General features: G+C 71.8%; 102 protein-coding genes, 1 tRNA gene and 2 pseudogenes (1 of these 105 running past the window's edge). 65 read left to right on the plus strand and 40 right to left on the minus strand.

The window, feature by feature from the left end:
• Positions 1-121: 121 nt before the first annotated feature.
• From ACFY8U_RS23795 to ACFY8U_RS23815, 5 genes and pseudogenes are all read right to left on the minus strand, one after another.
• Positions 122-895, minus strand: a pseudogene (locus ACFY8U_RS23795) (ABC transporter ATP-binding protein); the annotation flags it as partial.
• A gap of 44 nt (positions 896-939) precedes the next feature.
• Complete coding sequence (locus ACFY8U_RS23800; RefSeq protein ID WP_389573350.1) at positions 940-1848, minus strand: zf-HC2 domain-containing protein; 909 nt, start codon at positions 1846-1848, stop codon at positions 940-942.
• Positions 1845-2417: an RNA polymerase sigma factor gene (locus tag ACFY8U_RS23805; protein WP_389573353.1), complete on the minus strand. Its 573-nt coding sequence runs from the start codon at positions 2415-2417 to the stop codon at positions 1845-1847. The genes ACFY8U_RS23800 and ACFY8U_RS23805 overlap by 4 nt, the downstream gene beginning before the upstream one ends.
• A 200-nt stretch (positions 2418-2617) precedes the next feature.
• On the minus strand, positions 2618-3181 hold the full coding sequence (locus ACFY8U_RS23810; RefSeq protein ID WP_389573356.1) for a hypothetical protein: 564 nt from the start codon (positions 3179-3181) through the stop codon (positions 2618-2620).
• Between the two features lie 242 nt (positions 3182-3423).
• Entirely contained in the window at positions 3424-4059 is a 636-nt protein-coding gene (locus ACFY8U_RS23815; RefSeq protein ID WP_389573359.1) for a GNAT family N-acetyltransferase, read from the minus strand.
• Positions 4060-4190: 131 nt separating this feature from the next.
• Between ACFY8U_RS23815 and lon the strand changes: the two genes are divergently transcribed.
• Positions 4191-6593, plus strand: a complete 2403-nt coding sequence (gene lon / locus ACFY8U_RS23820) for an endopeptidase La (protein WP_389573362.1) — start codon at positions 4191-4193, stop codon at positions 6591-6593.
• Positions 6594-6942: 349 nt separating this feature from the next.
• The gene (locus ACFY8U_RS23825) at positions 6943-7605 is read left to right on the plus strand and encodes a DUF5701 family protein (RefSeq protein WP_389573364.1); all 663 of its coding nucleotides are present in this window, start codon (positions 6943-6945) and stop codon (positions 7603-7605) included.
• A gap of 112 nt (positions 7606-7717) precedes the next feature.
• Here ACFY8U_RS23825 and ACFY8U_RS23830 read toward each other — a convergent pair whose 3' ends face one another.
• Positions 7718-8581 (minus strand): lytic polysaccharide monooxygenase, encoded by an 864-nt coding sequence (locus ACFY8U_RS23830; protein WP_389573367.1) that lies wholly within the window; start codon positions 8579-8581, stop codon positions 7718-7720.
• 292 nt (positions 8582-8873) lie between these two features.
• Positions 8874-9692 (minus strand): lysozyme, encoded by an 819-nt coding sequence (locus tag ACFY8U_RS23835; protein ID WP_389573369.1) that lies wholly within the window; start codon positions 9690-9692, stop codon positions 8874-8876.
• Positions 9693-9939: 247 nt separating this feature from the next.
• Between ACFY8U_RS23835 and ACFY8U_RS23840 the strand changes: the two genes are divergently transcribed.
• Positions 9940-10386, plus strand: coding sequence for a MarR family winged helix-turn-helix transcriptional regulator (locus tag ACFY8U_RS23840; RefSeq protein ID WP_389573372.1), 447 nt, complete (start codon positions 9940-9942; stop codon positions 10384-10386).
• A 133-nt stretch (positions 10387-10519) separates the two neighbouring features.
• Here the strand turns inward: ACFY8U_RS23840 and ACFY8U_RS23845 are convergent, their stop codons facing one another.
• Positions 10520-11302 (minus strand): hypothetical protein, encoded by a 783-nt coding sequence (locus ACFY8U_RS23845; protein ID WP_389573374.1) that lies wholly within the window; start codon positions 11300-11302, stop codon positions 10520-10522.
• Positions 11303-11675: 373 nt separating this feature from the next.
• Here ACFY8U_RS23845 and ACFY8U_RS23850 point away from each other — a divergent pair, with 373 nt between their 5' ends.
• The 5 genes from ACFY8U_RS23850 to ACFY8U_RS23870 are packed head-to-tail and all read left to right on the plus strand — an operon-like array spanning position 11676 to position 17456.
• Positions 11676-14648, plus strand: coding sequence for a nitrate- and nitrite sensing domain-containing protein (locus ACFY8U_RS23850; protein ID WP_389573377.1), 2973 nt, complete (start codon positions 11676-11678; stop codon positions 14646-14648).
• A complete protein-coding gene (locus ACFY8U_RS23855) occupies positions 14645-15127 on the plus strand; it encodes a roadblock/LC7 domain-containing protein (protein ID WP_361436653.1) in 483 nt (160 codons plus the stop codon). Before ACFY8U_RS23850 ends, ACFY8U_RS23855 begins: the two co-directional genes overlap by 4 nt.
• Complete coding sequence (locus ACFY8U_RS23860; RefSeq protein ID WP_361436656.1) at positions 15124-15546, plus strand: DUF742 domain-containing protein; 423 nt, start codon at positions 15124-15126, stop codon at positions 15544-15546. The genes ACFY8U_RS23855 and ACFY8U_RS23860 overlap by 4 nt, the downstream gene beginning before the upstream one ends.
• Positions 15527-16192 carry an ATP/GTP-binding protein gene (locus ACFY8U_RS23865; protein WP_361436659.1) on the plus strand — a complete coding sequence of 222 codons (666 nt, stop codon included), beginning with the start codon at positions 15527-15529 and terminating at the stop codon, positions 16190-16192. Before ACFY8U_RS23860 ends, ACFY8U_RS23865 begins: the two co-directional genes overlap by 20 nt.
• Positions 16193-16220: 28 nt before the next feature.
• Positions 16221-17456, plus strand: a complete 1236-nt coding sequence (locus ACFY8U_RS23870; protein ID WP_361760210.1) for a styrene monooxygenase/indole monooxygenase family protein — start codon at positions 16221-16223, stop codon at positions 17454-17456.
• Between the two features lie 55 nt (positions 17457-17511).
• Here the strand turns inward: ACFY8U_RS23870 and ACFY8U_RS23875 are convergent, their stop codons facing one another.
• The 5 genes from ACFY8U_RS23875 to ACFY8U_RS23895 all read right to left on the minus strand — a co-directional run bounded on the left by ACFY8U_RS23875 (position 17512) and on the right by ACFY8U_RS23895 (position 22054).
• Complete coding sequence (locus ACFY8U_RS23875; RefSeq protein WP_389573381.1) at positions 17512-18180, minus strand: histone deacetylase; 669 nt, start codon at positions 18178-18180, stop codon at positions 17512-17514.
• Positions 18181-18605: 425 nt separating this feature from the next.
• Positions 18606-19916, minus strand: a complete 1311-nt coding sequence (locus tag ACFY8U_RS23880; RefSeq protein ID WP_389573384.1) for an NlpC/P60 family protein — start codon at positions 19914-19916, stop codon at positions 18606-18608.
• 77 nt (positions 19917-19993) lie between these two features.
• The gene (locus ACFY8U_RS23885; RefSeq protein WP_361434764.1) at positions 19994-20263 is read right to left on the minus strand and encodes a hypothetical protein; all 270 of its coding nucleotides are present in this window, start codon (positions 20261-20263) and stop codon (positions 19994-19996) included.
• 10 nt (positions 20264-20273) lie between these two features.
• A complete protein-coding gene (locus ACFY8U_RS23890) occupies positions 20274-20996 on the minus strand; it encodes a TetR/AcrR family transcriptional regulator (RefSeq protein WP_389573387.1) in 723 nt (240 codons plus the stop codon).
• Between the two features lie 122 nt (positions 20997-21118).
• Positions 21119-22054 carry a diiron oxygenase gene (locus tag ACFY8U_RS23895; protein WP_389573390.1) on the minus strand — a complete coding sequence of 312 codons (936 nt, stop codon included), beginning with the start codon at positions 22052-22054 and terminating at the stop codon, positions 21119-21121.
• Between the two features lie 176 nt (positions 22055-22230).
• Between ACFY8U_RS23895 and ACFY8U_RS23900 the strand changes: the two genes are divergently transcribed.
• Positions 22231-23346, plus strand: a complete 1116-nt coding sequence (locus tag ACFY8U_RS23900; RefSeq protein ID WP_389573393.1) for a ferritin-like domain-containing protein — start codon at positions 22231-22233, stop codon at positions 23344-23346.
• A 56-nt stretch (positions 23347-23402) separates the two neighbouring features.
• Positions 23403-24272, plus strand: a complete 870-nt coding sequence (locus ACFY8U_RS23905; RefSeq protein WP_389573395.1) for a hypothetical protein — start codon at positions 23403-23405, stop codon at positions 24270-24272.
• On the opposite strand, the gene ACFY8U_RS23910 is transcribed toward ACFY8U_RS23905, so the two are convergent.
• The 7 genes from ACFY8U_RS23910 to ligD all read right to left on the minus strand — a co-directional run bounded on the left by ACFY8U_RS23910 (position 24269) and on the right by ligD (position 33621).
• Positions 24269-25738, minus strand: a complete 1470-nt coding sequence (locus tag ACFY8U_RS23910) for a penicillin-binding transpeptidase domain-containing protein (RefSeq protein ID WP_389573398.1) — start codon at positions 25736-25738, stop codon at positions 24269-24271. The genes ACFY8U_RS23905 and ACFY8U_RS23910 overlap by 4 nt on opposite strands.
• Positions 25735-27114 carry an FtsW/RodA/SpoVE family cell cycle protein gene (locus tag ACFY8U_RS23915; RefSeq protein WP_389573400.1) on the minus strand — a complete coding sequence of 460 codons (1380 nt, stop codon included), beginning with the start codon at positions 27112-27114 and terminating at the stop codon, positions 25735-25737. Before ACFY8U_RS23915 ends, ACFY8U_RS23910 begins: the two co-directional genes overlap by 4 nt.
• A 56-nt stretch (positions 27115-27170) precedes the next feature.
• Positions 27171-28439 (minus strand): ATP-binding protein, encoded by a 1269-nt coding sequence (locus ACFY8U_RS23920; protein WP_389573402.1) that lies wholly within the window; start codon positions 28437-28439, stop codon positions 27171-27173.
• The gene (locus tag ACFY8U_RS23925; protein ID WP_389573404.1) at positions 28436-29224 is read right to left on the minus strand and encodes a hypothetical protein; all 789 of its coding nucleotides are present in this window, start codon (positions 29222-29224) and stop codon (positions 28436-28438) included. Before ACFY8U_RS23925 ends, ACFY8U_RS23920 begins: the two co-directional genes overlap by 4 nt.
• 253 nt (positions 29225-29477) lie before the next feature.
• A complete protein-coding gene (locus tag ACFY8U_RS23930; protein WP_389573406.1) occupies positions 29478-31586 on the minus strand; it encodes a HEAT repeat domain-containing protein in 2109 nt (702 codons plus the stop codon).
• Between the two features lie 239 nt (positions 31587-31825).
• A complete protein-coding gene (locus ACFY8U_RS23935) occupies positions 31826-32740 on the minus strand; it encodes a DNA ligase (protein ID WP_389573409.1) in 915 nt (304 codons plus the stop codon).
• On the minus strand, positions 32737-33621 hold the full coding sequence (gene ligD, locus ACFY8U_RS23940) for a non-homologous end-joining DNA ligase (protein ID WP_389573411.1): 885 nt from the start codon (positions 33619-33621) through the stop codon (positions 32737-32739). The genes ACFY8U_RS23935 and ligD overlap by 4 nt, the downstream gene beginning before the upstream one ends.
• A gap of 49 nt (positions 33622-33670) precedes the next feature.
• Here ligD and ACFY8U_RS23945 point away from each other — a divergent pair, with 49 nt between their 5' ends.
• A complete protein-coding gene (locus tag ACFY8U_RS23945; protein WP_389573414.1) occupies positions 33671-34747 on the plus strand; it encodes a Ku protein in 1077 nt (358 codons plus the stop codon).
• A 133-nt stretch (positions 34748-34880) separates the two neighbouring features.
• Here ACFY8U_RS23945 and ACFY8U_RS23950 read toward each other — a convergent pair whose 3' ends face one another.
• The gene (locus tag ACFY8U_RS23950; RefSeq protein WP_389573417.1) at positions 34881-35696 is read right to left on the minus strand and encodes a hypothetical protein; all 816 of its coding nucleotides are present in this window, start codon (positions 35694-35696) and stop codon (positions 34881-34883) included.
• A 152-nt stretch (positions 35697-35848) separates the two neighbouring features.
• On the opposite strand from ACFY8U_RS23950, the gene ACFY8U_RS23955 reads away from it, so the two are divergent.
• Positions 35849-38770 (plus strand): BTAD domain-containing putative transcriptional regulator, encoded by a 2922-nt coding sequence (locus ACFY8U_RS23955; protein WP_389573419.1) that lies wholly within the window; start codon positions 35849-35851, stop codon positions 38768-38770.
• A 212-nt stretch (positions 38771-38982) separates the two neighbouring features.
• Here the strand turns inward: ACFY8U_RS23955 and ACFY8U_RS23960 are convergent, their stop codons facing one another.
• Complete coding sequence (locus ACFY8U_RS23960; protein ID WP_389574136.1) at positions 38983-40314, minus strand: hydrolytic protein; 1332 nt, start codon at positions 40312-40314, stop codon at positions 38983-38985.
• Between the two features lie 194 nt (positions 40315-40508).
• Here ACFY8U_RS23960 and ACFY8U_RS23965 point away from each other — a divergent pair, with 194 nt between their 5' ends.
• The 18 genes from ACFY8U_RS23965 (at position 40509) to ACFY8U_RS24050 (ending at position 61835) form a co-directional block, all read left to right on the plus strand.
• Positions 40509-41153, plus strand: a complete 645-nt coding sequence (locus ACFY8U_RS23965; RefSeq protein WP_361599432.1) for a LuxR C-terminal-related transcriptional regulator — start codon at positions 40509-40511, stop codon at positions 41151-41153.
• Positions 41154-41268: 115 nt separating this feature from the next.
• Positions 41269-44460 carry a hypothetical protein gene (locus ACFY8U_RS23970; protein ID WP_389573421.1) on the plus strand — a complete coding sequence of 1064 codons (3192 nt, stop codon included), beginning with the start codon at positions 41269-41271 and terminating at the stop codon, positions 44458-44460.
• Positions 44457-45158: a DUF4255 domain-containing protein gene (locus ACFY8U_RS23975; RefSeq protein ID WP_389573424.1), complete on the plus strand. Its 702-nt coding sequence runs from the start codon at positions 44457-44459 to the stop codon at positions 45156-45158. The genes ACFY8U_RS23970 and ACFY8U_RS23975 overlap by 4 nt, the downstream gene beginning before the upstream one ends.
• A 101-nt stretch (positions 45159-45259) precedes the next feature.
• Positions 45260-47362 carry an ATP-binding protein gene (locus ACFY8U_RS23980; RefSeq protein WP_389574139.1) on the plus strand — a complete coding sequence of 701 codons (2103 nt, stop codon included), beginning with the start codon at positions 45260-45262 and terminating at the stop codon, positions 47360-47362.
• A gap of 149 nt (positions 47363-47511) precedes the next feature.
• Complete coding sequence (locus ACFY8U_RS23985) at positions 47512-49065, plus strand: phage tail sheath family protein (protein WP_389573427.1); 1554 nt, start codon at positions 47512-47514, stop codon at positions 49063-49065.
• A 20-nt stretch (positions 49066-49085) separates the two neighbouring features.
• Positions 49086-49526 carry a phage tail protein gene (locus ACFY8U_RS23990; protein WP_361434746.1) on the plus strand — a complete coding sequence of 147 codons (441 nt, stop codon included), beginning with the start codon at positions 49086-49088 and terminating at the stop codon, positions 49524-49526.
• Positions 49523-50032 carry a hypothetical protein gene (locus tag ACFY8U_RS23995; protein ID WP_361599444.1) on the plus strand — a complete coding sequence of 170 codons (510 nt, stop codon included), beginning with the start codon at positions 49523-49525 and terminating at the stop codon, positions 50030-50032. Before ACFY8U_RS23990 ends, ACFY8U_RS23995 begins: the two co-directional genes overlap by 4 nt.
• On the plus strand, positions 50029-50187 hold the full coding sequence (locus tag ACFY8U_RS24000) for a DUF6760 family protein (RefSeq protein WP_018492281.1): 159 nt from the start codon (positions 50029-50031) through the stop codon (positions 50185-50187). The genes ACFY8U_RS23995 and ACFY8U_RS24000 overlap by 4 nt, the downstream gene beginning before the upstream one ends.
• A gap of 9 nt (positions 50188-50196) precedes the next feature.
• On the plus strand, positions 50197-53550 hold the full coding sequence (locus tag ACFY8U_RS24005) for a hypothetical protein (protein WP_389573430.1): 3354 nt from the start codon (positions 50197-50199) through the stop codon (positions 53548-53550).
• A 119-nt stretch (positions 53551-53669) separates the two neighbouring features.
• Positions 53670-54095: a phage tail protein gene (locus tag ACFY8U_RS24010; protein ID WP_361434743.1), complete on the plus strand. Its 426-nt coding sequence runs from the start codon at positions 53670-53672 to the stop codon at positions 54093-54095.
• A gap of 37 nt (positions 54096-54132) precedes the next feature.
• Positions 54133-54852: a LysM peptidoglycan-binding domain-containing protein gene (locus ACFY8U_RS24015; RefSeq protein ID WP_361672563.1), complete on the plus strand. Its 720-nt coding sequence runs from the start codon at positions 54133-54135 to the stop codon at positions 54850-54852.
• Complete coding sequence (locus ACFY8U_RS24020) at positions 54849-56645, plus strand: VgrG-related protein (protein WP_389573432.1); 1797 nt, start codon at positions 54849-54851, stop codon at positions 56643-56645. Before ACFY8U_RS24015 ends, ACFY8U_RS24020 begins: the two co-directional genes overlap by 4 nt.
• Positions 56646-56715: 70 nt before the next feature.
• Positions 56716-57027, plus strand: coding sequence for a PAAR domain-containing protein (locus tag ACFY8U_RS24025; RefSeq protein ID WP_389573435.1), 312 nt, complete (start codon positions 56716-56718; stop codon positions 57025-57027).
• Positions 57024-57446, plus strand: a complete 423-nt coding sequence (locus tag ACFY8U_RS24030) for a GPW/gp25 family protein (protein ID WP_361434739.1) — start codon at positions 57024-57026, stop codon at positions 57444-57446. Before ACFY8U_RS24025 ends, ACFY8U_RS24030 begins: the two co-directional genes overlap by 4 nt.
• Positions 57446-59410 (plus strand): putative baseplate assembly protein, encoded by a 1965-nt coding sequence (locus ACFY8U_RS24035; protein WP_389573438.1) that lies wholly within the window; start codon positions 57446-57448, stop codon positions 59408-59410. Before ACFY8U_RS24030 ends, ACFY8U_RS24035 begins: the two co-directional genes overlap by 1 nt.
• A complete protein-coding gene (locus ACFY8U_RS24040; RefSeq protein WP_389573441.1) occupies positions 59407-59970 on the plus strand; it encodes a phage tail protein in 564 nt (187 codons plus the stop codon). The genes ACFY8U_RS24035 and ACFY8U_RS24040 overlap by 4 nt, the downstream gene beginning before the upstream one ends.
• A 598-nt stretch (positions 59971-60568) precedes the next feature.
• Positions 60569-61333 carry a zinc ribbon domain-containing protein gene (locus ACFY8U_RS24045; RefSeq protein WP_389573442.1) on the plus strand — a complete coding sequence of 255 codons (765 nt, stop codon included), beginning with the start codon at positions 60569-60571 and terminating at the stop codon, positions 61331-61333.
• A 58-nt stretch (positions 61334-61391) separates the two neighbouring features.
• Complete coding sequence (locus tag ACFY8U_RS24050; RefSeq protein ID WP_389573444.1) at positions 61392-61835, plus strand: hypothetical protein; 444 nt, start codon at positions 61392-61394, stop codon at positions 61833-61835.
• On the opposite strand, the gene ACFY8U_RS24055 is transcribed toward ACFY8U_RS24050, so the two are convergent.
• Positions 61793-62824 (minus strand): hypothetical protein, encoded by a 1032-nt coding sequence (locus ACFY8U_RS24055; protein WP_389573446.1) that lies wholly within the window; start codon positions 62822-62824, stop codon positions 61793-61795. The two genes, ACFY8U_RS24050 and ACFY8U_RS24055, sit on opposite strands and share 43 nt — an antisense overlap.
• 183 nt (positions 62825-63007) lie before the next feature.
• On the opposite strand from ACFY8U_RS24055, the gene ACFY8U_RS24060 reads away from it, so the two are divergent.
• Both ACFY8U_RS24060 and ACFY8U_RS24065 read left to right on the plus strand, forming a co-directional pair.
• On the plus strand, positions 63008-63304 hold the full coding sequence (locus tag ACFY8U_RS24060) for a hypothetical protein (protein WP_361760119.1): 297 nt from the start codon (positions 63008-63010) through the stop codon (positions 63302-63304).
• 472 nt (positions 63305-63776) lie between these two features.
• Positions 63777-64232: a hypothetical protein gene (locus ACFY8U_RS24065; RefSeq protein ID WP_389573449.1), complete on the plus strand. Its 456-nt coding sequence runs from the start codon at positions 63777-63779 to the stop codon at positions 64230-64232.
• 137 nt (positions 64233-64369) lie between these two features.
• Here the strand turns inward: ACFY8U_RS24065 and ACFY8U_RS24070 are convergent, their stop codons facing one another.
• Positions 64370-64855, minus strand: a complete 486-nt coding sequence (locus ACFY8U_RS24070) for a DUF4265 domain-containing protein (protein ID WP_389573452.1) — start codon at positions 64853-64855, stop codon at positions 64370-64372.
• 488 nt (positions 64856-65343) lie between these two features.
• Between ACFY8U_RS24070 and ACFY8U_RS24075 the strand changes: the two genes are divergently transcribed.
• A complete protein-coding gene (locus tag ACFY8U_RS24075) occupies positions 65344-65637 on the plus strand; it encodes a hypothetical protein (RefSeq protein WP_389573454.1) in 294 nt (97 codons plus the stop codon).
• A 436-nt stretch (positions 65638-66073) separates the two neighbouring features.
• Here ACFY8U_RS24075 and ACFY8U_RS24080 read toward each other — a convergent pair whose 3' ends face one another.
• Both ACFY8U_RS24080 and ACFY8U_RS24085 read right to left on the minus strand, forming a co-directional pair.
• On the minus strand, positions 66074-66616 hold the full coding sequence (locus tag ACFY8U_RS24080) for a hypothetical protein (protein ID WP_389573457.1): 543 nt from the start codon (positions 66614-66616) through the stop codon (positions 66074-66076).
• 282 nt (positions 66617-66898) lie between these two features.
• Positions 66899-66970: transfer RNA gene (locus ACFY8U_RS24085), tRNA-Arg, on the minus strand.
• Between the two features lie 168 nt (positions 66971-67138).
• Between ACFY8U_RS24085 and ACFY8U_RS24090 the strand changes: the two are divergent.
• The 25 genes and pseudogenes from ACFY8U_RS24090 to ACFY8U_RS24210 all read left to right on the plus strand — a co-directional run.
• Positions 67139-67561: pseudogene (locus tag ACFY8U_RS24090) on the plus strand (response regulator); the annotation flags it as partial.
• A 372-nt stretch (positions 67562-67933) separates the two neighbouring features.
• Entirely contained in the window at positions 67934-68977 is a 1044-nt protein-coding gene (gene nrtL, locus ACFY8U_RS24095; RefSeq protein WP_389573459.1) for an ArgS-related anticodon-binding protein NrtL, read from the plus strand.
• Positions 68978-68991: 14 nt separating this feature from the next.
• On the plus strand, positions 68992-70383 hold the full coding sequence (gene lysA / locus ACFY8U_RS24100; RefSeq protein ID WP_389573462.1) for a diaminopimelate decarboxylase: 1392 nt from the start codon (positions 68992-68994) through the stop codon (positions 70381-70383).
• A gap of 116 nt (positions 70384-70499) precedes the next feature.
• Complete coding sequence (locus ACFY8U_RS24105; protein WP_389573464.1) at positions 70500-71792, plus strand: homoserine dehydrogenase; 1293 nt, start codon at positions 70500-70502, stop codon at positions 71790-71792.
• Between the two features lie 6 nt (positions 71793-71798).
• Positions 71799-72869 (plus strand): threonine synthase, encoded by a 1071-nt coding sequence (gene thrC / locus ACFY8U_RS24110; RefSeq protein ID WP_361643121.1) that lies wholly within the window; start codon positions 71799-71801, stop codon positions 72867-72869.
• Between the two features lie 294 nt (positions 72870-73163).
• Positions 73164-74081 (plus strand): homoserine kinase, encoded by a 918-nt coding sequence (thrB, locus tag ACFY8U_RS24115; protein WP_361599483.1) that lies wholly within the window; start codon positions 73164-73166, stop codon positions 74079-74081.
• A gap of 383 nt (positions 74082-74464) precedes the next feature.
• Positions 74465-76540, plus strand: a complete 2076-nt coding sequence (rho, locus tag ACFY8U_RS24120) for a transcription termination factor Rho (RefSeq protein WP_361434707.1) — start codon at positions 74465-74467, stop codon at positions 76538-76540.
• A gap of 205 nt (positions 76541-76745) precedes the next feature.
• A complete protein-coding gene (locus tag ACFY8U_RS24125; RefSeq protein ID WP_389573470.1) occupies positions 76746-77858 on the plus strand; it encodes an LCP family protein in 1113 nt (370 codons plus the stop codon).
• A gap of 121 nt (positions 77859-77979) precedes the next feature.
• On the plus strand, positions 77980-78198 hold the full coding sequence (gene rpmE / locus ACFY8U_RS24130; RefSeq protein WP_361434705.1) for a 50S ribosomal protein L31: 219 nt from the start codon (positions 77980-77982) through the stop codon (positions 78196-78198).
• Between the two features lie 98 nt (positions 78199-78296).
• Entirely contained in the window at positions 78297-79373 is a 1077-nt protein-coding gene (prfA, locus tag ACFY8U_RS24135; protein ID WP_389573473.1) for a peptide chain release factor 1, read from the plus strand.
• A 36-nt stretch (positions 79374-79409) separates the two neighbouring features.
• Positions 79410-80255 (plus strand): peptide chain release factor N(5)-glutamine methyltransferase, encoded by an 846-nt coding sequence (prmC, locus tag ACFY8U_RS24140; RefSeq protein ID WP_329115878.1) that lies wholly within the window; start codon positions 79410-79412, stop codon positions 80253-80255.
• 44 nt (positions 80256-80299) lie between these two features.
• Complete coding sequence (locus ACFY8U_RS24145) at positions 80300-80947, plus strand: L-threonylcarbamoyladenylate synthase (RefSeq protein WP_361599495.1); 648 nt, start codon at positions 80300-80302, stop codon at positions 80945-80947.
• Positions 80944-81588: a protein-tyrosine-phosphatase gene (locus tag ACFY8U_RS24150; RefSeq protein WP_361434702.1), complete on the plus strand. Its 645-nt coding sequence runs from the start codon at positions 80944-80946 to the stop codon at positions 81586-81588. Before ACFY8U_RS24145 ends, ACFY8U_RS24150 begins: the two co-directional genes overlap by 4 nt.
• Before the next feature lie 141 nt (positions 81589-81729).
• Positions 81730-82977 (plus strand): serine hydroxymethyltransferase, encoded by a 1248-nt coding sequence (gene glyA, locus ACFY8U_RS24155; RefSeq protein WP_389574142.1) that lies wholly within the window; start codon positions 81730-81732, stop codon positions 82975-82977.
• A gap of 107 nt (positions 82978-83084) precedes the next feature.
• Complete coding sequence (locus tag ACFY8U_RS24160) at positions 83085-84431, plus strand: MraY family glycosyltransferase (protein ID WP_389573478.1); 1347 nt, start codon at positions 83085-83087, stop codon at positions 84429-84431.
• A 264-nt stretch (positions 84432-84695) separates the two neighbouring features.
• Entirely contained in the window at positions 84696-85112 is a 417-nt protein-coding gene (locus ACFY8U_RS24165) for a hypothetical protein (RefSeq protein ID WP_361434700.1), read from the plus strand.
• A gap of 225 nt (positions 85113-85337) precedes the next feature.
• On the plus strand, positions 85338-86147 hold the full coding sequence (gene atpB, locus ACFY8U_RS24170; protein ID WP_361672518.1) for a F0F1 ATP synthase subunit A: 810 nt from the start codon (positions 85338-85340) through the stop codon (positions 86145-86147).
• 95 nt (positions 86148-86242) lie between these two features.
• Positions 86243-86500 carry an ATP synthase F0 subunit C gene (gene atpE, locus ACFY8U_RS24175; RefSeq protein ID WP_158990502.1) on the plus strand — a complete coding sequence of 86 codons (258 nt, stop codon included), beginning with the start codon at positions 86243-86245 and terminating at the stop codon, positions 86498-86500.
• 41 nt (positions 86501-86541) lie between these two features.
• Positions 86542-87084: a F0F1 ATP synthase subunit B gene (locus ACFY8U_RS24180; protein WP_352188978.1), complete on the plus strand. Its 543-nt coding sequence runs from the start codon at positions 86542-86544 to the stop codon at positions 87082-87084.
• Entirely contained in the window at positions 87081-87896 is an 816-nt protein-coding gene (locus ACFY8U_RS24185; protein WP_361434699.1) for a F0F1 ATP synthase subunit delta, read from the plus strand. Before ACFY8U_RS24180 ends, ACFY8U_RS24185 begins: the two co-directional genes overlap by 4 nt.
• Positions 87897-88029: 133 nt before the next feature.
• Complete coding sequence (atpA, locus tag ACFY8U_RS24190) at positions 88030-89628, plus strand: F0F1 ATP synthase subunit alpha (RefSeq protein WP_361434698.1); 1599 nt, start codon at positions 88030-88032, stop codon at positions 89626-89628.
• Positions 89629-89648: 20 nt separating this feature from the next.
• Entirely contained in the window at positions 89649-90566 is a 918-nt protein-coding gene (locus ACFY8U_RS24195) for a F0F1 ATP synthase subunit gamma (RefSeq protein WP_361434697.1), read from the plus strand.
• The gene (gene atpD, locus ACFY8U_RS24200; protein WP_389573484.1) at positions 90566-92008 is read left to right on the plus strand and encodes a F0F1 ATP synthase subunit beta; all 1443 of its coding nucleotides are present in this window, start codon (positions 90566-90568) and stop codon (positions 92006-92008) included. Before ACFY8U_RS24195 ends, atpD begins: the two co-directional genes overlap by 1 nt.
• Positions 92009-92119: 111 nt before the next feature.
• Positions 92120-92494 (plus strand): F0F1 ATP synthase subunit epsilon, encoded by a 375-nt coding sequence (locus ACFY8U_RS24205; protein ID WP_352188973.1) that lies wholly within the window; start codon positions 92120-92122, stop codon positions 92492-92494.
• A 144-nt stretch (positions 92495-92638) separates the two neighbouring features.
• Positions 92639-93085, plus strand: a complete 447-nt coding sequence (locus ACFY8U_RS24210; protein ID WP_361434695.1) for a DUF2550 domain-containing protein — start codon at positions 92639-92641, stop codon at positions 93083-93085.
• A 138-nt stretch (positions 93086-93223) separates the two neighbouring features.
• Here ACFY8U_RS24210 and ACFY8U_RS24215 read toward each other — a convergent pair whose 3' ends face one another.
• From ACFY8U_RS24215 to ACFY8U_RS24225, 3 genes are all read right to left on the minus strand, one after another.
• Positions 93224-95071, minus strand: a complete 1848-nt coding sequence (locus ACFY8U_RS24215; RefSeq protein ID WP_389573487.1) for a glycosyl hydrolase family 18 protein — start codon at positions 95069-95071, stop codon at positions 93224-93226.
• Between the two features lie 129 nt (positions 95072-95200).
• Entirely contained in the window at positions 95201-95851 is a 651-nt protein-coding gene (locus ACFY8U_RS24220; RefSeq protein WP_389573489.1) for a response regulator, read from the minus strand.
• Entirely contained in the window at positions 95839-97053 is a 1215-nt protein-coding gene (locus ACFY8U_RS24225; protein ID WP_389573492.1) for a sensor histidine kinase, read from the minus strand. Before ACFY8U_RS24225 ends, ACFY8U_RS24220 begins: the two co-directional genes overlap by 13 nt.
• 154 nt (positions 97054-97207) lie before the next feature.
• Between ACFY8U_RS24225 and ACFY8U_RS24230 the strand changes: the two genes are divergently transcribed.
• The gene (locus ACFY8U_RS24230; protein ID WP_389573495.1) at positions 97208-97795 is read left to right on the plus strand and encodes a hypothetical protein; all 588 of its coding nucleotides are present in this window, start codon (positions 97208-97210) and stop codon (positions 97793-97795) included.
• Between the two features lie 59 nt (positions 97796-97854).
• Here ACFY8U_RS24230 and ACFY8U_RS24235 read toward each other — a convergent pair whose 3' ends face one another.
• The 3 genes from ACFY8U_RS24235 to ACFY8U_RS24245 are packed head-to-tail and all read right to left on the minus strand — an operon-like array spanning position 97855 to position 99989.
• Positions 97855-98427 (minus strand): cob(I)yrinic acid a,c-diamide adenosyltransferase, encoded by a 573-nt coding sequence (locus tag ACFY8U_RS24235; protein WP_361434691.1) that lies wholly within the window; start codon positions 98425-98427, stop codon positions 97855-97857.
• 13 nt (positions 98428-98440) lie between these two features.
• Positions 98441-99190: an ABC transporter permease gene (locus ACFY8U_RS24240; protein WP_361434690.1), complete on the minus strand. Its 750-nt coding sequence runs from the start codon at positions 99188-99190 to the stop codon at positions 98441-98443.
• Positions 99191-99215: 25 nt separating this feature from the next.
• Positions 99216-99989 carry an ABC transporter ATP-binding protein gene (locus ACFY8U_RS24245; protein ID WP_389573499.1) on the minus strand — a complete coding sequence of 258 codons (774 nt, stop codon included), beginning with the start codon at positions 99987-99989 and terminating at the stop codon, positions 99216-99218.
• 72 nt (positions 99990-100061) lie between these two features.
• Here ACFY8U_RS24245 and ACFY8U_RS24250 point away from each other — a divergent pair, with 72 nt between their 5' ends.
• The 4 genes from ACFY8U_RS24250 to ACFY8U_RS24265 all read left to right on the plus strand — a co-directional run bounded on the left by ACFY8U_RS24250 (position 100062) and on the right by ACFY8U_RS24265 (position 104969).
• Positions 100062-100697 (plus strand): TetR/AcrR family transcriptional regulator, encoded by a 636-nt coding sequence (locus ACFY8U_RS24250; RefSeq protein WP_361434688.1) that lies wholly within the window; start codon positions 100062-100064, stop codon positions 100695-100697.
• Between the two features lie 130 nt (positions 100698-100827).
• On the plus strand, positions 100828-101676 hold the full coding sequence (locus ACFY8U_RS24255; protein ID WP_389573502.1) for a 3-hydroxyacyl-CoA dehydrogenase family protein: 849 nt from the start codon (positions 100828-100830) through the stop codon (positions 101674-101676).
• A 126-nt stretch (positions 101677-101802) separates the two neighbouring features.
• A complete protein-coding gene (locus ACFY8U_RS24260) occupies positions 101803-102126 on the plus strand; it encodes an STAS domain-containing protein (RefSeq protein WP_024761898.1) in 324 nt (107 codons plus the stop codon).
• A gap of 287 nt (positions 102127-102413) precedes the next feature.
• The gene (locus ACFY8U_RS24265) at positions 102414-104969 is read left to right on the plus strand and encodes an ATP-binding protein (RefSeq protein WP_389573506.1); all 2556 of its coding nucleotides are present in this window, start codon (positions 102414-102416) and stop codon (positions 104967-104969) included.
• 70 nt (positions 104970-105039) lie between these two features.
• Here ACFY8U_RS24265 and nucS read toward each other — a convergent pair whose 3' ends face one another.
• Positions 105040-105711 (minus strand): endonuclease NucS, encoded by a 672-nt coding sequence (gene nucS / locus ACFY8U_RS24270; protein WP_361434685.1) that lies wholly within the window; start codon positions 105709-105711, stop codon positions 105040-105042.
• Positions 105712-105939: 228 nt separating this feature from the next.
• Between nucS and ACFY8U_RS24275 the strand changes: the two genes are divergently transcribed.
• The gene (locus tag ACFY8U_RS24275) at positions 105940-106332 is read left to right on the plus strand and encodes an SCO5389 family protein (protein WP_017236120.1); all 393 of its coding nucleotides are present in this window, start codon (positions 105940-105942) and stop codon (positions 106330-106332) included.
• 98 nt (positions 106333-106430) lie between these two features.
• Here the strand turns inward: ACFY8U_RS24275 and ACFY8U_RS24280 are convergent, their stop codons facing one another.
• On the minus strand, positions 106431-107465 hold the full coding sequence (locus tag ACFY8U_RS24280) for an LLM class flavin-dependent oxidoreductase (protein WP_389573509.1): 1035 nt from the start codon (positions 107463-107465) through the stop codon (positions 106431-106433).
• A 198-nt stretch (positions 107466-107663) separates the two neighbouring features.
• On the opposite strand from ACFY8U_RS24280, the gene ACFY8U_RS24285 reads away from it, so the two are divergent.
• Positions 107664-107990 (plus strand): ATP/GTP-binding protein, encoded by a 327-nt coding sequence (locus ACFY8U_RS24285; RefSeq protein ID WP_389573511.1) that lies wholly within the window; start codon positions 107664-107666, stop codon positions 107988-107990.
• A gap of 36 nt (positions 107991-108026) precedes the next feature.
• Here ACFY8U_RS24285 and ACFY8U_RS24290 read toward each other — a convergent pair whose 3' ends face one another.
• From ACFY8U_RS24290 to scy, 6 genes are all read right to left on the minus strand, one after another.
• Positions 108027-108848 carry an ABC transporter permease subunit gene (locus ACFY8U_RS24290; RefSeq protein ID WP_389573513.1) on the minus strand — a complete coding sequence of 274 codons (822 nt, stop codon included), beginning with the start codon at positions 108846-108848 and terminating at the stop codon, positions 108027-108029.
• Positions 108845-109942, minus strand: a complete 1098-nt coding sequence (locus ACFY8U_RS24295) for an ATP-binding cassette domain-containing protein (protein ID WP_389573515.1) — start codon at positions 109940-109942, stop codon at positions 108845-108847. The genes ACFY8U_RS24290 and ACFY8U_RS24295 overlap by 4 nt, the downstream gene beginning before the upstream one ends.
• A 124-nt stretch (positions 109943-110066) precedes the next feature.
• Positions 110067-110846, minus strand: coding sequence for an ABC transporter permease (locus ACFY8U_RS24300; protein WP_361599543.1), 780 nt, complete (start codon positions 110844-110846; stop codon positions 110067-110069).
• Between the two features lie 3 nt (positions 110847-110849).
• Positions 110850-111815, minus strand: a complete 966-nt coding sequence (locus ACFY8U_RS24305) for an ATP-binding cassette domain-containing protein (RefSeq protein ID WP_361434679.1) — start codon at positions 111813-111815, stop codon at positions 110850-110852.
• Positions 111816-111914: 99 nt separating this feature from the next.
• Positions 111915-112853: a cellulose-binding protein gene (locus ACFY8U_RS24310; RefSeq protein ID WP_158990544.1), complete on the minus strand. Its 939-nt coding sequence runs from the start codon at positions 112851-112853 to the stop codon at positions 111915-111917.
• A gap of 114 nt (positions 112854-112967) precedes the next feature.
• On the minus strand, positions 112968-114716 hold the end of the coding sequence (gene scy / locus ACFY8U_RS24315) for a polarized growth protein Scy (protein WP_389573519.1). 2565 nt of this gene lie beyond the right edge of the window; the window shows 1749 of its 4314 coding nt (coding positions 2566-4314); its start codon lies beyond the right edge, outside the window — the gene reads right to left on this strand; its stop codon occupies positions 112968-112970.

Consider the following 114716-nt stretch of genomic DNA (forward strand, 5'->3'; position numbering starts at 1 on the left):
CCCGCCCCCCCCGCCCCCCGCCCCCCGCCCCCCCCCCCCCGCCCCCCCCCCCCCCCCCCCCCCCCCCCCCGCCCCCCGGCGGCGGCTCGTGCGAGCCGCCCTTCTCCGGGCCGGGAGCAGGAGCGCGCGACGGCGAGCGGTGTGCTCGGAGGGCCGCCGTGTATCCGCGCTCGATCGCGTTCGCCGCCTCCCCGCTGGCGCGCGACTCCTCGCCCAGGGCGGTCAGTTCCGCGGTCGTGCCCCGGAAGGCGATACGGCCCGACTCGATCAGCGTGACCTCCGTGCAGGCCGCGGCCACGTCTTCCACCAGATGGGTGGAGACGATCACCGTGGAGGACGCGCCGATCTCCCGCAGGAGCGTCCTGAACTCGACCCGCTGCTCGGGGTCGAGACCCGCCGTCGGCTCGTCGAGGAGGAGCAACTCCGGTTGGTTCACGATGGCCTGGGCGATCCCGGCCCGCCGGACCATGCCCCCGGACAGCGTCTTCAGCCGGGCGTCGATGCGGTCCGCCAGGCCCACCCGCTCCACGGCGCGCTCCACGGCGGCCGGGGCACGGTCCGTCGGCATCTCCTTGAGCCAGGCCACGTACGCCACGAACTCGCGGACCGTGAAGCCGGCGTAGTACCCGAACTCCTGCGGCAGATAGCCCAGCCGTCGCCGGATCTCCGACCGCTCCCGGTGGGCCGAGGAGTCCCGGCCCAGGAGCTCCACCCGGCCGTCCGACGGTGCCGCCACGGTTGCGAGGACACGGATGAGGGAGGTCTTGCCGGCACCGTTCGGGCCGAGCAGGCCGTGGACGCCGGGACCGAGGTCCAGGTCGAGGCGGTCGAGCGCGACGGTACGGCGGTGCCGGACGGTCAGCCCGCGCGCCGCGACCGTCGTGCCCGACCGGATCGGAATGCCCCGTGCGCTCCGTACGGCCCGCGGGCTGGGTGTGGTCACCGGGTCTCCAGATGGTCGAAGGAACGGCGCCGCAGCGCCACGAGGCCCGCGCAGACGGCGGCTGCGGCGGCCCAACCGCCCTGTGCGGCCGGGCCCGAGAGGTACCGGGCCAGCTCGGCCGAGGCCCCGGACCGCCCGAGCACCGGCCCGGTCACCGCGAGCAGCCAGCCGGCGGCGAGGGTGGCCGCGGCCGCCCGGCACCCGACGAACGAGCCGAGGGCCAGGGCCGCCAGCGTCAGCGCGAGCCCCGGCAGCAGCCAGGCCGCGGCGCCCGGCACGCCGGTGACCGGCGGCAGCACCGCCCCGGCCGCGGTCAGCACCGGCACGCACACCCCGAGCACGGCCGCCGCCCGGGTGAGCAGCAGGCGCAGTCCGCCGGAGGGGGTCGCCACGCCGATCTCGTACATCGGGTCCGCGTGGCGTCCGTACGAGACGGCCACCCCGGCGAGCGGCAGCACCGGAGCGAGGGCGAGCAGCGCCGGCCGTGCGCCCCGGAACCCGGCGCCGTACGCGAGCCCGACCGCGGCGGCGACCACGACGAGCAGCGCCACCACCCACGCTCCGCGCAGCGCGGGGCCCACGGCCCACAGCAGGCGTGCCCCACGGGAGGCGGGGGAGAGGGCGGGACCGCCCGCGCCCAGGCCCGGGCCATCGCTCGGGCGCGCGCCCGCGCCCAGGCGCCGGGGCGCGGTGGCCGGCTCTGCGCGTACCGTCGCCAGGAGCGAGGCCCGGACGTCGGCGAGGGTCGGACCCGATCCCCCCGCCCGGACTGCGGCGGAGACGCGGACCGCGCAGTCCCCGCACACCTCGACGTGCTTCTCCAGGGACCACGCGTCGGGCTCGGCCGCCGCACCCGACGCGTACCGGTGGGCCAGTGCATCGGTCACGTGCCACGGCGCGGTCATGCGGTGCCTCCCAGGGCGTGCGGGCCGAGGGCGGCACGCAGTTCGCGACGGGCCCGCAGGGCGCGGGTCTTCACCGTCCCCTCAGGTATCCCGAGCAGCCGGGCCGTCTCACGGGTGGTCAGGCCGTCGACGACGGTGGCCCGCAGGACCTCGCGGAGCTCGGGCGAGATCCGGTCGAGCGCGGCGCCGACGTCCCCGTACTCCAGGCCCGCGAGCACCCGGTCCTCCGCGGAGGGGGCGGGGGCGATCGGTTCGGGGGCCGGGCGCTCCGCACGGGCCCGGGCGCGTTGCGCGTCGACCAGGCGGCGCGCGGCGACGACCCAGAGCCAGCCCCCGGCCTCACCCCGGCCGCGGTGGGAACCGGCGGACCGCCAGACCGTGACGAACGTGTCCTGGAGGACCTCCCGTACGGTCTCCTCGTCCGCGCAGCGCCGGGCCAGCCGTGCGTGCAGCCATCCCGCGTGCCGGTCGTACAGCACGGCCAGCGCCTCGGTGTCCCCGCGGGCGACGGCGCGCAACAGCGCCGAGTCGTCCCGCTCTTCTGCCCGTTCGGGGCGCAACAGTCTCACGCCCCCTCTATCGCTCGGCGGACGGTAGCCGGTTCACGCCGTGGCCGGGGGTGGGGGCGAAGACGGGCCTCAGCAGGGTCCGTTCGGGGCCCGGCCGGGGTTCGATCGGGGTTCGATCGGGGTCCGGTCCGGGGTCGATCGAGGGGCCGGGGACGGTGCCGGTTCGCCGGGGACGGTGCCGGTCCGTGGCCGGGTGGGGGTCAGGGGCCGGTCGGAGGGCCGCCCTCGGGGAGGGCCGAGAAGACGCGCTGCAGGGCGGGAGGGCGCTCGCCGTCCGCGGCGACGACGACCCGGTAGCGGTGGGTGAAGACGTACTGGAACCCGTCGCGCACCGGCTGCCCCGTCGGGCGCGTGGGCACCTTCGCGTAGGCAGGATCCTCCAACGCCGCGCGCAGCTGGGCCACTTCGGCGGCGGTCATCCGGCCGGTCCGCGGTGACTCCGTGCCGGACCGGGTGGTGTAGCTGCCGTCGTAGTGGACGATCAGCTGGTTGCGGACCCCGGCCAGCCCGCCGTTGACGTTCACCTCGACGAGGACCTCGCGCGGACCGGGCTCATGGTTGTTCTTGACGGTGCCGTTGGTCCCGGTCGGCACAGGGGGCACGGTGACGTCGCCCGTCCCCGGGGGTGTCGGCTGCGCCGTCTCCTCCTGGGCCGCGACCGGCCCCGGCGGGGTGCCCTGGTCGCCGCAGCCCGTCAGCGCCAGTGCCGGAACCAGTGCCGCCGACGCGGCCCAGAGCCTCGCGTTACCACCCTTGAGCGTCATGGACACGATCCTGCCCTCACCCGATCCGGTTGACCAGGGCCGCGTGTACGGCATCGATGCGGGGTCCGTGCTGCCCGCCCCGTACCGCCAGGTCGACGGCGTCCACACACGCCCGGCACCGGTCGAAACCTCGTTCAGCCCGCCGCCCGCCGCCCGCCGCCCGCCGCCCGCCGCTCCCCCCGCCGGCCGCCCCTCGCCGCCCTCGCGGGGACGCCGCACGCCGCGCACAACACCGCGCGCTCCTACGCGTCCCGCACGATCCCCGTCAACGGGCACGTGTGACGCCAGCCCAGCGTGTCGTACAAGGCCAGGCCGTCCCGTGTCGCCGAGAGGACGCCCGTCGCCGCGCCCGTCTGCGCGGCCGCCGCCTCCAGGGTGCGCATGACGTTCGCGCCGAGACCGCGGCGGCGGTGGCCGGGGTGCGTCTCGATCTGGTCGGCGACCGCCGTCGCCCCCGTCGGGGCGATCTGGCCGCGGGCCGCGAGCGTGCCGTCCGGCGCCACGATCCGGACCCGGATCACGCCGTCCCGGGTCTCCGTCGTCCGCGCGTACCCCTCCGGAGCCGGCGGCCGCGCGCCCGCGTCCAGGGGCTTCCACATCATGTAGCCCGGGTCGTCCGGGACGGTCCACCCCGGGGTGATCCACTCCGCGACCTCCTCCGGTCCGGCCATCACCTTCAGCCAGGCGTGCGGCTCGGTGATCTCCTGGCAGAGCTTGCCCACGGACACCGCGTCCGGCGCCGGAAGGACGTGCCGGAAGACATGCGTCGGCAGGCCGACGTCGATCCGCCAGCCCCAGGGCTGGACGACGGCGGGCGGGGTGCCCCGCGAGACGGTCCAGCCCTCCACCCACGCAGAGGTAATAGCCATAGTGTCCATGGAGGCATTACATGTCCATGGCTGCGCCCTGCGCCAGAGTGATCGCTCAGAGCGAACAGCCCTCGGGGAACATCCACGGGCTCACGTGCATTGAGTCCACATAGCTCAACTTGACTGCCGAAGGGGAGATCATGGCTTCGACGTCCTCACCGCTCACTCTGCCTGTGCTGCCGCTCGACGACGAGGTCGTGCTGCCCGGAATGGTGGTGCCGCTGGACCTGTCCGACAACGACGTACGCGCCGCGGTCGAGGCCGCCCAGGCCGCCGCCCGTTCCGGGGCCGGTAAGCCCAGGGTGCTCCTCGTGCCCCGGGTCGACGGGACGTACGCCGCCACCGGCGTCCTGGGCACCGTCGAGCAGGTCGGACGGCTGTCCGACGGCGACCCCGGCGCGCTCATCCGTGGCCGTGGCCGCGTCAGGATCGGCGCGGGTACGACCGGCCCCGGCGCCGCTCTCTGGGTCGAGGGCAGCGCCGTCGAGGAGACCCTGCCCGACCCGCTGCCCGGCTCCGTGACCGAACTGGTCAAGGAGTACAAGGCGCTGGCCACCAGCTGGCTGAAGAAGCGCGGCGCCTGGCAGGTCGTGGACCGCGTCCAGCAGATCGACGACGTCTCCGCCCTCGCCGACAACTCCGGCTACTCGCCCTTCCTCACCCTTGAGCAGAAGGTCGAGCTCCTGGAGACCGCCGACCCGGTGGCCCGGCTCAAGCTCGCCACCGCCCAGCTCCGCGAGCACCTGGCCGAGCAGGACGTGGCCGAGTCCATCGCGAAGGACGTCCAGGAGGGCGTCGACAAGCAGCAGCGCGAGTTCCTGCTGCGGCGCCAGCTGGATGCCGTACGCAAGGAGCTGCGCGACCTCAACGGCGAGACGGACGGCGACGAGTCCGACGACTACCGGGCGCGCGTCGAGGCCGCCGACCTGCCCGAGAACGTCCGTGAGGCGGCCCTCAAGGAGGTCGAGAAGCTGGAGCGGTCCAGCGACCAGTCCCCGGAGGGATCCTGGATCCGCACCTGGCTCGACACCGTCCTCGAACTGCCGTGGAACGAACGGACCGAGGACCAGTACGACATCCAGGGCGCCAAGGCGATCCTCGACGCCGAGCACGCGGGCCTGGAGGACGTGAAGGAACGGATCACCGAGTACCTGGCGGTCCGCAAGCGGCGCGCCGAGCGCGGCCTCGGGGTCGTCGGCGGCCGTCGCGGGGGCGCCGTCCTGGCCCTGGTCGGCCCGCCCGGCGTCGGCAAGACGTCGCTGGGCGAGTCCGTCGCGCACGCGATGGGACGGAAGTTCGTCCGGGTCGCACTCGGCGGCGTACGGGACGAGGCGGAGATCCGCGGCCACCGGCGTACGTACGTCGGCGCCCTGCCGGGCCGGATCGTACGGGCGATCAAGGAGGCCGGGTCGATGAACCCGGTGGTCCTGCTCGACGAGATCGACAAGGTCGGCTCCGACTACCGCGGCGACCCCGCGGCCGCGCTCCTGGAAGTTCTGGACCCGGCGCAGAACCACACCTTCCGCGACCACTACCTGGAGGTCGAACTCGACCTCTCCGACGTCGTCTTCCTGGCGACGGCGAACGTCCTCGAGGCCATCCCGGAGGCGCTGCTCGACCGGATGGAGCTGGTGCGGCTCGACGGCTACACGGAGGACGAGAAGGTCGTCATCGCCCGCGACCACCTGCTGCCCCGGCAGCTGGAGCGTGCGGGCCTGGAGCCGGGCGAGGTGGTCCTGGAGGACGCGTCGCTGCGGAAGCTGGCGGGCGAGTACACCCGTGAGGCGGGTGTACGGAACCTGGAGCGGTCCATCGCACGGCTGCTGCGGAAGGTCGCGGCGCAGCACGAACTGGGCGACCGGGAGCTGCCGTTCACGGTCGGCGTGGCCGACCTGCGCGGGCTGATCGGGCGTCCGCACCACATCCCGGAGTCCGCCCAGGACCCGGCCGAGCGCCGCACGTCGGTGCCGGGTGTGGCGACCGGCCTGGCCGTCACGGGCGCGGGCGGTGACGTCCTCTTCGTGGAGGCGTCGCTCGCGGACCCGGAGACGGGCGCGGCCGGCCTGACCCTGACGGGCCAGCTGGGCGACGTGATGAAGGAGTCGGCGCAGATCGCTCTCTCCTTCCTGCGTTCGCACGGCGCGGAGCTGGAGCTGCCCGTGACCGGTCTGAAGGACCGGGGCGTGCACATCCACTTCCCGGCCGGCGCGGTTCCGAAGGACGGCCCGAGCGCGGGCATCACGATGACGACGGCCCTGGCGTCGCTGCTCTCCGGCCGGCTCGTCCGGACGGACGTGGCGATGACCGGTGAGGTGTCGCTGACCGGCCGGGTCCTCCCGATCGGTGGCCTGAAGCAGAAGCTTCTGGCGGCCCACCGGGCGGGTATCACGACGGTCGTGATCCCGAAGCGGAACGAGGCCGACCTGGACGACGTCCCCGCGGAGATCCTGGAGAAGCTGGAGGTCCACCCGGTGACGGACGTCCGCCAGGTCCTGGAGATCGCCCTCGCCCCGGCGGAGGTGACGGTGAGCGCGGCCGCGTAAGCGGTTCCGCCGCGTAAGCGGTTCCGGTGGTGCGCCGGGCGACGTCGTACGCCGCTCCGGTCGCACCCGTCCCGATGGCACGAGAAGCGGGGCGCCCCTGTGGTGGGGGCGCCCCGCTTCTCGTCGCCCGGCAGTCCCGCGCGCCCCGCCGACCGTGACGCTCACCCCATCGTCTTCGGGGAGACGACCACCGGGTCCGGTTCGGTCACCGTCGGCCTCCCTCTCTCTCGTACGGCCCGACGCGCACTCTCTCGCGCCACGGTCAAGGAGTCGGGCGCGGCGGGAACATCGCCGGAGGGTGCTCCGTTGACGTTCTGCCTGCCACTCGCAACGCCGACCAAGGAGTGCCTTGACCGAGACCTCGCCGACCAGTCCCACCGTGCCCGCGCTCCCCTCGCTCGCCGCCCAGGCGGAGCGGCTGATCGAGCTCGGGGTGCACGAGCTCGCGGAGATACCGGCGGACGAGCTGCGCGCCTTCGCCGCGGGCGCCGGCGGCGGACGGGAGGACGCCCTGCTCGCCGTCCACCCCGACCGCGTGCCCGCCTCCGCCCTCGCGCCGCTGCTCCGCCGCGACGACAAGCCCGGATTCGTCGTCGTCGACATGCCCGACGTCGACGACTTCGCCCCGCTCGACACCGTCGAGCTGCCCGATGCGCCGCTCTACCTCGTCTCCGGTGTCGACCGAGGCGACCACATGTCCAACTGGAGCCCGGACGAGGCGCTGCCCGCCCTGGCCAAGGAGGACCGGACCCCGCTGCTGCTCAGCGAGGGCATCCACTGGGTCCTCCAGCAGCCGGCGGCTCTGGAGCGCAACCTCTGCTTCATGACCATCGGCTCCCGGCTCCGCAAGGCGAACGGCGCCTTCGACGCACGCACTCCGGCGATCTGGATCAGCAACGGCACCGGGCGGGACGGCCGCGAGCGGCGCAACGCCCCGAAGGTCGGCTGGTGCTGGTGGAACAACCGGCACACCTGGCTGGGCTTCGCCTCCACCACGGGCCGCGGAGTCTGACCGAGGGGGTCGTCGGCCGTCTAGGGGCGTTCCGTGTGGACCGGTTCGGCACCGACCGCAGGACCTCGCCTTCGCTTGGGGCCCAACGGCCGCGTGCCGGCCTGCCGCACCGTTACGACGCGTTCCGCCGCCGCGTCAGGAGCAGGCTGCCCGCCCCGAAGGCCGCCAGTGCCCCGGCGCCCGCGAGGGCCAGCGGGAGCGGCGACGGGGACGTCTGCGCGGCCTCGGCCGAGAGCGCGGGGGCCTGCTCGTCACCGCCGTGACCCGCGTGGCTCACCGTCGAACGGTCGGCGCCCGCGGCGATCTTCGCCTCGCTCGGTGCCGTGCCGGCCACCTTCGCCGTCGTGCCGTAGGTGACGTCCGAGCAGCTGTAGAAAGCCTCCGGGCTGTCGTTGCGCTGCCAGACCTTGTAGACGATGTGGCGGCCGGTGCGCGCGGGCAGGGTGCCGGTGAAGTTGTAGTAGCCGTCCGCCGAGGTGCGCGGGGTGGCGTAGGTGGCGACGGGGGTCGCGTCCAGGTCCGACCACTTCAGCGGCTTCGTGGGGTCGAAGCCCTGCTTGGTGATGTAGACCGTCATCGTGCCGGAGTGCGCCGCCGTGACCCGGACCTTGAAGTCGAAGGAGCCCGCCCCGACCGCCGTGGCCGGCCAGTCCGTCCGGGCCCAGTCCAGCGCGCGGTACTTCTCGCGGTTGGCCGAGCAGAGCTTGCCGTCGGGGATGACCACCTGGTGCTGCCCGTTCGCGTTGGCGATGTTCACCTCGTTCCAGTCGTAGAGCGGCTGGGTGCCGGAGTCGGCGACGAGGTCCTTGCAGACCTGGGAGTCCGGGGACTCGGGCCCCTCCGCGTAACAGGCCGCCACCCGGCTCACCGGGTTGAAGACGGCTCCGTGCGCGCCCGCGACGGACGGGGTGAGGGGGATCAGCGCGGCCGCGGACAGGGTGACGGCTGCGGCGGTGCGGCGGTACGAGGACGGCATGTCGAAGCTCTCTCTCGTGCGTGGGGGAGGACGGAACGAGCAATGAGCGGGTGGCGTACGGAAGTTGAAAGCCGCACGCGTCGCCCAAGAGACTCGCATTGGTCCATACCAATCGGCAAGAGGGGGGAGCGAGAAAGGCGGAGGGGGTGGGCGGCACAAGCGAAGGCGGCCTCCCGGACGCGCCGCCGCGCACCTGGGAGACCGCCGAACGCCGAACCGTCGAACCGCCGACGGCCGATTGCCGGTCGCCGATCGCCGAACCGACGACCGCCGAACGAAGGCGAAGGCCGGCTCAGCCGTTCGCCAGCGCCTGTACGCGCGAGAGATCGCCGTTGAAGCGGTTGTGGTCACCGACCGTCGGGCCGGTCGAGGTGTACTGCCACATCGTGTAGTACGGCCAGCCGGCCGGGAGCGTGCCGACGGTCGAGGCGTACCGCGCGATCCACAGCGGGTTGCTCGCGCCGAAGCCGGCGTAGTTGCCCGTGCACTGCGTCCACCAGCTCGTCGCCGTGTAGATCACCGCGTCGCGGCCGGTCCGCGCCTTGTAGCGGTTGAGGAAGTCGCGGATCCACGTGACCATCGCCGACTGCGACTTGCCGTAACAGGTCGCGCCGTACGGGTTCCACTCGATGTCCAGCGCGCCCGGCAGGGTCCTGCCGTCCCGGGACCAGCCGCCGCCGTTGTTGACGAAGTAGTCGGCCTGTGCCGCGCCCGTCGTCGTGTCCGGGGTGGCGAAGTGGTACGCGCCGCGGATCATGCCCACGTTGTACGAGCCGTTGTACTGCTGCGCGAAGTAGGGGTTCTTGTAGTAGGTGCCCTCCGTCGCCTTGACGTAGGCCCACTTCACCCCGCTGTTCCACAGTGTCGACCAGGCCACGTTCCCCTGGTGGCTGGAGACGTCCACGCCTTCGGTCTGGGCGGCCCGGGGCGTTCCGGGCGTGCCGTCGCGGCCGTCGTGCTCGATGACGCCCATGCCCATGTGGGCGGAGCCGCGTGGGGGAACGGCGTCGGCGTCGGCCGCGCTGGCCGGGCCGGAGAACATGAGGGGCAGGAGGAGGGCCAGGGCCGCGAACGCGGCGGCTAGGGTCTTTCCGGATCTGTGCACGGGCATTGCGTGCCTCCGAAAGGCTCGGTGGGGGAGCGTGCCGGGACAGTCCTGGTGTGGACATGTCACCGATGACGCTACGCACGTAGACCGGTTCGGTGGAAGGGGGTCCGGGTGCTGCCGTTGGTCTACTCCTGCGAAATACTGAAGGAGCTGCGGCGATGGCCGCGGACGGAAGAAACTTTCAGCGACCGGAAAGCGTGCGAGGGGTGCTGACGTGCACGGAAGCGGTACGGGGAGTGAAGGCGAGCCCATGACGAGGAGTGGTGTGGACCAGGAATTCCTCGCCTTGGAAAGGGAACTGGCGGTCTTTCTGCGCCGCGCCCGCGCCCAGTCCGGCGAGATGGCCCGCGAGGTCCACCCCGAGCTCGAATCCTCCGCGTACGGACTCTTCGTACGGCTGGACGACACCGGCCCCCAGCGTGCCACCGAACTCGCGGGCTACTTCGGCGTCGGCAAGGCGACCATGAGCCGTCAGCTCCGCGCCCTGGAGGACCTCGGACTCGTCGCCCGCGACCCCGACCCGGCGGACGGGCGCGCCTCGCTCGTCCGGCTGACGGAGGAGGGGCGGCTCCGCTTCCGGCGGGTCCGGGACGCGCGGCGCGGGCGGTACGTGCGCAAGCTCGCGGACTGGGACCGCGGCGAGGTCGCCGAACTGGCCCGCCTGCTCCACCAGCTGAACACCCGCGCAGAGAACTGAGCCCTCGGTCGAGCCTCGACCGCCACGCAGTCGGTCGAGCCTCGACCACCGGGCACTCGGTCGAGCCTCGACCACCGGGCACGCGGCCGGGCACCCTGCCCGGCCCCGGGCCCGGCCCTCCGCCGAACACCCTTCAGAGGACCGCGTACACCGCCGTCGCGTCGTCGTGGAGCTTCCAGCGCAGGGGCCCGCCCGCTGCCGCGTCGGCCACCTCCAGCGAACGGACGCGCGCCAGCAGCCCGTGCGCGCCCTCCTTCCCGAGCACCTCCATGCAGGCCGCCCAGTCGCCCTCCCCGAACAGCTCCACCCAGCGCGCCGCCCCGTCCGTGAGCGCCGCCAGCGCCCGTACGGTGCTCCGGGGCGCCGTCCCGGTGACCGCCCGCCGCGCCACGTCCGGGTCGGCCGCGGCCGTGAAGAAGCCGCCCTCCTGGTTCCGCAGCCGGTCCGTCGCCTCCAGCGAACGCCGGATCCCGTCCGGGATCAGGTCGAGCCGGCCGTCGAGCACGGCCCGCGCGGACCCGTCCGGCGCCCCCAGGAGAAGCACGGCGTCCGACAGGACCAGGTACTCGACGGTCGCCGCGTCCCAGCGCGCCATCGCCACGGTCGCCTGGGGCGTACGTACGTGAGAAAGGTCACAGCTGTCCCGGTGGGCCTCCGCGGTGCGCCGGATTGCCTCCGCCAGGATTCCGGGCAGCGGCATGTCGCGTCGCGAAGCGGACAGTTCGGTCAGCGCGCCGCCGAGGCGGGCGGTGAACCACGGCACGCCGTGCACACAACCGTCATCGCCGGCCGGCGGTGTCACCCCGTCCAGGACCACCACCGTCCCGCCCCCGCCGGAGGCAGGTAGAGCGGCGGCCGCCCAGTCCTCATTGGGGCGTTCGGGGCGGCCGGGGAGGGTGACGACTTCGGTGCGCATGATCCCCAGTCTGCCTCCGGCCGACGGGGTCCGCACCGCGCCTTCACGGCGTCTCCATAGGGTCGAACGTGGCCTGTACCAAGCGTTCCAGGGCCGTACGAGAGGCGGAAGCGGAGCCTCCGGGAAGCTGCGGGCGGGCATCCTGCCAAAGCCCGCGCGGAAGATCCAACCGGCGCACCGCACGGGCGCGCGGCGGGCTCCGCGTGGAGTTGTTCCCCAACTCAGGAGTGTTGTTCACTCGTTCGGGTGGCCGAGCGGCCGATGCGCGTCCCCTTCCCAGAAGCGCTGGAATGGTCGGAAGCCGTACCAGGGGTGGGGGCGCTCCATCACGTGACCGGTCGTCACCTCTGCTTCATGGGCGGACGAGTCGAGAATGCGAGCACCGGTGCAGAAGAAGCGGCCTCGGAGCAACAACGGCACGCGGAGCCAGGCCCCCGGTGACCCGCTGAACACGGGCGGCACCCCGGGCCCGACTGCCGTACCCGCGCCGACGCCCCCGGGCCCCGCCTCCGTACCGGCGACCACGGCCCCCGCCGCGGCCCCCGCCCCGGCGAAGAAGGGCCGCCCCAAGCGCGTCCGCAACCGCCTCGTCGCCGGTGTCGCCCTCGTCGGGGTCACCGTCCTCGCCGCCGGCGCCCCCGCGGTCCTCACCGCCTCGGGCGAACTGACCGACTCCCAGAGTCTGGTCACCCTCGCCGAGCTCGACCGCCAGGCAGTCACCCTCGCGCACTCCCTCGCCGACGAGCGCGACGAGGTCGTCGCGTACGTCGCCGCCGGTCGTGACGAGCAGCAGGGCGACAGCGACGAGAAGCGGCAGGTCACCAGCACGCGATCCACCCGCGTCGACCGCCAGATCGACGAGATCCGGCCCGCCGCCCCGGCCGAGCTGCGCCGTGACCTCGCGGGCGTGCCCTCCATCCGCCGTACCGCGCTCACCGGCAAGGGCACCGCCCTGGAGGCCCACAAGGCGTACACGGACGTCATCGCCAAGCTCCAGGCCCTCGCCGACGAGCTCGCCGAGCAGACGCCGGCCCGCGCCGCCCAGGACACCCGGGCGCCCGCCTCCCTCGGCCGCGCCGTCGAACAGGCCTCCGCCACCCGCGGGCTGCTCCTCGCCGCCCTGGCCGTGCCCCAGCCCGAGTCGAGCGGTGTCACCTACGACCCGGTCACCGGCACGTACGTCCCCATCAAGGCGGAGGGCGCCGACGAGGCCGACCGGACCCGCAACGCCCTCACGGCCGCCGCCCAGCAGGCCCGGGTCCGTGAACTGGCCGCCCTCGCCGACTTCGACCAGGCCGCCTCCAGCACCGGACGCGACTCCCTCGCCGCCACGGTCACCGGCCCCGACGTCAAGAACGCCGAGCGGCTCCTGGCCCGGCTCACCGACCAGCCGGAGCTCGGCAAGTCGGAGCGCAAGACCGACCCGGAGAAGCTGGAGGCCGCGCTCTCCGCCCGTGTCGAGCAGATGCGCGGCGTCGAATCGGCCCTCGCCGCCACCCGCGTGGAACGCCTCTCACAGCTCCGCGACGACGACGTCACCGCCCTCGAAGTACGCATCGCCTTCCTCGGCGGCTGCCTCCTGGTCGCGATCGGCATCTCCACCTACGTCGCCCGCAGCCTCACCCGCCCGCTCGCCGTCGTGCGCATCGGTGCCGCGCGCCTCGCCGCCGCCCCGGAGCCGGAGACCGAGGAGCCGGTCCGCTTCACCGGCCGCAACGACGAGTTCGCCCAGGTCGTACGGTCCCTCAACACCCTCCAGGGCAAGCTGGCCGACCTCGGCCGGCGCACCGCGCAGCTCGACAGCGAGCGCGCCGACCTCACCGGGTCCCGCGAGGCCCTCACCGCCGAGCTCGCCGCCCAGCGCGCCGAACTCCAGGGCCACACCGCGCTCCTCACCGCCGAGCTCGAACGGCTCCGGCACAGCGTCCACCACACCTTCGTCAACCTCTCGCTGCGCAGTCTCGGCCTGGTGGAGCGCCAGCTCGGCGTCATCGAGAAGCTGGAGGAGCGCGAGCAGGACCCGGAACGGCTCGCCACCCTCTTCAAGCTCGACCACATGGCGACCGTCATGCGCCGCCACAGCGAGAACCTCCTCGTCCTCGCCGGCCACGAGCACGTCCACGGCCACCCCGGGCCGGTCCCGCTCGTCGACGTGCTGCGCGCCGCCGTCAGCGAGATCGAGCGGTACGAGCGGGTCGCCATCCAGTCCCTGCCGCCGCACGCCCAGATCGCCGGCTTCGCCGCGGACGACCTCAGCCATCTGATCGCCGAACTCCTGGAGAACGCCACCTCCTTCTCGCCGCCCGACACCCAGGTCCAGCTCTCCGGCTGGCTCCTGGAGTCCGGCGAGGTCATGCTCTCCGTCCAGGACGAGGGCATCGGCATGACCGAGTCCCGGCTCACCGAGCTCAACGCGCGCCTGGCCGAGGCCGACCCGGCCGATGTCGCGGGGGAGGGGCTCGGCATCCGCGTCGCCGCCCTGCTCGCCGCCCGTCACGGCGTACGGGTGCAGCTGCGGGAGCAGAAGCAGGGTGGCATCGCGGCGGTCGTCGTCCTGCCGCTCCCGCTGCTCCCGAAGGCCCCGCCGGCCGCAGGTCCGCCGGCCGTCCCGGTCGCGGGCGAGGCGCCCACGCTGAACCTCCCGGGCTCGGTCGCCGAGGCCAACTCCAACACCCTGCCGTCCCGCACCCGGGACCCGCTCGTCGAGGCCGCGGAGCGCGCTTTCGAGGCGGCTGCGGGGGAGACGCGGACGGCTCCGGAGGCTGCCGAGGGTGCGGAGGCTGCCGAGGCGGCCCCGGAGCAGGCCGAGTCCGCCGTGCCGGCCCAGTCCGCAGTGCGGGCCGAGTCCACGGTGCCGACCGAGCCCGCCGCGCCCGCCGCGCCCGCCGCGCCCGCCGAGCCCGTCGCGCCCGCAGAGCCCGCCGAGGCCGCCGAACCGACCGTCGCCGAGACCACCCTCCAGGTCCGCCTCCCCGCCCCGCCCGCGGAGCCCGACGCCCACGAGCGCGCCGCCGAGGAGACCGGTGACGGCGTCCAGCGCGTCACCGACAAGGGCCTTCCCAAGCGCACGCCGAAGATCGTCCAGCAGTCCGACACCTCGCCCGCACCTCGTACGGGCGGTGTGGACGCCGAGGCCCTCCGCCGCCGGCTCGGCGGCTTCCACCAGGGGGCCAAGGCGGGCCGCCGGGACGTGGAGGCCGAGATCGGCGCGGAGACCGAGACCAGCACCGACAGCACGAAGGCCGCGACCAGGGCCGAGACCGAGGCCGAGACCGAGAACGCGGCCGTGGACACCGCGCGTACCGAGGAGAAGACGGGGGACACAGTCGAGGAGGCACGCAGTTGACTGCGACCGGAACATTCGGACTGAGCAGGGAAGCCCGCAATCTGCACTGGCTGCTGGGCAACCTCGTCGAGGAGGTGCCCGGGGTCCGCTCGGTCGCCGTCGTCTCCTCCGACGGACTCCTGCTGCTCTCGTCCGACCCGGCGGTCCAGAACGCCACGCCCGCCGAGGACCGGCCGACCGGCCCGCGGGGGTCGAGCGCGGACCTCGCCACGATCGTCTCCGGCATCGGCAGCCTCACCGTCGGCGCCGCCCGGCTGATGGACGGCGGCGGTGTCAAGCAGACGATGGTGGCGATGGACGAGGGCAGCGTCTTCGTCATGTCCATCAGCGACGGCTCGCTGCTCGGCGTGCACGCCGAGCCGGACTGCGACATGAGCGTCGTGGCGTACCACATGGCCCTCTTCGTCGGCCGTGCCGGACATGTACTCACCCCCGAACTCCGCAGCGAGCTGCGCAAATCGATGGAGAGCACCCAGTGACGTCTGTGCCGTCGGTCTACCACGCCTACAAGCTCCCGGTCCGGGGTGAGGGCCGCCGCCCCGCGCGCGTACGCCCGTACTCCCTCACCGGCGGCCGTACCCGCTTCGGTCACGTCCTGCTCGTCGAGACGTTCGTCGCGGCGCTCGAAGCCGCGCCGGAACGGAAGGTCCTGACGGACGGCGGCCCCGGCGCCCGCGGGCTCATGCCGGAGATGCGGGCCATCGTCGAGATCTGCCGACGGATGCGTACCGTCGCGGAGATCTCGGCGCTCCTGAAGATGCCGCTGGGCGTCGTCCGGGTGCTGCTCAGCGACCTGGCCGACCAGGGAAAGATCCGTGTGTACGGGACCGGTCACGGCACCGGCCAGCCCGACCGCGCGCTCCTCGAAAGGGTGCTGAGTGGACTCCGCCGTCTCTGAAGCCGCTGCCCCGGCGTCCGCCGGAATCCCCGCACAGCCCGTACCCGCCGGTGTCGGCACCGAGGACGGCGCCCAGGACTGGCAGCTCGACCACACCCGCGCCCCCATAGCGACCAAGGTCGTCGTCGCGGGCGGGTTCGGCGTCGGCAAGACGACCCTCGTCCGGGCCGTCTCGGAGATCACTCCGCTGCAGACCGAGGCCCTGATGACGCAGGCCAGCGAGGAGACCGACGATCTCTCCGCGACGCCCGAGAAGCTCACCACGACCGTGGCGATGGACTTCGGCCGGATCACCCTCGACGACGACCTCGTCCTGTACCTCTTCGGTACGCCAGGCCAGCAGCGCTTCTGGTTCATGTGGGACGACCTGGTGCGCGGCGCGATCGGCGCGATCGTGCTCGCCGACACGCGCCGACTGACCGACTGCTTCGCCGCGCTCGACTACTTCGAGAGCTGCGGGCTGCCGTACATCGTCGCCGTCAACCACTTCGAGGGCACCGAGCGGTTCGAGCCCGAGGACGTCCGGGAGGCGCTCACCGTGCCCCCGCACGTACCCGTCGTGATCATGGACGCGCGCAAGCGGTACAGCGTCGTCGAAACCCTGCTCGCGATGGTCGCGCACGCGCTCGAATCCGCTCCCGAATAGTCTGACCGATTCGATAGGAACACCCGCCATGCGGAAGATACTCATCGTCGGAGCCGGTCAGTCCGGTCTCCAGCTTGCCCTCGGACTCCAGTCGCAGGGGTACGAAGTCACCCTCATGTCCAACCGCACGGCGGACGAGATCCGGTCCGGCCGGGTCATGTCCACGCAGTGCATGTTCGACACCGCGCTCCAGCACGAGCGTGACCTCGGCATCAACTTCTGGGAGTCCCAGGCCCCCCGGATCGAGGGCCTCGGTGTCTCCGTCACCGCGCCGGACGCGAGCCGGGCCGTCGACTGGGTCGGGAAGCTGGACGGCTACGCGCAGTCCGTCGACCAGCGCGTGAAGATGGCCGGCTGGATGGAGACCTTCGCCCAGCGCGGCGGCCAGCTCGTCATCCATGGCGCGGCAGTCTCCGACCTGGACTTCTTCTCCCGTACGTACGACCTGGTGCTGGTCTCCGCGGGCAAGGGCGAGCTGGTCTCCATGTTCGGCCGGGACGCCGCCCGTTCCCCGTACAGCGAGCCGCAGCGCGCGCTGGCCGTCGCGTACGTCCACGGTCTCGGCCCGCGCCCCGAGCACCCGGACTTCGACGCCGTGCGCTGCAACCTGGTCCCCGGCGTCGGCGAGCTCTTCGTCATGCCGACCCTGACCACCTCCGGCCGCGCGGACATTCTCTTCTGGGAGGGCATCCCCGGCGGTCCGCTCGACGTCTTCCAGGGCGTCAAGGACCCGGCGGAGCACCTGTCGCTGACCCTGGAGCTGATGGAGAAGTTCACGCCCTGGGAGTACGCGCGGGCGACGAAGGTCGAGCTGACCGACGCCAACGGCACCCTCGCGGGCCGCTACGCCCCGACCGTCCGCAACCCGATCGGCCGTCTCCCCGGCGGCGGTCTGGTCCTGGGCGTCGCGGACGTCGTCGTCGCCAACGACCCGATCACCGGCCAGGGCTCGAACTCGGCCTCCAAGTGCGCCGCCGCCTACCTGGCGTCGATCGTCGAGCAGGGTGACAAGCCGTTCGACGAGGAGTGGATGCAGTCCACGTTCGACCGCTACTGGGACACGGCCCAGCACGTCACCAAGTGGACGAACGCGATGCTCGGCGTCCCGCCGGAGCACGTCCTCAACCTGATCGGCGCGGCCGGCGGCCTCCAGCCGGTGGCCGACCGCTTCGCGAACGGCTTCAACGACCCGGCCGACTTCGAGAACTTCTTCTTCGACCCCGAGAAGACGTCCGCGTACCTGGCCTCGGTCGCTCAGGGCTGAGGGGCTGCCGCCTGCTGTCGAAGGGGTCCGGAGCGGGGCTGCCGGGGCGTGGTGGTCAGTCCGGGTCGATCAGGGCCAGGACGTCCTCGGCCGTCCAATGGCCCGCCGCCCCTGGGCAGGTGCCCAGGTAGGCGGCGATCTCGGCGGGCTGCCACGCACCGGACTCGTTCAGTCCGGCCGCCAGGTGCTGGACGTAGGGCGCGGACGGCTCGCGCAGCGCCACGTCGGTCATCCGCCACGGGGCGGTGAAGGTCAGGACCGGGACGCCGTCGAGCGTGCCGGGGCAGACGAGCGTCTCGTACCGCCCCGGCCCGAGGGCGGAGCGGCCCTGGGTGAGGGCCTCGGTCAGGTCCAGGTCGTTCCCCGGCTCCCGGTACATCTCCTGGGCCGCGATGTCGGAGAACTGGCCCGCGGTGATCAGATGGGCGCGTGCGAAGGCAGGGCCCCGGGCCTCCGGATCGTAGAAGCCGCGGCCACCGGTCCAGACGGCCGACTCCGTGGCGAAGTACACCGCCCCCGGGAGGACGAGCGGCACGGACCGCGCCGGAGGCTTCCGGTCCCGGCAGCCGGGGTACGTCCGGGCGGAGCCAGGGGGACGGCCCCCGGTGATGTAGTGGAGCAGCCGCGCGATGTGCATGTTGGAGCCGTACGAGGCGTACCAGACGTGCGACGGCGGCGCCGCCGGCCGGGTGAGCCGGGGGACAGGACGGCGGGGCGCTGGCATGGGTGCTCCTGGACAGGGCCGACAGGACAACGGCCTCCGTCCCCAAAGGACGGAGGCCGTTGCCGTACCCGCTTCGGGGCCGGCTGGAACAGCAGGTTGAACTTCTGCCGGCCGCCGCCGACCTTCACGCGCGCCGCGTACGGCTTCGCCGCGACGCCCGTGCCCTGGTAGTACCAGAGGACGCCCGAGGTGTCCCGCGCCACCAGGTCGGCTTTGCCGTCCGAGTTCAGGTCGCCCGGCGCCACCATCAAGTTGTAGATCTGCCAGCCGGTGCCGACCGCCGGCCGGCAGCGTCGGCGTGGACAGCGTCATGGTGTTCTGCGCGACGTGCGCCTTCGTCTTCGCCGTGATCGTCGCGTGCGAGCGGCGTGTGCCGAGGGGCTGCGAGCCCGCGGTCTGCGCCTCCTTGACGCCCGCGTCGACGCTCAGGCGTGCCCCTGATCGAACCCCTCGTCCGTCCCCTCCCTGGCCCCGGCCGGGAGTTCGGGCGGCGTGTACGACTCCAGGGACTCGCCGCCCGGGTCCGGACGGACCGCCCCCAGGAGCGGGTTGGCGGCGATGGGGGACACCTTGACCTTGGCGCCGGGGCGGGGGGCCTGGACCACCAGGCCGTGGCCGAGGTAGATCGCCACATGCGTGGCTTCGGGGAAGTAGACCACCAGGTCGCCGGGGCGCAGCTCGCGCAGCTCCACCCTCGGGAGGGTCCGCCACTGCTCCTGGCTGGTGCGCGGGATCTCCCGGCCGGCGCTCGACCACGCCTGGGACGTCAGCCCCGAGCAGTCGTACGAGTCCGGCCCCTCGGCGCCCCACACGTACGGCTTGCCGATCTGCTCCACCGCGAACCGCAGGGCCTCGCCGCCCTCCCGTGACGGCGTCCGGGCGCCGTCCAGGACGCCGGAGTCGAGGAGTTCACGCTGTGCCCCCGCCGTCTGCGTCCGCTCCAGTTCGGTCAGCCGGGTGAGCTGCTCGGCGGGGAGCGAGGCGAGGAGCGTCTGGACCTCCGCGAGCCGCCGCCGCACGTCGTCGCGCTGCTTCATCCGCCGCGCGGTGAGCGTCTGCTGCCGGTCCAGGGCCTTGCGGGAGGTGCTCGCGAGCTCGTCGGCCTTCTTCTCGGCCCGGGTGAGCCGGGACACGGTGGTCGCCCGGTCGCGGGCCGCTCGGTCCATCAGATGACCCTGGTCCAGGGCGTGCTGGGGGTCGTCGGCGAGCAGCAGCCGCAGGTACGAGGAGAAGGCCGAGGTCGTGGCCCGCCCCTGGTACTGCTCCCTGGCCAGCCGCCCGGCCGCGTTGCGCCCCTGGGCGAGGCGCTCGCGGGCCTGGGTGAGGGCGGCCGTGACCTTCTTGGTGTCGGCGGTCTGGAGGCGCAGCGCCTCGTCGGTGGCGTTGAAGGCCTCGGTGGCCTGCTCGGCCTGGCGGTAGAGGGTCTGCAGCCGCCTGAGGAGCGCCGCGACGGAGTCGCCCCCGGAGGGCGGGAGTTCGGCGGCGTCGTCGAGGGGCGTGCCGTCGGCGGAATCGGTGGCGGCGGTGGGGGCGGTAGCCGCGGTGGGGGCCTCGGTGCCGCCGGTATCGGCCGCCTCCTCGGCCGGGGCTTTCGCCGGCGTCTCCACGGCTGTCCCCACCGGCGTCTCCACCCCGGTGTCCGCCGGGTCGTCCGCCGTGGCGACCGGGACCCCCGCCAGCGCGGTCGTCGTGGCGAGCACCCCCGTGCAGACCGTGCGCAGCAGCTTTCCTGACACATCATCACCTCCACCGCGATGATGGAGGGACAGAGTGGTCCGATGAGCTCACAAAGGGGCGAATCGGCCCAATCGCCTCACCCGTTCGGCTTGGACCACGGCCACTTCAGCTGCTGCCGCTCGCGGCCCTCGGGGACGTACTCGTAGACCCAGCCGCGCTGGATCCCGAGCCGCTTGGTGTGTCCGGCGGGTTCGCGGCGGTAGGCGTGGACCGTCGGGGGTCCGCCGTCCGCGTCGGGTACCGGCACCTCGTACCACTTCGGCGGGTGTCCCGTGTGTCCGACGAGGACGGGCAGGACCCGGCCGTCCAGGGGGCCGCCGCGGAAAGGGGTGTTCTCGCTTCTCACGGGACCAGTCTCATACGAGGTGTGCCGCCGCGCTCACCACGGGGGTCACCCGCCGCGCCAGTTCGCCGACCGGCCCCTCGGCCGTCTCCTGTGCGAGGAGCAGGGAGACGACCGACGCCGTCTCCTCGTCGCTCGCCGCCGTGGCCGCGAGCAGGGCCACCAGATGGTCGACCAGCCAGTCCCGCAGCTCCCGGGCCGGTGGCTGCTTCTCCTCGTCGAGCCAGATCAGCGAGGCCGCCTCCACCGCCGCGATCCAGGTGCGGACCATCATCCGCAGCCGGGGTCCGGGCCGGTCCACGCCCAGGTGGACGAGGATCTGCTCCGCCGCGGCGCGCCGCACCTCGTCGACGATCGCGGTGGTCCGGGAGGTCTCGGCGACGCTGCCGCCCCGGAGAAGGGCGCTGAACCCGGCGTCGTGCTCGTCGACGAAGGCCAGATAGCGGTCGAGGACCCGGGCGAGCCGCTCGGTCGGCGGGCCGGCCGACGGCTCGGCGAAGCAGAGCTCCAGCTCGTCGGCGGAGGAGCGCAGGGCCGCCTCGTAGAGCTGCGGTTTGCCGCCGGGGAAGTAGCGGTAGACGAGCGGCCGCGAGACGCCCGCCGCCTCGGCGACGTCGTCGAGGGAGACCTCGTCGGGCGCCCGGTGCGCGAAGAGCGTCAGGGCGGCGGCGAGGAGCTGCACCCGTCGCTCCTCGACGCTGAGCCGGCGGTACGCGGGCGAGGCGGCACTGGTCATGCCTGGCAGGGTAGCTCCGTGAGGTGACGCGCAGCGGCGGCCCCCCACGGCCGCCCCCCAGGAGGCCGCGTTCACGCGCGGGCCGGCGTTCACGCGCGGGCCGTTCCCGCGCGGGCCGGTGCTCACGCCAGCAGCCCCGAGGCCTTCCACAGCCGCCGGCCCGGCCCCCGCAGCACCCCGATGTCGTCGAGGAAGTCGGTCAGCCGTCGGGCGCCCGTCTGCATGACCTCCCGGCGGTGGCCGCTCGCCCTGACCTGGGCGACCGCCTCACGGCGGTCCAGGCCCACGTTGTCGTAGACCTTGGGGTTGACGAAGCAGGTGGAGAAGACCCGGGCCGCCTCGCCGCAGCTGAGCCGGGTGAACTCCTGCTCCCAGCGCGGCGCGGTCACCATCTGGCGCCGCAGCTCCTCGCGGGCGTAGCGCACATGCCGTGCCTCCTCGACGACATGGATGCGGGTCACGCCCCGTACCAGCGTCTGCACCCGCTCGTCCGGGAACGTCAGCCGCTGCATCCAGTCCAGGATCTCCTCGCCGAGGAGGGTGGCGGCGAAGGACCCGGGCGTGGTCGAGACGGTCTTCAGGACGCGGGCGAGATTGTGGTAGACCCGCGGCACGGGGTAGGCGGGCGCGCCGCCCTTCTGGATCATCCGGGCGAACATCATCGAGTGCCGGCACTCGTCGGCGATCTCGGTGAGCGCGTAGCGGACGTGGTCGCTCGTGAGGGACTTGTCGTAGATGTGCCGGACGAGCAGCTGCATCAGGATGATCTCGAACCAGATGCCGAGCGAGGCGAGCGAGGCGGCCTCGTGCCGGGCGAGGTCCATCCGCTGCTCCTCGGACATCCGCCGCCACATCGGGGTGTCGTAGAGCGAGACCAGCTCGGGCGGCCAGAACCACTTGCCGTCATCGAGGGGCGCGGCCCAGTCGAGTTCGGTCTCGGGGTCGAAGGAGTGCTTGAGGGAGGACTCCAGCAGCCGCGCGGCGACCTGTTCCCGGTCGCGGAGCGGGCCGAGTGCGTCCCGGAGGAGCGTGAAGTCCTGCTCGGTACGGGGGGTCATGACGGTGAGACACCTCGCTGTGCTCGCGGTCGGGTTACCGGTTACCGGCGGTCGCCTTTATGAGACTGCCCGTCAGTAAGTGCGTCAATCCCTTGCGCGCGACTTGTTGACTCGATGTCTACCAAGGTGTCAGCCTGCCCGGAGGACCCCGTCCACGTGAGAGCAAGGAGTCGTCAGTGTCGACGCACGACCTCTACACGAAAGCCACGGAAGAGCCCATCTGGCAGGTCCCGGCCACCGGTTCGGCGCGCTTCATGTGGGAGTACGACGACGGCCGCCAACGCCTCCTCGCCCTCTACCAGAAGGGCAAGGACAAGCAGTGGGACGGCTCCAAGCGCATCGACTGGGAGCTGGAGGTGGACCCGTACGACCCCCTCGGCACCCCCGACGACGTCCTCACCCTCTACGGCACGCGCCACTGGGCGAAGATGACCGAGAAGGACAAGGCCGAGCTCCGCCGGCACTACGCCTCCTGGCAGTTCAGCCAGTTCCTCCACGGCGAGCAGGGCGCGATGATCTGCGCCGCGCGGATCGTCGAGTCCGTCCCCGACCTGGACGCCAAGTTCTACTCGGCGACGCAGACGATGGACGAGGCACGGCACGCCGAGGTCTACGGACGCTTCCTGCACGAGAAGATCGGGATGCTCTACCCGATCAACGACAACCTCCAGGGCCTGCTGGGCGACACCCTGCGCGACGCGCGCTGGGACATGCCGTACCTCGGCATGCAGGTCCTCATCGAGGGCCTGGCGCTGGCCGCGTTCGGCATGATCCGCGACACGACGGACAAGCCGCTCCCGAAGCAGATCCTGGCGTACGTGATGCAGGACGAGGCCCGGCACGTGGCCTTCGGCCGGATGGCGCTGCGCGACTACTACAAGCAGCTGTCGGACGCGGAACTGCGCGAGCGCGAGGAGTTCGTGATCGAGGGCTGCTATCTGATGCGGGACCGGCTGCGCGGGGTCGAGGTCCTGGAGAACTTCGGCATCGGGAGGAAGGAGGCGGAGGAACTCAGTGAGCAGAGCGAGTTCCTGCACCTCTTCCGCAAGCTGCTGTTCAGCCGGATCGTCCCGTGCGTGAAGGACATCGGCCTCTGGGGCGAACGCCTTCAGAAGGCCTACCTGGACATGGGCGTCTTCGACCTCGGCGACTCGAACCTGGACCTCCTGATGACCCAGGACGAGGAGATCGCGGAGGCGCTGGACCGCGAGCGGTTCGCGACGGAGGAGGGGGAGCGGGTGGCGGAGGTCGAGGAGGCCATCGCGCAGGGCGCGGGCGCGGCGGAGGGATAGACGCAGGGGCGGCCCCGGGCCCCGGGGGTTCATACGCGTCCCGTAGCGTGCCCGACATGACCATGCCGCCATCGCCGAGCCAGCCGCCCCACCACCCGTACGGCGGGCCCGTGCCGCCCCCGCAGCAGCCCGGCGCGTTCGGGGCTCCGCAGGGGTATCCCGCGCAGGGTGTCCCCGCGCAGGGCGCTCCCCCGCAGGGCTTCCCTCCCCACGGTGTTCCCCAGCAGGGTGTTCCGCCGCAGTACCACGGGCCGGGCGCCGGAGCGTGGGGGCAGCCGCCCATGGGGCCGCCGCCGAAGAAGGGGCTCTCGGCGGGGGCGATCGTCGCCATCGTGCTCGGCTCGCTGGTCCTGGTCGCCGGTCTCGGGTTCGGGGTGAAGTCCGCGCTCTCCGGTGTCAGCGGCGCCTTCCCCGAGGCGACGCACAAGCTCGTCGTCCCTAAGTCGCTCCTCGCCGGCGAGTACACGCTGGTCTCCGACCTCTCCGAGACCGAGGGCAAGGAGATCGAGGACACCCCTGATCTCACCGTGAAGGACGCCAAGGCGGCGGTCGGGCAGTACAGCGGCGAGGACGGCTCCGCCCTTGTCGTCTCCGGCATGCACGGGCGCATCATGAACGCCGAGTCCACCCGTTCGTCCATCCTCAAGGGCGCCGCCACGGAGAAGGGCTCCACGCTCGCCGTCCGGCCCAAGGAGTTCACCCCCGCCGGGTACGGGGTGACCATCAGCTGTCAGGTCACCACGTCGAAGGACGCCCTCGCCACGACGACGCTCCCCATGTGCGCCTGGGGCGACGACAACACCGCGGCCGCTGTCGCCCTCGTCACCCCCGAGTCGGCGACCGCCGACCCGAAGGACATCGACCTGGCCGCACTCGCCGAGACCACGGCCAAGGTCCGCGCGGAGATCCGCAAGCCGATCGGCTAGCCTCCCGGGCGCGCGGCCAGCGCCTCCTCCATCACCGCCCGGGCGATCGGCGCCGCGCTGCCGCCGCCGCTGATCTCCGTACGCCTGGCCTCCGCGTCCTCCACGACGACCGCGACCGCCACCGCGGGCTGGGCCGCGTCCGCCGCCTGCGCCCAGGCGATGAACCAGGCGTACGGAGTACCCGTGTTGCCCAGGCCGTGCTGGGCCGTGCCGGTCTTGCCGCCGACCGTCGCCCCCGGGATCGCCGCGTTGGTGCCCGTGCCCTCCTCGACCGCCTTGACCATCAGCCGCTGCAACCGGTTCGCGGTCGAGGGGCGCATCGCCTGGCGGTAGCTGCGCCGGCCCGTCGTGTCGACCGTAGTACCGCCGGCCGTCGTCGTCCGCTCCACCAGGTACGGGTGGGCGATCTCCCCGTTGTTGGCGATCGCCGCCGCCACCAGCGCCATCTGCAGCGGCGTGGCCGTCGTGTCGAACTGGCCGATGGACGACAGGGCCAGCTGGTCGTCGCTCATCTCCCGGTCGAAGCCGGACTTCGCGACCCAGGACGGGATCGTAAGACCCGTGTCGTTGAAGCCGAACTTCTCCGCCGTGTCTACCATCCCGGAGAGCCCCACCTCCACCCCGAGCCCCGCCATCACCGTGTTGCACGACCACTGGATCGCGTACGCGAGCGAGGCGTTCCCGCACCCCTTCGCCTCGTTCGGCAGCACCTGCCGCGTCCCCGGCAGGACGAACGGGTCCGGGGTGTCCGTCGGCGCGTCGACGTCCGTCACCACGCCCGCGTCCAGCGCGGCCGCCGCCGTCACCATCTTGAACGTGGAGCCGGGCGGATAGGTCTGCCGGATCGCCCGGTTCAGCATCGGCTGGTTCGGCGAGGTGTTCAGCCGGGCCCAGGCCCCCTTGACCGCGGCCCCCGTCCCGGACAGCAGCGCCGGATCGTACGAGGGCGAGGAGACCAGCGCCAGGATCCGCCCGCTCGACGGCTCGATCGCCGCCACCGCGCCCCGCTTCCCGCCGAGCCCCCGGTACGCGGCCTCCTGCATCGACGCCCGGACCGTCGTCACCACGTCGCCGCCCGGCAGCCGCCCCCGGCTGACATCGTTCCAGAACGGCAGCGGGGCGAGCAGCGCGCTCGTCCCGGCGAGGATGTCGTCCTCGGCGTGCTCGACGAGTGTCGTGCCGTACGTCTGCGAGGCGTAGCCGGTCACCGGCGCGTACAACGGGCCTTGCTTGTACGTCCGTTCGTAGCGCAGCTGCTGGCCGCTGTCCCGTGAGCCGGTCACCGGACGGCCCTCGACCACGATCTCGCCCCGGGGCTCGCCCCAGCGGGTGATCGCCACCCGCCGGTTGGCCGGGTTCGCGTCCAGCGAGTCCGCCTGGAAGATCATCACCCGCGCCGCGTTGACCAGCAGCGCCGCCAGCAGGATCAGGCAGAGCGCGGCCGCCCGCCGGATGTACGGGATCACCGCGCGTCCTCCGCTACCGGCGCGATGACACCGGGCTCGACCGTGTCGGGGAGCGGTGCGCGGGCCGAGTCGCTGACCCGGATCAGCAGCGCCACGATGATCCAGTTGGTGACGACGGACGAGCCGCCCTGCGCCAGGAACGGCATCGCCATGCCGGTCAGCGGGATCAGGCCCATCACCCCGCCGGCGATGACGAAGACCTGGAGCGCCAGGATCGAGGCGAGGCCGATCGCGAGCAGTCGCCCGAAGGGGTCGCGCAGGGCGAGCCCGGCCCGGTACCCGCGCGCGACGAGCAGCGCGTACAGCAGGAACAGGGCGGTGAGACCGGCCAGTCCGAGCTCCTCGCCCGCCGTCGCCAGGATGAAGTCGGACTTGGCGGCGAAGCCGATCAGGATGGAGTGTCCGAGGCCGAGCCCGGTGCCGAGCATCCCGCCCGCGGCGAAGGAGAACAGCGACTGTGCGAGCTGGCTCGGCCCGTCACCCGCCTCGATGGAGGCGTAGGGGTTCAGCCAGTCCTCGACGCGGCTGTGGACATGGGGTTCGAGCGAGCCGACCGCGAACGCCCCGACGCCCGCCAGGAGCAGCCCGACGGCGATCCAGCCGGTCCGGCCCGTCGCGACGTACAGCATGATCACGAAGAGTCCGAAGAAGAGCAGTGAGGTGCCGAGGTCCCGCTCCAGGATCAGCACGCCCACGCTCAGCACCCAGATCGCCACGATCGGCCCGAGCACCCGGCCGGTGGGGAGCTGGAGACGCCAGATCCTGCGGCCGGTGTACGCCAGCGCGTTGCGGTTGGCGGCCAGGTAGGCGGCGAAGAAGACCGCGAGCAGGATCTTGGCGAACTCGCCCGGCTGGAAGGAGAGTCCGCCGATCCGGATCCAGATCTTGGCCCCGTTCACCGCCGGGAAGAGGATCGGCACCAGCATCAGGAAGAGGGCGCTGGCCATCGACAGGTACGCGTACCGCTGGAGCACCCGGTGGTCGCGCAGCAGCACCACGACGGCGCCGAAGAGCCCCACCCCGAGCGCCGACCAGACCAGCTGCGTGAAGGCCGCCTGGTCCTTCGGCGTCTCCAGGTCGAGCCGGTAGATCAGCACCAGGCCGAGGCCGTTGAGGAGCACGCCGATGGGCAGCAGCAGCGGATCCGCGTACGGAGCGCGGAACCGTACGGCGAGATGGGCGAGGAGCGCGAGCGTGCCCAGACCGGCGCCGTAGCGGAGGGCGTCCGGCGGGACGGCGCCGCTCCTGGCCAGGCCGACGCCCGCGTAGCCGAGGACGGAGATGAGGACGGCGCAGACGAGGAGGGAGAGTTCCACGCCGCGGCGCTTCGGGATGCGTAGCCCGGGCGGGGGAGCGTCCGCCGTCGTTGCGGTCATGGTCCGCAACGTAGCAAGCGATATGGCTTATATCCCTTATGTGTGACGGTGTGCCGTCAGGGGCCGGTGAACCGCACGTACTCCGGCAGCGTCAGCCGCGCCTCGGCGCCGCCGTCCGGCGCGTTGCCGAAGACCAGCTCCGCGCCGATCACTTCGGCCTGGCCGACCGCGATCGTGAGCCCGAGGCCGTGCCCCTTGCCGCCGCTCTCGGTCCGGAACCGCTGCGGCCCGGACGCCAGCAGGTACTCCGGGTACCCGGTGCCGTGGTCCCGCACCGTGACGACGGCGCCGTCCACGGTCAGGACGACCGGCGGGGCGCCGTGCCGGTGCGCGTTGGCGACCAGATTGCCGAGCACCCGCTCCAGGCGCCGCCGGTCCGTCTCGACCGTAGCGTCCCGGAGGACCCGTACCTCCGTCCCGGTCCCGGAGGCCCGCACCACCCCGCGTGCGAGCGGCCCGAGATCGTGGATCGCCAGATCGACGGTCTCGTTGCGGGCGTCGAGCCGCGAGATCTCCAGCAGGTCCTCGGTCAGCCCGCGCATCGCCTTCACCCGGTCCCGTACGAGCTCCGACGGCCGCCCCTCCGGCAGCAGTTCGGCGGCGGCCGACAGACCGGTGAGCGGGGTGCGCAGCTCGTGCGCCACGTCCGCCGTGAAGCGCTGCTCGGTCTGGAGCTTGCGCTGGAGCGAGGAGGCCATCGTGTCGAGCGCGCCGGAGACCGTGGCCACCTCGTCCTGCGGGCGTCGGGGGTCCTTCGTCCGGGGGTCGTCGACGCGCGCGTCGAGATCGCCCGCGCTGATCCGCCGGGCCACCTGGGCCGTCAGGTGCAGCCGCCGCGTGACCCGGGTGACCGCGAACGCGCCGACCAGCAGCGTCGCCCCGATCGCCAGGACCGAGGAGCCCAGGATCGACCGGTCGAGGCCGTCGATGATCTCCGAGCCCGTGGAGTAGTCCACCCGGACGGCCAGGGCACGGCCGTCGGCCGGCCCCGCCGCCCACATCGTGGGCCGGTCCTCGTACTCCCCGACCATCGTGCCGCGCTGCCCCGTCAGGGCGAGCGCGCGCAGCTCGTCGGGCAGGCCCTCGGGGTCGATCCCGGTGGCGCGGGGGAGCGGGTCGCCCGCTTCGTACGCGCGGGAGGCCGTGGTCAGCCGGGTCAGGGCCCGCTCGCGGAAGTCGTCCTCGGTCTGCCCGGACACGGACACATGGACGAGAGCGCCGAGCAGGGCCGCCAGGGCGCAGCACATGACGGTGATGAAGACCGCCGACTTCCAGGTGAGCGTCGCGGTCCAGGCGGGCAGGCGGGGCCGCCTGCGCGCGGTCACGGGGCCTCTCCGAAGACGTCGTCGGTGTCGGAGGGCGCGGGGGAGGAGCTGGTCGGTCCGGGCGTGGGCGTCGGCTCGACGAGCCGGGGTTCGGGGGCCGGCGAGGCGGACGGGCCCGGCGGCTTGACGCGGACGATCTCGTCCCGGGCGGGCAGCATCGCGCCCTGCTGCTCGTCCCAGGACCAGGCCGTGCGGTACTCGTACCCCGGGATTCCGGCCGACGCGGCCCGCACGATCAGGTCACGGCCCGCCAGCTCCACGCTGATCACCTGGTCGACGGTGGACATGATCCGGGTGAGCCCGCCGTTCTCGGCGAGATAGACCCGCACGCCCACCTGCTGCTCGGGCATCCGGATGCCGACGATCAGCTCGTCACGGCCGTTGCCGGTCAGATCGCGGTAGTACGGCTTCATGACCGGGCACTTCGCGGGCTCCGCCGCGCACCGGCCGATCTGCCGCGCCGTCTCCTGGTACATGCCGTCCGCGCCGGAGTACGTGTCCGGGTGGGCGTTCACCTCGGCGCGGACCACGGCGACGGCGTCCACCCGGTGGACGTCGTTGTCGGGGACCTCGATGCCCGGGACGGACTCGGTGTCGGTCTCGCCGTAGTCGAGCGGCGGGGCGGTCGCGGGCGGCAGATCGGGCCAGAGGCGGACCGGTCCGACGGCGGTGGGGGTGGCGCCCGCGCTCTTCAGCTCGCCCTCCGCGCCGCAGCCGGAGAGCACGAGCGGCGCCGCCGCGGCCAGGGCCAGGGCGGCGACGAGCGGCCGTCCGCGCGGTCTCACTCTGCTCCTCGGGGGGGCTGATGGGTTCGCTGCTTCCCGTAGACCTTATTCGTAGGGAAGTCCTTTTTGTCGACCCGATGGATCTTCCGGACCTCGCAGCCGGGCGCGGAGCCGGCCGACCGGCCCCCCTCGATCAGGTCCGGGGCCACAGCCCCCGTGCACCAGCCGGCCTGCTCGAAGCCGAATGTCCGCTGTCGCGGCTCTGCAACGGCGGCCCGTAGGTTCCACGACGAAGCCTCACGGCCCCGGATTCCTACCGCTCGATCCGATCGAGCGCGGCGCGGCAGAACGTCAGCAGCTTCTCGTCCTCGTGGACGTCATGGCTGCTGTAGCCGCTCTCGCGCACGTTGTGCCGGCGCACCCGGAGCAGCTCCGTACGGATCACCCACCGCGCCTCCACCGCCTCCGGCCCCATCTCCGCCAGGCACTCCGCGATGTCCACGCGCGCGTGCCGGTTCTCCTCCCAGGCCGCGAGCAGCACCGGCAGCGCCGACTCCGCGTCCCCGGACACCCGCCACAGAGCCGCCGCGCTGCGCACCCGTACCCACAGGTCCCGGGCCGCGAGCCCGGGGAGCAGGGCGGGCGCGCTGCTCGCCGCCGCCGGGCCGATCGCCCCCAGCGCCCGGGCCGCCGCGCACCGGTCCGGAGCGGTCGCGTCCGGGCCCAGCCAGGCCGTCAGGGTCGGCAGCACGGCCTCGCGGTCACCCTCCACCGACCAGAGCGTGAGCGCCGCCTGCGCGGAGACCGCCGCCGACTCGCTCTCCAGCAGGGCCCGCGCGTCCGGGATCGCCGCCCGCGCCGGGGGCCCGAACGCGGCCAGCGTCCGCAGCGCCGCCTCCTGCACCCAGTCCCGCCGGTTCGACGGCGCCCCGCGCAGCACCCGCAGCACCTCGGGCATCGCCTGCACGCCCCGGACCGAGGCCAGGGCGTGCAGCAGCGGCGCCGCGTGCTCGTACAGCCGGTCGTCCAGGTCCACGCGGGCCAGGCGGCGGCGCAGCAGCGGGGCGAGCGGCGCGGCGGCCGGCCCCAGCGTGGGCACGGCGTACAGCAGGTCGCGCCGTACCTCCGGCTCGACCAGGGCACGGGCGAGCAGCGGTACGGCCCGGGCGTCACCGGAGCGGGCGAGGGCGAGCAGCGCTCTGCCGCGCACGTCCGCCGCACCGGACGGGCACTCCGGCTCGGCCCACTCCTCCCACTCGGGCCGCTCGGGCCGTCCGGGCCTGGCGGTGAGACGGGCCGCGAGGGCGTCGGTCGCGGGGCCGGTGAGCTCGAAGAGCCCTTCGAGGAACGAGGTGGCGGCCTCGCGCAGCCGCGGGTCCGGGTCGGCGAGCTGCGTCCCGATCAGCCGCACCACCTCCTCGTACCCCCCGCGCCAGACCCGTATCAGACCGCCGCTCAGCCAGATCGCGTCCGCGCGCTGACACCGGTCCGGGCTGCGCAGCTGGGCGAGGATCAGTGCGATCCGGTCCTCGACACGGTCGTCGAGCGCGGTGTGCAGGGTGCGCATCAGCTCGTCGGTCCACGGCGTCGGGCGGCCTGCGCGCTCTTCGAAGAGCTCGCGGACCTGCCCCACGAGGGTGGGCGTGGACGGCCGGGTGCTCTCAGGGGCGACCGGCTCGGGCGGCGCGGTCCGCACCTCGTCGAGCAGCCGCGTCACCCGCTCCACCACGTCGTCCGGAACTTCGCCCGGCGCGCACCGGGCCAGCTGCGCGAGCGCCGCGAGCCGCAGGCCGGGCGCCTGGGCCGCGCGGGTGAGCCAGCCGAGCCAGTCGACGGTCTCGTCCCGCAGCGACTCGTGCCGCCGCGCGATCCGCCCGACGGCCTCCACCAGCGCGAGCCGCACCTCCGTGTCGCGCTCGACCGTCAGCCGCTCCCGCAGCAGGGTCAGGACCCGGGCCGGGTCCGGGTGCAGCGAGGCGAGCGCGCAGGGGGCGGCGAGCCGCACCTCGGGGTCCGGGTCGCCGACGAGCCCGAGGAAGACGTCGGCGCCCGCGGCGACCGCGGCGGCGGCCATCGCGTAGTTCGCCGCGGGGATGAAGTCCTCGTCGTCCGGGTCGAGTTCGTCGAGCTCCTCCTCGCCGCTCAGATCGATCCCGCCGATGCTGGTAAGCAACTCGACGATGCCGCCCCGGTCCTGGACCTCCGGATCGGCGACGAGTTCGAGCAGGAAGGGGATGCAGGCGAGCGTCGAGTCGTACACGTCCCCCTGGTGGTGCACCGCGCCGTACATCCCGTCGAGGGCGAGCTCCCGCTCGCCGGGATCGGGCGAGGCGAGTCCGCGCAGCATCCCCGGTACATCGTCGGCTGGTCCGTAGGCATGCCCCAGCGAGGCCCAGTCGACCTCCTCGATCCCCGTCAGCATGCGGCCGCCGCCTTCCCCGTGAGCGCTGTACCAGGCAGCAAGTGTGCACCACCACACCGGGAACAAGGACCCGCTGACCGGACGCGGTCCTTGAAGGGCGCGCGAGCCGCTCGCTTTGCGCCATCTGCGGGACCGGTACGCGGAGTTGCGTGCGCCGGTACGGAGAGTGGCGGACGGGGGGCGCGGGGAAACGGGCGTACGGAGGCGCGAGCCGGCGCGCGTGTCGCCCTGGGCTCGGCCTATCCGTCGGACCGTACGCGGAGGAAGCGGGCCGTCTCGTGGCGACCGGCCTGCTGGCGCAGCTCGACGCGCAGCGGGTCGGCGAGCGGGGTCACCGGACCGTGCTCGGGATCGTCCACCGGAGCCCCGAGCCGGCCCGCGGCCAGCGCGCCGACCTCGCGGGCCTGCGCAGGAGTCAGCTTCGGCGAGGTCGTCACCGTACGGTCGTCGGGGAGGCGGACGAGCAGCGCGCGCGGCCGGTCCACCGGGCCGACCAGGCCGAGGAGCGTGCCGTCGAGGGTGTCCGCGTGCCGCACCTTCCGCCAGGCCCATGTCTCGCCCGCCCGGTACGGCGAGCGCAGCGCCTTCGCCACGATCCCCTCGACGCCCACCGCCCGCAGATCGCGGAACCAGCCCCGCGCGGTCTCCTCGTCCAGCGTCGCGAGCACGGGCTGCACCGGCGGCCCGATGTCCCGCAGCGCGACGCCCAGCAGCTTCCAGCGTTCGACGAGCGGCAGTGTCCGGACGTCCCGGCCCGGGAGGGCGAGGACGTCGAAGGCGATGTACGAGACCGGCACGCCGGCCTGTCTGCGGTCGGTGTGCGAGCGGAGCAGATCGGTGAAGCTCAGCCGCCCTTCGCGGTACGCGCACAGCTCCCCGTCCAGGACGACCCCGGCCGGCAGATGGGCGCCCAGATGTGCCGCGATCTCGGGAAACTCCGGAGAGAGGTCCCGGTGCGAGCGCGACTGCAGGAAGACCCTGCGGTCCTCGAGGACGAAGGCGAGGGCGCGGAATCCGTCGAGCTTGAGGGTGTACTGCAGTCCCCCGGGCGTGCTGCCCTGGGCCGGGATCTCGTCGGCCGGGCGCGGGCGCATGACGTCGACCGGGGGCCGCAGGACGGGGCCCTCCCCGGGTGTCGCGGGGGCGGCCGTCATGGCAGGGCTCCGGCCCGGTCCGGGTCGAAGAGCGGCCCGAGGAGGTCCCCGTACCGCTCCAGACGTGGCGCGATGTCGTCCATCAGAAGGACGAGCCGCTCGGGCGCGTCGCACGCCTCGACCTCCTCCCAGGTCACCGGCGCGGAGACGGTGGGCCGGGGGCGGGCGCGCAGGGTGTAGGGGGTCGCGGTGGTCTTGGCGGCCGCGTTCTGGCTGAAGTCGACGAAGACCTTCCCCGCGCGGAGGGACCGCGTCATCCGGTGGACGACGAGCGCCGGGTGGTCCGCCTCGGCCTGGACGGCCAGCTCCTTGGCGTACGCCGAGACCCGGTCGGACGGGGTCGGCTCCAGGGGTACGAGCAGGTGCAGGCCCTTGGCGCCGGACGTCTTGGCGAAGGCCTCCAGGCCGTCCGCCGCCAGCCGCTCGCGCAGCCAGAGGGCCACCCGGCAGCACTCCACGACGGTGGCGGGCGGCCCGGGGTCGAGGTCGAGGACGAGGCGGTCGGCGACGGCCTGCGAGCCGGCCCGCCACTGGGGGGTGTGGAACTCCACGACCAGGTTGGCCGCCCACATCAGGGAGGCGAGGTCCTGGATCATGACCTGCCGTGCGCGCGGCTCGTCGGAGCGGGGGACCGGGGTGGTCTTCACCCAGGCGGGCGTGCCGGGCGGCGGGTTCTTGGTGAAGAAGAGCTGACCCTCGGGGCCGTCCGGATAGCGCAGGAAGGACACCGGACGGTCACGCAGATGCGGCAGCAGCGCGGTGCCGACGGTGGCGTAGTAGTGCAGCAGCTCGCCCTTGGTGGTGCCGGTGCTGGGGTGGAGGACCTTCTCCAGATTGCTGAGCGGGAGGCGCCGCCCCTCCACCTCCGTGATCGGCGTCATACGATGAGAATCCCACGAATCCGGAAGTATCGTGCGAAAGGGATGAAACGTGCGATCCATTTGGAACGGCGCCATTTCCTTCGGTCTGGTGAGCATCCCGATCAAGCTGGTGAACGCCACCGAGAGCCGGTCCGTGTCCTTCCGCCAGATCCACGCCGCCGACGGCGGCCGGATCCGCTACCGCAAGGTGTGCGAGCTGGACGGCGAGGAGGTCTCCCAGGCGGAGATCGGCAAGGCCTACGAGGAGTCCGACGGGACCATGATCCCGATCACGGACGAGGATCTGGCGGCGCTGCCGCTGCCGACGGCGAAGACGATCGAGATCGTGGCCTTCGTGCCGGCCGGGGAGATCGACCCGCTCCAGATGGACGCCGCCTACTACCTCTCGGCGAGCGGGGCGCCGGCGGCCAAGCCGTACACGCTGCTGCGGGAGGCGCTCAAGCGGAGCGACAAGGTGGCCGTCGCGAAGTACGCGCTGCGCGGGCGGGAGCGGCTCGGGATGCTGCGGGTCGTGGACGACGTGATCGCGATGCACGGACTGCTCTGGCCGGACGAGATCCGGGCGCCGGAGGGGGTGGCCCCGGAGACCCCCGTCTCGGTACGTGACGCGGAACTCGACCTGGCGGACGCCCTGATGGCGACGCTCGGCGAGGTGGACATCGCCACGCTGCACGACGACTACCGGGAGGCGGTCGAGCAGATGATCGCCGCCAAGGCGGAGGGCGGCGCCGCCGTGGCGCCCCCGGAGCCCGAGGCGGCGGGCGGCGGCCAGGTCATCGACCTGATGGCGGCCCTGGAGAGCAGCGTCCGGGCGGCGAAGGAGGCGCGCGGGGAGGGTGGCGGGGTCGCCGGGGTGACCGAGCTGGCTCCCCGCAAGACCTCCTCCCGTACGCCGAAGGAGACGGGCGCGCGGAAGTCCACGTCGAAGACGGCGGCGAAGAAGGCGGCCCCCGCCCGCAAGTCGACGTCGAAGACGGCGGGGGCGGGGTCAGGGGCGGCCGGCGGCAAGGCGGCGGCGAAGAAGTCCACGGCGAAGTCGACCGCGAAGACGACCGCGAAGAAGACGGCGTCGAAGAAGACGACGGCGTCCACGAAGAAGGCGACGCCGCGCAAGCGGTCGGCGTAGCGGCGGGGCCGGGAGCGGCACCCTGGGCCGGAGCTCCTCGCCCCCTCGTCTCCGCCGCCGGGGCGCCCCGACTCCAGCTCCCGCTCACGGCGCGTGGCGAGGCCTCCAGCTTCCGCTCACGGCGCGTGGCGGACTAGCTCTTCAGCAGCTCCCGCAGCGACCCCTTCATGGCGGTCACGAACGCCTCCCGCTCCGCCTCGCCCACCAGGTCGAGCGAGAGGTACGGATTGAGGTCCTCCAGCTCCACGAGCAGCAGCTCCCCGCCCGGCGCCCGGCAGGCGTCGACGCGCTGGATGCCGTACTCCAGGCCGTTCCAGTCGACGAACCGGCGTGCGAACGCGAGGTCGGCGTCGGTCGGTCCGTACCGCTCCAGCCTCCAGCGGGCGTCCGGGTCCGGCGCGTACAGGGCGTACTGGAAGGCGTCCCCGACGAAGTAGAACGACACCTCGTACGCGAACCGGATCCGGGGCTGTACGAGCATCCCGGCCGGGTCCACGTCTTCGAGAGCCGCCCGCTCCACGAACCGCAGACCGACCGAGTCCGCCCCGAGCAGCGGCTTGACGACGTACTCGTCGGCCTCCGGCAGCCGCGCGAACTCGTCGCGTCGGCCCGCCGTGGGAATGACCGGAAATCCCTCCCTCGACAGCTGGAGGAGATAGTCCTTTCCGGCCATGTCTCCCTTGCCGCTGAGCGAGTTGAACACCCGCACCTCCCTCTCGCGCGCGGCGCGGGTGAAGGCGTCGTACGCCTCCTGGTAGTGGAGGACGGGCCCGCTGTTGCGTACGACGACGGCGTCGAAGCGGTCCATCAGCGCGGCGGCGTCCAGCGGGTGGCAGAGCGCGACGTCGAACTCCTCGCGCAGCCGCCCGGAGAGCCAGATGTCCTCGTCGCAGTACCGCCGCCCGCGCGCCTGGTAGCCGAGGTCGGTGACGTAAAGAAGCGTTCCCATGCGTGGTCCCCGTTCCTCCGCTGCGTGTCCGTGGCCGGATCGCCAAAGGTTACGTGACGGAAACGCGGCGGTGTCAGCTGTAACGGATCCGACGGCTCCGGCACTTAACGTGAGCGAACACAGGTACGAAGAGCGAGAGATGGGGCGGCAGCATGCGCTACCGGATCCTGGGGCCGGTGCGGGTTTGGCGGGGGGACGCCGAACTGACCTTGGGCCCCCCGAAGCAGCAGGCCCTGCTGGCCCTGCTGCTGGCGAGGGCGGGAGAGCTCCTCACGGCCCAGGAGGTGATCGACGCCCTGTGGGAGGAGCCGCCCGGTAGCGCGGTCAACGTCGTGCACCGCCATGTCGGGTCCCTGCGCAGGCTCCTGGAGCCCGAACTGCCCAGCCGGGCGGCCGCGAGGCGCCTGCTGCGGGGGGCCGGCGGCTACCGGCTGCGGGTCGAACCGGGTGAGCTGGACCTGCTGCGCTTCCGGTCCCTGCGCGCACAGGCCGGGCGGGCCACGGCCGGCGACCGTGCGAAGGGCGTCTCGCTCCTCGTCGACGCCCTCGGGATGTGGAGCGGACCCGCCGGTACGGGCCTGGCGCCGACGGTCGCCGCGCACCCGCTCTTCACCGCGCTCAACCACGAGTACCTGGCCACCGTCAAGGAGGCCGCCGACGCCGCCCTGGCGACGGAGCCCGAGCACGCGCCGGCGCCCGAGCACGCCCATGGCGAGCGGGTGCTGACCCTGCTCGAACAGGCCACCCACCACCACCCGTTCGACGAGGCACTGCACGCCAGGCTCATCACCGCGCTCGCCGCCCTCGGACGACAGGCCGAGGCCCTGGCCGTCCACGACTCCGTCCGCTCCCGGCTCGTGGGCGAACTCGGCGTCGACCCCGGGCCGGAGCTGCGTACGGCTCACGAACGGGTCCTGCGGCAGACCGTGCCCGTCGTGGTCCGCGCCGCGGACCCACGGGGCGACGCGGCGGAACCGGAGACCCGGCCGCCCGCACCCTCGCTCCTCCCCGCCCAGCTGCCCTCCGACATAGCCACCTTCGCCGGACGGCGGACCGAACTCGCGCTGTCGCGCGAGCTGCTGGAGGCGTCGGAGGGCCCGGAGGGCGCGCAGGGCACCCCGGCCGCCGGCGGGGCCGCGACGATCGCGGCGATCAGCGGCATGGCCGGCGTGGGCAAGACCACGCTCGCCGTGCACTGGGCCCACCGCGTGGCGCACCTCTTCCCGGACGGCCGGCTGTATGTGAATCTCCGCGGCTTCCACCCCACCATGGCCCCGCTCGGCGCCCCCGACGTCATGCGCGAGGTGCTCTCGGCGCTCGGGGTCCCGCCCCAGCGGGTCCCGGAGGACCCCCAGGCCCTCCCGGCCTTCTACCGCAGCATTCTCGCGCCCCGCCGACTGCTGATCCTGCTGGACAACGCGCGGGACTCGGAGCAGGTCAGGCCCCTGCTCCCCGGCACCCCCGGCTGTCTGACCCTCGTCACGAGCCGCCATCGGCTCGACGGGCTCGTCATCACCCACGCCGTGCGCTTCCTCGGTCTGGACGTGCTCTCCCGCGCGGAGGGGATCGAGTTCCTGACGCGGCGGCTCGGCCTGGACCGGGTCGCGGCCGAGCCCGAGGCCGCCGGGGACATCGTCGAGCTCTGCGGCCATCTGCCGCTCGCCCTCGCGATCGTCTGCGCGCGCGCCCTGATCAACCCCCGGTTCGCCCTGGACGCGATCGTCACCGAACTGCGCGCCACCCGGGGCAGCCTGGACTCCTTCGCCAGCAGCGACGCGAGCGCCGACGCCCGCAGTGTCTTCTCCTGGTCCTACCGTGCTCTCAGCCCGGCAGCCGCGCGCCTCTTCCGGCTGCTCGGCGGTGCGCACGAAGGGCCGGAACTCTCCGTTCCCGCCGCCGCGAGCCTGGTCGGGGTGCCGGTACGGGAGGCCCGCCGGCAGATCGGCGAACTGCTGGAGAGCCAGCTGCTCCTGGAGGAGGCGCCGGGCCGCTTCTCCTGCCACGAACTGCTGCGCGCGTACGCCAAGGAGTTGAGCGAGGAACGGGACGACGAGGCGGAGCGGGCCGCGGCCCGGCGCCGGCTGGTCGAGCACCATCTCCACAGCGCGTGGGCGGCCGACGCCCTCCTCGCCCCGTACCGGGACCGGGTTCCCCTGCCGCCCCTCGGCGACGGGGTGGTTCCCGAGGAGCTGACCGGCGAGACGCAGGCGGCGCAGTGGCTGCACCGGCAGCGTCAGGTGCTGCTCGCGGCCGTGGAGCGCGCGGCCGTGGACGGCGACGACGGCGAGGGTCTCTGCTGGCGGCTGGCCGCCACCCTGGAGCTCTTCCTCGACCGCGCCGGACGCTGGGAGGAGCAGCGGGTCATCCAGGAACGGGCCCTGCGCGCCGCCCGCCGGGCCGGTGACACCACGGGCGAGGCCTACATCCTGCGCGCGCTGGGATTCGCGTACTGCCGGCTCGGTCTGTACGAGGAGTCCCACGAGACGCTCTCGCGCGCGCTCGACCGCTTCACCGCCGCCGGTGCGCCGGACGGACAGGCGACCGCCCACCGCAATCTGGCGTTCCTGAGCAACGCGAGGGGACAGCACGCGCAGGCGCTGGAGCACTATGCGCTGGCGTCCGCCCTCTACGAGCTGTCCGGACACCGCACGGGGGCCGCGGCCGTACTCAACGAGATCGGCTGGACCCATATCCTCACCGGCGCCTACGAACAGGCCCTGGACGACTGCGGCAGGGCCGTTCTCCTGCACCGGCGGAACGGGAACAGGAACGGCGAGGCCGCGGCCTGGGACAGCGTCGGCTACGCCAGACACCACCGCGGCGAACACTCCGAGGCGCTCGACGCCTACGCGCAGGCGATCGCCCTCTACCGCGACATCGGGGACCTCAGCCTGCAGGCCGACACCCTGGTGCACCTGGGCGACAGCCACGCGGCCGCGGGGGACACCGCCGCGGCCGCCGTCGCCTGGCGCGAAGCCCTGGAACTTTTCGAGCACTTGGGGCATCCCGACGCACAGCAGGTCAGGGAGCGGCTCGCCGGACCCGAAATGTTCACGCCGCTGGAGCCGCGGTGAAGCGGGACGTCACTTTTTCGGCACTGGACCCTGCCTACGCTGCCCCCGAACCGATCACGGATGATCATGCCGTGGCCAACGACCGGAACGGGCCACGCCGTTCTCCGATGCGAATACAGGACGACCGATATGGACGATGGTTTCAGGACGAATCCATCTGCCCGGCCTTCCCGTTGACGAAACCGAGAAGAATGATGTCCTTACGTTCCGCTTCACGGACGCAGGTCACGGAGCACACCGCTGACGTTCAGAACCTCGTGGCAGCCGGATGCCTGCTTCCCGGTCGCCGGCGTGCCCGGCTTCGCGCAGGTCACTTCCGCGGTGACGGTCGAGTTCTCGGGAATTTCGATGGGGGTGACCCAGTGGTAGTCCTGATTCCGGAAGGTCTCCAGGGCGATCGTCGTGACCTTCCGCTCGCCGAACGAGATCGTGATGACACCCTCGTCGCCCTGGAAGTTCGCCACGACCATGTCGGTGATCCCGAACACCTTCCCCTCGGGCACCCGGTACGTCCCCACCTTCTTGCCGCCGGCGCCCGTCTGGACGTCGATCGTGGCGGAACTCTGCTGACCGGGGCCCGTCCGGACCGTACCGGTCCCGCCGTCGCCCTGCCCGCCCGAACCCTGGTCCTGCCCACCGGGCCCGCCGCCCGGCTTGGCCCGCGCCCTCTCCTGCTCGGCCGCCTCCTGCTGCTTCGCGGACTCCTCCTTCTGCGCGGCGGTCGCGGCCTCCTTCGCGGCGCTGCGCACCGCCGGCCGGACCAGCGCGAACCAGGCGACCAGCAGCGCCATGAGCAGTGCGAGAAGGATCAGCAGCCACTTCGGCAGGACCGGCAGCTGGACGAACTCGCCCTCGACCACACCCGACACGGCGGGCTCCCCGCCGCTCTCCGAGCTCCACGAACTCTCCGTGGCTCCCGAGGACTTGGCGATCCCCGACGCATCCGTGCCGCCCTCGGTCCTCTCGGTGGCCTCGGCGACCTCGATCTCGAACGGATGGCTCACCGGCTCGCCGAACCAGATCAGCGGCCGGACGCCCGCCTTCAGCGCGACCTCGGCGGACTCACCGGGCTCCAGACGCTTCCGCTGCGGGGTGGTGCGCAGGCTCAGCTCCTCCCCGGCCTGCCGGCCGGCGAGAGCGAGCGACACGGGCGTGTTCCCCTGGTTGCGCAGGGCGATCCGGTAACGCCCCCCGCGCCAGCCGCGCCGACGACGAGGCGTGAGCTCCTGACGGACCTCACGGAACGCCTCCACACGCACCGTGGTCTCCGGGACCACCACGTTCTCCGGGTGCTCCACGGGCAGGACACGCACGCCGAGCGGCTTCTCCCCGGCGCGGACCTCGGGGGAGCGCGGCGGGGCGAGCCGCACCGTCACCGTCTCGGACGTGCCGGGATAGAGCGAGACACGAGCCGGCTCGACGGTGCTCCACGCGGCGCAGTCACCGACCACCGTGAACGTGTACGCCTCGACGATGTCACTGTCGTTACGGACGTTCAGGGTGGTCGTCGCCTCGCCGCCGGGCGAGACCGTCACGGTCGGCATTTCGAGTTCGGCAGAAGTCGTCACGCTCGGAACCTAGGCCGCCGACCGGCCCTTCTCCAGGGACGTGGGGGACAACGACCGGGCAACCCGGATGCCCCCACGGACCATCGCCGCACGGCCACGCGCCGCATCTGAACCACACGCCGGCCGCAGACCCTCCGGCCGGCGCACGACCATGAAACGGGTGGAATGACATGACAAACAGTGATCAGTGCAATGCCAGGGTGACGGTCTCGGTCTACGCCGAGGACCTGATCCTCCAGGCGGGTATCACCGAACAACTGCGCAGGCGCCCCGAGGTGGAGCTGCTGCCCGAGGCCGAAGCCGACCGGGCCAGGGCCACCCTGGTGGTGGTGGACACGGTCGACGACTCCACCGTGCAACTGCTGCGCCGGCTCCAGCGCAACACCGCCACCAGCACGGGGCTCGTCGTCGGACGATTCGAGGCCGGCTCGCTCCAGACGATGATCGAATGCTCGGTCGCCGCCGTACTGCGCCGCTCCGAGGCCGACCAGGACCGTCTGGTCCACCTGGTCACCGCTCTGGCCAAGGGGGAGGGCGTCCTCCCCGGCGACCTGCTGGGCAAGCTGCTCGCCCATGTCAGCAGCCTCCAGCGGACGGTGCTCGACCCGCGCGGCCTGACCCTCTCCACCCTGACGACACGCGAGGCCGACATGCTCCGGCTGGTGTCCGAGGGCTTCGACACCGTGGAGATCGCGCAGAAGACCTCGTACTCCGAACGGACCGTCAAGAACGTGCTGCACGAGGTCACCACCCGGCTGCAACTGCGCAACCGGGCCCACGCGGTGGGCTACGCGATGAGACACGGACTCATATGAATGCCCGAAAGAGCAGCCCACGCTTCCCCCGGGACGGGTACTCGGGCCCTGGCACCGCGCGACCCGGGCTGTGACGCTCGACGACGGTGAACCGCTCCCAGACTGTGAGGTGGACGTGACCGGCACCCCCGGCCCGGTGGGCCGTATCAGGCTGGGCAGACTGTCCGTCGCCGTGGCGCTGATCGTGCCCCTGCTCGCGGTGAGTTCACCCCGTGCCGCCACCCCCGCCGCCGCGCCCGCCCGCGCGGCGGCGGACGCCGACGACACCGGCCGGATCGCCTTCGCGGGCACCGAGCACCGGTCCATGGGGCGCGTCACCGGCACCCCGGCCACGAGCGAACCGCTGCTCGGCGGCGGCCCGGCCCACTACGACACCGAGGCCTCGGCACGCGGGGACCAGGTCGTCTTCACCAGTCTGCGCGACGGCACGCGCCCCCAGGTGTACCTGCGGGACGCCGCCGGGGGCATCCACAAGCTGACCTCGGACCGCGACGCGGCCAACCCCGAACTCACCCCGGACGGCCGGTTCGTGGTCTTCGACTCCGCCGAACCCGGCCTCGGCGGCACCCAGCGCGACCTGTGGATCGTGGGGACCGACGGGTCAGGAGCCCGCCCCCTCACCGAGACCCCCGCGAACGAGACCGCGCCCACCGTCTCGCCGGACGGCGCCAGGATCGCGTACGCCAGTGACGCCGACCCCCTGCGCGGCCGCCAGATCTACCGCCGGCAGCTGACCGGCGGCGTGTCCGAACGGATCAGCGACGGGCCGGCCGGAAACGCCGACGACCCCGCCTGGAACCCCGTCGACGACACCGTCAACCGCGACCTCGTCGCCTACACCCTCACCCTCGCGCCGGGCGGTCAGGAGACCGGACCGCGACTGCGGGTGACCTCGGGCCGGGGCGCCGACGGCCCGCTCCTCTCGGGCGAACAGGCCGGCTGGAACACCCGGTCCGCCGCCTGGCAGCCCGACGGCGACACCATCCTCTTCCTCAGCCTCAACGGGCCCTGCGGCTGCACCAACCCGTACGACAGCGTCTACCGGGCCGTCGCCCACTCCACGGCCACCGCGGAGGTCGTCCTCTACGAGGACCGGGTCGTCGACTCGCCGACCTGGCTCGGCCCGCAGAACGGCGGCTCCGTCGTCGTCACCCGCACCACCGCCGAGGCCCGCTACCACGCGTACCTCCAGGACGTACGGCCCGACGGCTCCGACCCCCGCGACCTCGGCGTCAAGATCCTGCGCGAGGACCCCGCCGCCAGGACCACCACCGACCCGGCGGCCGACCCGCTCTTCAACCCGGCCGCGGGCTACGACCCGTGGACCGAGCGGCAGAACTACACCCCCGACGGCCGGCGGATCGTCGTCACCCGCTTCCAGGGCGACCCCGAGACCGGCCGGACCGAGCAGATCTGGCTGACCGACGCCGACGGATCGAAGACCACCCCCATGCCGCTCGCCGGACGGGGAGCCAAGGACTGGGACACCGACCCCACCTTCTCGCCCGACGGCAAGCTCCTCGCCTTCACCCGCACCTCGCCCGGCGGCGTCGGCCAGGCCTCCGGCCCCGGCCGCATCCTCGTCGCCGACGCCACCTCCGGCGCCCTCGTCGGCGAGGTGCGCCCGCCCGCCGGACAGACCGGCGGCGACGCCCAGCCGACCTGGTCGTCGGACGGCACCACCCTCGCCTTCACCCGTAACCACGTCATCGACGGCGTGGGCGGCAACAAGCACATCTGGACCGTGCCCGTGCGCGCCCTCGACCAGCAGCGGAACCTCAGCGCCGAGCTCTGCCCCGGCACCTGCCAGGTGATCGACGACAGCCCCGCGTTCTCGCCCGACGGCAAGCGCCTCGCCTTCAACCGCAAGGACGGCGGCGGCCGGATCAACGAGCGCAACAGCGTCCTCATGACCGACCTGACCGAGGGCGGCTGCCAGGTGGTCCTGCCGACGGGCCGCGACGGCGACTCCGACGGATGCCGTCGGGACATCCCCGACACCTCCGCCACCGGCCCCTTCCAGCCGCGTGACGTGGCCTGGTCGCCGGACGCGCGCCGGCTCGTGTTCAGCTCCCGCCGGGCCCTCGCGCCCAACTCGCCGGAGGCCCTGTCCACCGTCGAGCTCGCCACGGGTGCCGTCACGTCCCTGACCGGTGCCCTGCCGGGCCGTCAGAAGGAGCCCGCGTACCAGCAGTCCGTGAACCTGACCGTCACCGCGCCGCCCGCCGCGGACCCGGTGACCGAGGGCGAGACCGGCACGGTGACCGTGACCGTCACCAACCAGGGCCCCTCCGCCGCCCCCGGCACGACCTTCACCGCGGCCGTACCCCCGGGCGTACGGCTCGACGGGCTGACCCCGTCGAAGGGGCGGTGCGAGCCCGGGTCCCCGCAGTGCGACCTGGGCGTCCTCGACCCGGGGGAGAGCGTCACCGTCATCGCGCGGCTGACCGGCGTGACCCCCGGCGACCAGGTCATCGACTGGTCCGTCACCGGTGCCGTGATCGACCGCAGCCCGGCCGACAACGCGACCCGCACCCTCGTCCCCGTCGACGACGCCCCGGTCCCCCCGACGCCGACCCCGACCCCGACGACGCCGGCACCCACGCCCACGCCGACCCCGCTGAAGCCCACCCCGCCGAAGCCGACCCCGCCGCCCGCGCCCGAGGCCGGCCCCGCGCTGACCATCACCGCCCAGCCCGAACCGGGGTACGTCGGAGGCCGCGTGGTCCTCACGTACACCGTCCGCAACGGCCCTGAGGCGCTGGCCACCGGCCTCTCCCTGCGGCTCGGCCTGCCGCGCGGCATCCCGGCCGGGAAGGCCCCCGCCGGCTGCGTCGACGGCGTGTGCGCCCTCGGTGACCTCGCCCCCGGTGCCTCCACCGTCGTCACGATCGTCCTGTCCCCGGACAAGGCGCTGACGGCCACCGCCACCGGCCGGATCACCACCTCCGGCACCGACGCCGACCCGTCCGACAACGCGGACCGGCAGCGGATCCGGATCCTCCAGCCGAAGATCGTGGCCGTACCGGCCGTCGGCAAGCCCGGCTTCGTGACCTCCGTGCGCGGCAAGGACTTCCCGCCCGGCACCGCCGTCACGCTCACCTGGAAGCCCGGCATCACCGCCGCGGCCGTGCCCACCGTCCCCAAGGCCGACGGAACGTTCATCTCCCAGCTGCTGATCCTCGCCAAGGACGAGACGGGGCCGCGGATCATCACCGCCAAGGGCGCCGGGTTCTCCCCGGTCACCACGCCCTTCCTGGTCGTCACCGGCAACGTCGCCCCGCCCGACGAGGTGGCGCGCCGGTGATCCACGAAGTCGACGAGGGGCTGCGCCTGCTGCTCACCCAGGCCGGCCTGACCGACAGCGGGGTCGACCTGGTCTTCGACCCGCCCACCCGGGAGTGGGCGGCGCGCCGCAACGCCCCGACCATCAGCGTCTTCCTCTACGACATCAGGGAGGACGTCGAAAGGCGCCGGACGGGCAGACTCGAGGAGTACGACGACACCGGGCGGATCGTGGCCTACCGCACCCCGCCCCGCTGGTTCGACCTCACCTACCTGGTCACGGCCTGGACCAACCGGCCCCAGGACGAGCACCGGCTGCTCTCCGAGGTGCTGCGGTGCATGGCCCGTACGGACGTGCTGCCCGCCCGGCTGCGCACCGGCACCCTGGCCGAGCTGGGTCTCGCCGTGCCCATCGAGGTGGCCGGGGGCGGCACGCAGGGCCGGTCGGCCGGAGACGTGTGGTCCGCCCTCGGCGGCGAGCTGAAGGCCGCGATCGACCTCAAGGTCCTCGCCCCGCTGGCGGGCGAGCTCATCGACGCCGCGCCCCCGGTCACCGAGGGTCTGGAGGTACGGGTCGCCCCGGCCGCCTCCGACGACACCCCGCCGGGCCCCGGCCGGCGCCTGCGCTACGACGGCGCCGGCGACCCCGGCCCGCAGGGCTTCGCCGTCCCGCGCGACAGGCCCGCGCCGACGCGCCGCCACCGGGGGCCCGTCCGGTGATCCAGGACGACGTACGGACGTACGCGGACGTCGACGCGGACGTCCGAGGAGAAAGGCAGCGGGCCGGCGACCCGGCCGGGCTCACCCATCTCTGGGAGCGCCTGGCCCGTGTCGAACTGCGGGTCCGCGACACGGTGGCGGCCCGCCACGCGACCGACCCGGCTCCGGACGACCCGTACCGGGGCCAGTACCTCACCCCGGAGGGCGCGGAGCGGATCCTCCGCGCCCCCGCGGCCTTCCACCCGGACACGGGCTCCGCCCCCGCTCCCGCGGACTTGCCCGTGGCAGCGCCCGGGTCCCGGCTGCGCCGCCTCGCCGAGGACTTCGGACTCCTCCCGCTGGACGAGGAGTTGCTGCTCGTCGCCCTCGCCCCCGACGTCGACGCCCGCTTCGAACCGCTCTACGGCTACCTCAACGACGACCTCACCCGCCGCCGCCCGACCATCGGCCTCGCTCTGGAGCTGTGCGGGGAACCCGTCGCGGGCCCCGGACGGTTCCGCTTCTCCACCGCCGCGCCCCTGATGCGCGGCGGCCTCCTGGAGATCACGGAACCCGACCGCCCGCTCCTCTCGCGCACCCTGCGCGTGCCCGACCGCGTCGCCGCCCATCTGCTCGGGGACGACACGCCCGACGGCCGGCTCGCGGGCCTGGTCGACACGGGCGCGTACGCCTCGGGGCCGTACGACGAGACCGTGCTGCGCGTCGCGGCGGCCGCCGCCCCCGGCACCGGCCCGGTCCATCTCCGGGCCCGGGGCGGCGACGCCGGCCGGGTCGCCGTCGAGGCGCTCACCGCCGCGGGCCGCCGGCCCGTGGTCCTCGACGTCTCCGCGCTCACCACCGACCCCGAGGGGGCCCGGGTGCCGCACCTCCTCGCGACCGAGGCGCGGCTGTGCGGCGGCGGCCTCGTCGTCGGCCCGCTCGAAGCCCTCGAACCGGAACGCCCGGAGCGGTCCCGGTGGTTGCGCGACCTGTGCGCCGCCGCGGTGGGCGTCCCGCTGATCACCCACGGCGCGAAGAACTGGGACCCGCTCTGGTCCCGGTACAGCCCGGTCCCCTTCACGGTCGGCCCGCCCGCCACCGGACGCAGGATCGCCCAATGGCGCCAGGCCCTGACGGACGCGGCGGCGGCCTCGGCGACGGCGGCCGTCGCGGGGACGGAGGCCACGGCGGCCGAGGCCGACGCCCCGCACCCGACGCCCGTAACCCTTCCGGACGACGACGAACTCGACGCGGCCGTCGCCTCGTACCGCCTCGACGCCGAGCAGGTGCGCAAGGCCGCGACGGTCGCCGTCCGTACGGCGTTCGCGCAGCGGCGCCCCGTCGGCCCGCAGGACCTGCGGGCCGCCGTCCGCGCCCAGAACGGCGCCGGCCTCGAACGCCTCGCCCGCCGCATCGACCCCGCCGTCGGCTGGGACGACCTCGTGCTGCCCCCGCCCACCCGCCGCCAGCTCGGCGAGCTCGCCCTGCGCGCCCGCCATCGCGACCAGGTCCTCGGCCGGTGGCGGATGCGTCCCGGCGGCGGGCGCGGACGCGGGGTGATCGCTCTGTTCGCGGGCGAGTCCGGTACGGGCAAGACGATGTCCGCGGAGGTCGTGGCCGCCGAACTGGGCATGGAGCTCTACGTGGTGGACCTCTCCACGGTCGTCGACAAGTACGTCGGCGAGACCGAGAAGAACCTGGAGCGGATCTTCGTCGAGGCCTCCGAGGTCAACGGCGTCCTGCTCTTCGACGAGGCCGACGCGATCTTCGGAAAGCGCTCCGAGGTGAAGGACGCGCACGACCGCCATGCCAACGTCGAGTCGGCGTACCTGCTCCAGCGTATGGAGTCCTTCGACGGGATCGCGATCCTCACCACCAACCTCCGGGCCAATCTGGACGAGGCGTTCACCCGCCGTATCGACGTCATCGCCGACTTCCCCATGCCCGACGCGCCGCAGCGGCTGGCGCTGTGGGACCGCTGCCTGGGCCCCGAGATGCCCCGCGGTGACGACCTCGACCTGCCGTTCTGCGCGGACCGCTTCGAGCTCGCGGGCGGCTCGATCCGCGCCTGCGCGGTGACCGCGGCCTACCTCGCGGCCGAGGCGGGCGGCCCGCTCGGCATGGCCCAGCTCGTCTCCGCAGTGCTCCAGGAGTACCGCAAGCTCGGACGCCTGGTCCTGGAGAGCGAGTTCGGCCCCTGGCTGCGGAGGGAACACAGGGCCTGACGACCGGCCCCCGAACTGCCGGTCCGCCCCCTCCCACCTGCCCGTTCAGGCAGAGCCGTTGCCCTTCGGCGGGGACCTGCGGGCCTATGACCAGGCACGTCGGGGCGGTGAGACTCGTGGTGACCCAGTGGCCACTTGAAGGAGCGAGTATGCCGTCGTACCTCACCCCGGGCGTGTATGTGGAGGAGGTGCAGTCCGGTGCGCGGCCGATCGAAGGAGTGGGCACCGCGGTTGCCGCCTTCGTCGGCTTCGCGGAGCAGGGACCTTTCCACCGGCCGACGCTGGTGACCAACTGGGACCAGTACGTCCAGACGTTCGGCGGCTTCACCGCCGGCACCTACCTCGCCCACGCCGTGTACGGCTACTTCGCCAACGGCGGCGGCACGGCCTACGTCGTCCGTGTCGGCGGCCCGGCGGCCGGCCAGGCGGACAGCGGCCGGCCCGCGGCCCTCCAGGCGCCCGCGCCCACCGCTCTCGGCGGCTTCCTGCTGTCGGCCCGCCCCGGCAGCGGACCGGAGGTCTCCGTCGAGATCGCCGACGCCGACGGCGAGAACCCGCCGGAGGACAAGTTCAAGCTGCTCGTCCGCCAGAGCGGCAAGGTGGTGGAGACGTACGACGCCTCCGTCCGCAAGAACGTCAAGGGATATCTGCTCAACCTGGTACGCGAGTCGAAGCTCATCGAGGTCGCCGAACAGCCCGGCACCGCGCCGACCCGCCCCGAGAAGCAGACCGTCACCCTGCCGGCGGCCCCCGCCGCGACCCCGGCCGGCTCGGCCCCCGGCGGCGTCGTGCGGGTCGACCCGACCGAGTACGTCGGCGACTCCTCCGCCCGCACCGGCTTCGCCGGTCTGGAGGCCATCGACGAGATCACCATGGTCGCCGTACCGGACCTGATGGGTGCCCACCAGCGCGGTGAGATCGACGCCGAGGGCGTCAGGACCGTCCAGCTCGCCGTCATCTCCCACTGCGAGCAGATGGGCGACCGCGTCGCGGTCCTCGACTCCCCGCCGAGCATGAACGCGCAGCAGATCCGTACCTGGCGCCAGGACGAGGCCGGTTACGACTCCCGCTACGCCACGCTGTACTACCCCTGGATCTCGGTCTTCGACCCGGCCACCGGCCGCAACACGACCGTGCCCCCCAGCGGCCACGTCGCGGGCGTCTGGGCGCGCAGCGACGGCGAGCGCGGTGTGCACAAGGCCCCGGCGAACGAGATCATCCGCGGCGCCGTCGACCTGGACATCCGGCTCACCAAGGGCGAGCAGGACCTGCTCAACCCGATCGGCGTCAACTGCGTCCGCGCCTTCCCGGGCCGCGGCATCCGCATCTGGGGCGCCCGCACCCTGTCCTCGGACCCGGCCTGGCGCTACCTCAACGTCCGCCGGCTCTTCAACTACCTGGAGGAGTCCATCCTCCTGGGCACCCAGTGGGTGGTCTTCGAGCCGAACGACGACCGGCTGTGGGCGAGCATCCGCCGGAACGTCACCGCCTTCCTCACCGAGGAATGGCGCCGGGGCGCGCTCTTCGGAAGCACCGCGGCCGAGGCGTTCTACGTCAAGTGCGACCGCGAGAACAACCCGCCGGAGTCGGTCGACCTCGGCCAGGTGGTGTGCGAGATCGGCGTCGCACCCGTCAAGCCCGCCGAGTTCGTGATCTTCCGGCTCTCCCAGTTCTCCGACAGCACCAGCCTCGTCAACGAGTAACAGAAAAGGTGAAAGCAGTCATGGCAGAGGGCGACGCTCTTTCCACTCACGTCTTCGGCGTCCAGCTGGGCGGCTACATGGTCGAGTCGATCCAGGAGATCAGCGGCCTGACCTATGAGGAGGACGTTGTCGAGGTCCGCCAGGTGACCCCCGACGGCAAGCTGCTCATCCGCAAGCAGCCGGGTGCGCGCCAGGCGGGCGAGGTGACGATCACCCGCGGCATGGACAAGAGCACCGAGTTCACCAAGTGGGTCAAGGAGACGCTGGAGAACGGCGCGGTCGACTCCGCCCGGCAGAACCTCACCATCGAGGTCAAGGACGCCGCCGGCGAGACCGTCCGGCGCATCCAGCTGATGCAGGGCTGGGCGAGCAAGTGGGAAGGGCCCTCGCTCAAGGCCGGCGAGTCCAGCGCCGCCACCGAGACCGTGACCATCACCTTCGAGGAGATCGTGATCGAATGAGGCGCAGGACGGTCACCTCGGGCAACCTCGAGGAACTCCTCGAAGCCGCCTCGTCGGCAGAGCGCGCGGCGGCCGCCACTCCGGCGGCCGCCCCCGCCCCGGCGGCGGCCCCGCCGCCGGCGCGGCAGCGCGAACAACTCCGGACCGAGTTCACCTTCGAGCTGCCGCGCGGGTACGTCGACGACGAGGGCACGGTCCACCGCACCGGCACCATGCGGCTCGCGACGGCCAGGGACGAGCTGCGCCCGCAGATCGACCTGCGGGTGAAGGAGAACCCGGCGTACCTGAGCGTGGTCCTCCTCAGCCAGGTGATCACCACGCTCGGCACGATCACCGACATCCACGCCGGGGTCGTCGAGCGCATGTACGCCACCGACGTCGCCTTCCTCCAGGACTTCTACCGGCGGATCAACAGCGAGGGGCACACGCACGCGGCGGTGACCTGCCCCCACTGCCAGGGCGACTTCGAGGTGGACCTCTCGGGCGGGCGCCTGGGGGAATCGTGACGTACGCCCTTCCCCGGCTGCGGGAGGAGATCGCGTACGTCGCCTACCACTTCCACTGGCAGCGCGAGGACATCCTCGACCTCACCCACGCCGAGCGTCAGCAGTGGGTGAGGGAGATCGCGCGGATCAACACACGGGTGAACGAAGGCGGGTGAGGTGAGGGCATGGGCTTCTGGGACAGGATCCGACGGGGCGGCGCACAGGCGCCCGCCGCGCCCGCGCCGAGCGACACGGCCGCGGCGGAGCCCGGCCCGGCCGCCGGGCCGCAGGCTCCGGCCGGGCGCCCCGGCTGGGACGGAGGCTGGCGTGAGGTCGCCCCGCCGTCGGTCACCATCGCGCGCTCGCCCCTGGGCGTGAGCGACGGGCTGCGCTTCCGCTCGGGCCTCGCCTCCTGGCAGAACCCGACGCTCACGTCGGGACTCGGTCACGGCCTAGTGCCGTCCGCGCCCGCCGGCCTGGTCCACGGGGTCGCCCGTCCGACCGGCGCCCCGCGTACGACGACGGTGGAGGGCGGCGGTCCGCTCCTGCTGCGCACGGTGCGGCCGGACGCGGAGCAGGACCCCGACGCGGGCGCCGACGCGGGCCCGGCGACGGGGTCGGGGACGACGTCCCCGGACCCCGGGCAGGCGGTCCAGCGACGCACCGGGACGACGGCTCCGGCGGCCGTACCCGCGCGGAGCCCGGGGCGGCCCGGGGCCGCCGACCCGCTGGTCGTCCCCCGGAGCACGGGGAGCGGCCCCGCCGCGGCGCCCGGAACCCCGGCGTCGTCCGCCTCCCCCCGGCGGACGGCGCCGGCCCCGGAGGGAGCGGCGAAGAGCGGCCCCACGGCCACCGCGCCCGTGCTGGGCGCGGGCTCCGGAGCGACGGAGGCGCTGACGGTGTCCCGCCGGACGACGGACGGGGGCGCGGGCGGCGGTTCCGCCGCCGTACCTCCGTCGGGACCGGGCGGCGCCGGGCCGGGCCATCCGCTGGTCGTGTCCCGGCGCACGGGAAGCGAGCCCGGTGCGGGCCCGGCCCCCGAGCCCCCGAAGCCGTCCGGCACCCGGGCGGCGACCGGGGGACCCAAGGCCAGGGGTACGCACGGGAATCCGGGTGTGCCCGGGAACTCCGGGAACTCCGGGAACTCCGGGAACTCCGGGGCGGCCAAGGGACCGGGTGCGGCCGGGAACGCGTCGGCGCGCACCGCCTCGGGTACGCCGACGGCCTCGGCGGCGCGCGGCGCCTCGGGTACCCCGAGCACGTCGGCTGCGCGTGGCGGCTCGGGTACCCCCAACACCTCGGCTGCGCGCGGGGCCTCGGGTACCCCCAACGCCTCGGCTGCGTCCGGTGATTCGGGTCGGCCGACGGCCTCGGCGACTCCGGGTGACTCGCCCGGCAACCCGGCCACGTCCAACAACCCGGCCACGCCCGGCGACTCGGGTACGCCGGGCAACTCGGCCACGGCCGGGCGCCCCGGCGCGCCCACGATCCTCCGACGCATCGCGCCCGTGGGGCCGAAGCGGCCCGGGGCGAACGGACCCGCCACCCTGCCCCTCGTGGGAGCCGGCCCGGACTCCTCCGGCGGCCCGGCGGGAACCGCCGTCACGGAGGCGGTGCCCAGGAGCCCCGAGGCGTCCGCCATCCCCCGGACCCGACCGGCTCCTGTCAGGCCCCGCCCGGTCGGCACCCCGTTGGTCGTGGCCAGGCGACCGGCGACGGCACCGCGCGTGCTCGCCGCGGTTCCGCCGCGCGCATCGGCCGCGACCGCCGACCGGTCGCCGAAGGCGTCGCCCGAGGGGAGTTCCGTACGAGAGGAGCCGGCACCGGCCGCCAGGCCGGACCGGAGCCCTCGGACGCCGGCGGCGCGGCCGGGTCTGGGCGAACCGCTCGCCGAACTCCCGGTCACGGCACGGCGTATGGACCCCGCGAAGGCGACCGACGCGACGAACGCGACGACCCCGGCACCCGCCCGGGCGGGCGAGACGGCGCCGCCGCTGACCGTCATGCGGCGGACGACGGAGGCCGAGGGCCCGACGGGCGGAACCCCGCCCCAGCAGGGAGCGACGACCGGACCGAAGCCCACGACGCGCTCCGGTCTCGGTGCCCCGCTGCGGGAACTCCCGCCGACGGCCACACCTGCGGCGCCCCTGCTCGGCGGCGCCACCCCGACGGCACGGCCGGACCGGCGGCCGTCGACGCCCTCCCCGCCCGCGCCCGCGCCCGGCAGCTCCGTACAGCGCGACGTGGCGAACCCGCGCGTCGCGGCGGCCCCGCGGGGCACTTCAGTGGAGCCGCTGGTTCCGGTGTCCCGTGCGGCGGCCGGGAACACGACCGATCCGGCCGGAGCGCAGGGCGGTTCGGCGTCTGTGGCGGGGTCCGCTCCGGTGGTCCCGGTCGCGGGACCGTCCGAGAGGCGCCCGGACCCGCTGGTTCCGGTGTCCCGTGCGGTCGGGAGCCCGACGGCTTCGGCCGGGTCGAACCCCCAGCCCTCCGGTGGCTCGCCGTCAGGACCGGCTGCCGCGCGTACCGCCGTCCCGGCCGCCCTGGTCGGCTCCACACCGCGTGACTCCGCGCTCGCCGCCCCCGCCGTCCAGCGCTCGCTCCGGCTGCTGGCCGACCGCCCGCTCGTCGTCAGTACGGGTGTGCCCGAGGGGTTCTCCGCGCAGCCGGGCCCCGCCCAGGCGGCCGGGGCCGCCTCCCGCCCCGTAGTCGCCGCATCCTGGCGCCGCGAACCCGCACCCGATCCGGAGGCGGCCCCCGCGCCCGCCTCCGCCCCCACGCCCACGGCCACGTCCGCTTCCGTACAGCGCGCCGGCACGGCCCCGCGCACCGGCACGGCCCCGCGCCCGGCCGGTTCCGCCGGCGGCCCGGCACCGTCCCCGGCCCCGCGCGGGTTGCTGGCGCGGCTGCGTTCGACGACGGCCGCAGGCTCCCCGAACGGCCCGGCGGACCACCCGGGTTCGCCGGCCTCGCCCGGCGCCCCCACCCCCGTACACCCGGCGCCCTCGTCCCCGGTCCAACGCGCCACTCGCCCGGAACCGGTGACGCGGACCGCCCCGGCCACCCCAGCCGTACCCGTCGTACGCCTCGCCCCCAACCCGTCGGGCGGCAGGCCGGACCCCGGGCGGACCGACGCCCCCGTCCAGCGCCTGGCTCACCCCCTGACGTACACGAGGGGTGCGGTACCCGGAGCGGTGGCGGAGCCGCCCGCGCCACCCGTCGCGCGCGCACCGGCCGCCAACCAGCGGCTCCAGGCCAAGGCCGTCCAGCGGATGGCGGAGGCGGGCCTCAGCGGCGTTCCGGTGATCCCGGTCGCCCGCGACGTCTCGTCCACCTCCACCTCCACCGCGACCACCACGACGAACACCAGCACCAGCACCTCCACCTCCACCGGCACACAGACCCCACCGGCCGCCCCCCGCGGCAAAGAACTCGACGAACTGGCCAGAGCGCTGATCGACCCGGTGGCCCGTCTGCTGCGGGCCGAGATGCGCCGCGGCCGGGAACGCACCGGCCGCCCCTACGACAACCGCCGCTGACCCGGACCGGTACGCGCAGCACCCCCGCCGGACCCCGTGGCCCCCGCAGCACCCCCGCCGGACCCCGTGACCCCGGCAGACCCCGCACACAGAACGCGCCCCCCGGGGCAAGGAGAGAGATGACGGACAGCATCGTCGCGACGAGCGTGTTCTTCCGCCTCGCGATCGGCGGCAACGACCTGGGCGCCTTCCACACCTGCTCGGGCCTCGGCGCCGAGGTGGAGATGCACCAGTACGCGGAGGGCGGCAACAACGGGTTCTCCTGGCAGCTCCCCGGCCGCATCACCTGGTCCAACATCACCCTGACCCGGCCCGTCACCGCGGACACCGCCAAGATCGCCCGCTGGCTCGACGAGATCATCGAGCGGGTCGAGCCCAAGGACGGGGAGATCGTCGCGCTCAGGCCCGACCTCAGCCGCATCGTCAGCTGGCAGGTCCTCGGCATCGTCCCGGTGCGCTGGCAGGGCCCGTCCTTCGACCCGGCCAACTCCCAGGCCGCGATCGAGACCCTGGAGATCGCCCACGAGGGCCTGCGCCCGTCCTGACACTCGCGCCCACCCACGGAGAGGAGGTACGCACACGATGGCACGCGCCCGAGCGAGCCGCGCCCGCGCCCAGCTGACGATCATGGAGCCGCCCGCCAAGGTCGGCGCCAAGCCGGGCGGCACCCTTGCCCGCGTCAAGCTCCAGTTCAACCCGTCGAGCCTGTCCCTGAGCAAGACCACCGAGTGGCGGCGCACGCCCTCGCGGATGGCGGGCCAGTCGGCCCTGCCCGAGTTCGTGGGCAGCGGGCCGCGTTCGCTCTCCCTGGAGGTCTTCCTCGACGCGACCGCCAAGCACGACAACTCCGTCGAGCAGGCCGTGCAGCAGATGATGACGGCCTGTGTGCCCACCAAGGCCAGCCTGGCGCGGAAGACGCCGGCCAGCCCCTGGGTGCGGTTCGAATGGGGCACCTCGAAGACGACCTCGTTCGACGGCGTGCTGTCCAACCTCTCCGTCAGCTACACGCTGTTCGACGTCGACGGGAAGCCACTGCGCGCCACCTGCTCGCTCTCCATCGAGGAGGCGAGCGTCGACCCGGCGGGCCAGAACCCGACGTCGGGCTCGCGCGAGGCACGCCGTACGCACCGCGTCGTCGCGGGCGACAGCCTCCCGCTGCTGGCCTGGCGCGAGTACGGCGACGCCACCGCCTGGCGCGTCATCGCCGAGGCCAACGGCATCGACGACCCCATGGTGCTCGCGCCCGGCACGGAACTCGTCGTGCCCGGCACCGAGGACGCAACCCCGGAGGAGGGACGATGAGCCCCGAGCGCGGAGGCAGGTCGTTCGCGGCCGACCCGATCGTCGAGGCGCCGGCCGAACTGCCGCCCGCCTGGGTCGCCCAGCTGGTCAGCTGTGTCGTGGACGAGAACGTCGGACTGCCGGACACCGCCGTCGTGACGTACCGCGACCCGAACCACGAACTGCTCACCGCCACCGGCGTCACCATCGGCACGCCGCTGAAGATCTCGGTCGCGACGGTCCAGGGGCAGGCGAGGGAGCGGCTGTTCACCGGCGAGGTGACGGCCCTGGAGCTGGACTCCGACACCACGGGTTCGTTCACGGTGATCCGGGCGTACTCCAAGGTCCACCGCCTCCAGCGGGGCCGTAAGGTCGTCGCGTTCCGCAACATGACGACGGCGGACATCGTCCGGAAGATCGCCGCCGGGGCCGGTCTGGCCGTCGGCAAGGTCGAGGCAGCGCCGGTCACCCACCAGCAGCTCTCCCAACCCAACGTCTCCGACTGGGAGTTCCTCCAGCACCTCGCCGGGGAGAGCGGCGCCCATGTGCGGGTCGACGAGAAGGGCCTGCTCCAGTTCGTGAAGCCGAAGCCCGCCTCGTCCGCGCCGGCCCCGTCCACGCGGGCGACCGACGACCCGATGGTCCTGGAGTACGGCCGTAACCTGCTTGCCCTGCGCGCCGTCCTGACGGGCGCCGACGGGGCGAGCAACGTGGAGGTGCGCGGCTGGAACGTGACCGCCAAGACCCCGCTGGTGGCCAGCCGGCCCGCCGTCCGCAGCACGACCGTCACGCCGGGCCTCAACCCCTCGGTGGCATCCACGTTCGGCAGGGCCGCGAAGGTCACCGTCACCGACACCCCCTACCGCACGCAGGCCGAGACGAGGGCCGTCGCCGGTTCGGTGGCCGCGTCGGTGAGCGCCGGGTTCGGCGAGTTCGAGGCCGTCGTCGAGGGGAACCCCATGCTGCGGGCGGGCAAGCCGGTCGCCCTCGGCAACGTGGGCGCCGCGTTCTCCGGCCGGTACACCGCGACCGCCGTCCACCACGTCCTCGAGCCGCACGGCGGCTACCGTACGACGGTCGTGGTCGGCGCCTCGCCCGACCGCTCCCTGACCGGCCTCGCCACGGGCGGGAACGCGCCCGCGCGCGGCTCGCGCATGCCGGGTCTGGCGATCGGCGTGGTCACCGACATCCGGGAGACGGGCGGAGCCCAGCGCGGCTGGGTGAAGCTGAAGTTCCCCTGGCTCGACGCCACGTACGTGACGGACTGGGTACGGACCGTCCAGTGGGGCGGCCAGGGCGGCGGCGGAGTGTTCAGCCCGGAGGTCAACGACGAGGTGCTCGTCGGCTTCGAACAGGGGCTCCTGGACAGCCCGTACGTGATCGGCGGCCTCTACAACGGCGTGGACAAGCCGTCCAGGCACGACGTTCCGCTGGTCGACCCGACGAGCGGCAAGGTACAGCGCCGTTCCCTGGTCTCCCGTTCGGGCCACCGCCTCGAACTGCTCGACACTCCGCGCGGAACGTCCGGGGTACGCCTGGCCAGTGGCAACAAGCGGCTGGAGGTGAAGCTCGACGAACGCCTCAACCAGATCGAACTCACCGTCTTCGGGCCGGGCGGCAAACGGCCGCTGAGCTCGGTGACCATGACGCCGAAGGGCATCACGGTGGACGCGGGGATGGGCACGCTCGACCTGAACGGCCGGACGGTGAACATCAACGGAAAGACGTCGGTGAACATCGACGGCAAGACGGGGGTCACGGTCGACGGCGGGCTGCTGGCGACGATCAAGGCACGGATGATCCGCCTCAACTGACGGCGAGGCCCCCGCCCACCCGACCCGCACCCACCACGACCGCGTAACCCCCCAGCAAGGAGAAGGAAAGATGCCTCCCGCAGCCCGCGTCGGAGACCCCACGGCACACGGCGGTGTCATCGGCACCCCGCCGCCCGGTGCCCTCATGGTCCCCACCGTGCTCATCGGCGGCAAGCCGGCCGCGGTGACCGGAAGCCTGCACGCGTGCGTGCCGCACGCCTACCTCGGCCCGGCCAACGTGATCATGCCGAACCCCCGCGCCGCCGTGGGCGGGACGGTACTGATCGGCGGGCTGCCCGCCGCCTGCGCACGGGACCAGACGAGCTGCGGGGCGCAGATCCTGACGGGCGCGCCCAACGTCCTCATCGGGGGGCCGGTGTGAGCGAGCGGTTCATCGGCCGGGGCTGGGGCTTCCCGCTCCGGGTGAGCCCCACCGGCGGCATCGGCATGGTGGAGCGCGACCGGGAGATCGAGGAGGCGATCCGCCTCGTCCTCGGCACGGCGCCGGGCGAGCGCCCGATGCGCCCCGAGTTCGGCTGCGGGATCCACGAGTACGTCTTCGCGCCGGGCGACGGCGAGACGGCCGGCCGGATCGGCCACGAGGTGCGGACGGCGCTGGAGCGCTGGGAGCCGCGGATCGAGGTCGACGACGTGGTGGTCGCGTTCGACGCGGTGGACGACGGCATCTTCTACATCGACGTCCGGTACACGGTCCGGTCCACCAACGACCTGCGGAACCTGGTCTTTCCGTTCTACTCCATCCCCTCCCACGAGGGCTCCGACGAGACAGGAGTCCGCTGATGGCTCTGCCCTCACCGAACCTTGACGACCGACGGTTCCAGCAGCTCGTCGACGAGGCGAAGCGGTACGTGCAACAGGCGGCGCCCGAGTGGACCGACCACAACGTGTCGGACCCCGGGGTCACGCTCATCGAGACCTTCGCGTACATGGTCGACCAGCTGCTCTACCGGCTGAACCGGGTGCCGGAGAAGAACTACGCCGCGTTCCTCGACCTGCTGGGCGTACGGCTGTTCCCGCCGACGGCCGCGACGGCGGACGTCGACTTCTGGCTGTCCGCGCCCCAGCCCGACACGGTGATGCTGCGGGCGGGCGTCGAAGTGGCCACCGTACGGAGCGAGACGGAGGAGGCGGTGGTGTTCGGCACCGCCGCCGACCTGCCGATCGTGCCCAGCTCCCTGACCCGCCTCGTGACCGCCCCGGCCGGCGGCGAGCAGACGGACCGGACGACCGCGCTCGGCGAGGGCCGGGACATCCCCTGCTTCCAGGCGGCCCCGGCCCCCGGTGACGCGCTGCTGTTCGGCCTGCCGACGGCCGTGCCGCACTGCATCGTCGCCGTACGGCTCGACAGCCGGGTCGAGGGCGTCGGTGTCGACCCCCGGCAGCCGCCCCTCGTGTGGGAGGCCTGGGACGGCGCGCGGTGGGTGGCCTGCGAGACCGGTTCGGACACCACGGGCGGGCTCAACAGGCCCGGCGAGATCATCGTGTTCGTACCGGCGGGACACACCGCGTCCGTCGTCGCGGGCACGCGCGCCGGCTGGCTGCGCTGCCGCGTCACGGCGCCGGAGGAGGGCCAGCCCTTCTACTCCGAGTCGCCGACCCTCCGCGAGGCCGAGGTGTTCACCGTGGGCGGCACGATGACGGTCGAGCACGCGGAGGTCGTGTACGACACGCTCCTCGGCGCCTCCGACGGCGTCGCGGGCCAGCGCTTCCGGCTTCCCCGCCCGCCGCTGCTGCTCGACGGCGCACCGGTGGAGGTCGAGGTGTCCTCGGCCGAGGGCTGGCAGACCTGGACCGCCGTGGACCATTTCGGCGACTCGTCGCCCACCGACCGGCATGTGGTCGTGGACGCCACGACCGGCGAGTTCACCTTCCCGCCCGCGCTGCGGGAGCCCGACGGCACGGTGCGCACCTACGGCGCGGTGCCCGACCAGGGAGCCCAGGTACGGGTCCCGCGCTACCGCACGGGCGGTGGAGCCGGCGGCAACGTGGCGCGCGGTGCGATCTCGGTCCTGCGCAGCTCCGTCCCGTACATCGCCCGGGTCGAGAACCGCGAGGCGGCACGGGGCGGGGTGGACGGCGAGACCGTCGGCAACGCGAAGGTGCGGGCGCCGCACGTGCTGCGGATCCGGGACCGGGCGGTCACCGCCCAGGACTACGAGTTCATCGCCCGCGAGGCGGCCCCCTCGGTACGGCGGGTGCGCTGTCTGCCCGCGGTGGCGGGGGAGGGCGGCGCCGTACGCGTACTGATCGTCCCGGACGCGGTCGCCGACGAGGGGGACGACCGGCTCAGGTTCGAGCAGCTGATCCCCTCCGAGCAGGTCCTCTCGGCGATCACCGCCCGGCTCGACGAGCGCCGGCTGGTGGGTACACGGCTGGTCGTGGAACCCCCGGCGTACCAGGGCATCACGGTGGTGGCCAGGCTGGTGGCCGAGCCGCAGGACGTGGACCGGGTACGGGAGGACGCGCTCGCCGCGCTGTTCCGGCACCTCAACCCGCTGCACGGCGGAGCCGACGGCAGGGGCTGGCCGTTCGGCAGGCCGGTCCAGTACGGCGAGGTCTTCGCGGTCCTCCAACGGGCCGCTCAGAACGCCCTGGTGGAGGAGGTCCGCCTCTTCCCCGCCGACCCGGTGACCGGCCGCCGCGGGGCGCCGGTCGAGCGGATCGACGTGGCGCGCAACGCCCTGGTCTTCTCGTACCAGCACCAGGTGGTCGTGGCGCCCGGGGATCTGGGCGGCGTCACGTGACCAGAGCAGCCGTCCCCGGCCTGCCGAGCCGCCACCCGATCGGCGGCCTGCTCCCGGCCCTGTACGCGGAGGACGACTTCGCACAGCGCTTCACGTCGGGCCTGGACACGGTCCTGGCCCCGGTGTTCGCGACACTGGACAACCTCCCGGCGTACTTCGACCCCGCGCTCACGCCTCCGGACTTCCTGCACTGGCTCTCGACCTGGCTGGGCGTGGAGCTGGACGAGGAGTGGCCGGAGGAACTGGCCAGAACGGTCGTGGCCCGAGCGATGGAACTCCACCGCCTGCGCGGCACCCGCCGCGGCCTCGTGGAGAGCCTGCGCCTCTGCCTCGGGGTGGACGCGAAGATCGTCGACGGGGGCGGCGCCACCTGGTCGACGACGGCCGGCTCGGACCTGCCCCAGGAGCCACCGGGTGAACTCCTGGTCCTGGTCTGGCCGGTCCGAACACCGACGGTGAACGCGCGCCAGGTCCTGGACGTGGTCGCGGCGTCCTGCCCGGCCCACCTGACGTGCCGGGTGGAGATCCTCACCGGCCCACCGGAAGACGGAGGTAGCTGAGGTCATGCGCTCATGCCCGGACTGTGGGACGGCGAACGGCGAGACGGACGACTTCTGCGGGAACTGCGGGGCGTACCTGGGCTGGTCGCAGGAGGAGACGAAGGAGCAGGAGCTCAAGGAGGAGAGGGGGGAAGGGGAGGAGCAAGCACCACAACTCCCGTCCACACAGCCATCCGTGGCGGCACCGGAACTGCCGTCGGTACTGCCGTCGTCGCTCGCGTCCGGACTCCCTGCGGAACTCCCGGCGGAGCCCCAGCCGGGGTTCCTGAGGGGACTGCTGAGGGGATTCCAGCAGGATCTTCCGGTGGATCTACCGACGGGTCTTGCGCCGGATCTCCCGACGGGCCTTCCGACGGAACCGGATCGGGAGCCGGAACGGGAGCCGGAACCGGATCGGGAACGGGAGCCGGAACCGGAGGCGGACACCGCCACGACCCGCCGCGCACCCACGGCCCCGCCGAGGCCCACACACAACCCCACGAACACCGCAACGAGCACCCCCACGAACACCCCCACGAGCACGCCCACTCCGCCACCGATCCCCACCCGCAGACCGGCACAGCAGCCTGAGGAGCCGCCGACTGGGGCGGTGGGTGCGGTGAAGCCGGCGAAGCCGATCGCGCAGCGCCCGAAGGTACGTGCGGCGGCGGTACAGGACCGGCAGGCGGGCCCGCCGTGCCCGCAGTGCGGAACGCCGAACGCCCCGGACCGCCGCTTCTGCCGCCGCTGCGCGGCCCCGCTGCGCCCGACGGCAAAGGCGGAGCCGCTGCCGTGGTGGCGGACGGTGTGGCCGTTCCGCCGCAGGGTGCGATCGGGCTCGGGCGCATGGGTGCGCCGCTCGGTGATCGCGGTGGTGGTGCTGGGCCTCCTGGTGGGCGGCTACTTCCTGATCCCGGCGGGCCGCTGGCTGTACGAGGACGTGAGGGACAAGCTCTCGAAGGCGACACCCATTACCCCGGCCTCGGTGGAGGCGACGGCATCGGTCCCGAAGCACGGGGCGACGCTGGCGACGGACGGCCTGAGCAACACGTACTGGGGCGCGCCGAAGACCGGCGAGGCGCTGTCTTTCGAGTTCCGCTCCCCCTTCCGTCTGGTGGACGTGGTGCTCCACACGGGCGTCTCGAAGAAGGCGGAAGCGCACCGTCAACAGGCCCGCCCGATCAGGGCAGACCTCCTGGTGACCATGGCGGACGGCACAAGCAAAACGAAGACGATCACCCTGGCCGACAAACCGGGCCCGCAGACGATCCAGACGGGCTACAGCGACGTCGTCTCGGTCCAACTGACCCTCCGCGACGCGACTGGCCTCTCCGAGGGCCGCCATATAGCCCTGGCGGAGGTGGAGTTCTTCAAGAGGAGCTGACGTCGGCCGGCGGACGAAGACAGGGAGGAGCCGCCCCGGCTGCTGCATACTCCCGGACGTGGACATGTCCGATGAAGGCCCGACCCTAGACCGACGGTGGATCGAGGTGGGCAACAACGTGTGCGGTGTTCTGCACGGCTGCCGTGACGCCTCCACCGTAGCCACTCGCTTCGTGGAGGCGGGTTGGAACTCCAGCTCGTCGTCCTGGCACGGCTACGAGCTGGAGACCCGCTGGTGCCGGCTGGAGATCGACCCGATCGACGGCGCGGACATCCTCCTCAACGGCGTCGTCGACCCCGCACGGCTGGACGAGCTGGCCCGGCTGCTCGGCTGCTTCGGGCTCCCGTACGAACTGGAACTCAGCGACGAGAACGACACCGTGACCCGCGAGATCAGAGCCGAACCCGCCCCGGCTCCCCGAGCACCTCACCCTCGACGCTCCCGCTGGTGGCGGCGCCCTCAGACCAGCGACCCGAACCGGTCGGCAGACACCCGGTCATAGAGCGAGCGCAGCCACGGCAGACGAACCTCAGGCAGCCGGGCCAACGTGTCGAGGAACACGCGACCGTCGGGCCGGAAGACGCGCCACGGATGCCCAGGCAGCGGATAGTCGTCCCGCAGCACGCCCTCCGGGAGAGTGCCGGACACCGGCAGCGGCGAGGTCTCGCCCGGGAGTGCCAGATACGCCCACACGGAGCTCTCCAGCGGCACGGCAACTGTGCAGCCGCCCGGTCGCCACGGTTCTCCCGTCCGCGGATGGCGCGGTACGAGGGCGATGTCGACGCTGCTCGCGGGCAGCCCCGGCCCGGCGAGCCCCACGGACCTCACCGTCGGCCCTGACGGCAACAGGGCGGCGGCCGCCCGGGCGAACATCGCGCCGGCCGACCCGTCGGGCAGGGCCACCGGCTCGCCCCGGGAGGCCACGAGCAGATGCGCGAGCGCCGCGCCCGCCGCAGCCTCCCACTGCGGGCTCCAGGCGCCGCCCGGGTCGATCGGTGGCCTGGCCTCGGTCGTCACGGGGGGAGCGGTCCGCGCCGTCGGCACGCGGCGTACCGCGTCGGGCTCGAACCACACCGCCTGCCACAGCGAGCAGTCGTCCACCCTCGCCGCCACCGCGAGCCCGCACTCCTCGCAGGCGAGATTGGGACCCGCCCGACCGTCGAGCCCCAGGCAGTAGCCGTCGCACCGCTCCGGGATCAGCATGGTGCCGCGTGAATCCCCGGGCGCGACCACGATCCGGCCCGGGGCCCCGTAGGAGAGGGCGACCTGCGGCGCGAACACCCCCCGGGCGGCCGCCTCCACCTCCCCGACGTCCTCCCAGGCCCGCCACGGCGGCCCGGACGGCCCCGGATCGACCGCGTACGTCCCCGCCTCCATCAGCGGCGGCAGCATCTCGTGCCCGAACCTCTGCCGCACCTGCACCGGAAGCGCGACCCTGACCACCGGCGCCGACAGCACAGCCCCGCACCCCGCACACACGAACACATCCATCGCCCGGGATTCTCCCCTTCCCTCTCCGGAGGAGCGAGGGAATAACGGCAACCGCCGCCCCGGAGGACCGAAGGCGACGGGCCGGCCCTCGGGTTGCGGAGCCCGCCTTCCGGGGCCAGCCTGAAATGGCACCGTTCGGGCCCAGGGATGCCTTCTCCACGACGGCGCCGCAGAGGAGGATCCATGCCTCAGCCCAGCATCAGTGTCGACGTCAAATTCACCCGGCTGAACTTCCAGGTCGTGGTGGTCAAGGGCGAGGGATTCAAGGCCAACGAGACGATCCACCTCACGCACAGGTCTCTCCAGCTCGGCCATCTTTCGGATCCCAACACGTACTCATTCGCCGTAAACGAAGCCGGTGAGTTCAGCGACGAGTTCTACGCCTCGCCCTGCGAAGCCACCGTCGAGACCCGTCACTTCTGGTACGCGAAAGGCGACCTGAGCGGTGCCTCGAACTCCGTGACGACGACCTGTCCCTAGAGGGCGGGCACCACGCCGGCGGTCGGAGCCGCTGTAAGTGAGCCACTCCCCGCGAGGCCCGCTCGGGACACCGCTGTCGGCGTACACATAGCGCGGACGGGGAAGGCGCACGAATACGATTCCGCGATGCCTCTTGATCAGTACGTCTACTTCGCTCTGTCGAGTGAGCGAACTACCGCGCAGGAGATGACGGCTAGCTGGGTGTTCAGCCGGATGAGACGAAGGTTCGTGGAAGCCGCATCGTCCAGCCGGTGATACCTGTGTGCCACCAGGGCTTCTCCTCGGCATGCAACTTGCTGCCCTGGCAAGGCTCGTCGGGGCCTCTGAAGTAGCGCACTACCTGCAGCCTTGCGGCCTTGCCCGCGCCAGGCTCCTCGCCCAGGCGCCTGGCAAAGCCGGCGATGCGGTCCTGTTGCCGCTTTGCCTGATGGACGCCTGGTCAGGTGCACTCGGTCATCGATACCGTCGGGCCATGGAGTGGGTCACCCTGATCAGCACCATAGTTGGCGCTGCGATCGCTACTGGATCCGCCATGCTGCTCGACAGGCGCCGATGGCGGCGAGAGCGTCTGGACCGTGAAACGCAGACACGTCGTACCTTGTACGGGGAGTACCTGGCATGCCTCTCCGAGGCACGTCACGCTTCTGGCAACGTGGCTCGGGATCCGGACATGTCTCTTCCTGCGCGACGCACCACCGCCCGTGCGGCGTTCGGACCCTGTATCGGATTGCGCTACCAGATGACGATCACCGCACCTACCCGGGTCGTAGATGCCTCCGAAGGCGCGTTCCGTCAGCTGCGTGACCTCCGCGACCTCGTGATGGAGGGTGTATTGGTCACCGAGCCGGCCTACTTGGAGGGGCGCCGCGGCTACGACGACGCCCTCGCCGCACTGCGCCTCCGCATGCGAGAAGACCTCAGTGACTGAAGATGGCAGCTGCGGGCTGCAATGGAGCTCTGGCCAGTGAAAACGGCTGCCAGGGCGGTCACTGTCGCTCTTCGTGCAGCCCGCCATCGACTGCCGTTCCCCGTCCGATCCGGCACGCGTCCTGGCACGACCCGGAGCTAGGCAGGCTCTGCCGTCCGCCACGCGTCCGTGATGCACCCCTCCTCCACGTGCCACCACTCTCGCTCGACTCCCTCTTGTAGGGGCCGCTTGATCTTGACGACCTCGGCGTTCGGCGGGATGTCGAGGGCCACCATGCGGAATCGCTCGATACCTTCACCACCCGCACCCAGCTCATGGAAGACGTTGAGCACGCTCTGCCGTGCCGCTGCTGAGCCGCCGTCGCGGAGCACGATCAGGCGAATGGTGCAGTTGTCCGAGGGACGGACCACACTGCCGGCCCAGCGGGTGCCCTTATTGTCGGTGGACGTTTCGACGATGTCGCCAATGGCAACACCCCGCACGAAGAAGGGGGTGTTCGCCAGTTCGACGGTTCCGTTGCCGCGGTCAGTGGCCCAGAGGCTTTCCACCCCTGCCGGTGGCCAGTCATCCTCGACCTCCAGGCGAAAGTGGACCTTCAGGTACGGCGGAGCCGGCTCATCCATGCCGGACAGAATGCACCATCACCACGACTGCGTACGGGCCACCCCCGACCGAGTCGGGCAATGCGGGCTGACATCCGCTTGAGGAGTTCGATCGGTGGGCCAGGGCTGGTCGCTCAGCCGGGGACCGACCTGCCGTCGGATCGCTGCACACCGTCTGTGTCCGGGCTTGTTGATGTCAGCGGTGGATGTCAGCCGACCAGGATCGGGCAGATCTCCAGCGGCTCGTCCTGGCGGTCGGCCCAGTGCCACCAGAGAACTCGCTCAGGGCAACGCCACAGGGAGCGGCAGACGCGCTTCCCGTCCCGCGCGGACCTCGGCACTTGGTGCTGGCGCACCGTGAGCTGGCTCTGGCAGCGGCGGCTCTGCGCGCGAGTGCGACGCCGTCCGGTGATCAGTACTACGTCGCTCTGCGAACTCACCCGATTACCTAACGCTAGGATCGTGGTCGTTGCCGCAGCAACGCGGCCGACCGAGATAGGGGCACCTAGATGGCCATCATCGTCACCTTCGACTTCCCTGACGCCGGGCAGGAGCTTTACGACGCCGTCATCGAACGCGTGACCAATGGTCAAGGCTTCACGCAATTCGCAGACCTGTCGACAACAGGTCTCGTCTCTCACGCCGCGGGGCCGGTTGACGGAGGGTTCCGCGTGACCGAGGTTTGGGAGAGCGTGGAGGCCCTTGAAGCCCACGCGAAGACCTTCGGCCCAATCCTGGCCGACCTCGGCCACACCGACGTGCAGCCCACGATCATTCCGGCGCACAACGTCGTCGTCCGGTAGGGACGGTCAGGCCGTGCCTGAGCTCGCCGATCGCTGCGGACGCGCCAACTCTGGGGGACATGCTGGTCGAAGGTAAACGCATCACCGACGCCTCGAAGGGCTTTTCAGTGGCCCGCGGCTGAAGTCGTCGACAGGCGGCTCCCGATCTCGCGATCAACATCACCGCGACCTCCGCTCTCTGTCGGACGCTGCCGCACTCCCGACGCTCGCCACACCGAGTAAGACGCAATCGCGTCGGGCGGCAGCATGGAAAACGGTGACTACGCGGTCGACCTCGGAGAGTTCTCGGAGAACCCGCTCGTTTCAGCGCGCTGGCAGGAGCCCAAGGTGTCCGACGAGGTGGACCTGCGTGTGGTGGCCAACCCCCGATCCACGGCCCCTGGACCTGTTCGGGAGCCTTCGGTAATTACGCGCTGCAACGGCTCCAAGAAGATGCCTAGAACGGGGGACTCCACCCCGGCGGCCAATTCGTCGCGTATCCGGGCGGGGGCCAGACATCCGAGCCGTTGTACACGCACCACTGACGGCCCAGCCACTCGCACTCCGGTACGGAACCTTCCCAGTCATCGGTGCAACGGTCGGCCCATTCGCGGCCCACCAGCACCGGCCGGGTCATCACCCCGCCTGCGGTGTCCTGAACACGCAGGACCACGCCGACGTCGTCGATTCCCGGGTTGCCCCGCGGCCCGTACGACACCCTGCGAGCAGGCGAGGAATAGAGGTCCAGGACCGTGTCTTCGAGCACGGCCGGCACGCGGCCCGTCAGCTCCAGTCCGTCCAGGGTCACGCGCGGACCATGGGCGGCGTCAGCCGCTACGCAGAAGAGCCGGCCGGTGCCGTCGAAGTACGTGTAGACAGCGGGTACCGCTGGGTGAAAGCCGAGTTGGAGACCGTGGATACCGGGCGAGAAGGGTTCAGCTGAGAAACGGCTCAGCTCAAGGGCCTCGGGGAGCGCAGTCCTGACCTCGTCGGCGGACATGCCGAAGTGCAGTGGTCCGACGCTCTCCAGCGGCGTCAGCACCCACACCGGCCGAACCGGCTCCGCAGCGGTCTCCCCGGCTCCCCAAGCCATTTCCTGTTCCCCTCATTCGTCGGGCCGAGACACGGACTTGACCTGTGTCGATGCCACACAGCCCAGGCCGCGAGTAGGCCGCAGCGCCTGTCATACGGCCGCTCTGCGCGACACGCGCCTGCGCAACGCGAAAGACCCCGTCCTCAGCGTCTTAGCTGGTGGCGGGGTCTTTAGGCACTTCCTGCGAAGTGCCCCCGGCAGGATTCGAACCTGCGCACACGGCTCCGGAGGCCGTTGCTCTATCCCCTGAGCTACGGGGGCGTCCGCCGCGTTCGGCGGCGACGGGTAGAACCCTACCAGCATCCGAGCCGTGCCTGTGAACAGGTATTTCCGTCGAGTCACCGACCCCTCGTTCCCCCTCACGGGTCGGAAGTGGGCAAAACCCGGACGCAGCCACTTCCCGCGACCTACTCTCGTCGTGTGTCAGGCATGTCCGGTCGGGTGCTCGTTGTCGATGACAACCGGGTGATCCGGCAGTTGATCAGGGTCAATCTCGAGCTTGAGGGCTTCGAGGTCGTGACCGCGGCCGATGGTGCCGAGTGTCTGGATGTCGTGCATCAGGTTCGGCCTGATGTCGTCACCCTTGACGTCGTCATGCCCCGGTTGGACGGGTTGCGCACGGCCGAGAGACTTCGGTCCGATCCGCGTACCAGTCATCTGCCCGTCGCCATCGTCAGCGGATGCACGCAGTACGAGATGGACAGCGGCGTCGCCGTCGGTGTCGACGCGTTCCTCGCCAAGCCCTTCGAACCCGCCGAGCTCGTACGCGTCGTGCGCAAGCTCATGCACCGCGACGGGCGTGAGCCCGGGCAGCGGCGTGGCGGACAGGAGGGGCCGTCGGGCGTCGACGGCAGACCGCACGGCACCACCCATGACTGCCCCCAGGGCGACAGCCCCCGGGCCACCTGCGACTCCGGAACCCGCGACGCCCCCCGCGCCACCCACGACCCCGGCTCCCGCGACGCCGGCGCCCGGGCCACCCGGGACGCCGGCATCCACGCCCCCCACGACCCCGGCACCCGTGGCCCTTGCGACGCCGCCCCCCGCACCCCCCACGACCCCGCCCCCCTCGACGCCACCCCCCGCCCCGCCCACGACGGATGTCACGGTCTCGGGCACTCCCGTACCCGGCCCTAGCGCGCCCCCGGGCGGGGCCGGGGGCTCAGTGACCGCATGGCGAAACCGGTTCGCATTCCTACCCCCCTTCTCCCATACGCTTGTCCCGTGACCCCCGCGGACCTCTCCCTCACCGTGCTGCACGCCGTGCGCCGTGCGGTCGACGACGGTGCGCTCCGTGTGGAGGTCCCCCAGCGCGTCGCCGTCGAGCGGCCCCGGCCCGGTGGGCGTGGGGACTACGCCAGCAACGTCGCCCTGGCCCTCGCCCGCGCCGCGCAGCGCCCGCCCCTCGACGTCGCCGCCATCCTCCGCGACCGGCTCCGGCACAGCCCCGGGCTCGCCGCCGTCGAGATCACCGGGCCCGGGTTCCTGAACTTCACCCTCCACACCGGCGCCCAGCAGGACCTCGTGCGCGAGATCCTCCGGCGTGGCGACCGGTACGGACGGCTCGACCCCACTGGCCAGGTCGCCCAGCCCGCCTACCGCGCCGATGTCCGGGCCGCCGTCACCGCCGACGCCGTGCGGCGCCTCCTTCTGTCCCAGGGATACGCCGTCCGCACCTCCTGCGAGGACGCGGCCGACCCCGCCTGGGCCGACCTCGGCGTACGGATCGAGGCCGAGGACTCCCGGGGCCGCCTGGCCACCGACATCGCCCCGCTTCCCGTTCCGTACACCGCCTCCGAGCTTCTCCGGCGCTTCGGGCCCGACGCCGCCCGCTGGGGGCTGCTCTCCGCCGCCGCTCGCGATCGCGCCCCTCTCGACGACCTCCTCCTGCGGCAGGACGAGAGCAACCCCTTCTTCCGGGTCCGGTACGCCTGCTCCCGGGCCCGCGCCCTCGTCCGGAACGCCGAGCAGCTCTCGTTCCGTAGCGATGCCCGCGAGAGAGTCGACGCGCCCGCGCTCACCCGCGCCCTCGGCGACCACCCCGCCGTTCTCGCCTCCGCCGCCCGCCACCGCGCCCCCGACCGGGTCGCCCGGCATCTCGAAGTCGTCGCCGACGCGCTGCTCGACTTCCAGCACACCGTCCTGCCCCTCGGCGACGAGAAACCCTCGGCCGCCCACCGCTCCCGGCTCGCGCTCGCCGAAGCCGCCGGGGTGGTGCTCGCCGGTGGCCTCTCCCTGCTCGGCATCAGCGCACCCGACCAGATCTGAAAGATGCAGACGACATGAGCCGTTCCGCCCACCCCGCCGGGCCCCGCCACGCCGACGTCCTCCCCGAGGGGCACTACACCGCCCCGCCCGCCGACCTGAACCGGCTCGACCCCAAGGTCTGGGCCCGGACCGTCCGGCGTAACGACGAAGGGCAGCTCACCGTCGGCGGCCTCACGGTCGACGAGCTCCGCGAGGAGTTCGGCACCCCCGCCTACTTCCTCGACGAGGACGACTTCCGCACCCGCTGCCGCGCCTGGGCCGACGCCTTCGGCGCCGACGCCGACGTCTTCTACGCCGGCAAGGCCTTCCTCTCCCGCGCCGTCGTGCGCTGGCTCACGGAGGAGGGGCTCAACCTCGACGTCTGCTCCGCCGGTGAGCTCAGCACCGCCCTCTCCGCCGGCATGCCCCCCGAGCGCATCGCCTACCACGGGAACAACAAGAGCGAGGAAGAGATCCGGCGGGCCGTCGAGGTCGGCGTCGGGCGCATCGTCCTCGACTCCTTCCAGGAGATCGTCCGCGTCGCCCACATCGCCGACTCCCTCGGCAAGCGGCAGCGCGTCCAGATCCGCGTCACCGTCGGCGTCGAGGCCCACACGCACGAGTTCATCGCCACCGCCCACGAGGACCAGAAGTTCGGCATCGCGCTCGCCGGGGGACAGGCCGCGGAGGCCGTCCGGCGTGCGCTGAAGCTCGACGGTCTCGAGCTCATCGGCATCCACTCGCACATCGGATCGCAGATCTTCGACATGGCCGGCTTCGAGGTCTCCGCCCGCCGTGTCGTCCAGCTCCTCGCCGAGGTACGCGACGAGCACGGCGTCGAGCTCCCCGAGATCGACCTCGGCGGCGGCCTCGGCATCGCCTACACCTCGGACGACGACCCCCGTGAGCCCCACCACATCGCCAAGGCCCTGAAGGAGATCGTCGCCCGTGAGTGCGAGGCCGCCCGCCTCGCCACCCCGCGCATCTCCGTCGAGCCCGGGCGCGCCATCGTCGGTCCCACCGCCTTCACCCTGTACGAGGTCGGCACCGTCAAGCCCCTGGAGGGGCTGCGGACGTACGTCAGCGTGGACGGCGGCATGTCCGACAACATCCGCACCGCGCTGTACGACGCCGAGTACAGCGTCGCCCTCGTGTCGCGGACGAGTGACGCCGAGCCCATGCTCACCCGTGTCGTCGGCAAGCACTGCGAGAGTGGCGACATCGTCGTACGGGACGCGTTCCTGCCGGCCGACATCGCGCCCGGCGATCTCGTCGCCGTGCCCGCCACCGGCGCGTACTGCCGGTCGATGGCCAGCAACTACAACCACGCACTCCGCCCGCCCGTCGTCGCCGTGCGCGACGGCGAGGCGCGGGTGATCGTCCGGCGCGAGACGGAGGAAGATCTCCTGCGTCTCGATGTCGGGTGATGAAATAGACGTCTCAGGATCCGGACGAGGGGCAGAAACCGTCGTCCGGTGAGTGAGACTGGTCCAACCGTAGAGATACGAAGCAGTACGAGAAGCAGTACGAGAAACGAGGTCGGATGATGCGTACGCGTCCGCTGAAGGTGGCGCTGCTGGGCTGTGGTGTGGTCGGCTCAGAGGTGGCGCGCATCATGACGACGCACGCCGACGACCTCGCCGCGCGCATCGGCGCCCCGGTCGAGCTCGCCGGCGTCGCGGTCCGCCGCCCGGACAAGGTCCGTGAGGGGATCCCCGCCGAGCTGATCACCACCGACGCCACCGCCCTGGTCAAACGGGGCGACATCGACGTCGTCGTCGAGGTCATCGGCGGTGTCGAGCCCGCCCGCACCCTCATCACCACCGCCTTCGAGCACGGCGCCTCCGTCGTCTCGGCCAACAAGGCGCTCCTCGCCCAGGACGGCACGACGCTCTACGCCTCCGCCGACCAGCACGGCCAGGACCTCTACTACGAGGCCGCCGTCGCGGGCGCCATCCCGCTCATCCGGCCGCTGCGCGAGTCCCTCGCCGGCGACAAGATCAACCGCGTGATGGGCATCGTCAACGGGACCACCAACTTCATCCTCGACCGGATGGACACGAACGGTGCCGGGTACTCCGAGGCCCTCGACGAGGCCACCGCACTCGGGTACGCGGAAGCCGACCCGACCGCCGACGTCGAGGGCTTCGACGCCGCCGCCAAGGCCGCCATCCTCGCCGGGATCGCGTTCCACACCCGCGTACGCCTCGACGACGTCTACCGCGAGGGCATGACCGAGGTCACCGCCGCGGACTTCGCCTCCGCCAAGCAGATGGGCTGCACCATCAAGCTGCTCGCCATCTGCGAGCGGGCCGCCGACGGCGAGTCCGTCACCGCGCGCGTGCACCCGGCGATGATCCCGCTGAGCCACCCGCTGGCCTCCGTCCGCGAGGCCTACAACGCGGTCTTCGTCGAGGCCGAGGCCGCCGGGCAGCTCATGTTCTACGGCCCCGGCGCCGGCGGCGCCCCGACCGCGTCGGCCGTCCTCGGCGACCTGGTCGCCGTGTGCCGCAACAAGCTCAACGAGGCCACCGGCCCCGGCGAGTCCGTGTACACCCAGCTGCCCGTGAGCCCCATGGGCGACGTGGTGACGCGGTACCACATCAGCCTCGACGTGGCCGACAAGCCGGGCGTCCTCGCCCAGGTGGCGACGGTCTTCGCCGAGCACGGCGTATCGATCGATACGGTCCGCCAGCAGGGCAAGGACGGCGAGGCCTCCCTCGTCGTCGTCACCCACCGCGCGCCCGACGCCGCCCTCTCCGGGACCGTCGAGGCGCTGCGCAAGCTCGACACCGTGCGCGGTGTCGCCAGCATCATGCGTGTTGAAGGGGAGTAAGGACCCATGACCAGCAAGGGCACCCACCAGTGGCGCGGCATCATCGAGGAGTACCGGGACCGCCTTCCGGTCACGGACACGACGCCGGTCGTCACGCTTCGTGAGGGCGGTACGCCGCTCGTTCCCGCTCAGGTCCTCTCCGAGCGCACGGGCTGCGAGGTGCACCTCAAGGTCGAGGGCGCCAACCCCACCGGGTCCTTCAAGGACCGCGGCATGACCATGGCCATCTCCAGGGCCAAGGAGGAGGGCGCGCAGGCCGTCATCTGCGCCTCCACCGGCAACACCTCGGCGTCCGCGGCGGCTTACGCGGTACGCGCCGGGATGGTCTCCGCCGTCCTCGTGCCGCAGGGCAAGATCGCGCTCGGCAAGATGGGCCAGGCCCTCGTGCACGGCGCGAAGATCCTCCAGGTCGACGGCAACTTCGACGACTGCCTGGACCTCGCCCGCGCGCTCTCGGACAACTACCCGGTCGCGCTGGTCAATTCCGTCAATCCGGTCCGTATCGAGGGCCAGAAGACCGCTGCCTTCGAGATCGTGGACATGCTGGGCGACGCCCCCGACATCCACGTCCTGCCCGTGGGCAACGCCGGCAACATCACGGCCTACTGGAAGGGGTACCGGGAGTACGCGGCCGACGGCCTCGCCACCCACACCCCGCGCATGTGGGGCTTCCAGGCCTCCGGCTCCGCGCCGCTGGTACGCGGCGAGGTCGTCAAGGACCCGTCGACCATCGCCACCGCGATCCGTATCGGCAACCCGGCCTCGTGGGACTACGCGATCGCCGCCCGGGACGAGTCCGGCGGCTTCATCGACGAGGTGACGGACCGTGAGATCCTGCGCGCCTACCGGCTGTTGGCCTCCCAGGAGGGTGTCTTCGTCGAGCCCGCCTCCGCCGCGTCCGTCGCCGGTCTGCTGAAGGCCGCCGAGCAGGGCAAGGTCGACCCGGGCCAGCGGATCGTCTGCACCGTCACCGGCAACGGCCTGAAGGACCCCGACTGGGCCGTCGCCGGCGCCCCGCAGCCGGTCACCGTCCCGGTCGACGCGGCCGCCGCCGCCGAGCGCCTCGGCCTCGCGTAAACGGCCCACAGCGGGTAAGTCCCCGACGGGAAACGCCTCTCCGGGAATCTCCGGAGAGGCAAACCCGATCAGGAACGTACATAGGCGCACAGGAAGGCTTGCGACACGCATCGTGCGCCTCCTGTGCGCCCTATGTCGCCACAGAACCTTCCTTCGATAGGCTGTACCGAACCCGCCCCGTTGCATATGCGCGGTGTCGTTGCCGTTGTCGCCCCCGAGGCAGACGCGGCCCCCGGGTTTCCGTGTACTTCTCTTGAAATCCCGTAGTCGCAAGTCAAGGAGAGTCATCGAGCGATGGCCGGTCCCGCGTTCCGCGCCGCCGCCGTACGGGTGCGCGTTCCCGCCACCAGCGCCAACCTCGGCCCGGGCTTCGACGCCTTCGGCCTGTCGCTGGGGCTCTACGACGACGTCGTCGTCCGGGTCGCCGACTCCGGGCTGCACATCGACATCGCCGGAGAGGGCGCCGACACGCTCCCGCGCGACGAGAGCCACCTGCTCGTACGCTCCCTGCGTACGGCCTTCGACCTGCTGGGCGGACAGCCGCGAGGCCTCGAGGTCGTCTGCGCCAACCGCATCCCGCACGGCCGGGGCCTCGGCTCCTCCTCCGCCGCCATCTGCGCCGGCATCGTCGCCGCCCGCGCCGTGACCATAGGCGGCGACACCCGCCTCGACGAGGCCGCGCTCCTCGAACTGGCCACCGAGATCGAGGGACACCCCGACAACGTCGCCGCCTGTCTGCTCGGCGGTTTCACCCTCGCGTGGACCGAGTCCGGTGCCGCGCGGGCGATCAGGATGGATCCTTCCGATTCCATCGTTCCGGTGGTTTTCGTCCCCGGTAAGCCCGTACTGACCGAGACCGCCCGTGGTCTGCTGCCGCGCACCGTCCCGCACGTCGACGCCGCGGCCAACGCCGGTCGCGCCGCGCTCCTCGTGGAGGCGCTCACCCGCCGCCCCGAGCTGCTGCTCGCGGCCACCGAGGACCGGCTGCACCAGGAGTACCGGGCTCCCGCGATGCCCGAGAGCATCGCCCTTGTGAACCGGCTGCGCGCGGACGGAGTCCCCGCGGTCATCTCCGGCGCGGGCCCCACGGTGCTCGCGCTGGCCGAACAGGGGTCGGCCGACAAGGTGGCCCGGCTGGCGGGCGAGGGATGGGCCGCGAACCGGCTCGACCTCGATGTGTCCGGGGCGAGTGTTCTGCCGCTCGCGCCATAGGGACACGTGATTGCCGGTGAGGGAGAGGGGGAATGTTTGTTGGAGCCGGTAGTGTTAACCTCAAGTCTGCACCCGACGTTTTTGTGGCGCGGTGCGGAGTGTCCCCATCAGGGACCACCCATTCTTCCGGGAGCCTCCCCAACTGCCTGAGCAGCCCGCCTGAGCAGTTTCGAGCACGCTCCGGAACCGGCACGACACCCCTCGCTCTTTCCATGTGAGGGCCGAGCAGGGGGCCTCGGGCCGGACCCACAGCACGTTTTTCTCCTCCGCCGTACCCGGCGGGACCACCGCCCCGACACGGTCCACAAGCCAGGACCGTCGTCGGACAGCACAACCGGTCGCCGAGCCAGATGGCCGACGTCCGCTCCAGGGAAGGACCCTTCGTGAGCGACACCACCGATCTGATGGGCGTGACTGCCGACAACCCCGTCGACACTTCCGCGCCCGCCGCAGGTGCTGCCACTGGCACCACCGCACGGCGCCGCCGCTCCGGCACCGGCCTCGAGGGCATGGTCCTGGCCGAGCTGCAGCAGGTCGCGTCCGGCCTCGGCATCAGGGGCACCGCGCGGATGCGCAAGAGCCAGCTGATCGAGGTCATCAAGGAGGCGCAGGCCGGCGGCGGAGCCCCCGCCAAGGCCGCCGCCGACACGGCTGACACCAAGCCGAAGCGCCGCGCCACCTCCAAGGCCCGTACGGCCGAGAGCGCCGCCGAGACCGCTGCCCCCAAGGCGGAGAAGGCCGAGAAGGCCGTCGCCCAGCAGCAGATCGACATCCCCGGCCAGCCTTCCCCCAAGGTGTCGGCTTCGCTCGACCAGGGAGGCGCCCCCGCCGACGACCAGCCGGTCGGCGAGCGCCGCCGCCGTCGGGCCACGGCCCCGGCCGGCAGCCCGGAGGGCGACGTCAAGGCCGAGTCCTCCCAGGCCGTGAAGACCGAGGCCAAGGCCGACACCCGGACGGACTCCCGAACCGAGTCCCGTACGGACGGCTCCGCCGACGCCAAGGCCGAGACCTCCGCCGACACCGCCGAGGGCCGCGGCCGCCGTGACCGCGGCGACCGTCAGCGTGACCGCGGCGAGCGCGGAGAGCGCGGCGACCGTCAGCGCGACCGCCGTGACCGCGGCAAGGGCGACGACCAGCAGGGCGGTGGCCAGGGCGGCCAGCGTCAGCAGCGTCAGGGCGGCCAGCAGGGTCAGCAGGGTCCGCAGGACGACTTCGACGACGAGGGCGGCCGTCGTGGCCGTCGCGGCCGCTACCGCGACCGTCGTGGCCGTCGTGGCCGTGACGACTTCGCGACCGGCGAGCCGCAGGTCTCCGACGACGACGTCCTGATCCCCGTCGCGGGCATCCTGGACATCCTCGACAACTACGCGTTCATCCGGACCTCCGGCTACCTGCCCGGCCCGAACGACGTGTACGTCTCCCTCGCCCAGGTCCGCAAGAACGGCCTGCGCAAGGGTGACCACGTCACCGGCGCCGTGCGTCAGCCGAAGGAGGGCGAGCGCCGCGAGAAGTTCAACGCGCTGGTGCGCCTGGACTCCTCGAACGGCATGGCCGCCGACTCCGGCCGCGGCCGCCCGGAGTTCAACAAGCTGACCCCGCTCTACCCGCAGGACCGGCTCCGTCTGGAGTCCGACCCGGGTGTGCTGACCACGCGGATCATCGACCTCGTGTCGCCGATCGGCAAGGGCCAGCGCGGTCTGATCGTGGCCCCGCCGAAGACCGGCAAGACCATGATCATGCAGGCGATCGCCAACGCGATCACCCACAACAACCCCGAGTGCCACCTGATGGTCGTCCTGGTCGACGAGCGTCCGGAAGAGGTCACCGACATGCAGCGGTCGGTCAAGGGCGAGGTCATCTCCTCGACCTTCGACCGTCCGGCCGAGGACCACACCACGGTCGCCGAGCTGGCCATCGAGCGCGCCAAGCGCCTCGTGGAGCTGGGTCACGACGTGGTCGTCCTGCTCGACTCGATCACCCGCCTGGGCCGTGCGTACAACCTCGCCGCCCCGGCCTCCGGCCGCATCCTGTCCGGTGGTGTCGACTCGACCGCGCTCTACCCGCCGAAGCGCTTCTTCGGTGCGGCGCGCAACATCGAGGACGGCGGCTCGCTGACCATCCTGGCCACCGCGCTGGTCGACACCGGCTCGCGCATGGACGAGGTGATCTTCGAGGAGTTCAAGGGCACCGGCAACATGGAGCTCAAGCTCGACCGGAAGCTCGCCGACAAGCGCATCTTCCCGGCCGTCGACGTCGACGCCTCGGGTACGCGTAAGGAAGAGATCCTGCTCGGCGCCGACGAGCTCGCGGTCACCTGGAAGCTGCGTCGCGTGCTGCACGCGCTCGACCAGCAGCAGGCGATCGAGCTGCTTCTCGACAAGATGAAGCAGACGAAGTCGAACGGTGAGTTCCTGCTCCAGATCCAGAAGACGACTCCCGGAGCCGGGAACAACGACTGAGGCGAGACCTCGGTCACACGGCGGGGGCGGGGCATCGCCCTCGTGACCCCGCCGTGACCTGGACAGACCATCGCGCCCACCGTGCCCCCGCACGGTGGGCGCGGTGCGTTGCGGTCCGTCGCTCTGCGAAACCTCACAGGTTCCCATGCAACCCTTTCGGGTGCTTTGCCGTCACAGAAGGTGAAGCGAAGACCTGAGGTGGGAGATGAGCGAGCAGAGCAAGGGCGGCCGAATACGAGGCAACGGCCGCCGCCGCAAGGAGCCCGCCAAGGGCCGCCGCGCGGTGACCGTCGCCGCCTGGAGCGCGGCCGCGCTCGTCGTCGTCGGCGGCTCCGGCCTCGGTTACGTCTACTTCAAGCTCGACGGCAACCTCAAGAGCGTGGACATCAACGCGCAGCTCGGCACCGACCGGCCCAAGAACGTCGACAACGGCTCGCTGGACATCCTGGTCCTCGGCTCCGACTCCCGCTCCGGCGACAACGGCGCCTACGGCAAGGACGAGGGCGGCGCCCGCTCCGACACCGCGATGGTCGTGCACGTCTACGAGGGCCACAAGAAGGCCGCCGTCGTCTCGATCCCGCGCGACACCCTCGTCGACCGCCCCGCCTGCACCGACGAGCGGGGTGACGCCGTCCCCGCCGACAAGCGGGCCATGTTCAACACCGCGTACGAGGTCGGTGGGCCGGCCTGTGCCGTGAAGACCGTCGAGTCGATCTCCGGCATCCGCATGGACCACTACATCGAGGTCGACTTCAGCGGCTTCACGAAGCTGATCGACAAGCTCGGCGGCGTCGAGATCACCACGGCCGAGGCCATCAAGGACTCCAAGAGCCACCTCGACCTCGCCCCGGGCACGCACACCCTCGACGGCGAGCAGTCCCTCGGCCTGGTCCGCACCCGCAAGAGCGTCGGCGACGGCAGCGACCTCGGCCGCATCCAGCTCCAGCAGGCGTTCATGAAGGCCTTCATCGACCAGGTCAAGGACGTCGGCGTCTTCACGAACCCCAAGAAGCTCCTGGACATCGCCGACACCGCCACCAAGGCCATCACGCCCGACTCGGAGCTCGACTCCGTCAACGAGCTGATGGGCTTCGCCCAGGGGCTCGCCGGGCTCGGCGCCGAGGACGTCCACATGGTCACGATGCCGGTCCGGTACGACCCCGCCGACCCGAACCGCGTCATACCGCTGGAAGCCCAGTCACGGCAGGTCTGGCAGGCGCTCAAGGGCGACCGTCCCATCCCCGCGTCCGCGACGAAGGGCGCGGCCACGGGCCAGGCCGACGGCGTCGTGAGCGGGCCCGCCACGGCCTCGGAATAGTTTCACCAGGGACCCGGTTTTGGGAGATACGGCCGGTCCTGGCAGACTGGTACGTCGGTCCCGGTTCACGCATGTGCAATCCGCACGGCGACCCGGCGCCCTCCCGAAACTAGGAGACACCTTGAAGCGCGAGATCCACCCCGAGTACGTCGAGACCCAGGTCAGCTGCACCTGTGGCGCGTCGTTCACCACCCGTAGCACCCTGTCCGAGGGCACCATCCGTGCCGAGGTCTGCTCCGAGTGCCACCCGTTCTACACGGGCAAGCAGAAGATCCTCGACACCGGCGGTCGCGTGGCCCGCTTCGAGGCCCGCTTCGGCAAGGCTGCGGCCAAGAAGTAGCACGTCACTGCGCCGGTCCTTGGTCGCTCCCCCTGGGAGTACCGGACCGGCGCTTTGCCGTCCCCGCAGTCCGTTCGTACGAAAACCAGGAGCCCCCGATGTTCGAGGCGGTCGAGGAACTGATCGGCGAGCACGCCGATCTCGAGAAGAAGCTCGCTGACCCTTCGGTCCACGCGGACCAGGCCAACGCGCGCAAGCTGAACAAGCGTTACGCCGAGCTGACCCCGATCGTCGCCGTCTACCGTTCCTGGAAGCAGAACGGTGACGACATCGAGACCGCCCGCGAGCTGATGCACGACGACCCCGACTTCGCGGCCGAGGTCAAGGAACTGGAGAAGCAGCGCGAGGAGCTGACCGACAAGCTGCGGCTGCTGCTCGTCCCGCGCGACCCCAGCGACGACAAGGACGTCATCCTGGAGATCAAGGCCGGCGCGGGCGGCGACGAGTCCGCCCTGTTCGCCGGCGATCTGCTGCGGATGTATCTGCGCTACGCCGAGCGCATCGGCTGGAAGACCGAGATCATCGACTCCACCGAGTCCGAGCTCGGCGGCTACAAGGACGTCCAGGTCGCGGTGAAGACCAAGGGCGGCAACGGCGCGACCGAGCCCGGCCAGGGCGTCTGGGCGCGGCTGAAGTACGAGGGCGGGGTGCACCGCGTGCAGCGCGTGCCCGCCACCGAGTCGGCCGGCCGGATCCACACCTCCGCGGCCGGTGTCCTCGTGACCCCCGAGGCCGAGGAGATCGACGTCGAGATCCACGCCAACGACCTGCGCATCGACGTGTACCGCTCCTCCGGTCCCGGCGGCCAGTCCGTCAACACCACCGACTCCGCGGTCCGCATCACGCACCTGCCGACCGGCATCGTGGCCTCCTGCCAGAACGAGAAGAGCCAGCTCCAGAACAAGGAGCAGGCCATGCGTATCCTGCGGTCCCGGCTGCTCGCCGCCGCGCAGGAGGAGGCGGAGTCCAAGGCCGCCGACGCCCGTCGCAGCCAGGTCCGTACCGTCGACCGGTCCGAGAAGATCCGTACGTACAACTTCCCGGAAAACCGCATCTCGGACCACCGCGTCGGTTTCAAGGCGTACAACTTGGACCAGGTGCTCGACGGCGATCTGGACGCGATGATCCAGGCCTGCGTCGACGCCGACTCCGCCGCCAAGCTCGCAGCAGCGTAGGACTTGTCAGCCCCACCCGTACCACGGAGGACCAGCGTGAACCTGCTGCTTGCCGAGGTGGCCCAGGCCACCCAGCGGCTGGCCGACGCCGGCGTTCCCTCACCGCGTTTCGACGCGGAGGAGCTCGCCGCGTTCGTGCACGGCGTCAAGCGGGGGGAGCTGCACAACGTCAAGGACGCGGACTTCGACGCCCGCTACTGGGAGGCGGTGGCCCGCCGCGAGGCGCGCGAGCCGCTCCAGCACATCACCGGCCGGGCGTTCTTCCGCTATCTGGAGCTCCAGGTGGGGCCGGGCGTCTTCGTGCCTCGGCCGGAGACCGAGTCGGTCGTCGGCTGGGCCATAGACGCCGTACGGGCCATGGACGTCGTCGAGCCGCTGATCGTCGACCTCTGCACCGGGTCGGGCGCGATCGCGCTCGCGATGGCGCAGGAGGTGCCGCGTTCGCGCGTGCACGCGGTCGAGCTCTCCGACAACGCGCTCGTGTGGACCCGTAAGAACGCGGAGGGCTCGCGCGTCACGGTCCACCAGGGCGACGCGCTGAGCGCGCTGCCGGAGCTCGACGGCCAGGTCGACCTGGTCATCTCCAACCCGCCGTACATCCCGCTCACCGAGTGGGAGTACGTGGCGCCCGAGGCACGTGACCACGACCCGGAGATGGCGTTGTTCTCCGGCGAGGACGGCCTCGACACGATCCGTGGTATCGAGCGCACCGCGCACCGTCTGCTGCGTCCGGGGGGTCTCGTCGTGATCGAGCACGCGGACACCCAGGGCGGCCAGGTGCCGTGGATCTTCAACGAGGAGGCCGGCTGGGCGGATGCCGCCGACCACCCGGACCTGAACAACCGTCCGCGCTTCGCGACCGCCCGCAAGGCCATGCCGTGATCCGCGCTGCCATGACCACGCTTGTGTATGAGGAGGCCCGCTAAATGGCTCGGCGATACGACTGCAACGAGGCGACCGACCGTGCGACCGGGCTGCGCGAGGCCGCGTCCGCCGTCCGCCGTGGCGAGCTGGTCGTGCTGCCCACCGACACCGTGTACGGGATCGGCGCGGACGCCTTCAGCTCGGAGGCGGTCGCGGACCTGCTGGACGCCAAGGGCCGGGGCCGCAACATGCCCACGCCCGTCCTCATCGGCTCCCCGAACACGCTGCACGGGCTGGTCACGGACTTCTCCGAGCAGGCGTGGGAGCTCGTCGACGCGTTCTGGCCGGGCGCGCTCACGCTCGTCGCGAAGCACCAGCCGTCCCTGCAGTGGGACCTGGGGGACACCCGTGGCACGGTCGCGATCCGGATGCCGCTGCACCCGGTCGCGATCGAGCTGCTGACCGAGGTCGGCCCGATGGCCGTCTCCTCGGCGAACCTCACGGGACACCCGTCGCCGGAGGACTGCGACGCGGCGCAGGGCATGCTCGGCGACTCGGTCTCCGTGTACCTCGACGGGGGGCCGACGCCGGGGATCGTTCCGTCGTCGATCGTGGACGTCACGGGCAAGGTGCCGGTCCTGCTGCGTGCGGGCGCGCTCTCCGCGGAGGAGCTCCGGAAGGTCGTACCCGACCTCGAGGTGGCCAATTGACCGCCCCTGAGGGGCGTGGCATAGCGGGGCACGAGAGCACTTCCTTCCGCATCCTCCACGTCAGCACCGGCAACGTCTGCCGCTCGCCGATCACCGAGCGGCTGACCCGCCATGCCCTGAGCGACCGCCTGGGCGACCCCCGGGGCGGCGGCCTGATCGTGGAGAGCGCGGGCACGTGGGGCCACGAGGGGGCCCCGATGGAGGCCAACGCGGAGCTGGTCCTCGCCGACTTCGGCGCGGACTACAGCGGCTTCGTGGGCCGCGAGCTCCTCGACGAGCACGTCATCCGCGCGGACCTGGTCCTGACGGCGACCCGCGACCACCGCGCGCAGGTCATCTCGATGGGCCACTCGGCGGGCCTTCGTACCTTCACCCTGAAGGAGTTCACCCGTCTCGTCCGCGCCATAGACCCCGCGACGCTGCCGGACCCGCTGGACGAGGGCATGGTCGAACGCGCGCGTGCGCTGGTACGCGCGGCGGCGGCTCTACGCGGGTGGCTTCTGGCCCCGAGCGCGGAGGCGGACGAGGTCAACGACCCGTACGGTGCGCCGATCACGTTCTTCCGCTCGATCGGCGAGGAGATCAACACGGCACTGGACCCTGTCGTGACGGCCCTGACCGGGGTGCCCGCTCGCCGTTGAGCCGGGGGGCCGCGGGGCGGTCGGCGGGGGCCGCGCGGCGGTAGGGCCATCCGGCTCAGGGTGTGGGTGAACATCGGGCAAACCCGTGCCCGCGCGCCTACATTGGAGCTGAAGGCCAGCCCGCGCCGCCTGGAGCCCATGATGCCGGTCACCGCTCCACCCGAAGAGGAACTCGACGTCCTGCGCCGGCAGGACCCGGAGATCGCCGATGTGCTGCTCGGAGAGGCGCGCCGGCAGGCCGACAGTCTGCAGCTGATCGCCGCCGAGAACTTCACCTCGCCCGCCGTCCTCGCCGCCCTCGGCTCCCCGCTCGCCAACAAGTACGCCGAGGGCTACCCCGGCGCCCGCCACCACGGCGGCTGCGAGTTCGCCGACGCCGCCGAGCGGATCGCCGTCGAACGGGCCACCGCGCTCTTCGGAGCCGAGCACGCGAACGTTCAGTCCCACTCCGGCTCCTCGGCCGTCCTGGCGGCGTACGCGGCCCTTCTGAGGCCCGGAGACACCGTCCTGGCGATGGGCCTCCCGCACGGCGGCCACCTCACCCACGGTTCGCCCGCCAACTTCTCCGGCCGCTGGTTCGACTTCGTCCCGTACGGCGTCGACGCAGAGACCGGCCTCGTCGACTACGAGCAGGTCGCCGCCCTCGCCCGGCACCACCGCCCCAAGGCGATCGTCTGCGGCTCCATCTCCTACCCCCGCCACCTGGACTACGCGATCTTCCGCGAGATCGCCGACGAGGCCGGCGCCTATCTCATCGCCGACGCCGCCCACCCCATCGGCCTCGTCGCCGGGGGAGCGGCGCCCAACCCCGTCCCGTACGCCGATGTCGTCTGCGCCACCACCCACAAGGTCCTCCGCGGACCCCGCGGCGGGCTGATCCTCTGCGGCGCCGAACTCGCCGCCCGCGTCGACCGCGCCGTCTTCCCGTTCACCCAGGGCGGCGCCCAGATGCACACGATCGCCGCGAAGGCCGTCGCCTTCGGCGAGGCGTCGACCGCCGCCTTCACCACGTACGCCCATCAGGTCGTCGCCCATGCCCGCCTCCTCGCCGACGCGCTCTCCGCGGAGGGCTTCGCCCTCACCACCGGCGGCACCGACACCCACCTCATCACCGCCGACCCCGCCCCCCTCGGCATCGACGGCCGTACGGCGCGCTCGCGCCTCGCCGCCGCCGGCATGGTCCTCGACACCTGCGCCCTGCCGTACGGCGACGGACGTGGGATTCGTCTCGGTACCGCCGCCGTCACCACGCAGGGAATGGGCGCCCCGGAGATGGCCCGGATCGCCGCGTTGTTCACGATCGCGCTACGGGACGAACCGGGGGAGACGGCCCGGGTACGCGCGGAAGTACGTGATCTGGCCGGGCGATTTCCCCCGTATGGCCGGTGAGGAACCCCGGAGCGCAACCATCCGGCCGGGCCGTATGTCCTCAAGCACATGGACAGCACGGCTAGGGTGTGGGGCTTAGATGGCCAGCGATTCCTGTGGGGCAGCCCGTGCGTGATTACCTGCTGACGCTCTGTGTCACGGCCGCGGTGACCTATCTGCTCACCGGTCCGGTGCGGAAGTTCGCCATCGCGACCGGGGCGATGCCGGAGATCCGTGCCCGAGACGTACACCGAGAACCGACTCCGCGGCTCGGTGGCATCGCCATGTTCTTCGGCCTGTGCACCGGCCTGCTGGTGGCGGACCACCTGCAGAACCTCAACAGCGTCTTCGAGCTCTCCAACGAGCCCCGCGCGCTGCTCTCCGGCGCCGCCCTGATCTGGCTGATCGGTGTCCTCGACGACAAGTTCGAGCTGGACGCGCTGATCAAGCTGGGCGCGCAGATGATCTCCGCCGGTGTGATGGTGATGCAGGGTCTGACGATCCTGTGGCTGCCGATCCCGGGCGTCGGCACCGTCGCGCTCACCAAGGGGCAGGGCACGCTCCTGACCGTGGCCCTGGTCGTCCTGACCATCAACGCCGTCAACTTCGTCGACGGCCTCGACGGCCTCGCCGCCGGCATGGTCTGCATCGCCGCCGCGGCCTTCTTCCTGTACGCGTACCGCCTCTGGTACGGCTACACGATCGAGGCCGCCGCGCCCGCGACGCTCTTCGCCGCGATCCTCATGGGCATGTGCCTGGGCTTCCTGCCGCACAACATGCATCCGGCCCGGATCTTCATGGGCGACTCCGGTTCGATGCTGATCGGTCTGATCCTGGCCGCCTCGGCGATCTCGATCACCGGCCAGGTCGACCCGGACGTGCTGAAGCTCTTCGAGGGCTCGACCCGTGAGGCCACCCACGCCGCCCTGCCGGTCTTCATCCCGCTCGTGCTGCCGCTGACGATCATCGCGATCCCCATGGCCGACCTCATCCTGGCCATCGTGCGCCGCACCTGGAACGGCCAGTCGCCGTTCGCCGCCGACCGCGGGCATCTGCACCACCGGCTCCTGGAGATCGGGCACTCGCACAGCCGGGCCGTCCTGATCATGTACTTCTGGTCGGCGCTCATCGCCTTCGGGACGCTCGCGTACTCGGTGCACTCCACGTCGATGTGGATCGTGCTCGTGGTCGTGTTCCTGAGCGCGATCGGTCTGGTGCTGCTCCTGCTGCCGCGCTTCACACCGCGCGCCCCGCACTGGGCGGAGTCCTTCGTCCCGCCGCGCTACCGGCGCCGCAGGGCCGGACGCCCGGGAATGCGGCGGGGATCCCGCTCGAAGGCCGCCGCTCCGGTCGCCATGGCCGTCGAGGAGCCGGCGGAGGAGCGCGTACCGGTGCCGGCGGGAGTCAACGGGGCCACCGCCATCGGCCACCGATCGCGCTTCACCGACCGGCGGAAGGCCGGAACGCCGAGTTGACGAATGTCATACTGGGCCGCATTACCAGACAAAACCCCTCGGCAGGCTGCACACACGCGCACTGTCACACTCATGTGTGACAGTCAGCACACTTCCCGGGTAAAGAACTACTCAAATAGTTTGTGATACCGTTCACGAGACCCGGCGACAGAGCCGAAAGACCGTAGTGCGACGGTCCGTTGGCCCCGAGACACACCTCGGACCGGGCTTACGCTCGTCCCTGACGACACCATCGCCCCCACCAGCAACAGCGGAGACACCGCCATGCCGTCCAACGACGCACGCATCCTTCTGTCAGCTGCCATTCCCGCTGCTGCCACCGGCGCCATCGCCGCGGTCATCAGCGGCGTGGTTGCCGGCGGCAAGGGCGCGATCGGCGCCGTGATCGGCTGCGCGGTCGTGATCGCGTTCATGGGGATCGGGCTCGTGGTGCTCCAGCGGACGGCCAAGTCGTACCCGCACCTGTTCCAGGCGATGGGCCTCCTGCTCTACACGACCCAGCTGCTGCTGCTCTTCGTGCTGATGCTGATGCTCAAGAACACGACGTTCTTCGACTTCAAGGCCTTCGCCTTCACTCTGCTCGCGTCGACCCTCGTCTGGATCGCCGCGCAGGCACGTGCGTACATGAAGGCCAAGATCATGTACATCGACGACCCCAAGAAGCCGGGGTCGTCGCAGTGAGGGGTAGGGCCGGGATAAAGGCGCGTTCGGCTTCCTGCTATCGTCCGGTGCCAACTGCGGCACTGCGGGCGCGGGCATCCGAGCTGACGCCTGTCCCAGCGCGAGGCTCGACGCCGAACCGCCGCCCCCTTATCCGTAAGACCAGTCCAGTGCCGACCCGCGGCTGCGTGCCGCGCCGACACAACGAGGTTGCCGTACCTATGCGCCACGCTGAAGGAGCCCGCGGTGAGTGCTGACCAGACGCTTGCCTTCGACCCGGATTGCCACATCTTCAGTGGATGTGGCTTCCCGGCGCCGGGCCTGCACACGTTCATGTACGAGCCCATCGCCACGGTGGCCGGCATCGAGATCACCAAGCCGATGCTGCTTGCTCTGCTGGGCTCCATCGTGGTCGTCGGGTTCTTCTGGGCCGCCTTCAACAAGCCCAAGCTGATCCCCGGCAAGATGCAGATGGTCGGCGAGGCCGGTTACGACTTCGTCCGCCGCGGCATCGTCTACGAGATCATCGGCAAGAAGGACGGCGAGAAGTACGTCCCCTTCATGGTGTCGCTGTTCTTCTTCGTCTGGATCATGAACCTCTGGTCGATCATTCCGCTCGCCCAGTTCCCGGTCACCTCGCTGATCGCCTTCCCGGCCGGTCTCGCGCTGATCGTGTACGTCATGTGGATCTCGCTGACCTTCAAGAAGCACGGCTTCGTCGGCGGCTGGAAGAACATCGTCGGTTACGACAAGTCCCTCGGTGCGATCCTCCCGATGGTCGTCGTCCTCGAGTTCTTCTCGAACCTCATCATCCGGCCCTTCACGCACGCGGTCCGACTGTTCGCGAACATGTTCGCCGGTCACCTGCTGATCGTGATGTTCTCGCTGGCCACCTGGTACCTCATGAACGGCCTGGGCTTCGTCTACGCCGGCGCCTCGTTCGTGATGGTCCTCGTGATGACGGCCTTCGAGCTCTTCATCCAGGCCGTCCAGGCGTACGTCTTCGTCCTCCTGGCCTGCAGCTACGTCCAGGGCGCGCTGGCCGAGCACCACTGAGCCATTCCCGCCCCGGGATCCAGCTAGACCCCCAATCCAACAGTCGTCCGGTGGCCAACCCCCACCGGGTCATTGAAAGAGAAGGAAGTAACGGCATGTCCGCTGCTCTCGACATGGTCAACCTCGCGGCCTCCGCCAAGGAGAACGTCGTCGGCAACGTCGCCTCGATCGGCTACGGCCTCGCCGCGATCGGCCCCGGCGTCGGCGTCGGCATCATCTTCGGTAACGGTACGCAGGCCCTCGCCCGCCAGCCCGAGGCCGCCGGTCTGATCCGCACCAACCAGATCATGGGCTTCGCCTTCTGTGAGGCGCTCGCCCTCATCGGCATCGTCATGGGCTTCGTCTACCAGTAAATCGGACCGACAGCCCACACCTTTTTACGGAAGGCACTGATGTGAACGCTCTGCTTCTTGCGGCGGAGGAGCCCCAGCCTCCTCTGATCCCGCATCTTGACGAGCTCGTCATCGGCCTGATCGCCTTCGTCATCGTCTTCGGCTTCCTCGCCAAGAAGCTCCTCCCGAACATCAACAAGGTTCTGGAAGAGCGTCGGGCGGCCATCGAGGGTGGCATCGAGAAGGCCGAGTCGGCCCAGATCGAGGCCCAGAGTGTGCTGGAGCAGTACAAGGCCCAGCTCGCCGAGGCCCGCCATGAGGCCGCGCGTCTTCGCCAGGAGGCGACGGAGCAGGGCACCGCGATCATCCAGGAGATGAAGGCGGAAGGCCAGCGCCAGCGCGAGGAGATCATCGCGGCCGGCCACACGCAGATCGAGGCCGACCGCAAGGCCGCGGCGACCTCGCTGCGCCAGGACGTGGGCAAGCTCGCCACCGACCTGGCCGGCAAGCTGGTCGGCGAGTCCCTCGAGGACCACGCCCGCCAGAGCCGCACGATCGACCGCTTCCTCGATGAGCTCGAGGAGAAGGCCGAGGCCGTCCGATGAACGGAGCGAGCCGTGAAGCGCTGGCTGCCGCACGTGAGTCCCTCGACGCGCTGACCGACAACACCTCGGTCGACGCCGCGAAGCTCGCGGGCGAGCTGGCCGCAGTCACCACGCTGCTCGACCGCGAGGTGTCGCTGCGTCGGGTCCTGACCGACCCGGCGCAGGCGGGCGAGGCCAAGGCTGAGCTCGCCGGGCGACTGCTCGGCGGTCAGGTGGGCGGCGAGACCGTCGACCTGGTGTCCGGCATGGTGCGTTCCCGCTGGTCGTCCTCGCGTGACCTGGTCGACTCGGCCGAGGAGCTGGCGAACATCGCCGACCTCACCGCGGCGCAGCAGGCCGGCGCACTGGACGACGTCGAGGACGAGCTGTTCCGGTTCGGCCGGATCGTCACCTCCAGCACCGAGCTGCGCTCGGCGCTGACGGACAAGGCCGCCGCGGCGTCCGCCAAGAGCGAGCTGCTGCGCAGCCTCCTCGGCGGGAAGGCCAACCCGGTCACCGAGCGTTTGGTCGTCCGTCTCGTGGCCCAGCCGCGTGGACGTAGCCTGGAAGCGGGACTCGAGTCCCTCTCCAAGCTCGCCGCGGCGCGCCGGGACCGGATGGTCGCCGTCGTGACGTCGGCGGTGCCGCTGACCGATCAGCAGAAGCAGCGCCTCGGTGTCGTCCTGGCCAAGCTGTACGGCCGCCAGATGCACCTGAACCTCGAAGTGGACCCCGCGGTCCTCGGCGGGATCACGGTGCAGGTCGGTGACGAGGTCATCAACGGCACCATCGCGGAGCGCCTCGACGAGGCGACCCGGCGACTGGCCGGCTGACGTCGGCCGGCAACTGAACACAGCATCACCTGCGGCCCGGTTGGGCCGTGCAGAGATTGCAGAAGATTCCTGGGGGTCGGCCCCCAGACCCCCAAGAAGACTTCGGGCCCAACAAGGAGAGCAGGGAACCCAGATGGCGGAGCTCACGATCCGGCCGGAGGAGATCCGGGACGCGCTGGAGACCTTTGTCCAGTCGTACCAGCCGGACGCGGCCTCGCGCGAGGAGGTCGGAACGGTCAGCCTGGCCGGCGACGGCATCGCGAAGGTGGAGGGCCTGCCCTCCGCCATGGCGAACGAGCTGCTGAAGTTCGAGGACGGCACCCTCGGTCTCGCCCTCAACCTCGAGGAGCGCGAGATCGGTGCGATCGTCCTCGGCGAGTTCAGCGGTATCGAGGAGGGCCAGCCGGTGCAGCGCACCGGTGAGGTTCTCTCCGTAGGTGTCGGCGAGGGCTACCTCGGCCGCGTCGTCGACCCGCTCGGCAACCCGATCGACGGTCTCGGCGAGATCGCGACCGAGGGCCGCCGCGCCCTCGAGCTGCAGGCCCCGGGCGTCATGGCCCGTAAGTCGGTGCACGAGCCGATGGAGACCGGCTACAAGGCCGTCGACGCCATGACTCCGGTCGGCCGTGGTCAGCGTCAGCTGATCATCGGTGACCGTCAGACCGGCAAGACCGCGCTGTGTGTCGACACGATCATCAACCAGCGTGACAACTGGCGCTCGGGCGACGTGAACAAGCAGGTCCGCTGCATCTACGTCGCCATCGGCCAGAAGGGCTCGACCATCGCGTCCGTTCGCGGCGCCCTGGAAGAGGCCGGCGCGCTCGAGTACACGACGATCGTCGCCGCCCCGGCGTCCGACCCGGCCGGCTTCAAGTACCTGGCGCCGTACACCGGCTCCGCCATCGGCCAGCACTGGATGTACCAGGGCAAGCACGTCCTGATCGTCTTCGACGACCTGTCGAAGCAGGCCGACGCCTACCGCGCCGTGTCGCTGCTGCTGCGCCGCCCGCCGGGCCGTGAGGCCTACCCGGGTGACGTCTTCTACCTGCACTCGCGTCTCCTCGAGCGCTGCGCGAAGCTCTCGGACGAGCTGGGTGCCGGTTCGATGACGGGTCTGCCGATCGTCGAGACCAAGGCGAACGACGTGTCGGCGTTCATCCCGACCAACGTCATCTCCATCACCGACGGCCAGTGCTTCCTGGAGTCCGACCTGTTCAACGCCGGCCAGCGTCCGGCCCTGAACGTCGGTATCTCGGTCTCGCGTGTCGGTGGCTCCGCCCAGCACAAGGCGATGAAGCAGATTTCCGGTCGCCTCCGTGTCGACCTGGCCCAGTTCCGTGAGCTGGAGGCGTTCGCCGCCTTCGGTTCGGACCTGGACGCCGCGTCGAAGGCGCAGCTGGAGCGTGGTCAGCGCATGGTCGAGCTGCTCAAGCAGGCTCAGTACCAGCCGATGCCCACCGAGAACCAGGTCGTTTCCGTCTGGGCCGGCACCACCGGCAAGATGGACGACGTCCCGGTGGCCGACATCCGCCGCTTCGAGGCCGAGATGCTGGCGTACCTGCGCCAGAGCCACTCCGGTCTCATGACCTCCATCCGTGAGGGCGGCAAGATGTCGGACGACACCCTGCAGTCCGTGGCCGACGCCATCGCGGAGTTCAAGAAGCAGTTCGAGACCTCTGACGGGAAGCTGCTGGGCGACGACGCTTCCGCTGCCGTCAACGTCTCGAAGTGACGACGGAAGGGACCTGACTCATGGGAGCGCAGCTCCGGGTCTACAAGCGTCGCATCAAATCCGTCACCGCGACGAAGAAGATCACCAAGGCGATGGAGATGATCGCCGCCTCGCGTGTCGTCAAGGCGCAGCGCAAGGTGCAGGCGTCGACCCCGTACGCCACCGAGCTGACCCGCGCGGTCACCGCGGTGGCCACGGGTGCGAACGACAAGCACCCGCTGACCACCGAGACGGAGAACCCGACCCGTGCCGCGGTCCTGCTCCTCGCGAGCGACCGCGGTCTGGCCGGCGCCTTCAACTCCAACGCCATCAAGGCGGCCGAAGCGCTGACGAAGAAGCTGGAGAGCGAGGGACGCGAGGTCGACATCTATGTCGTCGGCCGTCGTGGCATCGCGCACTACAACTTCCGTGAGCGCAAGCTGGCCGACTCGTGGACCGGTTTCACGGACCAGCCGGAGTACGCGGACGCCAAGAAGATCGCGGCTCCGCTGATCGAGGCGATCGAGAAGGACACGGCCGAGGGCGGAGTGGACGAGCTCCACATCGTCTACACCGAGTTCGTCTCGATGATGACGCAGACGGCGGTCGAGGCCCGGCTGCTGCCCCTCAGCCTCGACGAGGTGGCGAAGGAGGCGGGCGAGCAGGACACGCTCCGTCCGCTGTACGACTTCGAGCCGTCGGCGGAGGACGTCCTCGACGCCCTTCTGCCGCGCTACGTCGAGAGCCGGATCTACAACGCGCTGCTCCAGTCGGCTGCCTCCAAGCACGCCGCCACGCGCCGTGCGATGAAGTCGGCGACCGACAACGCGGGAGACTTGATCAACAACCTCTCCCGACTTGCCAACGCGGCCCGCCAGGCCGAAATCACCCAGGAAATCAGCGAGATCGTCGGTGGCACCGCAGCCCTGGCCGACGCGACCGCGGGGAGTGACAAGTAATGACGACCACTGTTGAGACGGCCGCCGCCACGGGCCGCGTCGCCCGGGTCATCGGCCCGGTCGTCGACGTGGAGTTCCCCGTCGACGCGATGCCGGAGATCTACAACGCGCTGAACGTCGAGGTTCCGGACCCGGCCGAGGAGGGCGCGACCAAGACGCTGACCCTCGAGGTCGCCCAGCACCTCGGTGACGGCGTCGTCCGCACCATCTCCATGCAGCCCACCGACGGCCTGGTCCGCCAGGCCCCGGTGACCGACACCGGCAAGGGCATCACCGTGCCCGTCGGCGACGTCACCAAGGGCCGTGTGTTCAACACGCTGGGTGAGGTGCTGAACGCCGACGCCTCCACCGTGGCCGACGCGCCGCGCTGGACGATCCACCGCAAGGCCCCGGCCTTCGACCAGCTCGAGTCCAAGACCGAGATGTTCGAGACCGGCCTGAAGGTCGTCGACCTTCTCACCCCGTACGTCAAGGGTGGAAAGATCGGTCTGTTCGGTGGTGCCGGTGTCGGCAAGACCGTTCTGATCCAGGAAATGATCGTCCGTGTGGCCAAGCTGCACGACGGTGTGTCGGTCTTCGCGGGCGTCGGCGAGCGCACCCGTGAGGGCAACGACCTCATGGTCGAGATGGAGGAGGCCGGCGTTCTCGACAAGACCGCGCTGGTCTTCGGCCAGATGGACGAGCCCCCGGGCACCCGTCTGCGCGTGGCCCTCGCCGGTCTGACCATGGCGGAGTACTTCCGCGATGTGCAGAAGCAGGACGTGCTGTTCTTCATCGACAACATCTTCCGCTTCACGCAGGCCGGCTCCGAGGTCTCCACCCTGCTCGGCCGTATGCCCTCCGCCGTGGGTTACCAGCCGAACCTGGCCGACGAGATGGGTCTCCTCCAGGAGCGCATCACCTCGACCCGTGGTCACTCGATCACCTCGATGCAGGCGATCTACGTCCCCGCGGACGACCTGACCGACCCGGCTCCGGCCACCACCTTCGCCCACCTCGACGCGACGACGGTTCTCTCCCGTCCGATCTCCGAGAAGGGCATCTACCCGGCCGTGGACCCGCTGGACTCCACGTCCCGGATCCTGGACCCGCGCTACATCGCGCAGGACCACTACGACGCCGCCACGCGCGTCAAGGGAATCCTGCAGAAGTACAAGGACCTCCAGGACATCATCGCGATTCTCGGTATCGACGAGCTGAGCGAGGAGGACAAGCTCGTTGTCCACCGCGCCCGCCGTGTCGAGCGCTTCCTGTCCCAGAACACCCACGCGGCGAAGCAGTTCACCGGTGTGGACGGTTCGGACGTTCCGCTCGACGAGTCGATCGCCGCGTTCAACGCGATCTGCGACGGTGAGTACGACCACTTCCCCGAGCAGGCCTTCTTCATGTGCGGTGGCATCGAGGACCTCAAGAAGAACGCCAAGGAGCTTGGCGTCTCCTGAGCCCCGTGCTCTCGTGAGGGGGGCGGGTGTGTCCCGCCCCCCTCGTCACGCCCATTAGAATTGACCCCAACACCCGGCACGACCGCCGGGTGGTGACCCGAGGAGCCACCCTTGGCTGCTGAGCTGCACGTCGAGCTGGTCGCCGCGGACCGGAGTGTCTGGTCCGGCGAGGCCACCCTGGTCATCGCACGTACCACCTCCGGCGACATCGGCGTCATGCCCGGCCACCAGCCGCTGCTCGGTGTGCTGGAGTCGGGCCCGGTGACCATCCGTACCAGCGAGGGCGAGACCGTCGTCGCCGCTGTGCACGGTGGATTCATCTCGTTCGCCGACGACAAGCTGTCTCTGCTCGCGGAGATCGTCGAGCTGGCGGACGAGATCGACGCCCAGCGCGCCGAGCGTGCGCTGGAGCGCGCCAAGTCGGAGTCGGACGCCGCCGCCGAGCGTCGCGCCGATGTCCGGTTGCGTGCGGTAGCGGTCCGCTAGCGGACCGCGCCGAGAGTTGTGCCCTCAGCCGCGGCACGGCTGGAATTATCCAGACCGTGTCGCGGCTGAGGCGATGCAGATGCAGGTTGTATTCGGTTACGCCGGCGACGCCGGTCACGGGACGCAGCGAGGAGGTCGGTGAAGATGTTCCTCGCTCTGCTCCTGAGCGGCCTGGTCGTCGCACTGGTGGTGATCGGGCTCTTCGTCTTCGGCTTGCGCCGGAGGCTGATCCAGCGTGCCGGCGGCACCTTCGACTGCTCCCTGCGCTGGAACATCCCCGAGGAGCCGGACCCCTCCGGCAAGGGCTGGGTGTACGGCGTCGCCCGCTACAGCGGTGACGAGATCGCCTGGTTCCGGGTCTTCTCGTACGCCCCCCGCCCCCGCCGCGTCCTGGAGCGCTCGGCCATCGAGGTCCTGGAGCGCCGGATGCCCGAGGGCGAGGAGGAGCTCGCGCTGCTCTCCGACGCCGTGATCCAGGGCTGTATGCACCGGGGGACGCGGCTCGAGCTGGCGATGAGCGAGGACGCTCTCACCGGCTTTCTCGCATGGCTGGAGGCCGCGCCTCCGGGCCAGCGAGTGAATGTGGCCTGATCGGCGCCGCCCCGATGAGTCCCCCGGACGAGGCCGGGGGAAGCAGCATCCGGGGCAGCCGCATTCGGGGGAGCTGCATCAGAACGTACGACGGCGGGGACGGTGTGCTGCACCGTCCCCGCCGCGTTTTCCGAGGGGCTAGTTCAGCCCGTTGTTGATGGCGCTCACCAGCTCGCCGTTGGCGGTGTCACCGGTGAAGTCCCAGAAGAACGCGCCGCCCAGGCCCTGGTTCTTCGCCCAGCTCATCTTGGACGTGACCGTCGCCGGGGTGTCGTAGCTCCACCAGTTGGAACCGCAGTGCGCGTACGCCGTACCGGCCACCGTGCCGTTGGCCGGGCAGGTGTTCTTCAGGACCTTGTAGTCCTCGATGCCCGGCTCGTACGTGCCCGGCGCAGCGCCCGTCGCCGTGCCGCCCGGGGCGGACTGGGTGACGCCGGTCCAGCCGCGGCCGTAGAAGCCGATGCCGAGCAGCAGCTTGTTCGCCGGGACGCCCTTCGCCTTGTACTTGGCGATCGCATCGGCGGAGTTGAAGCCCGCCTGCGGGATGCCGGGGTACGAGGTCAGCGGGGAGTGCGGGGCCGTCGGGCCCTGCGCCGCGAAGGCGCCGAAGAAGTCGTACGTCATCACGTTGAACCAGTTCATGTACTGCGCGGCGCCCGCGTAGTCGGCGGCGTCGATCTTGCCGCCGGACGAGGCGTCGGCCGTGACGGCCGCCGTGACCAGGGCGCTGCTGCCGAACTTGGCGCGCATGGCCTGCATCATGTTCTTGAACGAGGCCGGGCCGCTGCTGTCGCAGGACAGGCCGCAGGCGTTCGGGTACTCCCAGTCCAGGTCGATGCCGTCGAAGACGTCGGCCCAGCGCGGGTCCTCCACCAGGTCGTAGCAGGACTGCGCGAAGGCGGTCGGGTTCTGCATGGCCTGGCCGAAGCCGCCGGACCAGGTCCAGCCGCCGAAGGACCACAGCACCTTGATGTTCGGGTACGCCTTCTTCAGCTTGCGCAGCTGGTTGAAGTTGCCGCGCAGCGGCTGGTCCCAGGTGTCCGCGACGCCGTCGACGGACTGGTCGGCGGTGTAGGCCTTGTCGTAGTCCGCGTAGGAGTCACCGATCGTGCACCGGCCGCCGGTCACGTTGCCGAAGGCGTAGTTGATGTGCGTGATCTTGGACGCGGAGCCGGACGTCACGATGTTCTTGACGTGGTAGTTCCGGCCGTAGACACCCCAGTTGGTGAAGTAGCCCAGCTTCACGGTGGAGCCGGGGTTGGGGTTGCCCCCGCCGCCCGTGGTGCGGACGCTCGCGGTGCCGCTGGCGGGGCCGGTCTGGTCGATGGTGTCGCGGGCGACGACCGTGTAGCTGTAGTCGGTGCCGGCGGTCAGCCCGGTGTTCGTGTACGTCAGTCCGGTGACCGTGGCGACCGTGGTGCCGTTGCGCTTGACGTCGTAGTTCTTGATGCCCTTGTCGTCGGTCGCGGCGGTCCAGGTCAGCTTGACCGAGGTGTTGGTGATGTCGGAGGCAACGGGCGTGCCGGGGGCGGAGGGCGCGTTGTCGCCGGGCTGGGTGGACCCGTCGCAGGAGGCGCCGTTGATCTTGCAGCCGCTGGGGGCGCCGGAGCCGGAGCCGTTGAAGCCGAAGGAGACGCTGGCGCCGGGGGCGAGGGTCCCGTTCCAGCCGACGTTCTTGGCGGTCCAGTGGGTGCCGGCGCTGGTGACGGTGGCGTCCCAGGCGGAGGTGACGGCCGTGCCGGCGGGGTAGTCCCACTCGACGGTCCAGGAGGAGAGGGTGGTGGTGCCGGTGTTCTTCACCGTCCACTTGCCCTCGAAGCCGGTGCCCCAGTCGGAGACCTTGTTGTACGTGGCGGTGGCCGCCGTGGCGGCCTCGGCGGGAGCGGCGAGGCCGACCATGGCGGCCAGCGGCAGGATCAGGGCGGTCAGACCGGCGGCGGCCCGGTGTCTGAACCCTGTTCTGCGCGTCGGTGCTTGAGTGCTCAACGGTGCTCCTCAAGTTGCGGACGGACGAACGAGAGAATGGGGGTGGTCCGTGAAGTGCGCGCGCCCCGCGAGCGTAGAAAGGTCTGGACCAACCGTCAAGAGGTCCAGACCAACGTCGACGAGTGTCCTTCAGACACCCAACTCCCGTGCGACGACCGCCGCTTGAGCCCTGCTGCGCACCCCCAGCTTGCCCAGCACCTTGCTGACGTGCGTCTTCACCGTCGCCTCCGCCATGTCGAGCCGCCCCGCGATCTCCGCGTTCGACATCCCCTTGGCCAGCACCGACAGCACCTCGCGCTCCCGGGGCGTCAACGCGTCCAGTACGGAAGCGTCCGCCCCGCTCCGCGTCGGCGCGGGCCCGCGCGGGGACGCGAACTCGGCGATCAGCCGCCGCGTCACGGCCGGGGCGATCAGGCCCTCCCCGCGCGCCACCGTCCGTACCGCCTCGATCAGGTCCTTCGCGTCGGCGTTCTTCAGCAGAAACCCCGCCGCCCCGGCCCGCAGCGCCCCGAAGACGTACTCGTCCAGATCGAAGGTGGTCAGCACGAGCACATCGGCCAGCCCCTCCGACACGACGAGGCCGGTAGCCGTCACCCCGTCCATCCGCGGCATCTGGATGTCCATCAGGACCAGATCCGGGCGCAGCTCACGGGCCAGCTCCACCGCGCGCTCGCCGTCCGCCGCCTCCGCGACCACCTCGATGTCCGGCGCGCTGCCCAGGATCAGGACAAGCCCCGCCCGGACCGCGCTCTGATCCTCGGCCACGATCACCCGTACCATGCCGACGGCTCCTTGTCGCTCGTACCGACGGGCAGGACAGCCCGCACCCGCCATTCTTTCCGCCCGGCGTCGGCCGTCACCGGACCGGCCTCGAACTCCCCGTCGAGCAGCGCCACCCGCTCCCGCATCCCCACCAGACCCGCCCCGGAGCCGGGGGCGCGCGGCCCCGGCTGCCCGCCGAGCACACTGGTCACGCCCACCGTCAGAGCGCCGTCCGGGCGGTGGCCGAGCTCCACCCGTACCTCGCCCGGCGCCGCGTGCTTGAGGGCGTTCGTCAGCGACTCCTGCACGATCCGGTACGCGGCGAGCCCGACCGGGGCCGGCGGCGCCGCGTCGTCCTCCGCCCGGGTGTCGTCGACCGTGAACGTCAGCCCGCTGCTCCGCCCGTTCGCCGCGGCCTGGGCCACCAGCGCGTCCAGGCCGTCCAGGGTGGGCGCCGCCGCCGGCTCCACGTCCCCGCTGCTGTCCCGGAGCAGCCCGATCAGCCGCCGCATCTCCGCGAGACCGTCGACGCTGTTCTCCCGGATCACGGTCAGCGCCTGCCGGGTGGTCCCCGGATCGTCGAGCGACAGCGCTGCCGTGGAGTGGATCGCGATCGCGGAGAGATGGTTGGCGACCATGTCGTGCAGCTCCCGCGCCATCCGGGCACGCTCGGCCACGACGGCCTGACTGCGGTCCATCTCGGCGAGCAGCGCGGTCTGCTCGGCCCGGAGGCGTGCGGCGTCGGCGGCCTGACGGTGGTTGCGTACGACGGCTCCGGTGACGGCGGGCAGGAACGACACCATGCCCGTGATCAGGCCGACCACCAGGGCGATCGCGTTCTGCCACCAGACGAGGAAGCCGATCGTCACCCCGATCGTGATCAGCCCGGTCGTGTACGGGATGCGCCGGGCGGCGGCGGGTCTCCCGTAGACCACGGACGCGTAGACCAGGTCCGTGAACATCAGCGCGGTCACGAGGCTGCCGTAGGTGAACTGGTCCGCCACGAGCGCGACCGTGCCGACGGTCAGGGCCGTCTGCGGCATCGTGCGCCGCAGGGCCTCCATCGAGGCCATCACGACGAGCGGGATCAAGGTCGCCCACCGGGCGGTGATCAGCCGGTCGGTCTGGGTGTGCAGCCCGAAGGACCACATCAGCAGGCCGATGGCGAGGCCGCCGGCGGCGATGAGCAGGTCGTCGCGGTGCGGTCGGGGGAGTGTCACGTTCCCATCCAACACGGCGGGCGGACTCCGGGCCTCGCCGTGCGGGCCGATCCGGCCCTCCGTCGAAGGATGTAGTCGTACTTCGTCATCGGCGACGACGACCCGGCCGGAACGCCACGGGACGCTGGAGGGGAACCGAGAGGGGAGTACCGCCGTGATCGTCACGCTGATCGTGATCTGTGAGGTCGGCTTCTGGGTCCTGCTGGCCGCCGGCCTCGCCACCCGCTATCTGCTGAAGATGCCCCGGGCGGGCCTCGCCCTGCTGCTGTGCGAGCCGCTTCTGGAGGTCCTGCTGCTCGTCGTGACCGCGATCGACCTGAAGAACGGCGCGGAACCGAGCTGGCGGCACGGCCTCGCGGCGGTGTACATCGGCTACACCGTCGGCCACGGCCACCGCACCGTGAAGTGGCTCGACGGCCACGCCGCCCACCGCCTGGGCGGCGCGCCGCCGCCCGTCGGCCCGCCGCGCTACGGCATGGCGCGCGCCCGCCACGAGGGCAAGGTCTGGCTGGGCTCGGTGACGGCGGCGGCGGTCGCGTCCGGACTGCTGCTGCTCGCGATCTGGTACGTCGGCGATGCGGGGGACACGGAGTCGCTGAAGGGCTGGATCGGCGTCGCCTGGCGGGCGGCCGGCATCCACGGCCTGATCGCGCTCAGCTACGCGATCTGGCCGAGGAAGGCCCCGGCGGGCGAGCGGGAGGATGCGCTGCCGACCCGGGACCGGGACCGGGACCGGGTCTGACGACCCGGGGGCCGCGGTCTGGGGGCCGCGGTCCGGCGGCCCCCGGCCGGGGTTCGTGTCTAGCGGTCTCCGCCGGGGACCCAGAGCACGTCCCCGACCTCCTTGTTCGCCGTCCTCGCCAGAATGAAGAGCAGGTCCGAGAGGCGGTTGAGGTAGGTCGCCGTCAGGGGGTTCATGGTCTCGCCGTGGACCTCAAGCGCCGCCCACGTCGAGCGTTCCGCCCGGCGGACGACCGTGCACGCCTGGTGCAGCAGCGCCGCACCGGGCGTGCCGCCCGGCAGGATGAAGGAGCGCAGCTTCTCCAGCTCCTCCAGGAAGCGGTCGCAGTCCGCCTCCAGCTTGTCGACGTAACTCTGCTCGACCCGAAGCGGCGGGTACTTCGGGTCCTCGACCACCGGGGTGGAGAGGTCCGCGCCGACGTCGAACAGGTCGTTCTGGACGCGGACGAGGACCTTCACGACCTCCTGGTCGAGCTGCCCGAGGGCGATGGCCGTACCGATGACGGCATTGGCCTCGTTGGCGTCGGCGTACGCCGAGATCCGCAGATCGGTCTTGGCGGTCCGGCTCATGTCGCCCAGAGCGGTGGTGCCCTGGTCGCCGGTACGGGTGTAGATGCGCGTCAGATTGACCATGGCCCCAGCGTAGTTACGCTCCGGCCTTCCGGAACGTCCGTGTGCCGACCGTCACGGCGAGCACCGTCAGCCCGACGGCCACCAGGACGCCGTGCAGCATGGTCGCCGTCGCGTACTCCCCGACGTACGCGTCCCGTACCGCGTCCACCAGATAGCGGAACGGCATGAGGTGCGAGAGCACGTCCAGCCAGCCGGGGGCGAGCGCCATCGGCAGCATCAGCCCGGACAGCAGCATCGCGGGCAGCGAGAGCGCGTTGATCGTGGGGCCGAACTCCTGTGGCGTACGGACCTTCAGCGCCAGCGCGTACGAGAGCGAGGCCAGCGCGAACGTCAGCAGGGCGACGAACACGAAGCCGATCAGGATCCCGGCGAGCGGCGCCCGCAGGCCCATGGCCAGCGCGGCGAGGACCAGCAGCACGGCCTGGAAGACGAAGAGCGAGGCGTCGCGCAGGACCCGGCCGAGGAGCAGGGCGAGCCGGCTGACAGGGGTGACGCGCATCCGCTCCACCACGCCCCAGTTCTTCTCCATGATGAGCGAAAAGCCGGCGAACGAGGCCCCGAAGAGCCCGAGTTGGAGCAGCAGGCCGGGGACGAGGATCTGCCAGGAGTCGCCCTCGCGGCCGAGCGGCAGATCGGCGAGCAGCGGCCCGAAGAAGAACAGGTACAGCAGGGGCATGAGCACGCCGAACAGCATCTGGAACCGGGAGCGCAGCGTCTGGCGGGCGTAGCGACCGAAGACGATCGCGGTGTCGTGGAGCAGCAAGGGAGGCCTCGGGTTCTCTCGGGTCCTAGACGGCGACGGGGGTGTGGTCGGCGGGGGCCGGGCCGCGCCCGGTGATGGCCAGGAAGGCGTCCTGGAGGGTGGTCACCCCGTGCTCGGCCTTGAGCGCGGCCGGGGTGCCCTCCGCGATGACGACTCCCTTGTCCACGATCACCAGGCGGTCGGCGAGCGCGTCGGCCTCGTCGAGGTAGTGGGTGGTGAGCACGACGGTCGTGCCGTGCTCGTCGCGCAGCCGGCGCACCAGCGCCCACAGGTCGGCGCGGCTGCCGGGGTCGAGTCCCGTCGTCGGCTCGTCGAGGAAGAGCACGCCGGGCCGGTGGGTGAGGCCGAGCGCGATGTCGAGGCGGCGGCGCTGGCCGCCGGAGAGCGCGGCCGTGGACCGGTCGAGGAGATCGGTGAGCCCGAGCTCCCGCGCCAGTTCCTCGGCGCGGGCGGCCGCGTCCGTCCGTGACAGCCGGTAGAGCCGGCCCTGGATGACGAGCTCGGAGCGCACGGTCTCCTGCGGGTCGACCCCGCCGGCCTGGGCGACGTACCCGATCCGCTGCCGTACGGCAGCGGGGTCGGCGAGGAGGTCGTGGCCGGCGACGGTGGCCACGCCGCCGGTGGGCGGGAGCAGCGTGGTGAGCATGCGGAGGGTCGTGGTCTTCCCCGCGCCGTTGGGGCCGAGGAGACCGAGGATCTCGCCCGGCCGCACCGTGAGGTCGATCCCGCGGACCGCCTCCACGGGGCCGTTCTTCGTCTGGAAGGTCCGGGCGAGCCCGGCCGTACTGATGATGGGCATGACGACTACAAAAACAGAGTCACTGAAATTTTGCAACGTCCCCAAAAATCCAGGGGCACCTAAGATGGCGCCATGGCCGAGGGGTTGAGGGAGCGCAAGAAGCGCCAGACGAAGCAGCGGATCTCCGACATCGCCACCGGGCTCTTCCTGGAGCACGGCTTCGTGACCGTGACCATCGCGGAGATCGCGGACGCCGCGGACGTCTCCGTCAACACGGTGTACAACTACTTCCCCGCCAAGGAGGACCTCTTCCTCGACCGGATGGAAGGCGTCACCCTCCGCCTCGCGCGGATGATCCGCGGCCGGGACCAGGGGGAGTCCGCCGCCGACGCGGTCCTGCGCGAGATGCGCCAGCAGATCGGCGCGGTCTCGCCCGCGTACGGACTCATGGACGGCTTCGACGCCTTCATGAACGTCATCGAGCACGCGCCCACCCTCAAGGCCCGGCTCTTCTACCTCCAGCAGCAGGTCCACGACGCCGTCGTCGCCACCCTGCGCGAGGAGACCGGCGCGGCCGACGACGATCCGCTGCCCCTGCTCGTCGGCGGCCAGCTCGCCTGGATCGAGAACACCGTCGTCGGCTACATCACCCGCGAGATGACGGCCGGCCGCAAGGCCACCCAGGTCTCCCGGGAGGCTCTCGTCCTCCTCGACGAGATCGAGGAGCTGCTGAGCGAGCGGGTGCTGACGTACGCCGTACGGGGGTAGCCGGCCTGTCGCGAGTGTGACGTCCGTCAAACGGGGCGTGACGCGCGTTACTTCACGGTCACATCCCGCCTCACGCCCGCTAATCTCCGCCGGAGAGTCAGAAGTGAACAGGTGTTGAGGGGTGGAAGACGTGGCCAGGAAGCTCGCCGTCATCGGAGCCGGACTCATGGGGTCGGGAATCGCGCAGGTCTCTGCCCAGGCGGGCTGGGACGTCGTCCTGCGTGACGTCACCGACGCCGCGCTGACCCGGGGCACCGACGGCATCAAGGCGTCGTACGACCGTTTCGTCGCCAAGGGCAAGCTGGACGCCGCCGACGCCGAGGCCGCCCTCGGCCGGATCACCGCCACCACCGAGTTCGAGGCGGTCGCCGACGCCGACATCGTCGTCGAGGCCGTCTTCGAGAAGCTCGAGGTCAAGCACGAGATCTTCCGCGCCCTCGACAAGATCGCCAAGGACGGCGCGGTCCTCGCCTCCAACACCTCCGCCATCCCGATCACCAAGATCGCGGCCGTGACGGAGCGTCCGGAGGCCGTGGTCGGCACCCACTTCTTCTCGCCGGTCCCGATGATGCAGCTCTGCGAGCTCGTCCGCGGCTACAAGACCAGCGACTCCACCCTCGCCGCCGCGCGGGAGTTCGCCGAGTCGGTCGGCAAGACCTGCATCGTCGTCAACCGCGACGTCGCCGGCTTCGTCACCACCCGCCTCATCTCCGCGCTGATCGTCGAGGCCGCCAAGCTCCACGAGTCGGGCGTCGCCACCGCCGAGGACATCGACATCGCCTGCAAGCTGGGCTTCGGTCACGCCATGGGTCCGCTCGCCACCGCGGACCTCACCGGAATCGACATCCTGGTGAACGCCACGAACAACATCTACGCGGAGTCCCAGGACGAGAAGTTCGCACCGCCGGAGCTGATGCGCCGGATGGTGGACGCCGGTGACATCGGCCGCAAGAGCGGGCAGGGCTTCTACAAGCACTGAGTTCCGAATGCCAGTCGGCTATCACCCCGACGGGTGAATTCGGTATCAGTTCGCTTACAAGGCGCAACGCTTCTGCGCCAACGACAGTCAGTTGATGAAAAGACGGAGCACTCCAGGGGAGCGCATATGCACATCAGGGGCGACCATGTCGAGCTGGTCGTCGGGGGCCGCCTCGACGTCCGGAGCGCGGCGGACGCCCGTACGGTCCTGCACTCGGCCGTCGACGACGGAGTCGGCGACCTCGTGCTCGACCTGACCGGTCTCGACTCCTGGGACGCCACCGGGCTCGGGGTCATCATGGGCGCCCACCGCAGGGCAGGCCGCTGCGGACGGCGTCTCGTGCTGCGCGGCGTACCGCCCCAGATGCAGCGCCTGCTCGTGGCGACCCGGCTGCACCGCATCCTCGCCATCGAGGGCGGCCTCGCCGCGGAGTCGCTGCCCCGCGTCTGACCCGGGTCCCGCCCCACCGTGGGGCGGGGCGGGCCGCAGCGTGAATCGACGCCGTACCGCCTGTGAAGCTGCTGTGCGAAACCGGCGTCCCGGGCCAATCCTTAGCGGACCGTGACGTCTTGGGCGGGGTGGTACCCCGCCTGTTCCCGGATACTCGTTGAACGTCTAGGGTTCGGTCGCCCGCCCATTGACGGACCCACCCGGCGGGCACCGGACCAGAAGCGACAGCGCGCGTGCAGATCGGCCGGAGGGGCTTCCGCACGCACCGCTTTTGGGGGGCTTGAACCATGGACCCGATGAACCGGGAGCCGGAAGAGTACGGCTACGACCACGAAGGCGACGACGTCCGCGGCGGACTCCTGCCCGAGCGCGCTCCGGCCACACCCGCCCGCGTCCGCACCGCCCGCGTCGTCTCGGGCGACCTGCTGCTCACCGTCAACCCCGTCGACGGCAGCGAGATCGAGGCCTGCCCGCCCGGAGAACAGCCCGAGCCGTCCCGCCGCCGCACCGCCCAGGAGCGCGCCGAGGCGGCCCGCGCGGCCACCCCGCCCGTACCGCCCGGCCCCGCCGCCCCGCCCCTGCCGCTGCTCGAACGGCAGGAGGAGCACGAGCGGCTCGTCCAGCTCCTCTCCCGCGGCCGCTCCGTCCGGGTCACCGGCCCCGCCGGCTCCGGCCGCACCGCACTCCTCGACGCCGTCGCCGCCGACTGCGCCGACCTCGCGCCGGACGGTGTCGTCCGGCTCTCCGGCCACCACCGGACCGCCACCGAGCTGCTGTACGAACTCCTCGCCACGGTCCAGCACGCCCCGGAGCACCGACCGGACCGCCCGGGCCTGCTCGCCCTGGTCCACGACATCGGCGCCGTCGTCGTGGTCGACGACCTGGAGCTCGGCGGCGCCACGCTCGACGAGCTGCTCACCGCCGCCCCCGAGTGCGCCTTCCTGCTCGCCGCGACCCCCGACGTCCCGGCCCCCTCGGCCGACGCCCACCTCGAAGAGGTCACGCTCGCCGGCCTCGGCCGCGCCGCCTCCCTCGAACTCCTGGAGCGCGCCGTCGACCGGCCGCTCACCGACGACGAGGCCAACTGGGCGGGCGACCTCTGGTTCGAGTCCGAGGGGCTGCCACTGCGCTTCGTCCAGGCCGGCGCCCTGCTCCGGCAGCGCGACCGGCTCCGGGTCACCCCGGCCGAGTTCGACGCGTTCGGGGCACAGGAGGACGCCGTCCCCTCGGAGTTCGACGCCTTCGGCGCCCTCGACGACGCCTTCGGGCCGGGCGCGGACGCCCCCAAGGCCCCGGCACCGCAGGACCCCGTCGACGTCGACGTGCGCGAGATACCTCTGCCCAGCCTCGGCGAGGGCGCGGCTCCCGCCGCCCTGCTCGCCTCCCGGCTCAGCCGCTCCGCCCAAGACACCCTGCGGTTCGCCGTCGCCCTCGGCGGCGAGGTGCCGCACCAGGCCCACCTCCCGGCGCTCGTCGGCGACACCCACGCGGACGCCGCCCTCGGCGAGCTCATGGCCTGCGGACTGCTGACCCCGGTCGGCACCCGCTACCGCCTCGCCGCCGGCATCCTCACCCAGCTCGTCGCCCACGGGTACGACGAGGACGCCGCAGGCCGCGCCCACACCGTCGCCCAGCACTACACCTGGTGGGCGGGACACCCCTCCGTCACCCCCGCCCGCGCGGCCGCCGAGGCCGACGCCGTCCTCGCCGCCCTGGCCGCGCTGGTGCCCGGCTCGGACCCCGAGCACCCCGCCACCGCCGTCCTGCTCGCCCGCAGCGCGGCCCCGGCCTTCGCCGCCGCACTGCACTGGGGCGCCTGGGAGCGCGTCCTGCGCGGCGGCCAGGAGGCCGCCCGGCTGGCCGGTGAGGTCGCCGAAGAGGCGTACTTCCACCACGAGTTGGGCGTCCTCGCGCTCTGCGCCGGAAACCTGGAGCGGGCCCGCGCCGAACTGGAGGCGTCGGTCGGCATGCGCGGTGTCCTCGCCGACAAGCGCGGCACCGTCGCCGGCCGCCGGGCGCTGGCCCTGGTCGCCGACCGCAGCGGCGGTCCGCGGGGCGGCGACGACGCGCCGCCCGCCGCGCGCCACGAGGAGTCCGCCTCCCCGCCGCGCGGCACCCCGAAGGCCGTCGCCCCGCCCGTCGTGCCCCGCACCGTCGTCCCCCGTACCGGCGGCGCGGCCCCGACCTCGCCGATCCCCGCCTTCCCGGACTTCGCCGACGAGGGCCCGACGCTCATCACCCGCCCGGACACCCGGCCGAGCGAGCAGGGTACGAAGCGGGGCGGACGCTTCGGCATCGTCGCCGGGGCCCGCCGTAACCTCGTCGCGGTCGGTACGGGAGCGCTCCTGGCCGCCGTGCTCGGCACGGTCGTGACCATCGGGGCCACCTCGGGCGACGCCGAGGACGGGGGCACCGGCCGGGTCACCTCCGACCGTACGGCCAGTGAGGAGAGCGGCGACGAGATCCTCGACGCCGAGGAGCCGACCGAGGGCACGGAGGATCGCCCCTCGGAGAGCGCCTCGCCCACGCCGTCCGGATCGACGAGCCCGGGCACGCCCGGCTCCTCGGGCACCCCGTCCGCCCCGACGTCGGGAACGCCGAGCGCGACGTCGCCCACGACGGGGGCACCGGTCCCGACGACGACCCCGCCGCGTCCGACGACGAGCCCGACGCGAACGACGTCACCCAAGCCGACGCCGACACCGACCAAGACGCCGCCGACGACGCCTCCCACGACGCCGCCGACCACACCCCCGACGACCCCGCCGACCACGCCGCCGACTGACGGCCAGGGAAGCCCCAGCAACTCGGCCTCCGGCGACTCCACCGGTACACCGGCCTGACACGACGACGGCCCCGGGTGCGTTCACCGCACCCGGGGCCGTCGACGTATCCGTACGTCCTGAAGTCGTCCTAGAACAGCCGCAGCTTGTCGTCCTCGATGCCGCGCATCGCGTCGTAGTCGAGTACCACACAGTCGATGCCGCGGTCCGTCGCGAGCACCCGCGCCTGCGGCTTGATCTCCTGCGCCGCGAACACACCCTTCACGGGCGCGAGGTGCGGGTCGCGGTTCAGCAGCTCCAGGTAGCGGGTCAGCTGCTCCACACCGTCGATCTCGCCCCGCCGCTTGATCTCCACCGCCACCGTCGCCCCGTCGGCGTCCCGGCAGAGGATGTCCACCGGGCCGATCGCGGTCGGGTACTCACGGCGGATCAGCGTGTGGCCCTCGCCCAGCGTCTCGATGCGATCGGCCAGCAGCTCCTGGAGGTGCGCTTCCACGCCGTCCTTGATGAGGCCCGGGTCCACACCGAGTTCGTGCGAGGAGTCGTGGAGGATCTCCTCCATCGTGATGATCAGTTTCTCGCCCGCTTTGTTCACCACGGTCCAGATGCCGGCCTCTCCGTCGGCACCTTCCTTGAGGGTGCACGGGGGCGACATCCAGTTCAGCGGTTTGTACGCGCGGTCGTCCGCGTGGATGGAGACGCTGCCGTCTGCCTTGACCAGGATCAGACGGGGAGCGGAGGGCAGGTGGGCGGTGAGCCGGCCGGCGTAGTCCACGGAGCAGCGGGCGATGACGAGACGCATGGTCGGCAACGCTACAAGACACACGCTCTTCCGCGCGATTCGGCTCTTAACGCCCGCTGGACGACCGTCACTTATTGGCCGGTTGTGCTCCCATTCTCCTGGTGCGCTCCGGACGCCGCGCTTACCGTGGAGACAGGAGGTCGCCGTCCGTGCACGCTGCGTGTCGCACGGGGGTCCTTCATCCCTGCCCGTAAGACCCCGTCCGTCGGGGTCGCGAGAGGAGAACCCATGTCGCTCGACGTCTCACCGGCGCTGTTGGAACAGGCCGAGCGAGGCGAGGTCGACGAAGCCGACTTCGTCGACTGCGTCCGGACCTCCCTGCCCTACGCATGGGAGATGATCAGTTCTCTGGTGGCCCAGCTGAAGGTCGACGGTGGCGAGTTCGCCGACAACCAGACGCCGCCGCCGAACGAGCAGGCACGTGGTCAGCTGTTGCGTGCACTCGCGAGTGATGCCATCCGTGGTGCGCTCCAGCGGCACTTCGGGGTGCGTCTGGCCTTCCAGAACTGCCACCGTGTGGCGGTGTTCCCGCTCGACCCCGCGGTCGACGAGCGGCTCGCCCGCTTCACCTCCGTACGGGGACAGCTGCTCAACCAGTCGCCGGAACTGCGCGACTGCTGAGGCACGGTGCCGCCGCTCCGCATCGCGGGAGACGCGATCGATGCGAATGATGCCGGAGCGGCGGCATCGCACCCGCACACCGCACCTGACACATGGACTCAGACCAGCAGGGGGAGCACCTCGGCCCCCAGCCGCCGTACGTTCTCCTCGGTGGCCGCGAGATCGCCCGTGCCCTCGGCGAGCAGCGCGAAGCGCGTGATGCCCGTCCGCTCCGCCGTCGCCGCGAGCCGGTCCGCCGCGAGCCGGGGTGTGCCGACCGGGTGCAGTCCGCAGAGCAGCTCCGTGTAGGCGACGGGGTCCCGCATCGCGCGGTGCCGGCCGTCCACGGTCACATGGGCTTGGAGCCCCTGCTTCAGCCAGCCCGGCATCGCCTTCACCAGCGCCTCGGCCGCGTCCCGCGGAGCGTCCGCGAGCTGGACCACGCCCGCCGAGACATGGCCGGCGCCGATCCGCGCGATCTCGTCGGGAGTGCGGCCCGCGTCCCGGGCGAAACGTTCCCACGCGGCCACCATCTCGGCCTTCTCCTCGTCGCCGCAGTGCATCCCGAGCAGCATCGGCAGCCCGCGCCCGGCGGCCAGCTCGACGCTCTTCGGGGAGGTGCAGGCGACGACCACCTCGGGCGACGCGTCCCCGCCGATGAGCTCCCCGGGGCGCGGCACGACGGCCACCTCACGGAAGGCGAATCGTTCTCCCTCGGCCGACACCCGGGACTCGGTCAGCCAGCGCAGCAGCAGATCGAGCGACTCGGGGAAGCCCTGTTCGTATGCCGGCAGACCCGCGCCGAACACCTCCAGATCGACCCAGGGACCGCCTCTGCCCACGCCGAGCGTGAACCGGCCCCCGGACGTCAGATGGAGCAGGGCGGCCTGCTCGCCCAGGGCGACCGGATGAACGGTCGGCAGCACACTCACCGCCGTGCCGACCCGGATCCGGCGCGTCCGTCCCAGGAGCAGCGCCGCCAGCGTCACGGCCGACGGACAGACGCCGTACGGAACGAAGTGGTGCTCGGCGAGCCAGACGGAGTCGAGCCCCGACTCCTCCACGACCTCTGCGGTCCGCACCGCCCGGTGCAGTGCCTCGCCCTGACCCTGGCCCGGGAACTGGGCGGCCAGAACAAACGTACCCACGCGCATCGCCTTCTGCCTCCTTGCGGCCGACGCGGTTCTCCCCCTCGTACTGGCAACAACGTCTGACACGTGCCAAAGGCAACGGCCTCTCATGAAGTTCTTGCGATTTTCCGCTGATTCGGCTCGGAGGGTGGAAGGGCCACTCCGTCGCGGCCCGTACGCTTGATGGAACGTTCCGTGTACCCGGCCCCGTGAGGTGAATACGTGTCCCCCCGTCGCAACCGCCCCCAGGGCGGCGAGAAGCCGGACCGTCCGGGCGAGCCGGGCGACCGGTACGGCGGATCGCAGCGCAGCGAGAGCTGGCAGGGCGAGGAGTGGCTCGTCCGGCACGTGGCCGGCGCGAGCGCGCCCGGCAAGCGCTACCGCTGCCCCGGCTGCGACCAGGAGATCCCCGGGGGCGCGCCGCACGTCGTGGCATGGCCGGAGTACGGGGGAGTGGACGACCGCCGCCACTGGCACAAGGCCTGCTGGAGCGCGAAGGACCGCCGCACCACGCGGGTGCAGCGGTCCCGTAACGCGCCGAAGTACTAGCCCCGGGTCACACGTACCAGCTCTCGGGCCCCAGGGTCAGACGTCCCGGCGGTTCAGCAGGGCGTACGCGCCGGCCATCGCCGCCGCCACGATGATCGCCATGATCCAGATCGGGTCCCAGCCCGAGGGGCCGCCCTCGCCGACCGTCGCCCGGCCCGCGTACAGCGCGATGAGCTGACTCGGGATCGCGTAGTCGAGCAGCCACTCCTGGACCGTGGCCAGCGACTCCGAGAACATGAACATCGCCGCCACCAGCGGCAGCAGCAGCACGCCGATCATGATCGTGATCGAGCCCGCCGAGTGCCGGATGATCGCGCCGACGGCCAGCGACAGCAGGCCGAGCAGGGCAAGGAACAGGCCGACGCCGACCGTGGCCCGCAGCCACTCGCCCGACGTGGGCTCGGCGGCAGTCACCATCGACACCTGCGCCATCCCCACCACCGCCGCCGTGACGGTGGTGACGGTGAAGACGAGCAGGAAGAAGACGATCGCCTTGGCCGTCAGTACCCGGCTCCGGCTCGGGCAGGCGGTCAGCGTGGTGCGGATCATGCCCGTGCCGTACTCGGAGGCGATGGTCAGCACGCCGAGCGTCATCACGCAGATCGAACCGAGCAGCACACCGAAGAAGCCGAGCGTGAGCGCCGATTCGTTCTCCGTGGGCGCCTCGGTGCTGGCCACGACCGCCGCGACACCGAGACCCAGGGCCAGCATCAGCAGCACCATCACACCGAGCGTCCACATGGTGGAGCGCAGCGAACGGATCTTGGTCCACTCCGAGGCGAGAGCGTCCCCGAGGTGCGCCCGGCGCACCGGGATCGGCGAGACGTACGAGGCCGGGAAGGGGCTGGGGGCGGTCATCGGGCGTCCTCGGTGTTGTTCTTGGCGGGCTCGCTCTGCGTCGCGTACGGGTTCTGTCCGGGCGGCGGCGGCGCGTACCACCCCTGCTGCGGCACGTCCTGCACCACCGGCGGGGCCGGTTGCTGGAGGTGCTGGAGGTGGTGCGGCTGCGGCTGCTGGAGATGCGCCAGCTGGTCCTCGGTGGAGCGGTAGTCCACGGCGCCCTGCGTCATCCGCATGTACGCCTCCTCCAGCGAGGCCTGGTGCGGGGACAGCTCCCAGAGGCGTACGTCCGCGTCGTGCGCCAGATCGCTGATCCGCGGCAGCGGCAGACCGGTCACGCGCAGCGCGCCGTCCGGCTCGGACATCACCTGGCCGCCGGCCTCGGTGAGCGCGGCCGTCAGCTTCTCGCGCTGCTGGGGCTCCGTTTGCGGCGTGCGCACCCGGGCGAAGTCCGCCGAGTTCGCCGAGATGAAGTCCTTGACGCTCATGTCCGCGAGCAGCTGGCCGCGGCCGATCACGATCAGATGGTCGGCGGTCAGCGCCATCTCGCTCATGAGGTGGCTGGAGACGAAGACGGTCCGGCCCTCGGAGGCGAGCTTCTTCATCAGATTGCGGACCCAGAGGATGCCCTCGGGGTCGAGACCGTTGACCGGCTCGTCGAAGAGCAGCACCTGCGGGTCGCCGAGCAGCGCGGCGGCGATGCCGAGCCGCTGCCCCATGCCCAGCGAGAAGCCCTTGGAGCGGCGCTTGGCGACGTCCTGGAGGCCGACGACCCCGAGCACCTCGTCGACCCGCTGCGCCGGGATCCCGGCGAGCTGGGCGAGCGACAGCAGATGGCTGCGGGCGCTCCGCCCGCCGTGCACGGCCTTGGCGTCGAGGAGCGCACCCACCTGGCGGGGCGCGTTCGGCAGCTGCCGGAACGGATGGCCGCCGATCGTGACGTGCCCGGACGTCGGCCGGTCGAGCCCCAGGATCATGCGCATCGTCGTCGACTTGCCGGAGCCGTTGGGACCGAGGAAGCCGGTGACGGTGCCCGGCCGCACATGGAAGGAAAGGTTGTACACGGCCGTCTTGGCGCCATAGCGCTTCGTCAGGCCGACTGCCTCGATCATTCTCCAGCCCCATCGACAGGTCAGGTCGTCGGGGTCGTGGCCACTCGGGCCGGAACCCCCGTATGAGCTAGGAGCTTATCCAGCCATTGACGGTTCCGGCGAAGCATGGATCGTCATGTACGCGCTACGCGTCCCGCTTCTTCATCACCAGGTAGCCGCCGAGCAGCGCCGCCGCCACCCAGATCAGCATGATCCCGAGCCCGCCCCAGGGGCCGTACGGCGCCTCCTCCGTGTTCATCGCGTCCGGAACGACCTGCATGATCTTGGATCCGGCCTGGTCGGGGAAGTAGAGCGCCACCTCCTTGGCCTTCGGCACCGCGGAGAGGATCTGCGAGACCAGGAAGAAGAAGGGCACCAGGATGCCGAGGGAGAGCATCGAGGAGCGCAGCATCGCCGCCACACCCATCGAGAAGAGCGCGATCAGCCCCATGTAGAGCCCGCCGCCGACGACCGCCCGGAGGACGTTGTCCGCGCCGAGGGAGGTGCGGTGCTCGCCGAGGAGCGCCTGCCCGAGGAAGAACGACAGGAAGCTGGTCGCCAGACCCACCACCAGGGCGAGCACCCCGGCCACCGCGATCTTGGAGAAGAGGAACGTCGCCCGCTGCGGGACCGCCGCCAGGGACGTACGGATCATGCCCGAGCTGTACTCCGTGCCGACCACGAGGACGCCGAAAACCACCATCGCCAGCTGGCCGAGCACCATCCCGGAGAAGCTGACGAACGTCGGGTCGAAGGTCGCCTGCTCGGCCTCCGAGAGGTCGTCGAAGGTCGACTTCAGCAGGGCGCACAGAGCCGCGCTCATCGCCACCGTCACCAGGAGCGCGCTCGCCAGGGTCCAGACCGTCGATGAGACCGTCCGGATCTTGGTCCACTCCGACTGGAGGACCGCCGATACCGCTGCCATCGTTCAGGCTCCCTTGGTGGTGTCGCCCCAGTGGGGGCCGGGCGCGTCCGCCCCGTGGACGTCCGTGCCGTGTGCGTGGTACTCCACCGCGCCGGCGGTCATCTGCATGAACGCCTCCTCCAGGGAGGCGCGCTGGGAGCTCAGCTCGTGGAGCACGAGCCCGTGCTCGGCGGCCAGTTCACCGAGCTTCTCGGTCGTGGCGCCGTCCACCTCCAGCGTGCCGTTGCCCGCCTCCACCGGGGTGAAGCCGTTGGCGTGGAGGATGTCCCGCAGCCGCTCCTGCTGCGGCGAACGCAGCCGTACATAGCTCCGCGAATTCTGGTGGATGAAATCGGCCATCGTCGTGTCGGCCAGCAGCTTTCCCTGCCCGATCACGATGAGATGATCGGCCGTCAGGGCCATTTCACTCATCAGATGGCTGGAAACGAAGATCGTCCGCCCCTCGGAGGCGAGCGCCTTCATCAGATTGCGGATCCAGTGAATTCCCTCAGGGTCCAGACCATTGACGGGTTCGTCGAACATCAGGATCTCGGGATCGCCGAGCAGCGCGGAGGCGATTCCCAGCCGCTGCCCCATGCCGAGCGAGAAGCCCTTCGACTTCTTCCGCGCGACCGCCGTGAGACCGACCAGATCCAGGACCTCGCCGACCCGCCTCTCCGGAATGCGGTTCGACTGCGCGAGGCAGAGCAGGTTGTTGTACGCCGACCGGCCGCCGTGCATCGCCTTGGCGTCCAGGAGCGCCCCGATGTACTTCAACGGCTCCTGCAGCTCGCGGTAGTGCTTGCCGTCGATCCGGACCGTTCCGCTGGTCGGATTGTCCAGATCGAGCATCATGCGCATCGTCGTCGACTTGCCCGCGCCGTTGGGCCCCAGGAAGCCGGTGACCACACCGGGCCGCACCTGGAAGGAGAGATGGTCGACCGCCGTCTTCGTTCCGAACCGTTTCGTCAGGCCCTCGAGCTCGATCATGCGACCACGCTACGGGTGCGAAAAACCCTCCGCCACTGGAATGACGGAGGGTTTTTTGGGCGTTCTCGTTCCGGTTACCGGACTACGGGACCGGAGCGATCAACGGGTCTGCTGCGCCGGGACACCACGGGTGGCCGGCTCGTCGTCGATCGGGGAACCGGCGGCCGCCACGGCGGCACCGGTCAGGGTGGCCAGCATCTCGCGGACGTTGGTCAGCTGGGCGTTGATCGAGTCGCGGCGGTTCGTCAGCGCCGCCAGCTCGCGCTCCGATTCCGAGCGGATCCGGTCGGCCTTGGCGTTCGCGTCGGCCACGATGTCCTCGGCCTGGCGCTGCGCGGTCTCCACCGTCTGGCGGGCCCGGCGCTCCGCGTCCGTACGCAGCTTCTCGGCCTCCAGGCGGAGCTGCTCGGCGCGGTGCTCGATCTCGGCGAGGCGCTTCTCGGCCTTGGCCTGACGCGAGGCCAGGTCACGCTCCGACTGCTCCCGGCGCTTGGCCAGGTTGGTCTCGAAGTCCGCGGCGGCCTGGGCGGCCTTGGCGCGGGTCTCCTCGAAGAGGGCGTCCGCCTCCTCGCGCTTGGACTGCGCGTCCTTCTGAGCCTCGGCACGCAGCGAGTTGGCCTCACCCTGCGCCTTCTCGACGATCCGAACGCCCTCGTCCTCGGCCTTCGCCTTGCGCTCCGCGGCGAACGACTCGGCGTCGTTGCGCACCTGCTGGGCGGCCGACTCGGCCAGCTCGCGGTGCTGCTCGGCGGCGCGGCGGGCCTCCTCGCGCAGGTCCTTCGCCTCCTCCTCGGCCAGCCGGAGGATCTTCTCGACGCGGGCGCCGAGGCCGGCGTACGACGGCTCTGCGTCGGTGACCTGGGCCTGGGCGTTCTGCGTCTCGAGGTGGAGTTCCTCGATGCGCTTTTCCAGAGAGGTGATTCGGGCCAGAGCACTGTCACGGTCGGCGACGAGCTTGGTAATGCGGTCGTCCACCTGACCGCGGTCGTAACCACGCCGCACGAGCTCGAAGCCGAAGGGGGAGGAAGTGTCGCTCATGGGGTTCCTGTCGAATGAGACCGGTGAGGTGTTAGGGGGAATCCTAGGGGCCGAAGCGGCGTGTCATCGAGCGGATGCCCGTTTGATATGGAGAATGTCCAGCCTTTTGAGTGGCTAGCCCTCGGAGGACTTGCCACTCGAACGTGTCGCTCCCGCCGGAACACCCGCCTTGACCCCCTCCTTCGTCCCCGCGGTCGGCGCCTCGAAAGACTCCAACGCCTCCAGGACGTCCTGGACACGGGAGATCTCGGCATTGATGTCCTCGCGCCTGCGCACCAGGACGTCCAGCTCGCGCTTGCCCTCGGAGATCATCTGCTCGGCCTCGGCCTCGGCCTCCCCCTTGACCTTCTCCGCCTCCGCGACCAGCGAGGCCTTCTTCTGCTCGGCCTCCTTGAGCAGCGCCTCGGCCTTCCTCACCGCGGCGATACGGACCTTGCTCGCCTCCGAACTCGCGTCGGAGAGCATCTCCTTGGATTTCTCCTCGGCCTCGGCCCGCTGCTCCTCGGCGGCCTTCACCAGCTTGTCCACGCGCTCGCCGGCCGTCTTCATCTGCTCGGCCGTCTCACGCCGCGCCCGCTCGTGCAGCTCCTCGATCTCGCCCTCGATGCGGGCCCGCAGCTCCTCCGCCCGCTCCCTTATGGCCGTCGCGTCGCTGCGCGCGCCCACCAGGAGCTCGTCCGCGTCCGTACGAGCCTTCTCCACGAGCGAGTTGCCCTCGACCGTCGCCTCGGCCACGATCCGATCGGCCTCCTGACGGGCCGCGCCGACCATCGTGTCCGCCTGCGACTCGGCCTCGGTGGTGGCGCGCAGCGCCTCCTCCTGGGCCTTCGCCATCAGCTGGTCGGCCTGCTCGGCCGCGTCCGAACGGCGCTTGGCACCGGCCTCGCGCGCCTCGTCGAGCGTACGGTCGGCCTCCTCGCGCGCCTCCGCACGCATCTGCTCCGCCGCCGCCTCGGCGTCGGCCTTGACCCGCTCGGCCTCCGACCGGATCCGCTCGGCGGCCTGCTGAGCCTGCCTCACGTTCTCGGCGCCCTCGGCCCGCAGCCGCTCCGCCTCGTCGGCCGCCTCGGCCGTGATCCGCTCGGCCTCGCTCCTGGCCTCCGTGATGAGGGTGTCCGCCTGCTCGGCGGCGTCCGCGCGCCGCTTGTCGGCGGCCTTGCGCGCCTCGTCGAGGACGCCCTCGCCGTCCGCCCGCGCGGCGGCCCGAAGCGCCTCCGCCTCGGCCTCGCCCTCCGCCTTGACCTGCTCGGCCTCGGCACGCAGCCGCAGCGCGTCCTGCTCGGTCGACTCAAGGAGGGCCACCGCCTCCGCGGTGATCCGCTCGGCCTCGCCCGTGGCCTCGCCGACGAGCGCGTCGGCCTGCTCGGCCGCGTCCGAACGCCGCTTGTCGGCCGCCTTACGGGCCTCGTCGAGGACCTGCTCGGCGTCGGTGAGCGCGGCGATCCGCAGCGCCTGCGCGTGCGCCTCGCCGTCCGTCTTCAGCTGCTCGGCCTCGGCCCGCAGCGCGTCCGCCTCGGCGGTCAGACGCTCGGCCTCGGACACCGCCTCCGTGATGAGCGTGTCCGCCTGCTCGGCGGCGTCCGCGCGCCGCTTGTCGGCGGCCTTGCGCGCCTCGTCGAGGATCTGGTCGCCCTCGGTGCGGGCGAGCGTGACCAGCTCCTCGGCCTCGGCGGTCAGCCGCTCGGACTCCGCCGCCGCCTCGGAACGGATCCGGTTGGCGTCCTCGCGGGCGTCCGCACGGGTGCGGGCCGCGTCCTGCTCGGCCGACGCCAGCGCGTCGCTCGCCTCGGTCCGTACCCGCTGGGCGTACTCGGCCGTGTCCGTGCGCAGCTTCTCCGACTCGGAGATCGCGTCCGCGACCGT

Origin of the sequence: Streptomyces sp. NPDC012508, from assembly GCF_042902595.1 — a bacterium.
In the GTDB taxonomy this organism is placed as follows: domain Bacteria; phylum Actinomycetota; class Actinomycetes; order Streptomycetales; family Streptomycetaceae; genus Streptomyces.

What these genes read in the sequence shown, in the direction of transcription:
- ACFY8U_RS24300 (WP_361599543.1), bottom strand. Translation starts at nt 110,846, where the DNA reads ATGGCAGCGGTATCGGCGGTCCTCCAGTCGGAGTGGACCAAGATCCGG.
- ACFY8U_RS23965 (WP_361599432.1), top strand. Translation starts at nt 40,509, where the DNA reads ATGACAAACAGTGATCAGTGCAATGCCAGGGTGACGGTCTCGGTCTAC.
- ACFY8U_RS24275 (WP_017236120.1), top strand. Translation starts at nt 105,940, where the DNA reads ATGTCGCTCGACGTCTCACCGGCGCTGTTGGAACAGGCCGAGCGAGGC.
- ACFY8U_RS24060 (WP_361760119.1), top strand. Translation starts at nt 63,008, where the DNA reads ATGCCTCAGCCCAGCATCAGTGTCGACGTCAAATTCACCCGGCTGAAC.
- ACFY8U_RS23800 (WP_389573350.1), bottom strand. Translation starts at nt 1,848, where the DNA reads ATGACCGCGCCGTGGCACGTGACCGATGCACTGGCCCACCGGTACGCG.
- ACFY8U_RS23995 (WP_361599444.1), top strand. Translation starts at nt 49,523, where the DNA reads ATGAGGCGCAGGACGGTCACCTCGGGCAACCTCGAGGAACTCCTCGAA.
- ACFY8U_RS24250 (WP_361434688.1), top strand. Translation starts at nt 100,062, where the DNA reads ATGGCCGAGGGGTTGAGGGAGCGCAAGAAGCGCCAGACGAAGCAGCGG.
- ACFY8U_RS23955 (WP_389573419.1), top strand. Translation starts at nt 35,849, where the DNA reads ATGCGCTACCGGATCCTGGGGCCGGTGCGGGTTTGGCGGGGGGACGCC.
- ACFY8U_RS23890 (WP_389573387.1), bottom strand. Translation starts at nt 20,996, where the DNA reads ATGACCAGTGCCGCCTCGCCCGCGTACCGCCGGCTCAGCGTCGAGGAG.
- ACFY8U_RS24165 (WP_361434700.1), top strand. Translation starts at nt 84,696, where the DNA reads ATGCCGTCCAACGACGCACGCATCCTTCTGTCAGCTGCCATTCCCGCT.
- ACFY8U_RS24010 (WP_361434743.1), top strand. Translation starts at nt 53,670, where the DNA reads ATGACGGACAGCATCGTCGCGACGAGCGTGTTCTTCCGCCTCGCGATC.
- ACFY8U_RS24025 (WP_389573435.1), top strand. Translation starts at nt 56,716, where the DNA reads ATGCCTCCCGCAGCCCGCGTCGGAGACCCCACGGCACACGGCGGTGTC.
- ACFY8U_RS24055 (WP_389573446.1), bottom strand. Translation starts at nt 62,824, where the DNA reads ATGGATGTGTTCGTGTGTGCGGGGTGCGGGGCTGTGCTGTCGGCGCCG.
- ACFY8U_RS24015 (WP_361672563.1), top strand. Translation starts at nt 54,133, where the DNA reads ATGGCACGCGCCCGAGCGAGCCGCGCCCGCGCCCAGCTGACGATCATG.
- ACFY8U_RS23895 (WP_389573390.1), bottom strand. Translation starts at nt 22,054, where the DNA reads ATGACCCCCCGTACCGAGCAGGACTTCACGCTCCTCCGGGACGCACTC.
- ACFY8U_RS23810 (WP_389573356.1), bottom strand. Translation starts at nt 3,181, where the DNA reads ATGACGCTCAAGGGTGGTAACGCGAGGCTCTGGGCCGCGTCGGCGGCA.
- ACFY8U_RS23835 (WP_389573369.1), bottom strand. Translation starts at nt 9,692, where the DNA reads ATGCCCGTGCACAGATCCGGAAAGACCCTAGCCGCCGCGTTCGCGGCC.
- ACFY8U_RS24035 (WP_389573438.1), top strand. Translation starts at nt 57,446, where the DNA reads ATGGCTCTGCCCTCACCGAACCTTGACGACCGACGGTTCCAGCAGCTC.
- ACFY8U_RS24065 (WP_389573449.1), top strand. Translation starts at nt 63,777, where the DNA reads ATGGAGTGGGTCACCCTGATCAGCACCATAGTTGGCGCTGCGATCGCT.
- ACFY8U_RS23845 (WP_389573374.1), bottom strand. Translation starts at nt 11,302, where the DNA reads ATGCGCACCGAAGTCGTCACCCTCCCCGGCCGCCCCGAACGCCCCAAT.
- ACFY8U_RS24310 (WP_158990544.1), bottom strand. Translation starts at nt 112,853, where the DNA reads ATGAGCGACACTTCCTCCCCCTTCGGCTTCGAGCTCGTGCGGCGTGGT.
- ACFY8U_RS24005 (WP_389573430.1), top strand. Translation starts at nt 50,197, where the DNA reads ATGGGCTTCTGGGACAGGATCCGACGGGGCGGCGCACAGGCGCCCGCC.
- ACFY8U_RS23985 (WP_389573427.1), top strand. Translation starts at nt 47,512, where the DNA reads ATGCCGTCGTACCTCACCCCGGGCGTGTATGTGGAGGAGGTGCAGTCC.
- ACFY8U_RS23935 (WP_389573409.1), bottom strand. Translation starts at nt 32,740, where the DNA reads ATGACGGCCGCCCCCGCGACACCCGGGGAGGGCCCCGTCCTGCGGCCC.
- lon (WP_389573362.1), top strand. Translation starts at nt 4,191, where the DNA reads ATGGCTTCGACGTCCTCACCGCTCACTCTGCCTGTGCTGCCGCTCGAC.
- ACFY8U_RS23815 (WP_389573359.1), bottom strand. Translation starts at nt 4,059, where the DNA reads ATGGACACTATGGCTATTACCTCTGCGTGGGTGGAGGGCTGGACCGTC.
- ACFY8U_RS24075 (WP_389573454.1), top strand. Translation starts at nt 65,344, where the DNA reads ATGGCCATCATCGTCACCTTCGACTTCCCTGACGCCGGGCAGGAGCTT.
- ACFY8U_RS24020 (WP_389573432.1), top strand. Translation starts at nt 54,849, where the DNA reads ATGAGCCCCGAGCGCGGAGGCAGGTCGTTCGCGGCCGACCCGATCGTC.
- ACFY8U_RS23990 (WP_361434746.1), top strand. Translation starts at nt 49,086, where the DNA reads ATGGCAGAGGGCGACGCTCTTTCCACTCACGTCTTCGGCGTCCAGCTG.
- ACFY8U_RS24080 (WP_389573457.1), bottom strand. Translation starts at nt 66,616, where the DNA reads ATGTCCGCCGACGAGGTCAGGACTGCGCTCCCCGAGGCCCTTGAGCTG.
- ACFY8U_RS24070 (WP_389573452.1), bottom strand. Translation starts at nt 64,855, where the DNA reads ATGGATGAGCCGGCTCCGCCGTACCTGAAGGTCCACTTTCGCCTGGAG.
- ACFY8U_RS23915 (WP_389573400.1), bottom strand. Translation starts at nt 27,114, where the DNA reads ATGACCGCAACGACGGCGGACGCTCCCCCGCCCGGGCTACGCATCCCG.
- ACFY8U_RS23875 (WP_389573381.1), bottom strand. Translation starts at nt 18,180, where the DNA reads ATGCCAGCGCCCCGCCGTCCTGTCCCCCGGCTCACCCGGCCGGCGGCG.
- atpA (WP_361434698.1), top strand. Translation starts at nt 88,030, where the DNA reads ATGGCGGAGCTCACGATCCGGCCGGAGGAGATCCGGGACGCGCTGGAG.
- ACFY8U_RS24245 (WP_389573499.1), bottom strand. Translation starts at nt 99,989, where the DNA reads ATGCCCATCATCAGTACGGCCGGGCTCGCCCGGACCTTCCAGACGAAG.
- atpD (WP_389573484.1), top strand. Translation starts at nt 90,566, where the DNA reads ATGACGACCACTGTTGAGACGGCCGCCGCCACGGGCCGCGTCGCCCGG.
- thrC (WP_361643121.1), top strand. Translation starts at nt 71,799, where the DNA reads ATGACCAGCAAGGGCACCCACCAGTGGCGCGGCATCATCGAGGAGTAC.
- ACFY8U_RS24235 (WP_361434691.1), bottom strand. Translation starts at nt 98,427, where the DNA reads ATGGTCAATCTGACGCGCATCTACACCCGTACCGGCGACCAGGGCACC.
- ACFY8U_RS24125 (WP_389573470.1), top strand. Translation starts at nt 76,746, where the DNA reads ATGAGCGAGCAGAGCAAGGGCGGCCGAATACGAGGCAACGGCCGCCGC.
- ACFY8U_RS23950 (WP_389573417.1), bottom strand. Translation starts at nt 35,696, where the DNA reads ATGGGAACGCTTCTTTACGTCACCGACCTCGGCTACCAGGCGCGCGGG.
- nucS (WP_361434685.1), bottom strand. Translation starts at nt 105,711, where the DNA reads ATGCGTCTCGTCATCGCCCGCTGCTCCGTGGACTACGCCGGCCGGCTC.
- ACFY8U_RS24280 (WP_389573509.1), bottom strand. Translation starts at nt 107,465, where the DNA reads ATGCGCGTGGGTACGTTTGTTCTGGCCGCCCAGTTCCCGGGCCAGGGT.
- ACFY8U_RS24295 (WP_389573515.1), bottom strand. Translation starts at nt 109,942, where the DNA reads ATGATCGAGGCAGTCGGCCTGACGAAGCGCTATGGCGCCAAGACGGCC.
- ACFY8U_RS24145 (WP_361599495.1), top strand. Translation starts at nt 80,300, where the DNA reads ATGGCTCGGCGATACGACTGCAACGAGGCGACCGACCGTGCGACCGGG.
- lysA (WP_389573462.1), top strand. Translation starts at nt 68,992, where the DNA reads ATGAGCCGTTCCGCCCACCCCGCCGGGCCCCGCCACGCCGACGTCCTC.
- ACFY8U_RS24305 (WP_361434679.1), bottom strand. Translation starts at nt 111,815, where the DNA reads ATGATCGAGCTCGAGGGCCTGACGAAACGGTTCGGAACGAAGACGGCG.
- ACFY8U_RS23960 (WP_389574136.1), bottom strand. Translation starts at nt 40,314, where the DNA reads ATGCCGACCGTGACGGTCTCGCCCGGCGGCGAGGCGACGACCACCCTG.
- ACFY8U_RS23830 (WP_389573367.1), bottom strand. Translation starts at nt 8,581, where the DNA reads ATGCCGTCCTCGTACCGCCGCACCGCCGCAGCCGTCACCCTGTCCGCG.
- ACFY8U_RS24185 (WP_361434699.1), top strand. Translation starts at nt 87,081, where the DNA reads ATGAACGGAGCGAGCCGTGAAGCGCTGGCTGCCGCACGTGAGTCCCTC.
- ACFY8U_RS23850 (WP_389573377.1), top strand. Translation starts at nt 11,676, where the DNA reads ATGCGAGCACCGGTGCAGAAGAAGCGGCCTCGGAGCAACAACGGCACG.
- ACFY8U_RS23840 (WP_389573372.1), top strand. Translation starts at nt 9,940, where the DNA reads ATGACGAGGAGTGGTGTGGACCAGGAATTCCTCGCCTTGGAAAGGGAA.
- ACFY8U_RS23870 (WP_361760210.1), top strand. Translation starts at nt 16,221, where the DNA reads ATGCGGAAGATACTCATCGTCGGAGCCGGTCAGTCCGGTCTCCAGCTT.
- ACFY8U_RS23905 (WP_389573395.1), top strand. Translation starts at nt 23,403, where the DNA reads ATGACCATGCCGCCATCGCCGAGCCAGCCGCCCCACCACCCGTACGGC.
- ACFY8U_RS24195 (WP_361434697.1), top strand. Translation starts at nt 89,649, where the DNA reads ATGGGAGCGCAGCTCCGGGTCTACAAGCGTCGCATCAAATCCGTCACC.
- ACFY8U_RS24210 (WP_361434695.1), top strand. Translation starts at nt 92,639, where the DNA reads ATGTTCCTCGCTCTGCTCCTGAGCGGCCTGGTCGTCGCACTGGTGGTG.
- ACFY8U_RS24105 (WP_389573464.1), top strand. Translation starts at nt 70,500, where the DNA reads ATGATGCGTACGCGTCCGCTGAAGGTGGCGCTGCTGGGCTGTGGTGTG.
- ACFY8U_RS24290 (WP_389573513.1), bottom strand. Translation starts at nt 108,848, where the DNA reads ATGACCGCCCCCAGCCCCTTCCCGGCCTCGTACGTCTCGCCGATCCCG.
- ACFY8U_RS24260 (WP_024761898.1), top strand. Translation starts at nt 101,803, where the DNA reads ATGCACATCAGGGGCGACCATGTCGAGCTGGTCGTCGGGGGCCGCCTC.
- ACFY8U_RS24220 (WP_389573489.1), bottom strand. Translation starts at nt 95,851, where the DNA reads ATGGTACGGGTGATCGTGGCCGAGGATCAGAGCGCGGTCCGGGCGGGG.
- atpE (WP_158990502.1), top strand. Translation starts at nt 86,243, where the DNA reads ATGTCCGCTGCTCTCGACATGGTCAACCTCGCGGCCTCCGCCAAGGAG.
- prfA (WP_389573473.1), top strand. Translation starts at nt 78,297, where the DNA reads ATGTTCGAGGCGGTCGAGGAACTGATCGGCGAGCACGCCGATCTCGAG.
- ACFY8U_RS24265 (WP_389573506.1), top strand. Translation starts at nt 102,414, where the DNA reads ATGGACCCGATGAACCGGGAGCCGGAAGAGTACGGCTACGACCACGAA.
- ligD (WP_389573411.1), bottom strand. Translation starts at nt 33,621, where the DNA reads ATGACGCCGATCACGGAGGTGGAGGGGCGGCGCCTCCCGCTCAGCAAT.
- glyA (WP_389574142.1), top strand. Translation starts at nt 81,730, where the DNA reads ATGCCGGTCACCGCTCCACCCGAAGAGGAACTCGACGTCCTGCGCCGG.
- thrB (WP_361599483.1), top strand. Translation starts at nt 73,164, where the DNA reads ATGGCCGGTCCCGCGTTCCGCGCCGCCGCCGTACGGGTGCGCGTTCCC.
- ACFY8U_RS23930 (WP_389573406.1), bottom strand. Translation starts at nt 31,586, where the DNA reads ATGCTGACGGGGATCGAGGAGGTCGACTGGGCCTCGCTGGGGCATGCC.